This is a genomic window from Rhodococcus sp. BP-261 (genome assembly GCF_019835205.1).
GTDB lineage: Bacteria > Actinomycetota > Actinomycetes > Mycobacteriales > Mycobacteriaceae > Rhodococcoides > Rhodococcoides kyotonensis_B.
In genome coordinates this window covers 1-110,393 of the sequence record NZ_JABUCO010000017.1, presented here as the reverse complement: position 1 = coordinate 110,393, position 110,393 = coordinate 1, and the positions used below count along the sequence as shown (strand labels likewise).

Genomic DNA, 110,393 nt, shown 5'->3' with positions numbered 1-110,393 from the left:
AACGAGAACACCAACGGACTGCTTCGTCAGTACTTTCCCAAAGGCACCGATCTGTCCGTTCACTCCCCAGAACGGCTCGCCGAGGTCGAGGACCTACTCAACAACCGTCCCCGTAGGACCCTCGGATTGGATTCTCCTCTGAAGGCATACGACAAGACGCTCGTTGCGATGACCGCTTGAGACCGCCGTATAGGGGGCTATACATTCGCGCGCACGTGCAGCGAAGCTGCCTATTCGTCCGTCTGCGCCCTCAGGTACCGCCCGAAGTGGGGGACCGTGAAGGCGATCGTTCCGCGCTCTGCCGAGTAGATCAGGCCCTTCTTGATCAGCCCGTCGCGCGCGGGGGACAACGACGCAGGTTTGCGCTTCAGCTCCGTCGCGACCGCAGCCGTCGGCACCGACGCGTCCTCCTCCGACAGGTCCGCCATCGCGCGCATGTACTCGCGTTCGGCGGGCGTCGCCCGTTCGTACCGTGAGCCGAAGAATCCGACGGCGAGTTCCTCCTCGGCCGTCGGCGCTGCGACGCGCACGTCTTCCGCGGTGATCGGTGTTTCGGGCGCGAGATCCCACGTCGCTTTGCCGTACGCCTGAACGAAATACGGGTAGCCGTCGGCGGCCTCGTACAGCGCATCGAGTGCCTCGGTGGTGAACTCGACGTCCTCGCGGTCGGCGGGCGCGATCAGCGCGAGATCGGCTGCCTTGCGTTCGAGCCGTCCGATGCGGTGGTAACTGAACAGTCGTTCCGAATAACTCTTCGACGCGGACAACACGGCAGGCAGATGCGGCAACCCGGCTCCGACGATGATCAGCGGGGCCGCGTCCTGACTGAGCTCGTGGCACGCCGCGCACAACGCCGAGATGTCGGCCGCGCCGAGATCCTGCATCTCGTCGATGAAGATCGCGATGCCGACCCCGACGTCCCCCGCCAGTGTGGACGCGTCGAGCAGCAGTTCGACGAGGTCGATCTCGATGTCACCGGAATCGGCACGACCCGTTTTCGCCGGCACATCGATGCCGGGCTGCCACCGCTCGCGCATGCCCTTGCCCGCCGACGCGCGCAACGCGAAAGCCTTGAGCACACCGAGGAATTCGTCGACGCGTTCCGGATCCCGATGCGACGCCGCGATGCCGCGCACCGCCATGTGCAGCGCCGACGACAACGGTCGTCGAAGCTCCTGATCCGGTCTCGCCTCGATCTTTCCCGTGCCCCACCCACGCGCGACGGCGGCTGATCGCAGCTGGTTCAGCAACACCGTCTTCCCGACGCCACGCAACCCCGTCAGTACGACGCTGCGTTCCGGCCTGCCGCGGGTGATGCGTTCGAGTACGACGTCGAAGGCGTCGAGCTGCTTGGTCCGACCTGCAAGCTCGGGCGGCCGCTGGCCTGCGCCGGGAGCGTAAGGGTTACGCACGGGGTCCATGGGGTCAAAGTAACAACACGACTAGGCGTTTATGCGGACATCTAGGTCGTGTCCTAGAGACCGCTATCGACGGCAATGAAGTTTCTCGGTGACTATCGACCTATCTATCGCCGACCGTAGAGTGCGTTAGATCGGAAAATAGTGGTTGCATCGCCTTCCGAACCAGGTCTAGATTGGCGTTCGTGAAGAACATTCTCGTAGTACGCCGCCGTAGCGGGGTCTGATTCGGACCGACCCCTCGCTGCGGGTCAACGTGCTACCTCGGTCCTTCCTTCACATTTCGAGGACCACCTTCATGAACGCTCTCACCGCTCTTTCGTCGCCAGACCGCTTCGCCGCTCGTTACGGAACCCCTCTCCCGCGCGACCTTCGAACTCAGGCACAGGACATGAACTGGACTACTTTCAGCCAGACCTTCACGTCGACCGCCGGCCCGATCCGACTCGGCAGTTGGGAAGCCAGTGCCGCACGGGGTGGCCGAACGACGTTCGACGCCACCTTCGGTATCGGAGATGCCATCCACACCGCGTCGGCGACGACGTACGGGCCGATCGACGCGTTGACGTCCATGCTCTACGACCTCGGCTGTCACGTCGAGATACTCGAGTTCCACCAGCAGACACTCACCGAAGGATCGACGGCCACGTTCGTCGCGTTCGAGTGCGACGGTCACCGCGAGTGGTCGATGGCAATCGAGGCCGACGCATCGCTGTCGTCGGTTCGGGCCGTCGTCGGTGCCGCCAACATGCTCCACCTGTAGAGCGATATATCGCTATCTAGCTTACAAGCAAGATAGCGATAGAAGTGCCTATGGCATCTCCATGGTCTGCGCGCGCTGCACCTCTGCGACCGCGCGACGGATGTAGATCTTGCCCGACGCCTTCCGCCTGACCAGCAGATCGGCAATCAACAGCACTGCATGTTCGGGCCTCGGACGGGGGCGGCGTTCTTCGGTGTCGGCGACGCCCAAGGCGCCGGTGAGCACCTCGACGAAGCCGTCGACGTCGACGCTCGGGTTCCATTCCGCCGCGCTGCGGACCGTCCGCGTGAGAGCGTCTTGGACGTCCTCGCCGGTCAGACCGTCGGGATGTAACTCCTCCAGCAACGACCTGACCGTCTCCGCATGAATGAGACCGACCTGGGCGGGATCCTCGGACGTCAGCGTCTCGATCGCGTCGGCGAACGGCTCGACGGACCGTGCCGTCGCGGCAGCGATCGCGTCGTCGGTTGCCGCCGCGATGGTGCGTGCGGTCAGGGGCCAGTTGTGCGGCCAGTCGAAAGTCACGCGCAGATCATGGCAGGCCGCACCGACAAACTTTGTACATGTAACCGGCGTTCATATTAAGTTGGTTCGTATGACTACCAAACGCGTCGTCGTCAACGAAGGAATGCGGCTCGCGGTGTTCGAGACCGGCAACCCGGACGGCGAACCGATCGTCCTGGTACACGGCTGGCCGGATACCCACGACCTGTGGAGTCACATCGTTCCGCTACTGGCCGACGAGTTCCGCGTCATCAGTTACGACACCCGCGGCGCAGGGGAGAGCACGGTCCCCGAGGAGCAGTCCGCATATCGCCTGAGCAACCTGGCGATCGACTTCTACGCGGTGATCGACGCGGTCAGCCCCGATCGACCGGTCCACGTGCTCGCGCACGACTGGGGGGCCGTCGAAGTATGGGAGGCGGCAGGCGAGCCTCGCGCGGTAGACCGGATCGCGTCGTACACGTCGGTGTCGGGGCCCAACCTCGATCATCTCGCCCAGTGGTCGCGGTCCCGACTGCGAAAGCCGACGTGGACAGGCATCAAGCAGGTGCTCGCACAGACCCGCGCCTCGTGGTACACGGTCACGTTCCACATTCCGGGGCTGTCGACGTTCCGCATCAAGCGACAGTTCGCGAAGGGATGGCCCGCGTTCCTACAGGAGTTCTCGGACGTCGATCCCGCACTGGTGACCCAGAATTCGACGCTGTGGTCCGACGCGGTGAACGGCACGAACCGCTACCGCGCCAACATCGTCCCCCGGTTGACCCAGCCAAGGCAGCGTCACATCGACGTGCCCGTGCAGTTGATCGTGAACACCGAGGACGTCGCGGTTCGGCCGTTCCACTACGACGACACCGAGAAGTGGGTGAAGAACCTGACGCGCAGCGAAATTCGCGCCGGGCATTGGTCACCCATCTCCCATGCGTCGGAGATCGCGGAGTTGACGAAAAGCTTTGCGGCTTCGCCACCCGTGCGTCAGCGCAGGTTCTCCCGCAACGTGGACCCGGCATAGTCGCGACGAAAGACGCCGCGTGCCTGCAGGATCGGAACGACGTGGTCGACGAACTCGGTGAGGCCGTGGGGATAGAGCGGCGGCATCAGGTTGAAGCCGTCGGCGGCGCCTGCCTGCACCCAGGCCTCGATCTCGTCGGCGATAGACTCGGGCGTACCGATCATCGTCGCATGTCCACCGCCCGCCGCGAGGGTGCCGAGTAGTTCGCGGACCGTCGGCGCATCCTTCTCGACGATGCGCAGGATCGTGTCGTACCTACCGTGCGGACCGGTGAACTCCTCGAGCGGCGGCAGTGACGGTACGGGTGCGTCGAGTTCCCAGGTAGTGCAATCCTGTTCGACGAACATGCTCAACTGACGCAGCGACTGTTCGACGGGGAGTAGCGCGTCCAGTTCTGCTTTCTTCGCTCTCGCCTCGTCCATCGTCGATCCCACGTACGTGACGAGCCCCGGCATGATCCCGACCGCCGACGCGTCCCTGCCTGCCTCCGCGATCCGCTGTTTGACGTCGGCGTAGTACCGAGATCCGGACGAGATGTCGTACGCCACCGCATAAATGGCCTCGGCGTACCGGGCCGCGAGATCACGACCCTGCCCCGACGCGCCCGCCTGGAACAGCACCGGCCTACCTTGCGGCGATCGTGGAACCGTCAGCGGACCGTCGACGCGGAAGTGCTTGCCGTCATGGTCGATCCGATGCACCTTCGCTGGATCCGCATACATTCCACCGCGGTCGAGAACGAGCGCGTCGGCGTCCCACGTGTCCCACAATGCCAGTGCGACGTCGACGAACTCCTCGGCTCGTTCGTAACGCTCTTTCCTGCCGGGGATTTCGTCGAAACCGTGGTTCCGTGCTTCGGCGTCGAACATCGAGGTGACGACATTCCATCCGGCTCGGCCGCCACTGATGTGATCCAGCGACGCCAGCATCCTGGCGGCGTGAAACGGAGTGTAGAACGTCGTCGACACCGTCGTCACGAGTCCGATGTGCGTCGTCGCCCGCGCCATGGCCGACAGAGCCGTGATCGGTTCCAGGAACCAGGTTCCGGCGCCTGCGGGGTCGCGTACCGAATGGCCGTCGGCGAAGAAGACTGCGTCGAGCTTGCCGCGTTCGGCGATCTGCGCCAGTTCCTCGTAGTACGCGATGTCACCGAGGTCTTCGACCCGCGAATCCGGGTGGCGCCAGGCAGCGCTGTGGTGACCGCAACCGAACAGAAAGGCATTCAAATGCAGCATGATTCAGCCCTTGACGAGACCGCCGTCGACGACGAGGTTCTGCCCGGTCACCGAGCGTGACCACGGAGACGCGAAGAACAGGAGTGCGTCGGCGAATTCTTCGGGCGTGACGACGCGCTGCAGTGGGGTCGACGAGGCGATTAGGTCGAACACTTCGTCGGGTGTCGCGGCGCTGGCGTCCGTCGTGCGCAGCAGCCCGCCGGAGACCATGTTGACCGTGATGCCATCAGCGCCGAGATCGGTTGCGAGAGTGCGTGTCAGAGACAGCAGCGCAGCTTTCGATGCCGTGTAGTCGTGGTACGGGACCACCGGGTTCTGGAACAAGTTGGTGCCGACGTTCACGATCCGGCCGAAGCCTGCGGCGCGCATGCCCGGGATCGCGCGCTGCGTCGTCGTCAAAGCACCTTTAACGGCCCCACGGAATTGAGAATCGAACTGTTCCCACTCGATCGAATCGGCCTTGCTGCGCGCGTCACCGTCGAACGAGAAGTCCGCGAGCGCATTGTTAACGACCGTCGTGATCGGCGTGCCGAAGTGCTTCTCGGCCGCGGCGAACAGCGCATCCACCTGGTCCGCATCGGTGACGTCCGCCTGTACCGCAACGCCACCGATCTCGGTGGCCAGCTTCTCGGCTGCCTCCTGGCTGCGTCGATAGTTGACGACGACACGTGCACCGTGCGCCGCGAAGGCCCGCGCGATCGCGGACCCGAGACCGCGGCCGGCACCGGTGACCAGAACCGTTTGCTCGTCCAACTTCATTGAATGCGCCTCTCACTCGAAGGCACAGCTCAGACATAGTCATAGACATCCCTACGCTGGTGCTGGCCAGATCAGGTTCGACGGGTGTGTTCTCAGCCGCCGTGCAGCGGCACCCCGTGTCGATTGCCGAGTGTAGCCGTATCGCCTGTATATCTTTTTCTAGCTTGAGAACTAGAAAACGATATACAGCCCGATTCAGCCGAGAACCACCCATCCGTGCGGTGGCACGGTGACGTGTCCGCCCTGCACCGCGGCCTGGCCGGCCAACACGGGTCCGCTCAACCGGCACTCGACGCTGTCGTCGCCGAGATTGAGGACCACGTGGATCCGTTCCTCGCCCGCTGACGCGCGGTACGCCAGCGCGGTGTTGGTCAGCTCGACGACCTCCGTCCGTGCCGTGTGCAGCCACGAGTTCCGCCTCCGCAGGCCGATCAACTCCTGGTGCAGATGGAAGATCGGCCACCCGTACGGGGCGAGATCATCCTTGTTCGCGGGGAATTCGGGGCGAACCTCGTCGTCCCCGCCGACGCGCTCCTCCTTGGTGCCGCGAAAACCCTGCTCGTCGCCGTAGTAGATGGTCGGCGTCCCCGCGACGGTGAACAGGACGACGAGGGCGTGCGCGAGGTGCCGTTCGTCCGTGATGGTGCTGGCGATGCGATTGACGTCGTGGTTACCGACGAACGTGGCGGGAACGAACGCGTCGAGCCACTCGTTGTGTCGGCCCAGCGCATGAGACAGCTCGAAGAAGTTCTTCTCGGAGATCGCGCTCCAGATCGCCTTCCACAGCTCGTACTGTGTCACCGAGTCGAGTTCGCTGTCCGCTGCGATGCGGCCGTAGTCACCGTGAATGACCTCACCCAGGAAGTAGGCATCCGGAAAGGACTGGCGCACACGGGGTACGACCGATGCCCAGAACGACGTCGGAACCGCGTAGGCCGCGTCCAGACGCCAGCCGTCGGCGCCGCGACTCAGCCAGTGCGACATGACGTCGACCACGTACTGCCGGACGTCCTCGTTGTCGTGGTTCAGCGTCACCAGTTCGTCGTGGCCCTCGAAGTTGCGGTGCCGACCGGAGGAGTCGAGGTGAAACCAGGACGCGGCGTCCGCGTCACCGGCAAGCGCTTCCTGAAATCGTGGAAAATATTGCCCCACATGATTGAACACACCATCGAGCAATACCCGCATTCCGCGGTCGTGTGCGGCCTCGATCAGCGCGTCGACGTCCTCGGCGGTGCCGAGTCGTTCGTCGACGCGGAAATGATCGACCGTCTCGTATCCATGGCCCTCCGAGGCGAAGATGGGCCCCAGGGCGATTCCCGACGCTCCGAGTTCGACTGCGTAATCGAGCCATTCGACGATGCCACGCAGCTTGTGTTCGTCCGCCGACGACGATCCGTCCCAATTCCGAACGGGCGCACCGACGAAGCCGAGCGGATACACCTGCCACCAGATCGCGTGCTGGACCCACGCCGGAGCGGTCACGCTCGGATCACCGACTCACGGCCGAGCTCCGACGCACCGGTGTGGCCGGACAGACTGGTGACGAGATCGAATTCCGCAAGGATACAACGTAGTACATGTTCGACGCCTGCTTGGCCCGCGAGCGCCAGACCGTACAGGAACGGCCTGCCGAGAAGGACTGCATCGGCGCCGAGCGCCAGAGCCTTCGCCATGTCGGCGCCGGTGCGTACACCGGAGTCGAACAGCACCGTCAGTCGATCGCCCACTGCGTCGACGATCTCGGGTAGTGCGTCCAACGATGCACGTGCACCGTCGATCTGGCGTCCGCCATGGTTCGACACGACGATACCGTCGACGCCGTGTTCCAGCGCGGAGCGTGCATCGCCGACGGTGCAGATTCCCTTCAGCACGATCGGGCCGTCCCAGTGCTGACGCAGGAACGCCAGCTGCGACCAGTTCAGGCCAGGATTCGGGAACATTTGCGCCCAATGCATCGCGGCAGCAATGGGATTGGCGTCGACCGGCTGTTCGAGGCCCGCTCGGAACGCCGGATCCGACAGGTAATTCTCGATACCGAGATTCGCCAGGAAGGGGAGATAACCACGGTCGAGGTCGGCGGGTCGCCAGCCGAGAAGGGTTGTGTCGAGAGTCAGGACGAGCGTCGTGAAGCCGGTGCCCCGTGCCCGTCCGAGGAAGCTCAGCAACACCGATTCATCGGTGGGCCAATACAACTGGTACCAGCGGGGCGCGTCGCCGCCCGCTTCGGCGACCTGCTCGAACGAGTGTGACGCCTGCGTCGAGTGAATGTAGGGCACGCCGAGGGTTGCGGCCGCGCGCACCGTCGCGAGTTCACCGTCGGGATGCGCGAGGGTCTGGATCCCGACGGGCGCAATCATCAGCGGCGCGGGCAGTGCGGTGCCGAGGATCGTCGTCGCGTGGTCGCGTTCGGCGGCGCTCCGCAACATGCGCGGTGCGATGCGCCAGGCGTCGAACGCATCGCGGTTCGCGCGCGCCGTCGAACCGCTGCCCGCGCTGGCGACGATGTAGCCAAGGGCCTCGGGCGTCAGCGTGGCCGCGGCCTGCTCTTCGAGCGTCGCGAGATTGGTCGTGATCTCCGGCCTCGTATCGGTGAACATCCCCTGGGCGTAGATGCCGATCTGGTGGTCGCTGAAGTTCATGCTTCACACCGTAATAGGAGCGCGCAACCTCACCTGCCCTGTCGGGCGGTTTCACCCTCATCTGCCGGTGCGGACGCGGTCTCGGTCATAGCGTGAACACGCCTATGTACGACGTCGATCGAAGGGCCCGAGCATCATGACCGAGTTCCCAGGACTCGCCCACGTGGCGATCACCGTCTCCGACCTGGCCGCCAGTACCGCGTGGTACTCGCGACTGTTCGGCTCCGATCCGGTCCTCGACGAGGACGAAGAATCCGGCACCTTTCACCACACGGTGTTCGCCATCGGCGGCGGCATGCTGTTCGGCCTGCACACCCATCCCGGCCACGCCACCGGGGATCCGTTCGACGAGCACCACATCGGACTCGACCACGTCGGCTTCGGATGTACCCAGGATCAGCTGCAGGAATGGCCGGCGAGGCTCGACGAGCTGGGCATCACCCACTCCGGCATCAAGAACGCCCACTACGGCTCCGGCATCTCGTTCCGCGATCCCGACAACATCGCATTGGAATTCTTCGCACCTGCCTGATAAGGGTCATTCCTGCAGGCTCCACTCCCGCCTGATCGGAGGTGTCGGACGGGTGCTCTACGGTGTTTGCCGTGCCACCTCGCAGACGCAAGCCCGCCTCCACCACCGCCCGTACCGTCGGCGCGGGGAAGAGCGCTGCAGCGCGCAAGTTCAAGCAGGCGAGCGGCACGTCGACCGCGAAGAAGAAGGCCGCGCCGAGGAAGCGGTCCGTCCGCAAGACGGTCTCACCCGACCTTCGGCTCCCGGACCCGGGCGAGCGCGTCTGGGTCCTCGACGTCCCGTTCGAGGACCGGTCCCTCGCGTCGGCGTCGGGCGCCCGTTGGTACCCGGGGCCACGGGTGTTCGCCTACTACGGAACCGAGCTTCCCGACGCCTTGGCCTCGTTCGAGTCGATGCCCTACAGCTTGCAGCGGTGGGTGGAGGACGACGCGAACGAGACGTGGCGCGACGAGGTCGTGCACGAGCGTTCCATGAAGCCGCGCGAGACGCAGCTCGAATCGGTACGACGGCATCTCGACGCTCTCGACAACGGGTTCCCGTACTTCGCACAGATGGATTCGACGGGTCTCGGTAAGACGCTCGCCGTGTGCGAGGCCGTCCGGCAGATGGACGATCCTGCGATCTCCACGGTTCTCGTCGTCGCCCCGAAGGGTGCGCTTCCCGGGTGGCGACGCACCATCGCCGACACCGAGGCCGACCTCGACCCGGCTGACCGGAAGCGGTGGCTTCTCGTCACCTACCAGTCGACGAAGAAGCTGCTGACGGTGCCCGAGGACACCGACCTGGGCAAACGCAAGAAAACACAGAACAAGCGGACCATCGCGCTCGGCGAACTGCGCTTCGACATCGACGTCGTCATCGCCGACGAGTCCCACGCGTTGATGAACATCGAATCGCAGCAGTCGCAGATCATCTGGCGCTACCAGGAAGCTGCGCGCGCAGTGGTCTGGATGTCCGCGACGCCGGGCTACCAGCCGATGCACTTTGCGTACATGGCCCGGGCCATCGAACAGAGCCGCGGCAACGAGCCCATCGTCGACGACGACTCGCTGGGATACGCCGTCACCACCCAGTGGGCAACGTTCCTCGAGAACGCCGGATTCGCGCTCAAGGAGGGCAAGGCGGGCGGCCTCAAGTCGTGGCGGTGGGAGCCCGAAGACGCTGCCCGACGCGACCGCGACATCTCGACGATTCATCGGTGGCTCGCGGGCGGTGCGGTGCCGTGGTCCATTTCGCGGCCGTCCCCTCCGACGCCGCGTGAACCCCTCGGGCAGGAACTGACGGCTGCGCAGAAGCGTCTCTACAACTCCGCGTGGGTCGACTACCGCAAGGAACTGGGTCTGCCGCTGTGGAAGTCCGTCGGTGGCAAGCGGGTTCTGCAGAAGAATCCCAGCACGCGAGCAGCGACCTTGCGGTTCCGGCAGAAGTGTTCGTACCTGCGGATTCCGGCGTCGGCAGACCAGGTGCGGTCGTGGGTCCGCGAGGGCAATCAGGTGTTCGTGTCGATGTTCTATCGCGAATCGGTGGCGGCTCTCGCCGACACCCTGCGCGGCGAGGGGCTCGACGTCGCGGTCGTCGACGGCAGCATGAGCAGTGCGATTCAGGAGATCGAGATCCGACGCTTCCAGACCGGTGCGGCGCGCGTGATCATCTCGACCACGACCAGTGCCATCAACCTGCACGCGGGCGAGCTGTTGCTACCCGAGCGGACGGTGTCGACGGCAGCGCCCCGCGTCACGCTGATCCACGACCCGCGCTGGACTCCCATCGACATCCGTCAGATCGAGGGACGCGCCAACCGCATCGACAAGGACCACAAACACACGACGTCGACCTGCTACTACGGCTTCGCCGAGGGCACGGTCGAGGAGGAAATGGTGCTGACGGGCATCGAGCGCATCGCGGATCTGGGGTCGATCGTCGGTCAAGCGGACCTGATCGATCCGGAGGCGTTTCTTGCAGCGCGGGCTGAAAGGTAAATCGGCAAAGTGCCTGTCGTGCTTAGCTTCTCCAGCAGAGTAACGAAGCGCACAGCGCTAGCGACATACCCTGCGATGGATGAAACCAATAGGGGAGGCCACATGTTGCAACCGCTGGAATACTATTTGCAACTGTTCACGCTCGAGAACATCTGGAACGGGTTCATCTCGATACTTCAGTGGTATTACATAATTCCACGGTAGTCACGGCAGGTCGAAGAAATCCTCATCTACCTTGTAGAAGGTCGCTGCCCGGTCCACCTGCACGCCCGCTGTTCGAATCGTGTACCACGCTCGGAGTTCGTGGGCTCTTTACGGAAGACTTCGAATGCATCGTGCACTGACGCCCGGTAGACAATCTTGTAGATGCCTGCCAGGCCCGTCTCGCCAACCTCCGGATTTCAGGTCACCGGCAGGTCCGCTCAACGATTAGTCTGCGAGACACCATGAGTACCTCGCACCCGTTGTCGATTCACGTGCTCGGCCCGTTGCGTGCGCTACGGGACGGCAATGTCGTCGACCTCGCCGGCCCCGGCCGTCGCGCCGTCCTGACGCGACTGGCCCTGGCGAAGGGTGCCGTCGTGTCGACCGATCTGTTGATCGAGGACCTGTGGTCCGGCGAACCGCCACCGAAAGCACTGGCTGCGCTGCAGGTCCACGTCTCCAATCTCCGACGGGTACTCGAACCAGAACGCTTACCGCGCACGCCCGCGACGATTCTGATCAGCTCGTCTCCCGGGTACGCGCTGAACCTTCCAGCCCACGCCGTCGACGCCTGGCACTTCGAGTCGCTCCTGACGGACGCCCTGCGCATCACTGCCCACGACGAGCGGCTCGCAATTCTCGACACTGCACTCGGCGTGTGGGCGGGGCGGCCCTACCAGGAAGTGGCCGACACCTCCTGGGCTGCACCCGAAATCGCACGTCTCGACGAACTGCACCGCACTGCGGTCGAAGAACGCGCACGCACGTTGCTCGAACTGGGCGAGCCGCCGACCGCTGTCATCACCGCCTTGATTCACCACGTCTCGGAGAACCCCGGACGTGAACGTCCGGCGCACCTGCTCGCCCTCGCCCAGTATCGAGCAGGCCGCCAGGCAGACGCGCTCGACACCATCGGTCGTGCACGCACGTACCTCGCGAACGAACTCGGCATCGACCCAGGCTCCGAACTGCGCACCCTCGAAGCCGACATACTCGCGCAGAGCGCACATCTCGAGGCGCCGCGACGCGTCGACGCACCGGCGCTACGCCCGAAAACACTTGCTGCGCAGCAAAGAATCAACTGCCGACCCGACGAGACGGAGACGGTGCTGACCATCGCGACGACGGTCGCCGCAGGCCAGATCGAAGTCGTGTGGGTAGGTGGCGAGCCGGGACAGGGGAAAACGACGTTGGCGTCGAACGTCGTCGAAAGACTTCGATCCGACGGCTGGACGACGGCGTGGGGTCGCTGCCGGGAGGTCGACGGCACTCCGCCGGGATGGCCGTGGGCGGACATCGCCGCCGCACTGTCGCAGCAGTTCCCGATGCCGTCGACCATCGAGAAACAACTACTGCCCCTGATGTCGAACGTCGAATCCATTGCGGTCGAGCCGTTCTGGCTGTCCAAGGCGCTCGCCGACTACCTCGCACTCGTCGCCGACAACAGTCCTGTCGCAGTGATTCTCGACGACTGTCACCGTGCCGACGAGCTGACGATGCAGATTCTACGACACCTGCTCGCCGCGCTTGCCTCGGTGAAAGTGCTTGTCGTGGCGACGTTTCGTTCGTCCGAGGTCTCGGCCGAACTGGACACGACCTGGGCTGCGACGGCCGGTGCGGGATCGACGAAGATCCACCTGACCGGACTCTCCGCGGCCGGCGTCGCCGAGGTGGCGCGTCACTCCGGGTACACCGAGGCGAACCCCGCAGTACTCCAGCTTCTTTCGGAACGTACGGATGGAAATCCGTTGTTCGTACGGGAATTCGCGCGTCTCATCCTGTCCGAGGGCTCCGACGTCGCACTGTCCGCCGTGCCCGACACCATCGGTGACGTACTGAGGCGTCGAATCACCCGGTTGCCGGGCGAGAGCGTCACGACGCTGCGACGCGCATCCGTATTGGGTCGCGACGTCGACCTCGGAGTCCTCGCATCGATGGGCGAACGATCCGAGGACGCGCTACTCGACGCGCTCGAACCTGCCGTTCTCGCAGGTCTACTGATCGAACCATCGCCCGATCGCCTCCGCTTCACGCACGCGCTCGTCCGCGACACCCTCTACGGCGAGCTACCGCTGATGCGTCGCACACGCTTGCACGGCGCGGCTCTGCGTGTGCTCGCCGATCGCACACCGAACGATCATGCCGCGCTGGCACACCACGCAATTCTGTCGGCCACCCCGTCGACGGCCATGGACGTTCTGCCGTACGCCGTCGACGCAGCCCGCAGGTACGAATCGCTCGGCTCACACCGAGAGGCACTGGCGCTGTGGCGCTCCGCGGCCGCATTGCACGCTCAGGCCGTCGACGCATCCCCGTCGTCGCTTCTCGAAGTTCTCGCTCCACTCGTCGGATCGCTCGCACGGGCAGGGGACACCACGACCGCACGCGCCGAACGGCAACGCGCCATCGACATCGCGTCGGGCATCGGGCGTCCGGAACTGATTGCGGCGCTGACGTCGTGGAACGCACCGGTGGTCTGGTCGATCCGGTCGGAGGTCGACATCGATCGAGCGGTCGTCGACCACATCGAAAGTGCTTTGGATACAGACGATCTTGCCCCGCGAGATCGTGCGTTGCTCCTGGTCGCGTTGGTGTTCGAGATCGAAGGCGACGACACGGACGAGACCATCGCCGCGGCCACGGAAGCCGTCGACCTTGCCCGTGAAACCGGTGATTCCGCGGTGCTGTGCCGCGCCCTGAATGCGTTGGGCTACATCGCACTCGGACCGGATCTCGCGGATCGGCTACCTTCTATCGCGGACGAACTGCTCACCGCCGCTGACGGTGACGCGGCTTTCACTTCCCTCGCCTACTACTACGCCTTCTTGGCTCACTGCGCGGCAACCGAACTCGACGCTGCCGAGTCGAGTGCAGCCGCGGCGATCCAGCACGCCTCGGGTCATCAGCTCGGCGAGATGCTGGGCGTGCTGCAGATCTACGAAGCCGCGTCGAAGATCATGGCCGGCAACACCGACGCCGCGCTGGCCGAGTATTCCGCCATCGCCGAACACATGGTGGCAGGCGGAAACGCCGTCGCCTACTTCATTGCAATGATCGGAAGACTCGGCGTCGCAACATATCTCGACGATCTGTCGCCGATGGTGGACGAGCTGAGCGCTGTCGAGTCGATGCGGCCGCACAGCCTACGACTGCCGCTGATCGTCGCACTGTTGGACCGCGGCGACGTCGAACAGGCCCGTCAGCTCTGGTCCGACGCACGACCGTACCCACGGGACTACTACTGGCTAGGCATGACGACGTATTCCGCGCACGCGGCCGCGCGGCTCGGCGATATCGACGCGTCACGTCGAATTCACGACGAACTGTTGCCGTTCGCGGGTCGAATCGGGGGTCTGAACTCGGGCGCGTTCTACGCAGGCCCCGTCGACTTCGCCTTGGCGGCAACGGCAAAACTCCTCGGCGACATTACTGCCGCCGAGGAGTTCGAACGTTCCGGAGATCGACTCATCGAGTCACTGCGTCGACGCGGCTCTCGGTGACCGCGTCGGCGTCGATGTTCTTTCTCTTCAGCATCAGCACGCCGATCGCGGCGATGGCGAGTCCGCGCGGAATTTCGATGACCAAGCCGGTCAGCACCGGCGCTTGCGGCAGGGGCACGAACAGGACCAGAGCACCGAGGATCATGACCACGCTGATCCACACCGGCACAGCCCGTGAACGCAGCAACGAGATGCCCATGAGCAGCATGCTCGCCATGAACGCGATGCCTGCGATCATCTGCAGGCTCTGGAATGCCGGGGCGGCGAACAGCGAATCGTCGTCGGGAATGAGGAAGTGGGCCACTTCGGGTCCCTTCGCGATGGGCACGGAGACGAACGCTTCGACCGTCAGGTGCGGCAAGATCACCAGCATGCTGGAGAAGAAGTAGAGGACGAAGCCGATCAGTCCGAGCAGGCCCGCCTGCTTCGACACCCAGACGTACACCGCGGGGAGGCCGAGGAACTGTAGAAGCGTTCCGATCAGAAGGAAGTACTGCGCGTAGGGGTTGAACGGTGCGCTCAGTGCTTCCACCGAATGCGCCCAGCCACCCACCACGGGGTGAAGGGTTCCGCCGATCAGATTGAGGACGAACGCGACGATCACGGACACGCCGCTCAGCCGGTACAGGAGTGAAGGTGTGATGTTCATGTGCGGAAGGTTGGCCCGGGCCACTTGGTCGCGACTTGGTGGGCTACACGTGCGCGCGAATGTATAGAGGGCTATACATTCGCGCGCACGGGTGGCGAAGCCACCTCCCCCGAAATGTCCGCCGCCGCCAACATCGAGACGAGCAGTGGCACAACCTTCCTGGCGGAGATCCGGAACTCGCCCCGCGCATGCTGCTCGACGACGCCCGCCGAGCCCAGCGCCTTCAGGTGGTGATAGACCTGCCCGGTGGATCCGAGCTCCACCGCTTCCTGCAGATTGGACGCGTTCGCCGGGCCACGCAGAAGCGTCCGCACGATCCGTAGACGGACGGGATGCCCCAGCGCGGCGAGCACCTCGGCGGTGCGCGCTACCGACAGCTCGAGAATCGCATCGGGTGAATATCCGATGGACCATTCGACGTCGCCATGAAGGTGCACGTCGCCCTGGTACGTAACCGACCCGCCCGACGGGGCAGCGTGTGGAGGTTTGCCGCGCCCCTCCAGTTCCGCCACCCGCGCTTCGAGGCGGTCCAGTCGCGCTTCGACGTCGTCACTCACACGACGCAGGCTATCCGGTCGAGAGCGTCGGACGAGCTCATGGCGTCGACGATCAAGCCCTGCTGCACGGTGAAGGTGTTCATCGCCTCTTCGTACCGATCGGCGGGCAGCCCGTCGACGAGCCATACCGCCGTCGCGATTGTGCCGTCGTCACGACGCAATTCCATTGCCTGCGTGAGGACTCCGGGGAGATTACCTCCCTTGAAGCCGAGGCCGAGCGTTCCCGCGGGTGCGGGCTGGTACTCGAGGTGACGCAGCACCGTGTCGGCGCCCGGCCCGAAGCTTCCGTCGCCGAACGACCTGTACAACGCCGTCAGTTGCTCCGCCGACCCGCGCGTGAAGAACTTCTCGACGCCCGCGGCCTGCTCGTCGTACGACGGGATCTGCACCGACGCACTGACACTCTCGCGGAACGGCTGGTCGAACGCCCAACGGTTCGCCGTCTCCCAGCGATCCCCCTCCGCGAGCGCAGGATCGAACAACGACAGGGAATCGCCGACGAGCGTCGGCACCGCGAACCCATCCCAACCACTCTCTGCCGCAGCATCTTTCAATGCATCGTCGCCGAGCCGAAATCGGAGGTAGTCCGGAACCGCATTGTCGCTCTCCTGGATCATCGCAGTGACCATGTCGTCGAGCCGAGCCGTCGCATTCGGATCGGTTGCGCTGACCCCGTCGTTCGCGATTCCGAATCGCGTCAACGCCGCCGGATGCGCGCCGCCGTCGGTCCCCGGCACGTACCAGCGCTCCCATTCCAACAGCGGTATCTGCTCGTCGGGATCGAGATCACCGTCGGCGACCGCCTTGGCGTACGCGCTGAGATGCACCACTTTCATCGCCGACGCCAACACCTGCTCTTCGTCCGGCCGGTGCTCGACGGTTCGGCCCCTGCCGTCGTCGATCATCATGCTGACGGTGTCCGGTGCCTGGTCGACAAGTCCGAGCCATCCCTCCTCGGTCGCGAAATCGGTCGACGTCACGGCCGCGCAGTCGTCGGACTGCGCGGAGACTTCTTCGGATTCCGCGGACGTCGACGAACACCCGCTGACGATGAGGGCCGTGGCGCAGGCTGCAGAAAGTGTCGCGATCCGTCGCATGTCTTCCCCATCTTTTCGGCAATTCCGTAATTACGAACAAGCGTATGGGGCAATTCGGACACTTGCAATGGGAACATACGTTCGAATGCGTGGTAGGCTGGCCGAGCCGTCCGGGACGCGTTCGCGGACGGTCCAGAACTACCGGCGTCACAGCAGTACCGATGTCACAGCACTACCGATGTCACAGCAAGGCGGTATCGAGCATGGTGGTACCCGACGAAACAGGCGGCGAATCCTTCGACGCCTCCGCGACGCTCCATCGATTGGGCGATCGATGGGCCGAGAGCGCTCCGTGCAGGTGCGCCCGCGGTCATGCCCTCGGCCCACGAACCGTGCTGGTCGGGTCGAGGGCATGCTCCTGCGGACGGGGTCACCACCGCACGCACGAGTGCAGAACGTGCGGGCACGTGACGTTCACGCCCCCGCTCGGACCGCGGTGCGCGGACGCGAGTTTCGACTCCCGAGGCTCCGACCAGCACCGATGACGTCGTAGTACAGAATCGATCAGATGAACAGCAGCACGGACTTCGATCGCCTCCGCAGCGAATTCACGCGTTTCATGATGGCGTACAAGTTCGGGATCGACGAACTCATGACCAAGATCAACATCTTGAAGGAAGAGTTCACTCACATTCACCGCTACAGTCCGATCGAACACGTCGGGTCACGGCTGAAGACGCCCGAGAGCATCATCACCAAGGCGCGTCGCAAGAAGTGCCCTCTGACGCTCGACGACATTCGCAACACCATCGTCGACATCGCCGGCATTCGCATCACGTGCAGTTTCATCTCGGACACGTACCGCATCGCGGACATGCTGTCGAACCAGACCGACGTGACCGTGCTGGGGGTCAAGGACTACATCGCGAACCCGAAACCGAACGGCTACAAGAGTCTTCACCTCATCGTCGAGATCCCGGTGTTCATGAGCGACCGAGTGCAACCCGTTCCCGTGGAGATCCAGATCCGCACGATCGCGATGGATTTCTGGGCGAGTCTCGAACACAAGATCTTCTACAAGTACGACGGCACCATCCCCACGCCGCTTCTCGACGAGCTGACCGACGCCGCCGAAAGCGCGAACCGCCTCGACGTCACGATGGAACGTCTGCACGACGAGGTCGCCGAGATCAAGAGCGCGTCGGATCGGCAGGACGACAGCATCCACCTGAACTCGATGCCGCCGTTGGCTCTGCCGGCGGAACTGTTGAGGTCGATAGTGGACACTAGCGCTATCTACGGCGACAGCTAGATTTTCGTAGAAAGATCTACACGCTCGATCAACCGCATCGCGTCGTACGGTGCATATCCCTTCATGTCGTTGTCGAAATACGCGAAGACGTCCATCCCCGCCGAGGTCCAGGCCCTGACACGCTCCGCCCATACGTCGAGCGCGGCGTCGTCGTACCCGCTCGCGTAGAGCTCCTTGTCGCCGTGCAGCCGGGCGTATATGAAGTTCGACGTCGGGGTCTCGACGAACGGATATCGACCAGCTGTATCCGCGACGACGAACGCGACGTCATGCGCGCGGACCAGCTCGATCGCCTCCGCGCACGCGAAACTCTCGTGACGCACTTCGAGGGCGTAGCGGATGGGCCGGTCGACGTCGTAACCGAGAGCGACCCGATCGTCGGTCAGCTTGTCGTCACGTTTGTCCGCCAGTGCGACGGCCTCGGACATCGTTCGGGGAAGCAGCTCGAAGAAGTTCGCCAGTGTGTCTGCGTCGAACTGCAGGTTGGGTGGGAGCTGCCACAGCACGGGTCCGAGCTTGCTGCCGAGCCCCAGCACACCCGTCGCGAAGAAGTTCGCGAGCGCGGGCTCCACTCCCACAAGCCTTTTCAGATGCGTGATGTAGCGGCCGCCCTTGACCGAGAACACGAAGTCCGACGGCGTCTCGTCGCGCCACTTCACGAAGCTCGTCGGCTTCTGCATGGCGTAGAACGTTCCGTTGATCTCGATCGACGTCAGCCGTTCCGACGCGTACTCCAGCTCCCGCCGATGCGCGAGGCCTTTCGGATAGAAATCCCCACGCCACGGCGCGTACGTCCACCCGGAGATGCCGATCCGGACTTCGGTCGTGGCCGAGCGTGGGGTCATGTGGAAAGCCTAGGCGCCTACGGCGCACTACACCGGAAGCGACTTCTTTCCGGTCTCACGGATCGTCAGCACCGTCGCGACACCGACGGCACACACACCCATCACCCAGTAGGCGGGCGACATGGCGTTGCCGGTCGATTCCACCAGCTGCGCTGCGACGTACGGCGCCGTGCCGCCCGCGGCGATGGTGCCGATGTTGAATCCGAGGGACACGCCCGTGTAGCGCACCGCACGCGGGAAAAGCTCGGTGAACAGCGGGAACGCCGGCACCTGCACGACCCCGTTGAGCACCATGTACACGAAGTACACGATGCCGACGACGACGATGCTGGTTGTCGCGCCGAGAATCATGAAGGCAGGCAACGCGATCACGACGTACGCGAGATAGCCGGCGAGCAGAACGGGCTTGCGGCCGAACCTGTCGGTGAGCATGCCGCTGAGCGGGAACGTCGCACAGGCCAGCGCGATGGCGATCGCCGACGTCCAGTACACGGAGTCCTTCGAGAATCCGAGATCCTTGATGAGATACACGCTGAAGTACGTCAGACCGATGTAACCGGATCCATTCATCGCGATCGCGATACCGATGACGCGCAACACCGACAACGGGCTTCGCTTCACGACATCCGACAGCGGGCTCTCCGCAACCTGGTTCTTCTCGGCCATCTCCTCGAACTCGGGACTGTCCTCGAGCTTCAGCCGCACACGGAGGCAGATCACCGCGAGGGGCAGCGCCAGCAGGAACGGGATGCGCCAACCCCACGACGCCATCTGCTCGTCCGTCGTACCGAGTGTCACGAGACCGACGACCGCAGCCGCGACGGCGAACCCGAGCGTCGACCCGATCGGCGTGAACGAGCCGAAGAATCCACGACGGTTCGGCGGTGCCGACTCTGCGATGTACGTTGCGGCGCCGCCGATTTCACCTCCGGCCGAGAAGCCCTGCGCGAGCCGGATGACCACCAGCAGGATGGGTGCGAGGATGCCGACCGACGAGTGCGTCGGCAACAGACCGAGAATGCCGCACGCGATACCCATGCACACGACGGTGATGACGAGCGCGGATCGACGCCCGCGACGGTCCCCGAGTCGACCGAAGAAGATGCCACCGAGTGGGCGTGCGACATAGGCGACGCCGAAGACGGCCAACGTCGCCAGAATCGAGACGCCAGGACTGGTCGACGGGAAGAACAACGGCGCGATGATGACGGCGAGGAAGCCGTAGACCGCGAAGTCGTAGTACTCGATGAGAGTTCCGACGCCGCCTGCGATCGCGGCGCGTCGGGCCGTCGTCGACGAGGCCTTGCTCTGAGGCACGCTATCGGCGGAACGTGCGGGGGGATGTTCCACGTTCGTCATCGGTTCTGTCCTTGCTGTGCGAGGGAATGTTCTCGGAGGAGTAGCTCGTACGAACCGCCGGCCTCGATCACCTGGACGGTTCGCGCGTTCGGGGGAGTGCCGACGAGCACTGCGTCGTCGGTACGCACTGTCGCGGCGCGCCAGTCCAGTGACACGGCGTCACCGGTCTTCACGGCCGTCGACACGCCGGGCACGGTGATGAGCGGCATGCCGTTGAATGTCTCGCCGCGCCAGAAGCCGGGCGAGAACGACTCGGCGACAATGGCTGAGATGCCTGCATTGCGCAGCGCGACCATCGGCGGATAGTGCGGATGACCGTACCCGAAGTTGCGTCCGCCGACGACGATGTCGCCTGGACGTACTCGGTCGACGAACCCGTCGTCGTAGGCCTTCATGCACACGGACCGTAGGTGGTCGGGGTCGTAGGACTTGATGTTGGACACTCCGACCACGAGATCGATGTCGAAGTCGTCGCCGAAGACCCAGGCGACGCGGCCCTCGATGACGTCGGGCGGGGGTGGGTAGGCGCTCACCGACTTGCCTCCTGCCATTCCTGCACCTCACCGACGACTGCACTCGCCGCCACCGTGTACGGCGATCCCATGTAGATGTTCGCATCCGAACTGCCCATGCGTCCCGAAATGTTCAGTACGCCAGTCGAAATGCAGTTCTCTCCGGCCTGCAACGGCTTCTGGTACCCGAAGCAGAAGTCGCAGCTCGACGCCGCGATGTTCGCGCCTGCCGCACGAAGCACATCGAGAATGCCTTCGTCCTCGGCCTGCTGGTGCACCTTCTGTGACGTCGGCACGATGTTCAGTTCGACGCCGGGTGCCACGGTTCGGCCGTCGAGCACGAGCGCCGCGGCCCGAAGATCCTCGATCCGACCACTGGCACAGGACCCGATGAAGGCCTTGGTGATCGGCGTGCCGGACACCTCCTTCGCGGTCTTCGTGTTCGCGGCGCGTGCCGAACCGGGCTGCACGACGCGGGGCACGATCGTCGCGAGGTCGATAGTGTGTCGCGCCGAGTACGACGCGTCGGCGTCGGGATAGACCGGCGAGAAACTGTCCCGCGCAACCTCGTTCGCGTACGCGAGCGAGATGTCGTCGGGCTCGAAGATCGCGGACACTGCACCGGTGAACATCGCCATGCCACAGAGACCCTGCCGGTGATCGATCTTCATCGACCGAGCGCCCGGGCCACCGAATTCCATGACCTGGTGGGCACATCCGTCGGCACCGACGAGATCGATGATGGTGTGCACGAGGTCGCGGCTGTCGACACCGGGTGCGAACTCGCCGACGAGGTCGAACCGCGTCGTCGTCGGAATGTCGACGTACAGCTTGCCGGTCACCCAGGCTTCGATGAGATCGCGTCGGATTCCCCATCCGAGCGCTCCGAACGCGCCGACGCCACTGATGTGCCCGTCGAAATGCACGAGGAAGTCACCCGGAATGGCCAGCCCCAGTTCGGCTGTCAGCTGATGTCCGATGCCTGCGCCCTCGTGCAACTCGATGCCGTAGAACTCGCACCAGTCACGCGTCACCTGGTGGACTTCGGCTTCCTTGTCGTTGTTCTTCGTCAGCATGTGATCGATGAACACGACGTAGCGGCTGGGATCGGACAGTTCGGTGATGCCGAAGTCGTCGCGCATCTGACGGAACATGACGTCGGTGTAACCGGGGAAATCGTACGCGATCATCCGCGCGGGACGAACGGCGTGATTCTCACCGCCCCTGACGGTTTCGGCGTCGCATGCCCTGCCGAGAATCTTCTCGGTCATCGTGTATCCGCTCACGAGATCTTCTCCGGGAGGTACTTGCGCTGCTGCGCCTCGACCTCGGAGAAGCCGATGAGGTCGACGAACTCGTGGTGCTGCAAGGCGTCGGCGCTGACGGACGCCGGGGCCTCGCCGCCGGCCAAGCGTCGCAACGCCTCTCGTGCTGCGCCCGTGGCTGCCATCAGGATCTGCGTGGGCAGGAGCGCGAGGCGCACGCCGATCCGCTCGAGAACCTCGGGTGTGAACTCACGCTCGGTCCACGTCGAGGCGGTCAGCGTCGCCATCAGCGGAACACCGACCTCCTGGTGGCACCGCTCCCACTCCTCGATCGTCGTGAACGTCTTCGTCACGGGCATGATCATGTCCGCGCCGGCGTCGACGTACGCCTGGGCGCGGCGGATCGCGTCGTCACCTCGTGCATCGGTACGGGCGATGAGCAGGACGTCGTCGGGAATGTTGTCGCGTACTGCGCGGATCTTGCCGGTGCCTTCCTCGACGGTGATGAGGTCGACGGGGTCGCCGACGCAGATCGGGCACGACTTCGGCGAGACCTGGTCTTCCATGAACATGCCCTGCACACCCGCGTCGACGAACTTCCTGGCGGTGCGCGCGGCGTTGACGGCGTTGCCGTAGCCCGTGTCGATGTCGGCGACCAGCGGTAGTGACGACGATTCGTGGATCGTTCGCACAGCCTGCAGGTTCTCGGTTGCCGTGTACAGCTCGGCGTCGGGCAGTCCGAGCGCCGCGGACACCGCGAATCCCGAAGCGCAGAGCGCGCTGAATCCTGCCTGCTCGGCGAGGCGAGCGGTCAAGCCGTCCCAGACGCCGGGCGCGTAGACGAGTCCCTGCGTCGTGAGGTCCTTCAGGGTGGGGGCTGTCCCTGCCATCATCACTCCATTCCGTATTGCGGAACGCATTCCGCAGATCGCGAGAATGAAGCTAGAGTGGTGGCCGTCACATGTCAAGGCGGCTTCTCCGGAAACGCTGTTCGTATGATGACGAGACCTTCTTCGAGCCGACGAAAGAGTGAGCATCTGTGGTTGCGCCCATCGAATCCGACGACCGGTCGGGCCGCGACATCGTCGGAGCCGTACTGAAGGCCTGCAGCCTGCTCGAGCACTTCGACGCGTCCAGGCCCGTCTGGACATTGAACGACCTGACCTCGGCGAGCGGCATGAACAAGACCACCGTGCATCGACTCATGGCGACACTCATCCACGCAGGATGGATCGACCGCACGTCCGAAGGGTCGTATCGCGTGGCGATGCCGTTGTTCGAAATCGGTTCGGCCGCACTCGTTCAGCTCGACCTTCGCACCGCCGCCCGTCCGTACATGGAGAGCTTGGCCACGACGTTCGGCGACACCGCATTCCTGATGGTCCCGGCCGACGAGGGCGCCGTCTGCATCGACCGGCTCGAAGGCCACAACCCTCTGGTCGTCGCCGGGATCAACATCGGATCGGTCATGCCGTACCACGCCGCCGCCGGCCCCATCGCGATGCTTGCGTTCTCGAATGCGTTGCGAGAGAGATGGTTCCGTCGCGAACTTCCGGCGTACACCGACCGCACACTGACGAACGCCACCGCGCTCTCCGAGCACTTGGATTCCGTTCGGGCCGCGGGATATTCGGTCAGCAATTCCGACTACCTGGACGGCGTCGCCGCCGTCGCGGCACCGATACTCGGGCGTGACGGGACGGCCGTGGCGTCGATCAGCATCGGCGGACGCGTCGAGGCCTTCGAAGGGGACGCGCTTCAGGACAAGATCGACCGAGTGTGCGACGCGGCCGCGCGTCTCACGCACATTGCAGCGTCGCTGCCCGTGCGCGCATAGTTGGACTATGGACCAACTATCCGCGCACGGGTGGCGGAGCCTCCCGACCGTCGGATCTCTTCTCCTTGCCTGTGCGCTCGTCGGGGCCGACGCCGTCGCCGATCCGTCGAGACTGCCGACCCAGGTGCCCGCGGCCGCTGTTCCCGCGCTCGGTCTGACGGCCGAGCCCGCGCCCATCACAGCCGACATGGTCGCGGGCGTCCTGGACGGGGAAGAGTTCTCGGACTCGTCGGCCCGCACCTCCGGATGGGACGACTACCCGTATCTCCGCTACACGGTGACCTTCGGACCCGATGTCACCGTCGCGCAGATGGACTGGACCGGAACGTCGGTCAACCTGAACGATCTCGCCATGCACGTCCGCGCTCCGGGAACCGAGTCGTGGGGTCCCGCAGTGGCCACCGCGTCCCCGTCGACGCCCGGTGGGCCCATCGAGCTCACGGCGACGGTCGCGAACATCGACGGCACACTCGAAGTGATGATCGTCGACTCGCCGCGCGAGGACCGCTCGTTCGCGAACCACAACGCCGGACCCGATGCAACATTCGCGACGCCTGGCACGTACGACTTTGCACTGCAACACATCACCGACACCCAGTACATCTCCCGCGACGACCCGGGTGTGTACGACGACATGACACGATGGACCGTCGACAACGCCGAGAAGTACGGCATCGAATACAGCATGCACACCGGAGACATCATCCAGAGCTGGATCAGCCCCGGGCGTCCGGACACGCAGTCGCGCATCGAGTTCGAAGCTGCGAGCGAGGCCATGAAAGTGCTGGAGGACGCCGAGATCCCCCACGGCGTACTGCCCGGAAATCACGACAATCTGTGGAACGTCGCAGGCAAGCTCGTACCGGGGATGCACGAGCAGAACCACGAGCTCTACAACGAATACTTCGGTCCGCAGCGATACGAGAACCAGCCGTGGTGGGGGGATTCCTTCACACCTACGGACAATTCGGCACACTACGACCTGATCGACATCGCAGGTGCCAAGTTCCTGATGCTGTACATCGGGTACAACCCGCCCGAGAAGGTCATGCAATGGGCCGAGCGAGTGTTGGACGAGCACCCGGATCGCAACGTCGTCATCGGGACGCACTACTACCTCGACGAAGGTGGCGAGAAGAAGCTGATGGCCTTCGGTGACATCGGCGCGAGTTCGGGCCAGCAGATCTGGAATCGGCTTGTCGTACCGCATGATTCGGTGTTCCTCGTACTGTCCGGGCACGTCGACGGGCAGGCGACCGTCGTCGTCCGGCAGATCGGGGACACCGATCGCACCGTCGTTCAGCTGCTCGCCGATTACCAGTACTTCGAGGTCGACGGCGAACGCACCACGGGCTTCCAGCGACTACTGCAGTTCGACCTGGACGGCGGCACGATGGCCGTCACGACCCATTCGCCGTCGCTCGACCGATTCGACGTCGAGAATTTCGATCCGCGACGGCGTTTCGTGCCCGAAGACGGCGAGTTCGTCACCGACTTCACGTTGCGGGCGGATGTGCCGAGGGCAGTGACGGCGCGGTAGGCGACACGACAAACGCGCACCACATGGCCACACGCACGCCGAATAGCCAGCAATTCGACGTGCGTCCGACCACAGCGTGCGCGTCTACCCGATCTCGCCGATTTCGAGACCTGACCTGGCGCGTCGATATAGCGTCGAAGCGTGTTCGCCTCGGATCAACTGCTGGCCTTCGTCGAGGACTCGCCTGCCGCGGTGGCCGCGCACGACCGCACCGCGTGGGTCGACCTCTACGCCCGGGACGGGGTCGTCAACGATCCGGTGGGGTCGCGGCCCCATCAGGGTCACGACGCGATCGCGCGCTTCTACGACACGTTCATCGCGCCGAACACGATCGAATTCCACGTCGAGCACGACATGGTGTCCGGGATGTCCGTCGTTCGAGACCTGTCGCTGACGATCACCATGTCGGCGGGCGGGGTCGTGACGGTCCCGATGCATCTGCGCTACGACCTCGTCGACGACGGTGGTTCGCTCGAGATCGCACGACTCGCCGCGCATTGGGAGTTGGCGTCCATGATCGGCCAACTGCTGCGCGGCGGATTCGCGGGAGTGCGGTCGTCGATCGCCCTGACTCCTCAGATGATCGGAAATCAGGGTGTGTCAGGCCTTGTCGGTTTCATGTCCGGCCTTCGATCCGTCGGCGCGAAGGGCAAGTCCGTCGCGGCAGACCGACTGCGCTCCGACCATGACGGCGCGACGTTCGAGAAGTTCATCGCCGCCGGACGCACCGTCAGCGCGACAGTTCGATGGGGTACCGAACGAGGTGTCGTGTTCGTGAACTTCGCACCCGGATCCCTGACCGTCGAATCCGTGACGCTGTTTCGCTGAGCCCCGTACGCGCACGTTTCAGCGAATGCGCAGGTTGCAACCTGCGCATTCGCTGAAAGGTGCGCGCTTAGTGAGAACTGAGCAATAATCGACCCTCATGCAGGCGGCTGGCAGAGCGGCACTCCTCGTCGTGCTGACCGCTGCTGCGTCGGCGTTCGCGGCGCCGCTCACCCCTGGCGTGGTCGACGCACCGCCGTCACCTCCGCCGGTCGCCGCACCGTCGCCACTCCCGCTCACCCCCGAGCAGATCACGAGCCAGGTCGACCCGTCCGTCGTCACGATCACCGCCGAGTGGGGAACGTCGGGAGTTGCAGGGACGGGATTCGTCGTCGACCCGGCCGGTCTCGTCCTGACGAATTACCACGTCATCGAGACCGCAGCTTCGGTCACCGCGGTGGGCAACGGACTGATGTACGACGCATCGGTTCTGGGGTACGACAAGACGCGTGACCTCGCGGTCCTGAAGTTGGATTCGGCAGCAGGCCTCCCGGTGGCCGTGATCGGACGTTCCGCGGACGTAGCCGTCGGGGACGCAGTGACGGCAATCGGAAACGCTTCGGGCGCAGGCGTTCTCGTTCCGGCCCCGGGACAGGTCGTCGCGCTCGACAAGACCGTCACCGCGCAGAGTTCCGTCGACGGCTCACGCAACGAGCTGACCGGAATGATCCAGATCGACGCCGACGTCCGAGCAGGTGACTCGGGAGGGCCGCTCGTCGACGCGTGGGGGAGTGTCATCGGCGTCGACGCGGCAGGCCTGTCCGACGAAGCCAGGCTCACTCAGGCGCCGGAAGCGTACGCGATCCCGATCGACATCGCCATGACCGTCGTCGACCAGATTCGCGAAGGCCGTTCTGCAGGAACGGTTCACGTGGGCCCGACGCCGTTCCTCGGCGTGCAGGTCCGAGATGTGTCGGCCTGGAACGCGAACCCGTCACAGGGGGCCTCGGTCGTCGGAGTCGAGTACAACTCGCCTGCAGAACGGACGGGCCTCGTACGCGGTGACGTCATCGTCTCGTTCGACGGCCGCCCGGTCCGCTCGTCCGACGATCTCGCCGCGGAGATGGTGGGACGACGACCCGGCGAGATCGTGCGGCTGGAGTGGGTGACCACGACCGGCGTCCGGCGAACGCAGATGGCGACACTCGAAACAGGCAGTCCGACAGCCTGAGTCACGCCTCCAACACGGACAGAACGTTGCCTGCCGGGTCGGTGAACCACGCGATCAACGGCCCACCACCGCGAAAGATGCCACGCTCGTCGGTGCCCATGTCCGGATACTGCTGGAACACCACACCTTTGGCCGTCAACGCGTCGACCGCGGCCTCGATGTCGGCGACGGGGAAGTTGAGAATCGTGTACGGGGCGGGCGTGTGCCCAGGCCTGGGATAGACCAACACCTCGGAGTTCTCGCTCAGGCGAAGATGGATCAGCCCCATCTCGCCGTCGACCACGGTCATTCCGAGTGTGTCGGCGTAGAAGGATCGGGCCGCCTCGATGTCGTCGACGGCGAATCCGGAGAACGGGGATCGGGTCAGTTCGAGTGTCATCGGTCCATGGTGCGCCTCGTCCGCGCGTATCGGGGCGCAAACGACGCATCACCGCCGGACCGCGAGTAGCGTTGACCAGGTGACCATTCGTCTCGGATACCAGATGCCCAACTTCAGCTACTCGGGTTCCGTGAAGGAACTGTTCCCCACGGTCATCGCGCAGGCGCGCGAGGCTGAGGCAGCAGGATTCGACACTGCCTTCGTCATGGACCACTTCTACCAACTGCCCGGAATCGGTGCGCCCGACGAGCCCATGCTCGAGGCGTACACCGCACTGTCCGGCCTCGCGACGGCCACCGACACCATCCAGTTGTCGGCACTCGTCACCGGAAACACCTATCGGAACCCGGCAATCCTCGCCAAGACCGTCACGACGCTCGACGTCGTCAGCGGCGGCCGCGCTATCCTCGGTATCGGCGCAGGCTGGTTCGAGTTGGAGCACAACAGCTTCGGGCTCGAGTTCGGTACGTTCACCGACAGGTTCGAACGCCTGGACGAGGCGCTGCAGATCATCGAGCCGATGCTGCGCGGACAGCGTCCGACATTCGACGGACTCTGGTACCAGGTCGACGAGGCCATCAACGAACCCCGTATTCGCGACGACCTTCCGATCATGCTCGGCGGTGGCGGTGAGAAGAAGACCTTCGGCTTGGCCGCCCAGTTCGCCGATCACCTCAACATCATCTGCGACGCAAGCGAATTGCCACGCAAGGTCAAGGCCGTCGAGGCCCGGTGCGAGGAGATCGATCGCGACCCGAAGGACCTCGAGACCAGCTTCCTCGCGTTCGTGATCATCGACGAGGACGGCGACAAGGCCCGGCAGCTCCAACACGACTACTTGCTGTCGACGGGCGTCGACCTGTCGAACCTCTCGGACGACGACAAGGCAGCAGCCACCGATCGCCAGTTCTGCGGCACCCCCGACGACGTCGCCGAGCAAGTCCAGCGACGCGTCCTCGACCAGGGCATCGACGGCGTGATCATCAACCTGGTGACCAACGGACACCAGCCCGGCATCGTCGAACTCGCAGGTAAGACGCTGAAACCGCTCGTCTGACGTGCGTGGGAATGTATAGCGGGCTGTACATTCCCACGCACGGGGCGCAACAGCTGGCACGGGGGAACGGGCCGTGGCATAGTTCCCCCGTGGCACAGCTGACGACGAACGGGCACCGCGTGCTCGTCGCGAATCTGACAGGCGATTCGCTGCGCGCGATGTCGGGATCGATGGTCGCCTACGAAGGCGACGTTTCCTTCAAGAACGCGGGCATGGGTGGCGGCGGCGGACTGAGAGCCGCGTTGAAACAGAAGGTCGCCGGTGAATCCCTCTCTCTCATGGAGGTTTCCGGCCAGGGCACCGTCTACTTCGCCGTCGACGCACAGGACATCACGGTCGTCGAACTGGCCGGCGACTCGATGCACGTCGAGGCGTCACAACTTCTCGCACTGACGGGTCAGCTGAAAACCGAGGTGAAGTTCAGCGGCCTGCGTGGCGCGTCGTCGGGTCAAGGTCTGTTCACCACCGTCGTCAGCGGATCCGGCGCCGTCGCGCTGCTGTCGGCGGGTGGTCCGCTCATCGCACTCGCCGTCGACCCGCAGTACCCCCTCGTCGTGGACCCGGACGCCTTCGTCGCGCACCGCGGCCCACTGAACCAGAGCTTCGTCACCGACGTCACGTGGCGTTCCGCCATCGGCGGCGGCAGCGGTGAGGCGTTCTCGCTTCGTTTCGACGGCCAAGGCGTCGTCTACATCCAACCCGAGGAGCGCTGACGTGCCGCTCGAAGTCGTCAACAGCAAGGTCGTCAAAACGACACTCGCGCAGGGCCAGAACGTGTTGGCCCGCAAGGGCGCGATGCTCTACTACACCGGCGATGTCCGCTTCGTTCCTCATTCGATGGGCGGCTCGGCGGCAGGCATGCCGAGTCTGGGTGGGGTCGCGGGAATGGCCGGACGGATGATGTCCGGTGAACACGTCTCGATGATGGCCGCCGAAGGCCAGGGCGAGGTCTTCTACGGCCACGCAGGCCTGTACGTCGAAGTCATTCATCTCGACGGCTCGTCGCTGCTGACCGTCGAAGCCGATCGCCTCCTCGCGCACGACGGGTACCTGCAGACCTCGGTCGTGGCATTGACGTCGCAAGGCGGTGTCCGTGGAGCCGTGCGCGGCGCGATGACCGGCCAAGGTCTGTTCACCACCCAACTCAGCGGGCAGGGCACCGTCGCGGTTCTCTCACACGGCGGTGCGATTCCGCTGGAGGTCGGGCCGCAACGCCCGCACGTGGTGGTCGATCCGCAGGCGTACGTCTGCCACATCGGAAACATCCAGGTCGACATCTCGGCCAACGTGGGCTGGCGCGACGCCGTCGGCCGCGGAAGCGGTGAGGCGATGCAACTGAAGATGACCGGCATGGGCACCGTGTGGGTCCAGGCGTCCGAGCAGAAATTCTGAGGCCCTCATGACTACTTTTCCGGGTCATTCCGCGGGCTCCACTCCCGCCGAAGTGCACACTCCCTACACCCTCCCGGTCAACGACAACGTGCCCGGCAACGACTACGCATTCTGCGTCGAACTGGCAGGTCAGCCGTGGTTCACGTCGAAGGGCGCGATGATCGCGTACTACGGCAACGTGCGGTTCGAGCCGCTCGGACAGACGTCGATGCCCGCCATCGTCGCCGCGCGTTTCTCGTCGCCGCTGTACTCGAACGACTGGGTTCTCGCGCAGGGGCAGGGGAAGCTGATCCTCGGTGACCGGGGCTTCAACATCAACTCCTACGACCTCGACGAAGGCAACCTGACGATCCGCGCCGCGAACCTCCTCGCGTTCGAGCCGACGCTCGATCTGAAGCAGTCGATCGTGCCCGGGTTCCTGACGCTCCTCGGCACCGGGAAATTCCTGGCGTCGTCGAACGGGCAGGTCATGTTCGCCGAACCGCCGCTGCGCATCGACCCCGAAGCGCTCGTCGGATGGGCCGATTGCCCGTCGCCGTCGCATCACTTCGACGCCGGGTGGATGCAGAACTTCCTCGGTGCGGCCCGCGGATTCCTCGGCGCGAACAGCGGTGAAGAGCGGCAGTTCGACTTCACGGGCGCCGGAACCGTTCTCATCCAGTCCAGTGAGAAGGTTCTCGACGACGGTCACCTGCTCCGCCACATCGAGTCGCAGACCGTCTCGTTGGGGCAGAACAGTCTGCGGGCGCTGCACCAGACCATCGGGTCACGGCTTCAGCAGTAGTGCGGCTGCACCGGCCGTGACCGTAGCCGCGCACCTTGCAGCGAACGCGCAGGTTACAACGCGCGCACGTGCTGCAACCTGCGCAGATCAGGGGTGAGGTCGAGGCCGCAACCGTAGCCGCGCACCTTCCAGCAAACGCGCAGGTTACAACGCGCGCGCCTGCTGCAACCTGCGCAGATCAGGGGTGAGGTCTAGGCCGCAACCGTAGCCGCGCACCTTCCAGCGAACGCGCAGGTTGCAACGCGCGCGCCTGCTGCAACCTGCGCAGATCAGGGGTGAGGTCGAGGCCGTGACCGTAGCCGCGCACCTTCCGGCAAACGCGCAGGTTGCAACGTGCGCGCCTGCTGCAACCTGCGCGACGGAGAGCGATCCGAGGTGCGCGTCGACGTACAGCGAGCGCACACTGGAGACATGACCAACAACGGACCTTTCGGAATCGACCCCGAGGACTTCGATCGCTTCGCGAAAGAGGCGAGCGACGGACTGCGCGACGTCGTCGACCAGGTGGGCAAGTTCATCGGACAATCCGGCGGGGGAACGCCCTGGGGCGCGTTCTTCGGCGAGACGCCGTCGCGGCCTGCCCCGGAGCCCGAGACGACGGGCGCGAAGGGCGACGGCGTGTGGGCGATCTACACCGCAGCCGACGACGGTTCCGCACGCATCGACCAGGTCTTCGCGACGGAACTCGACGCGCTGCGTGCGCACAAGGACAACACTGATCCGACGCGCAAGGTGCGGTTCCTGCCGTACGGAGTGAGCGTCAGCGTGCTCGAAGACTAGCTTCGACGGCGTCTGCTGCACTCTCGATGCCGCCGTGCGCTCTGATGTCGGCGCTGATGCCTGCCAGTCGTGCGGCGATGTCCGCCGAGCCGGCGACGGTGTCCACGGCCTCACGCAGCGCGTTCGCGGTGACGTCGCCGTCGGCGAGTTGCACTCCGACGCCCAACTCCTCGAGCATCGCCGCGTTGCCGAACTGGTCGACAGCCTGAGGAACGGCCACGGTGGGCACGGCGAACCACAGCGCCTCGGTGCACCCGCCCATACCGGCGTGTGTGACGAACGCCGACGCGGCCGCCAACACCGTCAGTTGCGGAACTTGTTGATGCAGTTCGATGTTCGACGGCACTTCACCGAGAGATGCCGCGTCGACGCGGTAGCCGATCGCGATGACGACGTGCCAATCCGAGTCACGGAACGCGTCGATACACAGGCGATAGAAGTCGGGGCGTTCGTTGAATCCGGTGCCGAACGAGACGAGCAGAGTTTTCCTGCCGGCGGGTGCGCTCCAGCACTGGTCTGCCATCCGAGCCGGGTCGAGACACGGCCCGACGAACTGCACCGAACCCGGCACCCGATCGGCATTCGGCTGCATCGCGCGTGGAATCAGCGACAGCACGCTCTCCGGATACGTGATCCACTCCCATGGGTCGGCTTCGATCCCGTTGTCTTGCAACCACTTCGCGTAGGTGTCGCGGTAGTCCCTGCCGGCATCGGACTGCCGGATCGACTCCAGCGCCTCACCCATCTCGTCCTCGTAGCCTCGCCACGCGACGTAGGTCGGCGAAAGCTGCACTGCCGGAACACCGTAGCGGCGCCCGAGGATCGGAGCCGCAAGACCGCCGATGTCGTACAGCAACAGATCCGGACGGTCGGCGTCGTAGAACTCGGTGAGAATCGGGAACGATTCGATCGCCTCGTCGAGAAACACCCGCATCGCCGACGCCGGATCCTCGGGCCAGGCCGCTTCACCCTGCGGCAGTATCGAATCGAACGAAACGAGCTGAGCACCAGCAGGTTCGACGACGCCGGCCATCGATGCGCCGACCGCGTACGTGAGGCGGTGTCCGCGTCGCACCAGCTCGGCGATCAGGCCGAGCGACGGATAAATATGACTCGGCGCGGTACAGCCGATCATGGCGATGTGCACTCGGTGACGGTAACCCGATGCGATGTCCGATTCCACCGATTTTCACGGGAGACGTTCGCGGGTCCACGGCACGGCACGGTAGGTTGACCCCACATCAACCAGCGAGGCAACCGACGAGGAACAGACACAGCATGCGGGTCGACGGGCGGGATATTCCGGTCAGCGGGAGCCTGCTGCAGCCTTTGAATCGGCGCACGAGCGACATCCTGCGTCTCGTGTTGTCGCTCGTTCTGCTGGCCGCCGTCATCGCCGGGTCGCTGATCACTCGCGGGCAGTGGGACGCGCTCGAGAAGTCGGTGTCGAACATCGTCGGTGTCCTCAGCCCCGACCAGTCCAACCTCGTCTACCTGTTGTACGGCGTCGCGATCCTGGCTCTGCCGTTCGGCATTCTGATCGGGTTGATCGCGCGTCGGCAATGGAAGCTGCTGGCCGGGTATGCGGCAGCAGGACTCATCGCGGGGCTGGCGTTGTCCATCACCGGCACCGGAATCTCGACGCCCGCATGGCACCTCGACGTACCCGACCGCCTCGACACGTTCCTGTCTCAATTCCTCGACGACTCCCGGTGGATCGCCATGCTCGCCGCGGTCCTGACGGTGTCCGGCCCCTGGTTGCCCGCGCGATGGCGTCGGCTGTGGTGGTTCCTGCTGTTGGCGTTCGTCCCGATCCACCTGTTCGTCAGCACCGTCGTGCCTGCGCGGTCGCTGCTCGGCCTGTCGGTCGGCTGGTGCGTCGGCGCGATCATCGTGCTGTTCGTCGGCACCCCGGCACTCGAGGTTCCGCTCGACGCGGCCGCTCGCCTGCTCGCCGAGCGGGGCCATCCCGTCGACTCGTTCCGCGTTCTGAAGCCCGCCGGGCCGGGACCGCTCGTGCTCGCCGCGGCTGTGCGCGGTGCGGAACCGAACATCGTCGTCGAGATGTACGGGCAGAACCAACGCAGCGGGGGCGCTCTCCGGCAGGCGTGGCGCTGGCTGTCGTTCCGCAACAGCGAGAGTGCGCCACTGCACGCGTCGATGCGACGAGCCGTCGAACATCGCGCTCTGATGGGTATCGCCATCGGTGACCTGGGCGTGGCCAGCAGCAGACCGCTGGCGGTTTCGGCGCTCGCGCGCGGCTGGGCGATGTACGCACACACCGCGCCGCGCGGTGTTCCCGTCGACGAATCGTCGGAGGACGCACTGGCCACCAGTATCTGGAAGGGACTGCAGATACTGCATTCACATCAGATCTCGCACGGTGACCTGCGCAGCGCCGAGCTCAGAGACGACGAGGGGACCGCCCTGTTCGGCGGATTCTCCAACGCCGAGCTCGGCGCGTCGGACGCTCAGATGCAGTCGGACGTCGCGCAGCTGTTGATTTCGACGTCGGCACTCTTCGGTGAGGAACGCGCGGTCCGCATCGCCATCGACACGCTGGGCACGCAGACCGTGCTGACCGCGTCGGGACGACTCACCCGTTCCGCGATTCCCGCGCGGGTGCGAAAGTCCGTACCCGACGGCACCGGCGTGATGAACGCGGTACGCGACGAGGTGGTGAAGCAGACCGGCACCGACGAGATTCGCGCCGAGCAGGTCACACGTTTCACGCGAAACCAGATCATCCAACTCGTCCTGCTGATCGGACTCGTCTACGTCGCCTACCCGTTCATCAGCGCAGTCCCGACGTTCGTCAGCGAACTGCGAACGGCCAACTGGTGGTGGGCACTGCTCGGACTCGCCGTGTCGGCACTGACGTACATCGGTGCCGCCGCGGCGTTGTGGGCGTGCGCCTTCGGCATGGTCAGCTTCAAGAATCTGACGATCATGCAGGTGGCCAACACGTTCGCGGCCACGACGACGCCCGCAGGTGTCGGCGGCCTGGCGCTCAGCGTGCGATTCCTGCAGAAGGGCGGGCTCGGCGCTGTCCGCGCGACGGCCGCTGTCGCACTGCAACAGTCGGTCCAGGTGATCACGCACGTATCGCTGTTGGTGTTCTTCAGCGTGGTCGCGGGCACGTCGGCCGATCTCGCGCACTTCGTTCCGGATCCGACGGTTCTGTACCTGATCGCCGGTGTCGCACTGGGCATCGTCGGCACGTTCATGTTCGTCCCGACGCTACGGCGGTGGTTGCGCAACGCCGTTCGCCCCCAGCTCACCGAGGTGTTCGGTGAACTCGGACAGCTTGCCAAGGACCCCAAGCGATTCCTGCTGATCGTTCTCGGCTGTGCTGCAACCACACTCGGCGCCGCGCTCGCACTGTGGGCCAGCGTCGAGGCATTCGGCGGCGGAACCACCTTCGTGACCGTCACCGTCGTGACGATGATCGGCGGAACGCTCGCATCGGCCGCGCCCACGCCCGGCGGCGTCGGCGCCGTCGAGGCAGCTCTGATCGGCGGCCTGGCCACCTTCGGCCTGCCCGCGAGCGTCGCGGTGCCGTCGGTGCTGCTGTACCGCGTCCTGACATGCTGGCTCCCGGTCTTCTGCGGTTGGCCGACACTGCGCTGGTTGACGCGCAAGGACATGGTCTGACGTGACCGACGGCCGTCGGCGGAAAGTCTCGAACGCTCGACAGCGGACTGTTTCGACACGACAAGCCAAGTGCGGGATTCGAATGAACACTCGAACCCGGCACTGGTACGGTTTCTTTCATCGGGTCGGGGCCGATACGACATGATCGAGTGATTCACGGATGATCCCGTGGTGCACATGGTCCTAGAACGAGAGGCCACATATCGGTGGGCGACATTCTCCCGTCGCGGTCGGCCACGTTCGACCTGCTGACCGGTGACCGATCGTGGTCCCCTGCACCAGACGATCAGCGATGGGCACGTCTGCTCGTCGGCGCGATGACTCTCTCGTTCGGGCTGGCCGGAATGCTGGTCATTCCGTCGGGCCAGTTCAGTACCGGTGAATCGATCTTCGTAGGACTTGCCACTCTGTCGACCGTTCCTGTCGCCGTGGCGTGGTGCCTCGGCAGTTGGCCCAGCCCGCGTCTCGCCGCCCTCAACGTGCTGTGGGCCGACGTCGGAATCCTCGGTGTCCTGCTGGCTTTCGAGTCACCGTTCGCCGCGATGCCCGGGTGTGCGATGTTCGCCGTCATCGCCGTGTTCGCGATCGTGGCGACCTCGCAGCAGATGCTGGTCCTGCATCTGGTGTTCTCGATCGGGGCGCTCGCCGTCTTCGCCGTCCTGTCGGTTCTGGACGGAATCGATCCGTGGTTGGCCGGTTCGCGGTGCGTCACGTTGGGCGCCCTGTTCGTCGTGCCGTTCGCGGTTCGGCCGTATCTGCACGACCTCCGCAGAAAGGCCGAGGTCGCGCTACGAGACTCGTTGACGGGCTTGTTCAATCGTCGCGGACTGTTCGAGGCCGTCGAGGAGTTCAACGAGTCCGTACCGGACTCGCCGCGCGAGGACATCGTGATCGGCGTACTGGTCATCGACATCGACGGGTTCAAGGCGATCAACGACCGCTACGGCCATCCCTCCGGTGACGCGGTCCTGGTCGACGTCGCGAACCGGCTCCGCGGTGCCGCGTCGTCGGACACGGTCGTCGCCCGGCTCGGAGGCGACGAATTCGTCTGCGTCCATGTCGGATCCAGAACCGACGTCGACGGTATCGAGCGGCGGATTCGGGCCGCGCTGGAGGAAACCGTCGACGGCCCACCCTTCACGGCCAGTGTCGGCTCGGCCGGGGAAGCCGCGACGCGGGGGGACACGACCGGGGCGCAGCTTCGCAAGTTGATCGCGATCGCCGACATCGACCTGTACCGCAGCAAGGTTCACCCGCAGGCGCTGGTGCCCGTGCACCGAATCGATCCACTACAGGTACGCGACCGAATCGACTCGATGATCGCGGCAGGCGGCCCGAGCGTGGTGTTCCAACCGATCTGCGACACCGCGACGACCGAAATCGTCGGTTACGAAGCGCTGTCACGCTTTCCGTTCGGTCACGGGTCGCCGTTGATCTGGTTCCGCGACGCGTCGCAGGCGGGAATCGGGCCCCGTCTCGAACTGGCCGCCATCGACGAAGCACTTCGCGCCATGGCCACCCTGCCGCCCGATGCTTTCGTGTCGATCAACGCTTCCGCCGAAACCATCAGAACCACCGACCTTCTCGCCAGGCTCTCACCGCACGTCTGCTCACGCACGCTGTATCTCGAGATCACCGAACACGAACGCGTCGACGACTACCGTTCGGTTGCGCGGTCGGTCGAGGGCCTGCGCGCCGCCGGGGTTCGGATCTCGGTGGACGACGTCGGCGCAGGGTTCTCCGGTCTGCGCCAAGTCGTCGAGCTGAAACCCGATGCGCTGAAAGTCGACATCTCTCTCGTCCGCGGTATCGACACCGACCCGACCCGCAGAGCCGTAGCCGCCGCGCTCGCGAAGTTCGCGCACGACGTCGGCTCCACCCTCATCATGGAAGGCGTCGAGACCGCGGGTGAATTACGCGTCGCCCTCGAACTGGGCGTCGACATGGTGCAGGGTTTCCTCACCGGTCGCCCCGAGGCGCCGAGCGCGTCCTGAGATGTTTCGTTCGTCCTAGACGTCGGCGACCGTGAACTTGGTGAGGCTCGGCGCGCCGGCGAGCAGCGGAGCGAGGTCGGTGATCTTGCCTGGGCCGGCTCGGAATTCGCGGTACTTCGCGTCGGCGTCCGACGACTCCCACCGCTCGTAGGCGATCCAATGGGTCTCGTCCGCCTCGTCGATCAGGACGTCGACACCGAGGCAGCCGTCGAACGCGCGGGTCTCACCCAGCACGCGGCCGAGCACGACCTTGGCGTCGTCGAGAACCTCGGGCTTCAGCTTCAGATCGAGCAGTGCGATCAGTGCCATTTTCTCTCCTCGTGTGCGAACGGTGTCCGCCGCTCACACTACTGTTTCTGCACAGGGTCTCGAAGAACTTTCGCGTCGCGAGCGAACGTGCGCACCTGCTCGTCCTGCCACACGTGGGCCGGTACGCCGCCACCGAGAAGCTCACGAGCCAAAGCCGGTTCCTGCGCCAGCGGGACGTCGCTGCCTGCGATGACGACGTTGCCGTAGCGTCGGCCCTTCAGCATCGCGGGATCGGCGACGATCGCCGTGTGTGGAAAGACCGAACCGATGGTCGACGCCTCCCGCCGCGTCCGCTGGAGGTCCCGGGTGTCGCCACAGTTGACGACGTACACACCGCCGGGCGCGAGGACGCGTCGAACATGATCGGTGAATTCCCTCGTCTGCAACGCCTCCGGCGTGGTGCTGCCGGCGAACACGTCACGGACGATCACGTCTCGACTGTTCTCGGTGAGCGTCTCGGTCACCTCACGTGCATCGCCGACGCGGATGCGCAGCAGCGGTGCGCGCGGAAGGTCGAACCAGTCGCGGACGAGTTCGGCGAGCCTACCGTCGAGTTCGACGACCACCTGCCGCGCGTCCGGGTACGCCGCGGCGAAATACCGTGCGAGAGTGCAGGCTCCACCGCCCAGATGCAATGTTCGCAATCGTGATCCCGGAAAGTCGTGGTGCCGAACGAGTCCGGCCATCCACCGCATGTACTCGAAGTCGAGCTGGGTGGGGTCGTCCATGTCGATGTGCGAACTGGGCACACCGTTGATCTGCACGGTCCAGCCGTCGGAAACGAGTGTGTCCCTGATCAACTCGCACGTACCGGTGTCGATGTCGTAGACGCCTGCCGTCGGACCGGCCGAATCCTTCTTCCTAGGCATGCGGTTCCAGCGCCGGCGGCGTCATCGTGTCGGGGCGCTCGGCCCGATTCGGTAGAACAGTCACCCTGCCAGTATGCGACTACGCCCGTCGAGGAGGCGAGACCCGCTCGTCGTCGCCCGGGAACGCGACCGTGCGGCTACCCCCATCAGGGGGTAGTCCACTGTGTCGTCGGTCACATACCTTCCTCGTACTGGTCATCGAGCCAGCACTGTCCACGAGGAGTGCAATGAGCAATATTTCCAAACCCGACGTAGCCGCCCCCGAGCGACCGACTACGTCCGGACCGACCACCAGCGTTCGCCGAGTCGCGTTCGCGAGCGGAATCGGGACGACGATCGAGTTCTACGACTTCTTCATCTACGGAACCGCAGCCGCTCTCGTCTTTCCGACGGTGTTCTTTCCCGCGCTCGGCTCGACAGCAGGCACCGTGGCGTCCTTCGCGACGTTCGCCGTCGCATTCGTCGCGCGTCCTGCGGGCGCAGTGTTGTTCGGGCACTTCGGCGATCGGATAGGTCGCAAGAAGACCCTCATCTCCACACTGCTGCTGATGGGTATCTCGACATTCGTCATCGGACTGCTCCCCGGTGCCGAGACCATCGGGGTGGCCGCGCCGATCATCCTCGTGCTCCTACGGTTCGGACAGGGTTTCGCCGTCGGTGGCGAATGGGCTGGGGCCACACTGCTGACAGCCGAGTACGCACCCGCGAACAAACGCGGCTTCTACGCGATGTTCCCCCAGCTGGGACCGTCCGCGGCATTCGTACTCTCCAGTGCCACCTTCCTGGTCACCGGAGCCTTGCTCGGCGACACCAACCAGACGTTCCTGGACTACGGATGGCGCATTCCGTTCCTGTTCAGCGCCGTACTGGTTCTGATCGGGCTGTACATGCGACTTGCTATCGAGGAGACACCGATCTTCCGCGCCGATCGACAGCTCCGCGACACCCGAACCGATCGACCGTCGCGTCTGCCGTTCTTCGATGCCTGGCGTGTGCAGAAGAAAGAGATCCTGCTTGCCGCCGGCGCGTTGGCGTCGTTGTTCTCGCTCTTCTACATGGGCACCGCCTACCTCACGAGCTACGGCACCAAGACACTCGGCTTCGATCGCCCGTTCGTCCTGATCACGGGCATCGTCGCGGCCGTCGTCTTCGGCCTGGCAACTGCGATTTCCGCGGCCTACTCCGATCGCATCGGACGTCGCCGGGTGATCATGACGTCGTGCATCGTCGCCGTCCCGTGGTCGCTCGCTCTGTTCCCACTGTTGGATTCGGGATCGGAGACGGCATTCGTCCTCGGAATGTGCATCACTCTCCTGATCTTCGGCATCGCATACGGTCCCACCGGCGCACTGCTGCCCGAGCTGTTCCAGACCCGTTTTCGTTACACGGGAGCGGGACTCGGCTACAACCTCGCCGGGGTGCTCGGCGGTGCCGTTCCTCCGATCTTGGCCGCGCCTCTGACTGCGTCGTTCGGCAGCATGTCGGTCGGCATCATGCTCGCTGTGCTCGCGCTTCTGAGCATCGTGTGCACCAAGGCGCTCGTCGAGACGAAAGAAGTCAACATGGCCTGACGCTCTACCACCGGCTCCCGTTCTCGCCGCGTCGGCGGTCAGGACGGGAGCCGTGCCGTCCAGACGGTCTCGACGCCGGCCGAGCAGTCCAACAGCCGCACTGCCTCCGTGCGGAGGGTGTCGGTGGGACCGACCCAGCCCAGCACCCGCACCGCCGCGTCGGCGATGGTCCTCGCGTATTCGACGGCGGGGACTCCTCGGCCGTTCTCGGCGTCGGCCCTCCCGTTCACGACGGTCTCCACCAGACGAAACGGTAGTTCCTCGGTGCCGGGGAGTGCATCGACGCCCAGCTCGGATGCCGTGGCCGAGGCCAGCGACGCGTAGATGTTCATGAGCGCGTACCGGTGCTGCCGGAAGGCGTCGAACCGATCCGCCCTCAATTCCGGCAGGAGATAGAGCGCTCCGAGGTTCCAGGTGGAGCGAGCCAGCTGATCCGCGTCGAACAGCACGAGGGCGTACATCTTCACCGCCGCCGACGCGTCGCTCTCCGCCACCCCGCGACCGACAGCCAACGGCTCGTCGACGGTTCCGCCGAGGAGTGCGTCGAGGATGTCGTCCTTGCCCGCGAAGTGGTGGTACAGAGATGCCTGACGAAGCCCGACCGCGTCGGCGATCATGCGCGTCGATGTGCTCGTGTAACCCCGCGTCGTGAACAGCTCGGCAGACGCGTCCAGAATCTCCTCGCGTGCCGTGTCACCCGGGCGCTTCTTCGTGCTGAGTCTCGGTCGGCCTGCGCCGGTGGTGGTGGCCATGTGCTCATCCTGGCATCGAATCGCCTGGTGTGAAGTTTCTGTCACCGGGCAGAAACGTACGAAACACAGATGTTTCACGACGGCACACGTTCGCTACATGCTCGTCACCCAACGAGCGATCCCGGACGGAAAACTATCGAGTGACAGAAACCCCCGCACCGGCAGCGCAGACGGGCGGTCACTCTCACTTCCGTTCAGGAGACACGTATGAGCTCGACTACTCTGCCCGCACCCGAGGGGCCGGCGACATCGACCACGAGCGATCACTCCGACCTCGTCGGGCTGGGATACGAACCGCAGCTTCATCGTTCGCTCGGGAAGTTCGCGTCGTTCGCTGCAGGGTTCTCGTTCGTCTCGATCCTGACGACGATCTTCCAGCTCTTCGGACTCGGCTTCAGCTTCGGTGGTCCCGCCTTCTTCTTCACGTGGCCGCTGGTGTTCCTGGGTCAGTTCATGGTGGCACTGAACTTCGCCGAACTCGCTGCGCGATACCCGATTTCGGGTGCGATCTATCAGTGGTCGAGGCGCATGGGCGGTGAGATCGTCGGATGGTTCGCCGGCTGGTTCATGATCATCGCGCAGATCGTCACGGCAGCGGCAGCGGCCATCGCGCTGCAGGTAGTACTGCCGAGCGTCTGGAGCGGATTTCAGATCGTCGGCGACGACACCGCCCTCACGTCCCCGAGCGGCGCTGCCAATGCCGTCATCCTCGGCTCGGCCCTTCTGGTGCTGACGACGACGATCAACTGCATCGGCGTCAACTGGATGTCACGTATCAACAGCATCGGTGTCACCTGCGAAATCGTCGGTGTCGCAGCGGTAGTGCTCGTCTTCTTCACTCACGCCGAACGTGGACCGCAGGTGGTACTGGACACCGGCTCCGCAGGCGCCGAGCCCGGATACATCTGGGCGTGGATCGTCTCGGGACTGATGGCTGCCTACGTCATGGTCGGATTCGGCTCCGCAGGTGAACTGGCCGAGGAAACGCACAATCCCCGACGCGTCGCACCGCGCACGATTCGCTTGGCGCTGTCGGCCTCCGCGCTGGGCGGTGGACTGATGATCGTCGGTGCGCTGATGGCCGCTCCGAGCCTCACCGATGGTCGACTCGCAGCGGAAGGCCTACCGTACGTTCTCGATTCGATCCTCAGCTCGCCGTGGGGAACCGTTCTACTGATCGACGTCGCGATCGCCGTCTTCATCTGCACACTCGCGATCCAGACCGCTGCATCCCGCCTGATGTTCTCGATGGCACGCGACGGCCGACTGCCCGCGTCGAAGTTGCTGTCGACGGTGAACACACGGACCGGAACGCCCATGGCGCCGTCGGTTCTCATCGGAATCGCCTGTGTCGCAGTCCTTGCGGTGAACGTGGGCAACGCAGCGATCTTCACGACGCTGACCAGCGTCTGCATCGTGCTGATCTACCTCGCCTACATGATGGTCACCGTGCCGCTGCTCGTTCAACGTCTGAAGGGCTGGCCGCGCGGCGGTATGCAGGTCGACTCGGAAGGCAAGAAACTGTTCGGCCTCGGAGTCCTGGGCATCCCCGTCAACATCCTCGCGGTGCTGTACGGCGGCCTCATGGTCGTGAACCTCTCCTGGCCGCGCGCCGAAATCTTCAACCCCACCGGGGAATTCCCGATACTGCAGTGGGCGGCACCCCTCACCGTCCTCGCCGTCGTCGTCGTGGGCATCGTCTGCCTGCCGCGCGGCAAAGCACACCCGAAGCCCGTCACGATCGGAGCCTGACACCCATGAACACCGCAACGACTCACGCCGCCCGAGACCATGCCCGAGCGCAGGCCGCGGCGATCACCGGGCCAGCCGCGCCCGAGGGCATCAGCGAACTGACCTGGTCCGAAACCGTCCCCGGTGGTCGCTACACGACGAAGGTCCTGGCACGGGGTACCCGGCTCCGCCTGCGCGACGTCGACGGCAACGCCTGCGCACACCTTCTTCTGTACCGCGCGGACGCACCGTGGGAACGCCTCAATGCTGCTGACACGGTGAAGGTTCCGTGGCAGGCGTATCTCGGCATCGGTCACCCGCTGCTGTCCGACCAAGGCCGGGTACTCGCGACCGTCGTCGCCGACTCGTCGGGACGCCACGACGCGTTCTGCGGCACCACATCCGTTGCCGCCAACGACGCGAAATACGGTAGCGGAGACCTGCATTCGTCCTCGCCGGCCGGACGGGAGCTGTTCACCGTCGCAGCGGCGAAGCACGGTCTGGAACCTCGCGATCTGCCACCGTCGATCTCGTTCTTCCACGGTGTGCGCGTCGAGGCCGACGGCGCGTTGACGGCGACGGGCAATGCGAACGCAGGAGCGGAGATCGACCTGCTCATCCATCTTCCGGTCGTCGTGCTGCTCGCGAACACGGCCCATCCGCTCGATTCGTCCCCGACTTTCGACACCACCGCACTCGATGTGCTGGCGTGGGATGCATCGTCCGAACTGAACGACTTGTCCAACACCGACCCCGAATACCGACGCGCGGTGTGGAACACCGAAAGCGCATGGACCGCAGCGAAAGGCACACGATGACAACGACACTCGGAACCGTGATCCTGGACGAGATCGCCGACGCCAGGGCACCGTGGTCCGCCGTCGTCGCGGCCGGTGACATCCTCACCATCGTCGACCTGCACGGCAACCAAGCCGTCGACACGTTGATGTACTCGGCGCACGATCATGCCGTTCGCTACTCGGCGGCAGCGACCGTCGTCGCCCAGAAGAACCTGTTCCTCACCACCGGGACCGTTCTGCGCAGCGACGATTCCACCGCGCTGATGACCATCGTCGACGACGAGGTCGGCAACCACGACACCGTCGGCGGCGCCTGCTCGCAGGAGTCGAACACCCTGCGGTACGGACACCACACCGCGCACCAGCACGCCTGCGTCGAGAACTTCCTGATCGAGGGCGCCAATTGGGGCCTCGGCAAACGAGACTTGGTGTCCAACATCAACTTCTTCATGAACGTTCCCGTCGACGCCGACGGCACCCTCGGGATCGTCGACGGCCTTTCCGCCCCCGGTAAGTCGCTGTCGCTGCGCGCCGAGATCGACACACTCGTCCTCGTCTCGAACTGCCCACAGATCAACAACCCGTGCAACGGTTTCGACCCCACGTCGGTCCGCATGATCGTGAGCAGGCCATGACCGGTACCAAGATGACCGTCGTACGCCCCGGCATGCTGACGACGGTGCAGGACTGGCCGGGACGCGTCGGCTACTGGCAGGTCGGTGTGCCGCCGTCGGGACCGATGGACGACCTGTCCTTCCGCCTCGGCAACGTCGCCCTCGGAAACCCCGAGGGCGCACCGGGTCTCGAATCCGCGATGGCCGGTCCGGCGTTGACGTTCGACGCGGACACGTACGTCTGTGTGACGGGTGCGGACACCCAGGTACGCGTGGACGGCGTACGGGTCGCACAGTGGCGTCCGGTGCTCGTTCCTGCCGGAGCCGTCCTCGACGTCGGCATGACCGACGGCGCGGGCCTGCGCGTCTACGTCCTGATCCAGGGAACGATCGACGTCGAGCCGTACCTCGAGAGCGCATCGACGTTCACGCTCGGCAAGTTCGGAGGCCACCGCGGCGGAACCCTCGGTGAGGGAGACGTTCTGGAGATCACCGGTGCCACCGACGACGCCGACCGCGTCCGATCGATCCCGATGGAACACCGCCCTGTCCTGACGACGACATGGGACATCGCCGTCACCGAAGGGCCGCACGGTGCACCCGAGTTCTTCACCCGCGCCGACATGGACACGCTGTACTCGACGTCGTACGAAGTGCACTTCAACTCCGATCGCACGGGTGTCCGCCTCATCGGACCGAAGCCGGAGTGGGCGCGACAGGACGGCGGAGAAGCCGGCCTGCACCCGTCGAACATTCACGACAACGCCTACAGCGTCGGCGCACTCGACTTCACCGGTGACACACCGATTCTCCTCGGACCGGACGGTCCGAGTCTCGGCGGATTCGTCTGCCCCGTGACGACCGTGGCCGCGGAACGCTGGAAGCTCGGGCAGTTGAAGGCGGGAGACACCGTCCGCTTCGTACCGATCAGAGCGGCGCACGCCGCCGCGTTGGGCACGCTCGGAGTCCAGCGACGCGCGAGTATGCCCGTCGTGTTCTCGAGTGGGGGCGACGGCGACGACGGCGTCCTCGCGCGTCGCGACGCGGAGACCTCGGTGACGTATCGGCGCTCCGGTGACGACAACGTGCTCGTGGAGTACGGAGACATGAAGCTGGACCTGACATTACGTGCTCGTGCGCATGCACTGCACCAGCGAGTCGAGGCCCTCGCGCCGAAGGGCCTGATCGATCTCACGCCGGGGATCCGTTCGCTGCAGGTCAAGGTCGATCCCGACGTACTCCCGATCTCGACGCTGATGGGTTTGCTCTCGGAGATCGAAGACGACCTGCCCGCCGCGTCCGAACTCGTGGTGCCGTCGCGTCACGTGCGGATGCCGCTGTCGTGGGACGATCCGTCCACCCGTGAAGCGATCGCGCGCTACATGCACGGCGTTCGTTCCGACGCGCCGTGGTGCCCGTGGAACATCGAGTTCATCCGGCGTATGAACGGATTGGACACTGTCGCAGATGTTTTCGACACCGTCTTCGCAGCCGAGTACATGGTGCTGGGTCTCGGGGACGTCTACCTGGGTGCGCCCGTCGCGACTCCGTTGGATCCGAGGCACCGACTCGTCACGACCAAGTACAACCCGGCACGCACCTGGACACCGGAGAACGCCGTCGGGATCGGCGGAGCCTACCTGTGCATCTACGGCATGGAGGGGCCGGGCGGCTACCAGTTCGTCGGCCGTACGACGCAGGTGTGGAATCACCGATACCGCAGCACGAGCGCCCCGTTCGAGAACGAGAGTCCCTGGCTGCTGAGGTTTTTCGACCGAATCTCCTGGTACCCCGTCGAACCCGAAGAGCTGATGGATCTGCGCGCGGACACCGCGGCCGGGCGAGGGAACGGCGGTGTCGAGATCGCCGACGGCGAGTTCTCGCTCGCCGACCACGAGCAGTTCCTCGCGGCCCATGCGGATTCGATCGACAGTTTCCGTGCGACGCAGTCCATCGCATTCGACGCCGAGCGCGCGGCGTGGTCCGCGGCGGGCGAATTCACCAAGAAAGGCGGCACCGATGCTGCAGCATGAGATCGCCGAGAAGGTGCGTCGGGCGTACAAGCGCATTGCCGAGGTCGACCGTCCCGAAGTCTGGATCACACTCCGGCCCGAGGACGACGTGCTGGCCGACGCAGCCGCCGTCGACCCGACCCTGCCGCTGGCCGGGATGCTCGTGGCGGTCAAGGACAACGTCGACGTCGCAGGCTTGCCGACGACCGCGGCATGCCCCGAGTTCGCGTACACGCCCGAGGTGACGGCAACGGCCGTCGCACGACTCGTCCAGCAGGGCGCGCTGATTCTCGGGAAGACGAATCTCGATCAGTTCGCCACCGGTCTCGTCGGCACCCGCAGCCCGTACGGTCCGGTGCGGTGCGCGTGGGATCCCGAGCGGGTGTCGGGCGGATCCTCGTCGGGCTCGGCGGCCGCCGTGGCGCTCGGCATCGTGGACATCGGAATCGGCACCGACACAGCAGGTTCCGGACGCGTACCGGCAGCGTTCCACGGAATCGTCGGCATCAAGACGACGCTCGGCATCGTCCCGACGACCGGCGTGGTGCCTGCATGCGCGGACTACGACTGCGTCACCGTACTCGCATCGGATCTCGAAACCGCCACGCGCGCAACACGTGTCATGACCGGTTACGACGCGTCGGACCCACGCAGTCGGACCTGGCCTGCCGACGTCCGACTGGCCGCGTCGCCGACACCCCGTCTGGCGGTTCCCCGCGCGGAGGATCTCGCGGCACTCAGCCCCGAGTACCGCGAGGCGTTCGACCGGACGCTCGCGTCGCTGAAGGGCATCAGCTACGTCGAGGTCGACATCTCCGTACTGCTGGGCGCTGCCGTCCTGCTGTACGACGGTGCGATCGTCGCACAGCGCTACTCGGCGGTCGGGGAATTCCTCTCGGGTGAGCCGGAGAGCGCGGATCCGACTGTGGCACAGATCGTTCGGAACGCCGCGCAGCCCGCTGCGCATCGTTACGTCGACGAACTCGGTGTGCTCGCCTCCGCGAAGCGGACGGCATCGGAACTGCTCGACGGGTTCGACGGATTGCTCCTACCGACGACGACCGAACATCCGACCATCGCTGCGGTGCAGGCGGATCCGGTTGGCATCAACCGCCGGCTCGGCACGTTCACCAACTTCTGCAACCTGTTGGACATGGCCGCCGTCGCCGTTCCGGGCGCACCGACGACGGAGGGTCATCCGTTCGGCGTCATGGTCGTCGTGCCCGGCTTCGCCGACCAGGTGGCCGTCGACGTCGCCGCGCGGGTGTCCGATTGTGCTGCAACCGTTCTCGTCGACGAGGGTGTCGATCTACTGGTCGTCGGTGCGCATCTCGAGGGCTTCCCCCTTCATCACCAGCTGACCGACCGCGGTGCGCGCTTCGTCGGCGAGGTACGCACGTCCGACGCGTATCGACTCGTCGATCTCGGCACCACCCCGCCCAAACCCGGTCTCGTACGGCACGGTTCCGGTCTCGGTGCACCCATCGCGGGCGAGCTGTATCGGATGTCCGCGGCGGGCCTCGGAACGTTCCTCGCCGGGCTGCCTGCACCGATGGGGCTGACGTCGGTCGAACTGTCCGACGGCCGCTGGGTCACCGGATTCGGTTGCTCGTACGAGGCAGGGGAGGCGGGCGTCGACATCACCGAGTTCGGTGGGTGGCGCTTCGCACCCGTGCGCGGAAAGTCGTAGCCCAGGCCAACTATGCACGCACGGGTGCGTCAGCGCACAGACGAACGGCAAGGAGGCCGAGCACCGTTCCCATCACGTACCGCTGAATCCGCGCCCACGTCGGTCGGACCGCCAGGAACTGCGCGATCGTGCCCGCGCCCAGCACGATCAGTGCATTGATCGTCACCGCGACGAGAATCTGCACTCCGCCGAGCACGACGCCCTGCACGAACACATGTCCGGCAGCAGGATTCACGAACTGCGGAATGATCGAGATGTACATGACGGCCATCTTGGGGTTCAGCAGATTCGTCACCAACCCCATCGTGAACAATCGGTGGTTCGAATCCTGCTGCAGCCCCGACACTTCGAAGACCGTCGTCGATCCTCGAATCGCCGACACGGCCAGCCACAACAGATAACACGCTCCGGCGATCTTGATGGCCGTGTACAGCGCGGGAACAGCAACGAACACCGCCGCCAAACCGAGGTTGGTGGCCACCACGTACACCACCAACCCGAGCGCGACGCCGCCGAGCGACACGAGGCCCGCGTTCCGGCCCTGAGAGATGCTGCGGGACACCAGATACACCATGTTCGGCCCAGGAGTGAGCACCATCGCCAGCGCGACAGCGAACACACCCATCACCGCAGTCGTCGTCACCATGCCATCGACGATGACAGTGTTCGGACCCGTTGTATCGGGCCAGTTTCACGATCGTGGACGGGTGCGTCAGCGCATGGCCGCAATCACCTGGGCGAACGCCTCCATCCCTGCCGCGGTGGGGTGCAGGGGCGCAGCCGGATTCGCCGGCACGACGCCTTCGAGATAGCGCTGATCGGGAGCCGCACACGCGTCGTGACCCACGCTGACGGGCCGGACGTCGACGAATTCCGCGTCGTGAGACCGGGCCTTGGCGGCGAGGGCGTCGTTCAATCGATCGACGCTCGCCTGCAGGTAGTCCGCATCCCGCGCCCACACGGGCTGGGTGCCGTAACAACCACCGGGCTGGACGTACGTGCCGTAGCCGACGACGACGATCTCCGCATTCGGAGCTCGGTCGGCGATCGCGTCCAGCACGTCACCCCACTTCGGTGCGGCAGCGGCGATGGCGTCGGCGATGCGGTCGTTGCCGTCTGCCGTGAGCGCGTCGGCGCACGACTCCCCGTTCGGCTCGGGAGAGAAGTTCACGCATCCGCGCGCGGCCGCGACCAGGTCGACGTCGTTACCGCCGATGGTGATCGTGACGAGGTCCGTGTCCTGGGACAGGGCGTGGAGCTGAATCGGGATCGAACCGCTGTTGGTCTGCTGCGGGGTGACCGTGATGTTCTCCGACCGCGCACCCGAGCAGGACACGTCGACGAACGTCGCCGCATCGATCAGCCGAGCCAGAACATGGGGATAGTTCGCATCGGATTGCAAGCAGCCGGGCGTCCCGGTCGAATTCGGAATGAGAGGTCCCGACGCAGCGGAATCTCCGAGTGCGACGTAGTCGATCGCCGGAGGGGTCGGGGCCGACGCGCCCGATTCCTGCTCGGCACTGCACCCGACCAGTACGAGTCCTGCCAGAAGTCCTACCGCTGCGCGACGCATGATTCTCCCAGGCTACCGATGCGAATTGGCACCACCGCGCAGGTTGCAGCGAACGCGCACGGTGCAACCTGCGCTGCCGCTGGAACGCGCGCGGAGAACGCGTGGCACGGATTCGCAGCCAAGTCACAGGCAACACGGGCTGCCCATTCGACGACGGCGCCGGTACCCTCGACCAGGTTCACCGCACACGTAACGTAAGGACTACCTCCGCATGATCACGAACTTCATCAACCTCATCCTCGGCAGCGTCGGATCCATCTCGGCCGGCAGCAGCGGCTTCGAGCTGGCTCCGGGAGTTCTCCCCTTCGGTCTCTGATATCGGAGCGATCATGGGGAACGATCTCCCCATCTGCGTCACGTGCGGCGTCCAGTATCCGCTGGACGCCGACCGTGCGCAGTGCCCGATCTGCGAGGACGAGCGGCAATACGTCGGCTACGACGGCCAGCAGTGGACGTCCCTCGCAGAGCTGCGGCGCGACGGGTACACCGTCGACATCCACGAGGAAGTTCCCGGGTTGTGGGGGCTGGCGACGGCACCCGACTTCGCCATCGGCCAGCGCGCGCTGTTGATTCCCGGCCCCGGCGGAAACGTGCTGTGGGACTCGATCTCGTACATCGACGACGCGGCCGTGCAGCGGGTCACCGAACTCGGCGGCATCTCCGCCATCGCGTTGTCGCACCCGCACTACTACAGCTCCATGGTCGAGTGGAGTCGCGCGTTCGGCGACGCCCCCATCTACGTGCACGAGCGCGACGCGCCATGGGTGCCCCGCCGCGACAACGTGGTCCTGTGGTCGGGAGACGCGAGAGAAATCCTCCCCGGACTCACTCTGATCAACGCGGGTGTCCACTTCGCCGGCGGCACCGTCATGCACTGGGCCGACGGCATCGACGGCCGAGGTGCGCTGTGCGCCGGCGACATCTTCACCGTCGTCGCCGACCGTCGGTGGGTCGGCTTCATGTACAGCTACCCCAATCTGATCCCCGAGCATCCGGACACGATTCGGCGTGCCGTCGAGCTCGTGCGTCCCTTCGACTTCGGCTCGCTCTACGGAGCCTGGTGGAACCGGATCATCACTCGCGACGCGCACGACGCGGTGTTCCGCTCGGCGCGACGGTATTTCGACCACATCGGAGTTTCGACCGACGTCTGAACATTACTATGTGACGATGCGTACCCTGCGGCGGTACTTCGCACGGCTCGAACCTGCCGCGCTGTTCCTCGCAGTCGTGTTCTTCACGTTCTCCATGACGCCGTCTCTGCTACCCCGTGTCTGGTACCTCCAGGGCGTCGCCACCGGAATCAGTGTGGCGACAGGCTACGGGCTCGGCTGCCTGCTGATCTGGATCGGACGTGCATGCGGGTTGAAACCCCGGTGGTCGGACGGGACGAAACGTACCGGATGGTGGCTACTCGGCGCGACCGCGGCCGTCGTCGTTCCGCTGTTCCTCGTTCTCGGATCGTGGTGGCAGGAAATAGTCCGGAAGCTCGTCGAGATCGACGATCCGGCGCGGGCCCTGTATCTCGGCGTTCTGCTGGTGGCAGTCGCCGTCTCGACGCTCTTGCTGGCATTCGCGCGCGGATTACGCTGGTGCGCCCGGAAACTTGTTGCGCTGTGCACCCGTTTCGTACCCATCCCGATCGCCAAGGTGATCGGTGTGGCGGCCGTGGCGCTGCTGACACTGCTCGTCCTGAACGGAGTCGTCGACAATGTCCTCATCGCCTCCATCACGAGCGCGTCCAAGATTTCCGACGAGGCCAACCACCCCGGCGTCGAACAACCCACGGCGCCGGAGAAGTCTGGTTCACCCCAATCGAACGAGGACTGGGATTCGCTCGGCAAGGAGGGACGGCGGTTCGTGTCGTCGGGACCGTCGGCGGAGGACATCGAGAAGTTCACCGGCACTGCGGCCCTGACTCCGATTCGCGCCTACGTCGGTGCTGCAGAGGCCGATTCGATAGCCGACGCCGCAGACAGAGTCGTCGCAGAACTGAAACGAACGGGGGCATTCGACCGCGCAGTGTTAGCCGTCGCGACGACGACGGGCCGCGGCTGGGTCAACGAATCCGTCGCCGGGTCGCTCGAGTACATGTACGGCGGCGATACTGCAATCGCGTCGATGCAGTACTCGTTCCTGCCGAGTCCCATTGCCTTTCTCGTCGATCGCGATTCACCGCGCGAGGCGGGGCGCGCGTTGTTCGACCGCGTCTACGATGCCGTCGCCGAACTCTCGGAAGACGCACGTCCCAGGTTGGTCGCATTCGGCGAGAGCCTCGGTTCGTACGGCGGTCAGGATGCGTTCGGCGGTGCCCGGGACATGGTCGCACGGACCGACGGCACACTTTGGGTCGGCAGCCCGAACTTCACGGAGCAGTGGTCGCAGATCACCGCAGATCGCGACCCCGGATCGCGGGAGATTCTTCCCGTCGTCGCCGACGGCCAGCACGTTCGATTCGCCGGCCGGCCTGCCGATCTGGACATCGGTACACCGTGGGCGAACCCGCGCGTCGTCTATTGGCAGCATGCGTCGGACCCCATCACCTGGTGGTCACCGAACCTCGTTCTGCATCAACCTGATTGGTTGCGAGAACCGCGCGGCTACGACGTCGACCCAGGAGTTCGATGGTTCCCGTTCGTCACGTTCTGGCAGACGACGTTCGACATGGTGTTCTCCACGGACGTCCCCCAGGGGCACGGACACAACTACGGCGAGGACGCCGTCGACCTCTGGGCCGCAATTCTGCAGCCCGAGGGATGGACGGCCGCAGACACCGAGCGGTTGCGCGGCGTCGTCGCCGGTTGACAATCGAATTTCTTGGGTATGTGCCGGACATGACCGACACCGATCACACGCATCCCGACGAGCAGGCGGACTCGGCCGATCCCAGCACGGTGGACACCGAGCAAGGCGCGGACACCGCCGAATCAGACGTTCAATCCGATCCCGCGGAAGGAACCGATTCCGGAGATTGGTCCGGCGAAGGCGGCGCGACGCCCGACGGCCCTGCTACCAAAACCGAGTAGAACTCACGCTTCCGAGAGGCGACGTTCGTACGGGCGAACCTGACGAACGTCGCACACGGGAACCACCTTCTCCACCATGGTCCGGCCCGCGAGCCAGTCGTCGATGGTGAACACCACGCGTAGGTCTCCGAGCCAGTCGATGTCGACGACGACACCTACCGAACCCGCCGGTACGCCACTGCACCACGATCGTTTGCCCAGATCGCGGACGGCGACAACGGTGTCCCCGTCGCGCCACGTGTTCTCGTGCCACGAATGCTCGACTGCTCTGTTCATCGTCCCCCGACCACTGTTCGTACGACCTCTTCCGTACCCGACCAGTGAACAACACCACAGCACGTGTTTCAAGGCGATCCAGGTCGGTTGACCTGGACATTCGATGCCGAACCGTCCTGTTTCAGCCCCCGAAACGGGGCGTGGATCCGAAGAATCCGTCCAGCGAGTTCCGGAGACCGTCAACATCGAGTCCATGTGCCCGTTCATGGTTTTTCGGCGAGCCGTATCGGCGCAGTTCCTTCCGCCCCACACCCAGGCCGAGTACTCGGTGGGGGACGTGGGACAACGCGTCGGACACGTACGGCACCGACGTCCCCGCCAGATACGGCTCCACGATCGCCACGTCGGGATGCGTCAGCGTGGACACGAGGGTTGCCGCGTCGAACGGCCGAACGGTGTCGGCGTACAGAACCGTGACGTCTCGGAGTTCGACGGCATCGAGCGTGTTGTCCGCCATCGGTCCCACCGCGACGACCGTCCCCGAGCTGCCTCGCCGGAGCACGGTGAAGCCGGGGCCGTCGGAGTAGCGTCGGCGATTGGATGTGCTGTCGAGCCGCAGATAGACGCGGTCATCCGATCGAACCGCTCGACGCAGCGCATCCTCCGCCTCGTCGGCCGTGCCGGGGACGTCGATCGTCCACCCATCCAGGGTGTCGAGCACCGCGACGTCGCGATGGCCGAAATGCGTCTGCCCACCGGACGCCATGCCGTACGAACCGCCCGCACTGACGAGTACGGCGCCGACGCCTTGATGGCCGAGATCGAGCTTCACCTGCTCGAAAGGTCGCTCGACAAGGAACGGCGGAAACGTGTGCACGATGGGCCGCATCCCGGCCAGCGCCATACCGCCCGCCAGGGAAATCGAAAGTTGTTCGCGGATACCGACATTCACCACTCGCGCCCGAACGTCGTCCGTCAGGAACGGGTCGACGTATCCGACGCCGATCTCGGCGAGCACCAGCGCGAGCCGATCGTCTTCGGCCAGCAGCTCCGGAACAAGCCGGTAGAAGCGCTCACGCTGATCGGTCGATGCGGCAATCGATGTCGTCATGGTCTACCCCTTCTTCTCCACGTGGGCGACGACGGCATGAGGCATGTCCCCGTCTCGGGCGGTGAGCGCACGGTGCAGTCGTCGATGATCTCGGCCGTCCACGTCGTCGACCACCCATCCCTCGACCGCGAACCGGCGTGCGATACCGCCGGGCCACCCGAGCCCCGCGGAGTCGTTGTCGATCACCACGGCGGTCAGATTCGTCAGACCGCGACGGCCGGCGAACTGGATGGCTTCGATGTTGCTGCCCTCGTCCAGTTCCGCATCGCCGAGCAGGACGAACACGCGCGCGTCACTCCCGCGCAGCGCCAGAGCGAGAGCGGTTCCCGCGGCCAGGCCGAGCCCGTGACCGAGCGAGCCCGACGAGATCTCGACGCCGGGCACGAGGGTGCGATCCGGGTGATATCCGAGAATCGAGTCGAAGTCGCCGAACGTGTCCAGCTGCGTCGGCGTCAGGAACCCGTGTGCGGCGAGCACCGCGTAGTACGCCATCGGCCCGTGACCCTTGGACAGAAAGAATCGGTCACGGTCCGGGTCGTCCAGATCGCTCGGGTCGACGCGGAGCACGTCCGAATAGAGAACCCAGATGACGTCGAGCGTGGATGTGGCGCTGGCATCATGCTTTTCGTCGCCGGTCATTCTGGTCATGAGCGCCGGTAACTCGTCGTAGGTCGCTGTCATGACCCCAGCCTGCGACCTCAACCTTTGTCGAGGTCAAGGCCCGACCCTCTCGAGTTGTCCATTTTGCCAATCCGGCAAAGTTACTTGCCATAAACGGAACAGTGGGTCACAGTGGGAACATGACATCGAAACCCGAGTACGACGTGATCATCATCGGCGGCGGCGCCGCAGGCCTTGCAGGAGCGGTGACGCTCGGGCGGGCGCGCAAGCGGGTGCTCGTCGTGGACGCAGGTCAGCCGCGCAACGCACCGGCCGACCACGCCCACAACTACCTCGGCCTCGAAGGCATACGGCCCCTCGACCTGCTGGCCAGAGGCCGCGACGAGGCACAGTCCTACGGCGTCGTGATCAAGGCCGGTTCGGTGCTGTCCGCATCGAAGTCCGACGAGCACACCGATCCGCACTTCACGGTCGACCTGTCCGACGGCACCGCGGTCACTGCGCGACGCCTCCTCGTCACCACCGGTCTCACCGACGTGCTGCCCGACATCGAGGGACTCGCAGAGCAATGGGGACGTAGCGTTCTGCATTGCCCGTTCTGTCACGGCTGGGAAGTTCGCGAGCAGACCGTCGGCATCATCGGCAGCGCGTTCGCGGCGCATCAGGCAATGATGTGGAGGCAGTGGGTCGACGACGTCGTGCTGTTCACGAACCAATTCGAGCCCACCGCAGAGGAATCGGCCAAACTGGCGGCCCTCGGCGTGACCGTAGTGAAGGGTGAGATCGCGCGCCTCGCACTCGACGACGACACGCTCGCCGGAGTCACATTGGCCGACGGCACCACCGTTCCGGTGCAGGCAGTCGTCACCAAGCCCGAGTTCGAGGCCAACGCGGACATTCTGGTGAGTCTCGGCCTCGAGGTCACCGAGATGACGATGGGCGACAAGCCGATGGGCGCGTCGTACGTCGCCACCGATCAGGCCGGGAACACCTCGGTCCCCGGCGTGTTCGCAGCGGGCAACGTCGCGGCGCCGATGGAGAACGTGATCGGCTCTGCCGCAGCAGGAGTCCGCGCAGCGGGCGGTATCGTCGCCAGCTTCATCGAAGAAGACGTCCGTTCGGCACTCGCTGCCACATCCCGCTAGCGGCCGGGCTCGCGCAGCTCGTTCATCAGCAGTTCCAGTGCAGGCGCTGCCGAAACGAGCTGCGCAGCAGCATCTTCGGGTAGGTGCGCGAGCGCCTCGGTAATGCGCGACGACCATGCCGCCTCGATCTTCGTGCGGTTACGCACCATCTGCTCGGTGACGTTCAGCTGCGCGACCCGCCGATCTTCGGGCGACGGCGTGCGCGCGAGGAGGCCCCTCTGCACCAGACTCTTCACTGCCGCACTGACATTCGACTGCTGCATCGCCAGCAGCTCGGCCAGCGCCGTGATCCCTATACCAGGGCTTCGGTCGACCTCCTTGAGGATTGTCAACTCCGGCGCGGGTATACGTTCGATCCCCAGGTCCTCGACGGGATCGAGCCGTTGAACAGTCCAGCTCAAATCGTGCAGCACCGAGGCGAGAGCGTCGGGCCCTGGCGTTCGCGGAGAAGTCACACGACCATAATACATATAAATTTATATGCTATTGTTCGACTATCCCAGTTACGTCGAACGGACCCTGCCTGCCCATGAGTACGACTCAGACCGCACCGAAAACCCTCACGCCTCCGAGCGGACTTCTCGTCTGCGTTCTCGCGCTGCTGACGGCCATTCCGCCGTTGGCCACCGACATGTACCTGCCCGGATTTCCCGCGATGGCCGAGGAACTGTCGACGTCGGCGAGCAGCATTCAGCTGACGCTGACGACGTTCCTGATCGGTCTCGCGCTCGGTCAACTCGTCATCGGCCCCCTGTCGGACAAACTGGGTCGACGGGTGCCGCTCATCGTCGGATCGGCAGTCTGCCTGGTCGCGGGCACGGCTTGCGCCCTCGCGCCGTCGATCGATTTTCTGATCGGCGCGCGGTTCGTGCAAGGTTTCGCCGGCGCTGCAGGCGTCGTGTTGTCACGGGCCATCATCGCCGATCGCACCGAAGGCAGTCGCTCCGCGAAGCTGTTCGGGCTCATGATGATCATCGGCGGCGTCGCGCCCGTCATCGCACCGCTCATCGGCGGCGCCGTCGTCGATTCGATCGGATGGCGCGGCGTCTTCTGGATCATCACCGGCCTGACGGCGTTGATGCTGGTCTCCGCGATTGCGTTCGTCCCCGAGTCGCTCCACCCGCATGCCCGACGCGGTGGCGGTCTCACCGACATGATCACCGGCATCGGATCCGTACTCCGCAATCCCCGTTACGTCGGGTACACGCTGACGTTCACGTTCGCGTTCAGCGTCATGTTCGCCTACATCTCGGCATCGCCGTTCGTACTGCAGAACATGCTGGGGCTCAGCGCAGGACAGTATTCGGCGGCGTTCGCCGTCAACGCTCTCGGCCTCATGATCGGCAGTGCGATCACAGCAAAACTGGCGGATCGGATGTCGTTGCATCGCATGATGACCGGAGGCATCTGCGCCATCGTCGTGACGACGGCTGCGCTGATGATCCTCGTTCTGATCGGAATCAGCCTGTGGCCGACGCTCGTACTGCTCTTCTCGACGCTCGTGAGCCTGGGCTTCGTGTTCGCGAACGCGACAAGCCTTGCGGTCGCACAGGTTCCACACCTGGCAGGCACCGGATCAGCAGTTCTCGGTGCGCTACAGTTCGGTTTGGCCGCCGTGGTGTCGCCGTTGGTGGGTCTCGGCGGTGAGCACACTGCCATTCCGATGGTGATCGCCATGCTCGCCGGTGCGATCATCGCCGCAGGTGCGTGCCTGTTCGCATCACGAATCCGCGACTCCGATCAGGCCGTCGTGTACCCTTCGACCACGTAGGACCATCCGAAGGGGTAGGTGTGAAGGACCGGCCGACGTCCCTCCGGCCAGGCCGCGGACGACGGCCCGCCGGAGAGGTACGTGCCGCCGTTCTGAAGGCCGCCGCCGATCGCTTGTTCGAAAGCGGTTTCGCAGCAATTACTTTCGACAAGGTGGCCGCGCAGGCCGGCACCAGCAAGATGACGCTCTACAAATGGTGGCCGTCGCCTGGCGCGCTGGCGTACGAGGCCTATTCGAGCGTCGTCGACGACGTCGTGTCGTTCGAGGACACCGGTGACATCTCCGCCGACCTGAAAACCCAACTGCGGTCGTTCGTTTCACTACTGACCGCGGAACGGTCAGGACATATCGTCGCGGAGTTGATCGGCGCGGCACAGAGCGACCCCGCTCTCGCCGACGAGTTCATCCGCTCGTACGCCGGTCCGCGTCGAACGCGAATGGTGGGACGCCTCCAAGCCGCCCGACGCGTGGGACAGATCGCGAACGGCATCGACCTCGACGTCGTCATCGACGAACTGTGGGGCGCTTGCTATTTGAGGTTGTTGCTTCCGACCCTGCCGTTGGACTTCGACTTCGTCGATGCACTCGTCGACAACGTGACGGCGGGCATCTCGCCGCCGCGTCGATGATCAGTCGAACTGCGACAGAAACTCGGCAACCTGCTGCTCGACGGATGGCTTGTCGAGACCGAGGTCGGTCAGCAACCCTGAGCCGTCTTCGTGCTCGAGCAGAGCCAGAAGAATGTGCTCGGTGCCGACGTAGTTGTGCCCCATACGAAGCGCTTCACGGAACGTCAACTCGAGAACCTTTTTCGCGTCGGCGTCGAACGGGATCAGAGCGGGGGATTCCGCGACCGCCTCCGGCAGCACCGCCGCGGCCGCGTCACGCACGGCCTGCTCGGTCCGGCTGTCCGTCAACAGGATTCGCGCTGCAATACCCTCCTTCTCGCTCAGAAGGCCGAGGACGATGTGCGCCGGGGAAATCTCGGCGTTCTTGGCGGAATGCGCTTCGTTCTGCGACCCCACCACGACGCCGCGAGCGCGCGGAGTGAAACGGTTGAACCCCTGGTTCGCGTCGAGGTCGGAGTCGGAACCTTTGGGCACGAAACGTTTCTGAGCGGCCTGCTTCGAGACGCCCATGCTGCGGCCGATGTCGGTCCACGACGCACCGGAGCGGCGTGCCTGATCGACGAAGTGCCCGATCAGGTGATCGGCGAGGTCGCCGAGTGCGTCCGCCGCGAGAACAGCGTCGGACAGTTGGTCGAGCGCATCGGTGTGCACCTTCTTGATGCCCTCGATGAGGTCGTCGAGACGGACGGGGACGTTGAGTTTCGTGGATTCGGTCATGCGTCAACCATAAGTTGACGATTCCGGATCGTCAACCCCCGGTTGACGATGTCATCGAAACGCTCGCGCCGCTTCGACTCCGGCCGCGACGTCCAGCTGTCGCGCGCCGAACAGGCTGCGCAGCTGGTCCGCGGACACGTCGGCGCCGGCAGCGATCGCCGCTGCTACGGCCTGGGGATCGACGTCGGCGGACATGCCCTGGTCACGCGCGATGTGCTGGAGAAACTCGGTCAGATGACGCGCCGTCGCGTCGTGCGTGACCGTCGGAAGATCAAGGGATTCGAAGCCGTCGGAGACGGTGTAGTCGGCGCGCGTCCATACCCCGCCGTCGAAGCCGTACACGAAGCCGATCCACATGCCGTTCCGCTCGATGTCGGCGAGGTAGTCCTCGATCGCGTCCCGCCACCACGCGGGAGTGTCCGCGAGAAGATCGGTTTCGGGCTCACCGAAGTACGGTGCTGCTCCGGCGTAGTAGGTGTCGCTGTACTCGTGGTCGTGGCCGACGAGGACCGCCCGTCCCTCGTCGAGTATCCGGACGTCGGCCCAGTTGCCGCCGCCGTCGTCGTAGTGCCAGGTGCGATCACGCGCACAGCAGTGGTCCGGCCGACCCTGTGCTGCCGTCAACGCGGAACAGAGCGCCCATCGTCGGCGCATCTCGTCGGGACCGGACTCGAGCGGCGCACGCTTCACGCCACGGGAAACTACCGTCAGATGGCCGGAACCGCGACCGTACCGGCCATCATGATCTTCTCCACGACGTCCATGAACTCGTCGGGTGCCTGGATATCGGTGCTGGCTGCGATGGTCGTCGTCGCCGTCATGACCGGCTGGTCACGTTGGTCGAAGATGTCGTTCTCGACGACGATCAGATCGGTACCGGCAACCTTGCGCGCCGAGACGATGGACACCTCGCAGCTCAGGCGATCACCTGCGCGCAGCGGCCGGTGGAAGGCGAACTTCTGATCGACCTGCAGGATCTGCGGCATGGCGTAGCAGCTGAGGGTCTCTTCGAACAGCCGACGCTGTGCGACGAATCCGACGAGCGCCATGAAGGTAGGCGGAGCGACGAGATCGTGGTGACCGAGTTCCGCGGCTGCGTCCACGTCGAAGTGGGCCGGATGAAAGTTCTGTACGGCGCGTGCGAACTCGGCGACCTTCGCTTTGCCGACCTCGTAGACGTCGTCGATCCGGTAGCTCTGTCCCACCATGGCACGTACCTGCCCCGGCACGTCCTCTGACACATCGCTCATGGGTGACGATTTTACCGTCCTGCTGGTCGACCGAATGCAACGCGTTCCATACGGGGCCGAAAGCTCCTCCAGCAACCACCCAGCAACCGTGGAATCGCCGTACTCGACGCCGACCCGGAGTGGAACGACTACGAGGAGGGCGCACCGGTGTTAGCGTCGGTCGATGCGTTCGAGACGAATCACCGTGGCGCTCTGCGCACTCGTCCTGTTACCGGTCACTGCCTGCAGTAACGAGGAGACCGAATCCGCGTCGTGCGCGGCTGGTGACATCACCGCAGCCCAGAGCACGTCGGCGGGCGGCAGTTCCGGCGGTGACATCTCGACGAACCCGGAGATCGCGACCGGGTACCGATCGGGGATGACACCGGTCGACACCCGCGACTACGCGGTGTCGACGGCCAATCCGATCTCGACCGAGGCCGCGTGCGAGGTCCTGCGCGACGGCGGTACCGCTGCCGACGCGCTCATCGTCGCGCAGACCGTGCTCGGGCTCGTCGAGCCGCAGTCGTCGGGCATCGGGGGCGGCGCGTTCCTGATGTACTACGACGCGAAATCTCGCGAGGTACAGGCGTACGACGGTCGGGAGGTGGCGCCCGCGAGCGCCACCGGCGACTACCTGCGCTACATCGACGACGTCGACCGCACCCCGCCGCAACCCGATGCACGATCGAGTGGCCGATCGATCGGCGTGCCCGGGGTGCTCCGGATGCTCGAGCAGGCACACACCGATCACGGGACGCAGGACTGGTCCGATTTGTTCCAGCCGGCTGTGCAGTTGGCAGACAACGGGTTCGCGATCAGCCCACGTATGGCGCAGTCGATTGCCGACTCCGCCGCGAAGCTGGCGCTCGACCCGGAATCGAAGGACTACTTCCTGCTGCCGGACGGCGCACCGAAGTCCGAGGGCACCCTGCTGAACAACCCGGCGATGTCGAAGACGTTGTCCTCCATCGCGGACGGTGGCGCCGACGCGTTCTACACCGGCGACATCGCGGACGCGATCGTCGACGCCACCGCCGACACCTCGGCAGGCCGCACACCAGGGCAGATCACGCTGGAGGACCTCGCGGGATACGAGGCCAAGACCCGTACCGCCGTCTGCACGCAGTACCGGGACCACGACATCTGCGGAATGCCCGGGCCGTCGTCCGGTGGGATCGCGGTCGCGTCGGCGATGGGGATTCTGTCCAACTTCGATCTGGCCGAGTACGCACCGACCGACATGGATGCGAACGGCGGGAAGCCCACGGCGGAGGGTGTGCACCTGATCTCCGAAGCCGAGCGACTTGCGTACGCGGACAGGGATTTCTACGTCGCCGATCCAGACTTCGTGCCACTTCCCGGGGGATCACCGGATGCGCTGCTGGACCCGGAGTACCTGAGCGAGCGGGCAGGGATCATCGATCCGCAGCGCAGCATGGGAACGGCACAGCACGGCGACTTCGGGCCCGTGGAATTCGCGTCGTCGACCGATCCCGAACACGGAACCAGCCACATCTCCGTCGTCGACCGCTACGGTAACGCCGCGTCGATGACGACGACGGTCGAGTCGGCGTTCGGTTCGTTCCACATGGTCGACGGCTTCCTGCTGAACAACCAGCTCACGGATTTCTCGGCCGAGCCGGCATCACCGGATGGGACACCGCTGGCCAACCGCGTCGAACCGGGAAAGCGTCCCCGCAGTTCGATGGCGCCGACGCTGGTGTTCGACCGGAACACCGACGGCTCACGGGGCGATCTGGCGATCGTGACGGGCTCTCCCGGCGGATCGGTCATCATTCAGTTCGTCGTCAAAACGCTTGTGGGCATGCTCGATTGGGGGATGAACCCTCAACAGGCCGTGTCGATGGTCGACTTCGGTGCCGCCAACTCGCCCGCCACGAACTACGGCGGTGAGCATCCGAACGTGCGGGGGCCGGAGGATCCCGTCGTGAAGCAACTCGACGCGATGGGCCACGACGTGTCCGTCGCCGACCAGTCCAGCGGCCTGAGCGCGCTGCAGCGCACCGATACCGGGTGGACCGGTGGTGCGGATCCGCGTCGTGAGGGTGTCGTGCTGGGTAACTAGTAGCCGCACTACTGCAACCGATATCCCATGCCCGTCTCGGTGAGCAGATGCTTCGGGTGCGACGGGTCGTCCTCCAGCTTCTGTCTGAGCTGTCCGAGATAAATTCGCAGATAATGGGTTTCGCGTTCGTGCCGCGGACCCCACACCGCTTGGAGAATTTCTCTCTGCGACACCAGTTTTCCGCGGTTGCGGGCCAGGAGTTCGAGCACACCCCATTCGGTGCGGGTCAGGTGGACGTTCTCCCCGTGCCGGGTGACCGTTTTCGCCGACAGGTCGACGGTGAACGCGTCGGTCACGACGACGGCGTTCTCGGTCGCATGCGGACCACGCCTCCCCGCCGCTCTGAGACGCGCGAGCAGCACGTCCATCCCGAACGGTTTGGTGACGAAATCGTCGGCACCGGCGTCGAGAGCGTCGACGATGTCGGCCGAGTCGGTCCGCGCCGACAACACGACGATCGGCACGTCCGTCCATCCCCGCAGGCCGCCGATGACGTCGATACCGTCGATGTCGGGTAGCCCGAGATCCAGAACGACGATCTCGGGATGGAAATCGGCCGCCGCACGCAACGCCTCGGCTCCCGACGTCGCGACGGCAAGCTCGTAGCCTCTGACCTGCAGGTTGATGCGGAGAGCGCGCACGATCTGCGGCTCGTCGTCGACGACGAGCACGCGAGTCCTCGCTGCCGTCATCGGATCACCGCCCCCAACTCGACGGTCATCGTGAGCCCGCCGCCCGCGGTGCCCGAGGCGACGACCGACCCGCCCATGGCCTCGGCGAAACCCTTGACGACGGACAGTCCGAGCCCGACTCCGACCGCGTTGTTGCGGTCGCCGAGTCGCTGGAACGCGTCGAACATGGTGCTCTCCGATCCTTCCGCGATTCCGGGGCCGCCGTCGGAGACCGTGATCGACGCACGCTCGCCCGCGCGCGTGGCGCTGATCCGGATGTCGCTGTCGGGCGCATGACGCGCGCTGTTGTCGACGAGATTGGCCAGCACCCGTTCGAGCAGCCCCACGTCTGCGAGTACTTCGACGTCGCCCACGTCGATATGTACCCGCCCGACCGGAGCCGACGATCCGACGAGCGACCGATGGACGGCATCCTCGACGTACACCGGCTGCAGGGTCGGTCGAACGACGCCGGCCTGCAAGCGCGACGAGTCCAGGAGGTTGCCGACGAGCGCGGTCAGTTGATCGGCCGATTCGTCGATGGTGGCGAGCAGTTCGGCGGTGTCCTCGGGAGAGAACTCGATGTCGGTGCTGCGCAGCGACGACGACGCGGCTTTGACCGCGGCCAGAGGCGTCCGCAGATCGTGGCTGACGGCCGACAGCAGCGCTCGCCGCAGCACGTCCGCCTCGGCCAACGCACTGGCACGGCTGGCCTCCTCGGTCAGTCTCGCCTGTCGTACCAACCCGGCCGCCTGATTGGCGACGGCCGTCAGCACGCGTCGGTCACGCGCACGGGTGCGGGCCCCCGCGAGCACCATCGTGAAATCACCGGCGGGCGCATCGATTCGCGTATCGGCGTGTTCGACGGTCGGCGCAGGCACATCCCCGACGCTACCGACCGTGTCACCGGTGGACACTTCGATCAACGACACCGACCGCTGCCCGTACGTCTCCCGGACGCGCTCGAGCAAGGCGTCGAGATCTGCACCGCGCAGCACGGAGCCGGCGAACAACGTCAACAGCTCGGCCTCGCGCGACGCGCGTCGTGCCTCCCTGGCACGTCTCGATGCGGTGTCCACCAGAACCGCGACGGCGACGGCGACTATCAGCAGCACGACCGTCACGACGAAGTTCTCGGGCTCGGCGACCGCGAAGCTGTGTCGCGGAGCGGTGAAGAAGAAGTTGAGCAGAAATCCTGCGATCAGAGCCGACAGTGCCGCGGGCGCAACCCCTCCGAGGAGAGCCACGCACAACACGACCATGAAGAACAGCGCGCTCTCACCGCTCGAGTCGAACTGCGGGTCGACGATCGCGAGTACGGCAGCGGCGACACAGGGAACGGCCACCGCAGCGACCCACGACAGCATCCGTCGCGCACGGGAATCCGCATGGACGCGCAGACGTCGTCGTCGAAACCCGGTCTCGCCGTGCGTCACCATGTGCACGTCGATGGTTCCGGAGTTCTGCACGACGGACGATCCGATGCCTTCGTCGACGATTCGAGCGAACCGAGACCGTCGCGAAGTGCCGATGACCAACTGCGTCGCGTTGACGCCCCGCGCGAATTCCAGCAGCGTCGTCGGGACGTCGTCGCCGACGACACTGTGCATGCTCGCGCCGACGGCCGTCGCCAAGGTGCGGACAGCCCCCATCTGCGGCGCGGACACCCCCGCGAGGCCGTCGCCGCGCACGACGTGCACCACCATGAGCTCGGCGCTGGACCGAGACGCGACACGACTTGCGCGACGCACCAGCGTCTCCGACTCCGGCCCACCCGTCACCGCGACGACGACTCGCTCGCGCGCTTCCCACGTGTCGGTGATGTGTTCGTCGGTCCGGTATTTCACGAGCGCCGCGTCGACCTGATCGGCGATCCACAGCAACGCCAGCTCGCGCAGCGCCGTCAGATTGCCGCGCCGGAAGTAGTTGTCCAACGCGGCGTCGATCTTCTCGGCGCTGTAGATGTTCCCGTGGGACATCCTGCTGCGCAACGCTTCCGGCGTGATGTCGACGAGCTCCACCTGCGCTGCCGCACGAACGACGTTGTCCGGGACCGTTTCTCGCTGCACGACACCGGTGATCTGCTGGACGACGTCGTTGAGCGACTCGAGGTGCTGCACGTTCAGGGTCGACACGACGTCCAGACCCGCGTCGAGCAACACTTCGACGTCCTGCCAACGCTTCGTGTTCCGTGAGCCCGGCGTGTTGGTGTGCGCGAGCTCGTCGACCAGAACGAGATCCGGCCGACGCGCCAGCACGGCATCCAGATCGAGTTCGCGTCCGACGGTGCCGCGGTAGGGAATCTCGGTCGGCGGGACGACTTCGATGCCGTCGAGCGCCGCCTCCGTCACCGCGCGCCCGTGTGTCTCGACGAGAGCCGCCACGACGTCGCATCCCCTGTCCAGGCGGCGACGAGCCTCACCCAGCATCGCGTACGTCTTGCCGACGCCAGGCGCAGCACCCAGATAAAGCCGCAGCTCCCCGCGGGATTCCTGGTCCATGCACGTCTCCTAGTCCGGGCTGCAGTGCGGCGCAGTCAGTCCGAGAGCGACGTTGAGCTGCGGAACGTTCACCACAGCCGCCCCGAGTACACCGTACTGCGGACCGTGCGTGTAGTCGTTGACGAGTGCTCGAACGTCGGTGACGCTCAGGCCGTTCACCTCGGCCACCCGTGGAATCTGCAACGCCGCGTAGGCGGGACTGATGTCGGGATCGATGCCCGATCCCGATCCCGTCACGGCGTCGACGGGCACCAGGCTCGGGTCGACGTTCTCACGCGCTGCGACAGCGGCACGGCGTTGCTGGACGAACGACGCCAGCGTTTCGCTGCTCGGACCCTGGTTGGTCGGGAGCGCGGCACTCGGGTCACCGGGCGCGAACGCGTCGTCGTCGGCGACCGATCCGGTGACGCGGGGGTGGAAGTACGGGTCGGGCTGTCCGTCCGGAACCTGTGGATCGACACCGACCAGAGAGCTTCCGACGACGCATCCTGCAGCGTCTCGAAGCGGCGACCCCTCCGCCGACTCCGTGTCCAGACGGCTGACGGCCCACACAGCGACGGGATAACCGACGCCGAGAACAGCGGTGAACACGGCGAGTACCGCGAAGCCGGCGAGCATCTGACGAAGAAAACCGTGTGCGAAGCGCATGTCAACCAATCCCGGGAACGAGTCGGACGAGAAGATCTATCAGCCAGATGCCGACGAACGGCGTGACGACGCCACCGACGCCGTAGATCAACAGGTTTCGCCGCAGCAGCGAGGCAGCCGACGACGGGCGATAGCGAACACCTTTCAGTGCCAACGGAATCAGCACGACGATCACCAGCGCATTGAAGATGACCGCCGACAGGATCGCCGACTCGGGCGTCGCGAGTCGCATGATGTTCAACCCACTCAGCTGCGGATACAGCCCACTGAACATGGCGGGCAAGATCGCGAAGTACTTGGCCAGATCGTTGGCCAGGGAGAACGTCGTCAACGCGCCGCGCGTGATCAGCAACTGCTTACCGATCTCGACGATCTCGATCAGTTTGGTCGGATCCGAATCCAGATCGACCATGTTGCCGGCTTCCTTGGCGGCGGACGTTCCCGTGTTCATCGCAACGCCGACGTCGGCCTGTGCGAGCGCAGGGGCGTCGTTGGTGCCGTCGCCCGTCATCGCGACGAGCCTGCCACCTTCCTGTTCCTTCCTGATCAACGCCAGTTTGTCCTCCGGCGTCGCCTCGGCGAGGACGTCGTCGACACCGGCCTCTGCGGCAATCGCTTTCGCGGTCAGCGGGTTGTCGCCCGTGACCATGACCGTCCGAATGCCCATCGCCCGCAGTTGCGCGAAGCGGTGTGCGATTCCCGGCTTCACGACGTCGGACAGTTCGACGACGCCCAGCACAGTCGAGGAGCCGTCGGCCGTCTCCGCTACGACGAGAGGCGTACCTCCTGCTTGCGCGATGTCGTGCACGGTGTTGCGCACGGCGTCCACCGGCGTACCGCCGTTCTCGAGTATCCATGCGGCGACGGTGTCCGCAGCGCCTTTGCGAATCCTGCTGTCACCGATATCGATACCGCTCATCCGTGTCTGCGCGGTGAAGGGAACGAACTCACCGGCGATCTCCGACGCGTCGGCTGTCGGCGCCAGATCGAATTCACTGCAACACAATTCGACGATGCTGCGCCCTTCGGGCGTGCCGTCCGCCAACGACGAGAGCCGCGCCGCGCGAGCCAGGTCGACGGCGTCGACCCCGGGCGCCGGGTGCAGAGCGGTCGCGCGTCGGTTTCCGTAGGTGATCGTGCCGGTCTTGTCCATGAGCAGTGTGTCGATGTCACCGGCAGCCTCGACCGCCCGGCCGGACATCGCCAGGACGTTCCGCTGCACGAGTCGATCCATGCCGGCAATCCCGATGGCGGACAACAGCGCTCCGATGGTGGTCGGGATCAGGCAGACGAGAAGCGCGATCAACCGCACCGGATCCTGTTCGTCACCGGCGTAGGCGCTCATCGGTCCGATGGCGACGACGGCGAGCAGGAACACGATCGTGAGAGAGGCCAGCAGGATGTTCAGCGCGATCTCGTTGGGTGTCTTCCGACGAGACGCCCCTTCGACGAGTCCGATCATCCGGTCCACGAACGTCTCACCCTGCGCAGCGGTGATGGACACGACGATCTCGTCGGACAGGACCGTCGTGCCGCCGGTGACCGCCGACCGGTCGCCGCCGGCTTCGCGGACCACGGGGGCCGATTCACCGGTGATCGCCGATTCGTCGACGCTGGCGATTCCCTCGACGACGTCGCCGTCACCCGGGATGGTCTCACCGGCGGCCACGATCACCTCGTCACCGATCGCGAGGTCGGAGCCGCGTACGGTCTCGACGCCTCCGCCCGCGGTGCGTCGTCGCGCGGTGGTGTCCTGCTTGACCTTGCGCAGGCTCGCGGCCTGCGCTTGGCCACGCCCTTCCGCTACGGATTCGGCGAGATTCGCGAACAGCACCGTGAACCACAGCCACCCCGCTATCGACCACGCGAAGACGGAGGGGTCGCCGACGGCAAGGACCGTCGTCACCACCGACCCCAGGAACACCACGAACATGACGGGGTTCCTCGCGAGGTGCCGAGGATCGAGTTTGCGGAACGCACCCGGCAGCGCGGTCCACAGTTGGTCCGTGTCGAATTTGCCGGCAGGAACGGTGGTTTCGATATCCGCGGGCTGTTCGGGACTGGTCACGACAGTCATTGCATCGCCTCCGCGATCGGGCCCAGAGCGAGGGCGGGGAAGAAGGTGAGGGCGGCGACGAGGACCGCCGAGCCGAGGAGCAACGTGCCGAACAGAGGACCGGTGGTCGGCAGCGTTCCGACGTCGGTGGCCGTACGCCTGCTCTTGACGAGGGAGCCGGCGAGCGCCAGCACGAAGACGATCGGCAGGAACCTGCCGAACAGCATCGCAAGGCCCAGGGACGTCTGGAACCAGTCGCTCGTGACCGTCAGGCCACCGAACGCGCTTCCGTTGTTGTTGGCGGCCGACGCGTAGGCGTACAGAACCTCGGTGAACCCGTGGATCGACCCTGGAGTGCCCGGGTCACCCGAGTTGCCCTGAAACCCTGTGGTGGAGTCCAGAACGACGGTGACGGCGGTGCCTACGAGCACGAGCGCGGGCATGACCAGCACCGACAGGGCCGCCATCGTGATCTCGCGTCGACCGAGTTTCTTGCCGAGGAATTCCGGGGTGCGTCCGACGAGAAGTCCACCGACGAACACCGCGACTACGGCGAGGATCAGCATCCCGTAGAGGCCGGTACCGACGCCGCCGGGCGCGATCTCTCCGAACAGCATGTTCAGCAGGACCGCCCCTCCACCGAGCGGAGACATGCTGTCGTGCGCGGCATTGACTGCGCCCGTGGAGGTTCCGGTCGTCGAGACGGCGTAGAGCACGGAGCCGGGGATACCGAACCGTACCTCTTTGCCCTCCATCATCGCGCCCGCCGCGTTCGCAGCGATCCCGCGGGTGCCGGATTCGGCGGCGAGCGTGACCGCGAGCAAGCATCCCCACAGCGTCGCCATGACGGCCAGTACCGTCAGACCCTGCTTGCGACTTCCGACCATGGTGCCGAACGTTCGCGTCAGGCAGACGGGAATCAGCAGCAGCGCGATGATCTGAACGATGTTGCTCAATGGCGTCGGATTCTCGAACGGGTGTGCCGAGTTGGCGGCGAAGATTCCGCCACCGTTGGTCCCCAGCACCTTGATGGCCTCCTGCGATGCAGCAGGTGCAAGTGCGGTGTTCGTCATCGATCCGTCCAGCCCGTGCGCGGTGAAACCCGACGAAAACGATTGCACGACACCTTGTGTCAGCAGCACCAGGGCGATGACGAAGGAGATCGGAAGCAGAATCCGCAGCGTTCCCCGGGTGAGGTCGACCCAGAAGTTGCCGATCTCGCCGCCACTTCGTACGCGCACGAATCCACGTACCAGGGCGACCGCCACCGCCATACCGACCGCCGCGGACACGAAGTTCTGCACGGCGAGGCCGAGCGGCTGCGTCAGATTCGACATCGTCGTCTCGGGTACATAGGACTGCCAGTTGGTGTTGCTGACGAACGAAACGGCGGTGTTGAACGCGACGGCCGGACTCACTCCAGGCAACCCGTCGTTCAGCGGGAGAACGCCTTGAATCCGCTGCAGCACATATAGAAACAGCACCGAGGCCGCCGAGAAGGCGAGCAGGCTGCCTGCGTAGCCGACCCAGGTCTGTTCGGTCCGTCGATCGATGCGGCAGAGGCGATAGGTCACCGCTTCGAGCCGTAGATCGCGGGTGCCGTCGAACACGCGGGCCATGTAGTCACCCAACGGCACGTAGACGAGTGCGAGCACGGCGATCACAGCAGCGATCTGCAGGCCCGCGAGAAGCGCAGGATTCATGTCGGCGTCAGAACCTCTCGGGGTCGAGCAGAGCGATCAGCAGGTAGACGACCGTGACTGCTGCGAGTGCGATCGCCACGACGCTCACGACTCCTGAATACGTGATCACTGTGTTGCTCCAAGTGCCCGTACGACGAGCGCGCACGACGCGAACGCGGCGAGTACGACGGCTAGGTAAGCGATATCGGCCATGACCCCAGCTTCGGCTCGTCGACGCGTCCGGACGACGATTCTTACGAGCTCCTTACGGACCGACCGTGCGTTCTTGACGACATTCTTACGGCACCGACCGTCCGGTTCCCGACGCGAACCTGAGAGTGGCACTGGTCATTTCGGGCAGGCTCTCAGGTTCGGGCCGTAGGGTGTGCCGGAACCACGCTCGACGCGACAGGGAGTTTCTCATCAGTCACGAACGCCGAACCCACAACCTTCGTCATCTGGCAGCGGGGACGGCCTGGATACTCTCGTTCGCCTATCTGTTGGCAGAGGTATTCACCGCCGCGGCCTGGAACACGCCGTACAGCTTCGCCCGAGATTCGATCAGCTCTCTCGGGGTCACCACGTGCGACGTCGACTCGTGTTCACCGATGCACGACGTGATGAACTCGTCGTTCATCGTGCTCGGCGCCCTTACGCTGGTCGGCGCGGTGTTTCTTCACCGACACATCAGAAGCGGCCGCGAGAAGAAGTGGATCCTCTCGCTTGCGGTCGTCATTGCCGTCAGTACCGCCGCGACTGGCCTGTTCCCCGCGAACGACGGCACGATCGTCCACTGGACCGCGGTACTTCCCGGATTCATCGCCCGGCATGTCGTACTCGTGTTGATCGCATGGCATCTGTGGCACGAACGACGACTGGTCGCAGTGTGGTCCGCTCTGTGTGCGGCGGTCGGAGTGGTGGGCGCAATCCTGATGGTCGCGCAGACGCTGCACTTCGGCCTCGGGGAGCGCCTCGCGCTGTATCCCATGCCGACATGGATGGCCGTCACGGGCACGGCGGTCCTGTTCGCCCTGGCCCGGCGGACGGTGCTCGCCCGGTTCGACTTCACGTTCGCCCGTGATCCCCGGCGGTGGATTCGGCGGGCGGCCGTCGAGAGTATGCCGACCCTGGTAAGGGAGAAGCCGGGGAAAGCCGAAGCTGGGCGTGATGTCCCAGTCGCTTCCGTATGAACCGGGATCTCTGATGTGACCACCGCGAGTGGGACATGTCGCCCACGAGAGACCGGCCGCGCAACGAGTTTCGCACAGTGGGCCCTCGACCACGTCGACGAGTTCCGCTGACGTCAGCGCTCCACGTCGCCGATGGAGGAGATGGACACGGGCCGCCCGTAGAACCAGCCCTGACCCAGAGTGGCACCGAGGTCGACGGCGCGGGCCCGGTCACGTTCAGTCTCGATGCCTTCGGCCACCATCACCGCGGATGCGTCGTCGACATGCTGTCGAACCGCACGAAGCACACGACGGGACCGAATCGTCCCCGGGTGGCGCAGAATTCGCGCGTCGAGTTTGACGATGTCGGGTTCGACGATGCGTAGTGCCTCCAGCGTGCTCCAGTTCGAGCCGACGTCGTCGAGTGCGATGGTGATTCCACGACGGCGTGCCGCTCGGACCATGGCGCGCAGACCGTCGGGGTCGACGTCGAGGCCACGTTCGGTGATCTCGAGTACGACATCGAGGTCGTCTGCGAGCGTGTCGAGGTGCGCCTCCATCCGAACCGGATCGGCTGCGCCGCACGGTTCGACGTTGAGGAACAACGTGAGGCCACGCACCGACAACGACGATCGAGCTTCTCTGACTGCCGCAGTGCGGCAAGCGATGTCGACGTCGGCCACGACGCCGCGTCGCCGGGCGAGCGCGAACACTTCGGCAGGATCGACGCCTTCGACGGTTGGCCAGCGCGCTAGCGCCTCGACGCCGACGACTCCGCCGGTGTCGAGCGTGACCACGGGCTGGAAGGACGGGATCATCGCATCGATCGCCACGAGTGCGGCGCGTGCGGACATCGACGTGACGGTCATCGCCTGGACGCCTCCGACGGAGTGTGCGCATCCAACGAGTCCGCGATCAATGCGGCATGCAGCGACCGTAGGCCGGACGACTTCATGGGGTCGATTCCGGTGATCTGCTCGATGCGCTTGAGTCGATAGTCGACGGTATTGGGGTGCACGACAAGTTGCTTGGCCGCCTTCTTGCGGTTGGCTTCGGCTCCGACGAACGCACGTAGGGTCGGCAGCAGATCCGGAACCACCCGCAGCGGGTCGAGCAGTTTCTGCAGGTGCCGTCTTCCGACGCCGGGGCGCGCGATCTGAAATTCGAGCGCGAGGTCGGAGATGCGGTGCACGCCCGGTCGATACTCGAGTCGCTGGACGAGACGGAGAAGCTCGTACGCGTTCTCGGCCGCGTCCGGAACATGATCCATCGTCGCCGTCACCGACGCCGCGTAGATCGAGATGCCACCTGCCGCGCTCATGCGCTCGACGATCGTCTCCGCACTGTTCGACGCCGTGTCGGGCACCAGGACGGTGCCACCGGTCGGACTCAGCACGGCCAGCGCGAGAGACGGGGACACACAGTCGGCAACGGCGGCGTGGATACGGCGCTGCTTCATTCCCGCGGCTATGTCCCGCTCGGCCGGGGACCCCTTCTCGTCGGGGTGCGGCGGAAAGTGCAACGCGATGACGTCGTACGACGCGGCCAATTCGATGCCGGACCGCTCGGCAAGGCGCTGCGCACGGGTGCCGCCGGTCAGCAACGCGGTGGTCATCGAATGCCCGGCGTCGTCGTGCAGCGTCGCGGCGGCCCTGTACTCGTCCAGGTAGGCCGACGTAACCGCTTCGGACACGACGTCGAGAAGCCCGAACATCAACACCGCGCCGTCGACCAGCGCGGCATGTTCGTCGGCGTCCGCAGTGTCGGCGACCAGCCGCAATCCGGCCGAGAAGCCCACGTGGAACGCGTGCAGGATCGGCGCGATCTGCATGCCGGCCCGAGCCCACCTGGCTGCGTGTTCTCGCAGCCTCGTCAGGTCGACGGTGGACGGTTGCGTTCCGCTGTCGAGGACGTCTGCAGCGAGCTCGACGCACAGCGCGGCGATTTGAGCTACCTCGTCGCGGCCGTGGTCGTCGGTCAGTTCGGTGCAGTCGGTGCCATCGATGATGGCGTCGACCATTCTCGAAGTCGCGGCGCGGGTACTGCGCAGGCTGTGCGACGCCGGGCGGCCGCCCAGGAACACGGCAAGCGCGGCACCGGTAGGTGTTGCCATCCGAGCTCCCTTCCCGACCGCCTCGAAAACATACGATCAGATCACAATACGACAACAAACAGACTTTGCGACTGATTTCAGCGGGTTCTTCGATCTCGCCGGCGGTAACGGGCACGCGTCGACAGTGAATGGGCCGCTGTTCGCGGCAGCTATGACCGAAAATTGGTCGAGCGTTGTCGATTGCGGCACGCGTCGATCGTCATCACGGTGAAAGACCGCACGACGCGGTGGAGATTGCAGACGACGAGGAGCACACCATGCGCTACGCACTTCTTCTGAACAATGCCGAACCTGCCGACGGGGAGATCCCCGAGGAGGCGATCGACCAGATGCAGCAAGCCTTCGGCGCGTACGGCGCAGCGCTGCAGGCCGCGGGAGTCCTCGTTGCAGCCGAGGTCCTGACCAACACAACTGCGACGACGACCGTCACGCTACGGAACGGAACCGTGCAGATTCAGGACGGCCCGTTCGCCGATACCAAGGAAGCACTCGGCGGCGTCTTCGTCATCGATGTTCCCGACCTGGACGCGGCGTTGATGTGGGCCGAGCGGTGCCCCGGCGCCCAGTACGGCGTCATCGAGGTACGGGCGGCGGCGACGTCCTTCGTCGACGGATCATGGACCTGACCAGCACCGTCGCACACGCCGAGGCGGCCGCCCGCACGTCGTACGGGCGGCTTCTCGCGATTCTGGTCGGGGCGAGCGGCGACATCACCAGCTCCGAGGACGCGTTGGCCGACGCGTTCGAGCGTGCGTTGACGACCTGGCCACGCAACGGCGTCCCGACCAACCCGGACGCGTGGCTGCTGACCGCGGCGCGGCATCGCCAGCGCGACGGTTGGAAATCGGCCGCCAGTCGGACCAGCGTTTCGCTCGACCCCGCAGTTCATGCCCGCAGCAGCGTAGACGACATCGACCCGGATGCCGTTCCGGACAAGCGACTGCAGCTGATGCTGATGTGCGCTCACCCGGCGATAGATCCGGCCGTACACACTCCGCTGATGTTGGACGTCGTCCTCGGCTGCACGGCGAAGCAGATCGCCCAGGCGTTCGCGCTCCCCACGTCGACCCTCGCGGCTCGTCTGGGACGGGCGAAGAAACGTATTCGCGATGCACACATCCCGTTCGAGCTGCCCGATCGATCGGTGCTTCCGGCTCGGCTGACGGCCGTCATGGCGGCGGTGCACGGTGCGTTCGCGATCGACTGGCACACCACCGGCACCGAGGTACGGGAGGGCCTCGCGGGGGAAGCGTTGCACCTCGTCGAGACTCTCTGTGTCCTGCTGCCGGACGACGCCGAGGCTCACGGTCTCGCTGCACTGATGTGTCTGTCACTCGCCAGGCTTCCGGCACGGTACGACGACGGCGTCCTCGTGCCGCTACCCGAGCAGGACGAGACGCGTTGGAACCAGGACCTTCTGTCACGCGGCGAGAACCACCTGCGCGTCGCACACGCGTCGACGAGCAGGGGGTCGCCGTTGGGCCGTTTTCAGCTCGAAGCCGCGATCGAGGCCGTACACTGTGCGCGCCGACGCACCGGCGTGACCGACTGGTATCACTTGGCCCAAGTCCATTCTGCGCTGCAGACGCTTGCACCGACGGTCGGCGGAGCAGTCGCGCTCGCCGTCGTCACAGCCGAAATCGACGGTCCTGCAGTCGGATTGCGGATGCTCGACGACGCGTCGGTCGCGACGTCGTTCCAGCCCGCGTGGGCGGCCCGCGCGAATCTCCTGGGGCGCCTCGGGCGCGTCGACGACGCAGCTGCCGCCTACGCCAAAGCGATGTCACTGTCTCCCGACGCGCCCACGCGCGAGTTCCTCCGGCGTCGACTCGAATCTCTCGGCCCGGACGAGGTTCCCGATAGCCTGACGTGATGGACTCTTCGTTCGACGCCGCTCTCGACGCCGCCGCCCCCGGGAGAATCCTGCGCGACGCCGACGCGATGGCTCGCTACTCGACGGACTGGACGCGCAGGTGGACGGGTTCGCCGCGAGCGGTCGCGAGGCCACGGTCGGTCGAGGACGTTGCCGCTGTGCTGGCTGTGTGCAACGACCATCGAGTATCCGTGGTTCCACAGGGCGGCAACACCGGCCTTGTCGGCGGCGCAGTTCCAGCGGACGGATCCGTCGTGGTGACCACCGAGGCACTGACATCGACTTCCGACGTGCGCGAGGACGGCTCGGTGACGGTCGGAGCCGGCGTCACGCTGCACGAACTGGAACGACTTGCTCAGGAGAACGGTCGGACGACCGGTTTGGCGCTCGCGTCCGGGGCGTCGGCGACGGTCGGTGGCGTTGCCTCGACGAACGCCGGTGGCGCGCGGGTGCTGCGGTACGGCACGGCGCGTGACCGGATCGGCGGCCTGCGGGCGGTGCTCGCGAACGGCGAGGTCGTCGACCGCCGGGTCGGTCTACGAAAGGACAACACCGGCTACGACCTGACGAACCTCCTCGTCGGATCCGAGGGCACGCTCGCGGTGATCACCGACGTGACGTGGAAGCTCGTCGCACCGCATCGCGATCGACTGGTTCTTGCATTCGCCTTCCCCGATTCGGGGAGTGCCGCCGATGCGCTGACCACCCTGCTGTCGTTTCCCGGGCTCGACGCAGTGGAGTGGGCAGCGGGAAGTGCCGTGAAACGTGCTGCGGCTCTTCTGGATACGACACCACCGCTGCCGACCGACGGCTTTTGGGTCTTCGTCGAGCTCGGGGACTCCGACGTCGGCGACCGCAGCCTCGTCGACGCCTCTGCACCGGTGATCGACTCGCTCACGGCGTCGGGATTGGACGCCGACCGGATCGCGGTCGCCGTCTCGGTCACCGAACGACGAGCACTGTGGTCGTTCCGCGAGCGCATCACCGAATCCGTCAGTGCTGCAGGCGTTCCCGTCAAGCTCGACGTCGGTGTGCCCGTGCACGAGTTCTGCGCGTTCGTAGACGCACTTCCGTCGACGGTGCACGGAGTGGACGCCGCCGCGATCCCAGTGCTGTTCGGACACTTCGCCGAGAGCAACATCCACGTCAACATCCTGCCCGGATCCGGAACCTTCTCCGAGGCCGTGGCCGAGGCGTTGGAAGACGCTGTCCTCGACCACGTGCTCTCGGTCGGAGGAACCGTCAGCGCCGAACACGGAGTCGGGCGAGCGAAACGTCGGTGGCTGACGCGTCAGCGCGGGGCCGTCCAGGTTCAGGCGATGGCTGCGATCAAGAACGCGTGGGACCCCCACTCGATCTTGAACCCGGGCGTGCTGTTCGACCGAGGTCAGGCTGCAATCTGATCCTCTTCCCGCTCGTCGACCTTCTCCCAGCGATCGGTGTACTGGAAGTGCGGGCGACGGTCACCGATGTACGAGCTGAGCCACGAGACGACCGCGACGTAGCGATTCCTGAAGCCGACCATGTACAGCAGGTGCACCGCGAGCCACATGACCCAGGCGATCGGTCCGGACATGTCGACCTTGCCGAACAACCGTGCGACGGCACTGAATCTGCCGACGATCGACATGCTTCCCTTGTCGACGTACTCGAACGCGGTCCCGTTCTCGACCTTGCCGGTGATCATCTTCGCGACGTGGCGTCCCTGTTGCATCGCGACGGGCGACTGGCCGGGCAGGCCGTTCAGCGACGTCACGTCGCCGATGGCGTAGACGTCCTTCGACGTACCGACCGTGAGGTCGTCGTGCACCAGAAGACGTCCGGCCCGATCGGTGTCGCAACCGGTTCGCTCGGCGACGGTTCCAGCCAGATCGCTTGCCTGGACGCCGGCCGACCAGATGACGGTCTTGGCCGCGATGGTGCGGGAGGTCTTGGTGTCGACATCCTGGATCGTGACCACGTCTTCGTCGATGTCGGTGACGAGCGCGCCGGTGACGACGTCGACTCCCGATTTCTCGAGCTTCGTGCGCGCGTAACTCGACAGCTTGCCGCCGAATGCGGGCAGAACGTCCTTGACGCCGTCGACCAGCGTGACGGTGACGTCGTCGGGAGAGATGTCGGGGAACGAGCCAGCGAAGTACCGCTGGGCGAGGTCCCTGATCTGGCCGGCGAGTTCGACGCCCGTTGCACCGGCGCCGACGACCACGAAGCTCAGCAGGTCCTTCTTCACGGCCGGGTCGGAGGCCAGATGTGCATTCTCGTAGCAGCTCAGGATCTGCTCGCGCAGTGCGATGGCGTCGTCGACGGTCTTGAGCGCGAACGTGCGGTCCTTGAACTCGTCTCGTCCGAAGTAGGCCTGGGTGGCGCCTGTCGCGACGATGAGCTTGCCGAAGCCGATCGTGTGCGTCGCACCCGCGGCGGTGTACGTGACCTGGTGCTTGTCGGGATCGACATCGACGACGCGTCCCAGACGGACGTCGGCCGAGTCGTACTCGGCAAGGATGCGCCGGATCGGCGGGGCGATCTCGCCGGTCGACAGCATGCCCGTCGCGGCCTGGTAGAGCAACGGCTGGAAGAGATGTTCGGTCGTGCTGGAGATGAGGGAGAACCGTACGCCCGCCTTGCCCAGAGTCTTGGCGGCGGCCAGTGCTCCGAATCCTGATCCGACGATGACGACCTCGTACGTGTCCACTGTCTTGCATCCCTTTCCCACGAATCGATCTTCCACACTCCATAGAACGCGGGCACGAAGTCGTTATCAACGCGAAAGTTGGAATAGCATCGATGAGCGAAACTCATGGATGGAGGCGACGTGGAGCTGAGGCAGCTGAAGTATTTCCTGGCCGTGGGCGAGGAATTGAGTTTCTCTCGGGCGGCCGAGCGCTGCTATGTGTCCCAATCTGCAATCAGTCTCCAGATAGCCAAGCTCGAACGCGAGATGGGCGAACCGCTGTTCGAGCGGTCGTCGAGATCGGTCCGATTGACCGTTGTCGGAGCACAATTGGTGTCGATCGCGCGGCATATGCTCGAACTCGAGCAGGCAGCGCTGGCGCTGACGACCCGGAAGCAGAACCAGCTACGCCTCACCGGCAACATGACGTTCGCCGCGAACGCGCTCGCCGCGATCGTTCGCGTCCGCGAGCGGCATCCCGAAGCGGAGATCGACTTCGTGCTGAAACGATTCGCCGAACAAATCGACGCAGTCATGTCCGGGGACTGCCAAGTGGCGTTGATTCGCGGAAGCGTCGAGCGGTCGAGCCTGCAGGTCACCGAGTTGTGGACCGAAGATCTGGTGGTCGTGCTCGCCGAAGGTCATCCGCTGGCCCGTGGTGAGAACCCCAGCCTCGAACAGTTGGCCGCGTACCCGCTGCTGCTACCGAAACGTTCCGATCAAATCCTGCTGCACCGTGTGATCGAGGGCGCGATGAAACGCAGTGGTCTGCGGCTGACGTTCGGTCCGCCCGTTGCCCCTGATCACACCGCCAGCGCCGAATTGCTCAACCATCCCGAATGCTGGTCGATCATCTACGCGAGCACTGCGGAGAGCACGCCGAAGACCGGTCTTGCATTCCGCACCGAAGCGCACCGCAGGCTGCAGTTGGCGGTCTCGGCCGTCGTCGACTCGTCGATTCCGGCGACGGACATTCAACGGGACCTCATCGAGGCACTCGCCGACACGGCACCGGATCAGACGATCGACTAGAAAACTCCGGCCTCACGCATCCGCTGAACGACGAACGCTCCGCCGTAGACGTCGTCGAGCGGCCGCGGTTCGGACAGCGGCGAGAACGCCACTCCGAATCTGGCCGAGTCCGAGTTCATCTGCGCGACAACCACATCCACTGCATAACTGCGATTCTCGATAGTCACGTCGCCCGCGCGGTAGTAGTAGTCGTCGACGCCGACGCGCACCGCGCGCTGCTCCATCGTGCTATTGCCCATCGCCATCGCGTTCCACTTCTGGGCGGTCAACCCGACACAGGAATAGACGTTGTCGAATGTGGTGTCGTAGTCGGAGCCAGGCGTCACGGAACCGCCGCCGATCGAGCCGTCGGAACGCGATACCCAGTGGTCGGCCCATTCCGGAGGCTCATCGCCGGTGACACGGACGCTCGACACACCGGCGTCGGAACATCGTCCGGTCGCCGCGTGCACCGACTCGCCGCACGCCGACGTCGCGGCGCCGAGCACCGCGCAGACTGCTCCGAGGGCCACCGAACTCCCCCTGACCCGTGACCACGTCATGGAGGAACCATACCCCTCGGCATGTTTCGACGTGCCTGGGCGTCGGAAACCTCTGTGGCGGAGCGGTTTCGGGGCACTGCCACCGCTTGAAAGGTTCATTCATACGATCAGATGGCTTCGATGGTTCATTCATGCCCGCGAGTGGCGCGGTCGCGAGCCATATACCGCCGCTGTCGTAACCGAATATTTCTTTGTTACTCCCTATGCTTCCCTATTTTGCTCCTTTAGTGCACACTAAGCGCATGAAAACGACACAGATCTACACCTCTACCGCCGGAGCCGACGACGTCGCGCGCCGCTACCGCGCCATGCTCGACAGCTGGCCCGTGCCGTCGGAGAAGCGACGCGTCTCGACGCGAGCAGGCGAAACGCACGTCGTCACGTCCGGCCCAGCGAATGCTCCGGCGCTCGTTCTGCTGCACGGGTCGGGATCGCATGCCGGAACCTGGATCGGCGACATTGCCACCTGGGCGCGCGAATTCCGAGTCCACGCCGTCGACATGCTGGGCGAACCCGGCGGAAGCGACCCTGTGCGACTTCCCTTGGACACGGACGCACTCGCGTCCTGGCTGGACGAGGTACTCGACGCCCTCGACGTCGCGCACGCGTCTTTCGTCGGGATGTCGCTCGGCGGTTGGACAGCACTCGACTACGCGATTCGTCGACCGACCCGCGTCGACAAGCTGGTGTTGCTGTGCCCGGGCGGAATCGGTCGCCAGACGATGGGATGGCTACCGAAGGCCCTGCTCTTGCGCGCTTTCGGCAAGCGTGGGCGGCGACGCACCGCGCAGATGGTGACGGGTCTGCACACCGCCTCCGCTGCACCGGTTCTCGACGACGTGGTAAGCATTTTCGCGCACTTCAAGCCGCGCACGGAGCGACTGCCGATATTCTCCGACGACGACCTCCGCGGCATCTCGATTCCCGTGCAGGTGATCGTCGGCGACCGTGATGTCATGATGGATTCCGCCGAAACGGCCAGTCGTGTAAGGAAATCGATCGCCGACGCGTCGGTCACGGTACTGCCCGACACCGGACACGCCGTCGTCGGACAGACGGATACGGTGATGAGGTTCCTCAGGAGTTGATCCGGGACCGTCCCGGTCAGGTCCGGCCACGGCGGACGCCGTAGGACTGCGAGGGCGGAGATCGTCGCCGCTACCAGACCGACCGCGATACCGAACATCGCGATGCGCGTCTGATCCACCGCAGGCGTCCACGTGCACTGTCCATCCACTACAACGAACAACCCTGCCGCCGTGCGTGATCCGTCGGACCGAACGGAGGAGACAGCGATGATGGTCGCGCCGTCGGCAGCTGTGTGTGGGTCACCGAACACGAGCGTCGACGGCTCCGCACGGATCAACCTGTCTCGCATACTCATGTTTCCACCCCTGCCTACTCGCGACCCGAAACCAACCATACGGATCGGCTGCCGGTGAGACTCGAAAATGACTGGACAGGGCCGGATGGCGATGAGGAGGATTTCCTGGACAATCCCGTCGCCGAGAGGAATCCATGCTGCCCGACCTCAGTGATCCGCCCCTGATCCTGCCCGCCGAACCCGTCGCCCCCGAGTCGTACGACAATCTGGACGTCTATCTGCCCGCCGACGGCCTGCCTGCCCCGTGTGTGTTGCTCGTTCACGGACTCCTTCCCGAGAAACCCGCAGTGACACCGCGACATTCACGCTTCTACCGGGACTACGCGAGCCACCTGGCCCGGCGGGGAATCGCGGCCGGCGTCGTCGACCATGATCTCGTGAACGGATTCCTCTACCCCGAGGCGCTCGCGACGGTCACGACGGCGTTCGATCGACTTCGTTCCTTGCCCACGACCGACGGCGACTCGGTGGGTGCGTGGTTCTTCTCCGGCGGTGGCCCGCTGGCTTACCCGCTTCTCGCCGAGCCGCCGTCGTGGCTGCGGTGCGTCGAACTGACGTACCCGGTTCTGCCCGGCCCCGGGACTCCGGGCTGGCCGACGCCGGAGCAAGCTATCGCGGGCATCGCGTCGGTGCCCACGTACCTCACACTCGTCGAGCACGAGATACCGGATTTCGTCGACGGACAGAACGGGTTCGTCGAACAAGCATCGAAGGTCGACGCACCGCTGGAGATTCAGAGGGTCGACGGCGTCGGGCATGGCTTCGACGCAACGGCGGACGAACGGCACGCACGGGACGCGGTCTCCGCCGGCCTCGATTGGATGGTCGAGCACATGGCCAGCAGGCATCCCCAGCCCGGTCGGGGGTTCCTCTGAAATTCACCGCCAGCGATTTACTTAGTTCTGGCGACACAATATAACTTTCGGTATGGAAAACCCCTTCACTCCCGACGCCGGAGCGCAGCCGGGCATGCTCGTCGGGCGCGAGGGATACCGAACTGCATTCACGACGCTGCTCGACGGGCTAGAACGCGGACATCCTCGGCAATCTCAGTGGGTGACCGGGTTGCGAGGAATGGGTAAGACCGTCCTCCTGCGTGAGTTCGCGCAGATCGCACGTCGACGTCGGTGGACGGTCGTCGACACCGGCGCTGTCCGACGCGACGACCTGGGGTTTCGCCGTCAGTTCACCTTCGAGTTCCGTAGTGCACTGTTCTCCCTCGCGCCGCGCTCGCGCTGGTCGGGCGAGACCGAAGCCGCGGCGCGGGCGCTGGGGTCGTTCGCGTCACCCCTCGGCGAGAACAGTCCGCTCACCGCACACTGGGATCTGACGGCGCCGGGCAGCGCCGACACCGGCGATCTCGCGGCTGACGTCACCGCCGTTCTCCTGGCGCTCGGCGAGGCAGCCCACGAGCACCGCACCGGCGTCGTCTTCGTCGTCGACGAGATGCATCACCTGACCGTCCGACAACTCGGCGCGCTGGTCGATGGGCTACACCGGACATACCTGCGGGAGCTGCCCATCACCCTCGTCGGCGCCGGAATCCCCAGATCCGACGCGCTCATGCCCGAGACGCAGGTCCGCGCGAAGCGCCTCTTCGATTTCGTGGAACTGGAGGCGTTGTCCAGTACCGAGACTGCCGATCTGCTTCGCACGCATCAGGAATGGGACGACGACGCGATCGCATGGGCCGTCGAACGTACCGGTGGCGTTCCGGCCTTCGTCCAGTCGCTCGGGTACGTCCTGTGGCAGAGGGCTGGAGGCTCGGCCGTGGTGGGCGCAGCGGCAGAGACGGCCTACGTCGAGCACGTCGATCGTCACTACTTCGGCGCAATGCTCGCTCGGGCAACGGAACTGGAGCTGGCGTACTTGCGTGCGGTGGTCGATGCCGCGGAGGAAACCGAGACCGCCCGGCTGCTCGAGCGTACTGCACATCGATGCCACTCGACGCGAAGCGATCTCGTCGACAAGGGAATGATCTACCTGCGCGACGACGGGACGGCTGCCTTCACTACGCCTGCGTTCGCGGACTTTATGACGCGGGCCATGCCGACGCTCGTCGTTCCGGCACAGAAAACGAGGCGCCGGCGATACGACACGTGAGTGTTACCGCGCTGCGCCGGAGACGAATTCGTTCGCTGCCGCGACGACATCCGTCGCGAACGTGCCCAGCGTTACGCTCGTTGCACCGCCGTCGACGGGAATGACGGTCCCATTGACGTATTCGGACAGCTCACTGGCCAGGAAGGTCGCGACGCCCGCGATGTCGGCGGGAAAGCCCACGCGACGCGACGGCTGGCCGGGGCCCAGTCGCTCGGCCAGGAACGTCGTGAACTCCTCGGATCGCCCGTCCTCGACGCCGAACGTGCGAGACATGATCGGGGTCATGATGATTCCGGGCGCGATCGCGTTGGCCCGGATTCCGTACTGGCCGAGTTCTGCGGCAGCCTGCCTGACGAGGCCCACGACCGCATGCTTGGCGGCGGTATAACCCACCGCACTCCACCCGCCCTGCAGGGCAGCAGCACTGGCGGTCGAGATGACCGAACCCGGCGAACCCTGCTGGATGAACTGGGCCGCGGCGTATTTGGTGCCGAGCAGAACGGACCGCGTCAGCAGCGCGATGGTCTTGTCGAAACCGTCGGCGTGCACGTCGAGGATCGTCGACGGGTCACCCTGTGCCCCTGCGTTGTTCACCATCACGTCGAGACGACCGAAGGTGTCGACGGCGAAGGCGACCGTCGACTCGATCGACTCCTCTTTCGTCACATCGGAATGTACGAACGCGGCGTTCTCGCCGAGTTGACCGGCGAGTGCCGACCCGTCGTCGTCGCGGATGTCGGCGATGACGACCTTCGCACCCTCGGCGACGTACTTCTCGACGATCCCTCGCCCTATCCCGCTCGACCCGCCCGTGACGATGGCAACTTTGTCTTCGAGCAAACCGGGCATGGGTCCTCCTGGGGATGCGAATCTCGCCGAGACGGTTAGGCCGTCGAGCACAGAAGGACGCTACCGGCGGGTCGGCGTCCGAGACAGTCCTCGAAAGTGGACGTTTCGTCAGCGGGTGCGCTCGCGCCTTCTAGACGCGGCCGACCATCGCCTCGATCAACGACGACAGTTCAGCCCGGGCCTGGTTCGGTTCCAGTGCGTCCGCCGCGGCCGCGCGGGACAGCGCCTCGGCGGCACCGAAGATTGCGGTCATCGACGGTTGCGTGACTCCCGCGGGACCGGCGAACGGCTCCAGAAGTTCGCGGCAACGGTTCGAGTACTTCTCCTCGGCCGTCCGCTTGACCTGTTCGAGCTCGGGCGAGCCCTCCAGCGCGGCGAGAACCCCCGTCAGCTCCCGCCCCTGCGCGAGGGTGCATCCGACGTACGAGTTCGCGATCGCAGCAGCGCGCCCGGACAGCGTTGCGTCACTGTCGGCCAGATACTGCTCGAGCATGGCAGCCTGCCGGTCGTCGAACTCGGTGTACAGGTCGGCCAGAAGGGCGGCGCGCGACGCGAAATGGCTGTACACAACAGGTTTCGCAACGCCTGCGCGCTCTGCCAACCGGCCGAGCGTCAGGGCGTCGGCGCCTTCCTCCCGCACCAACGCCCACGACACGTCGATCAGCTGGTCGTACCTCTCGGCACGCGACAATCGCGTTCTCACCATCGGACACCTCCTTGCGCTATGTACCGATAGTAACCTACCGTTGGTACATAGCGTATTCGCCTCCGAAAGGACTTCTCATGAACAGCCTTGTCGTGGTGTCCCATGCCGACCCGAACTCGTTGACCCACCACGTCGCACACGCGACAGCCGACGCCCTGCGCGCCGCGGGAGGAGGCGTCGAACTCGCGGATCTTGCTGCCGAAGGATTCGATCCGAGGTTCGATTCCAGTGACCTCGACTTCTACCGGGGCAAAAGTTCGACGCCGAAAGCCGTTGCTGCAGAACAGGAACGCATTGATCGTGCCGACCATCTCGTGCTGGTGTTCCCGATGTACTGGTGGTCGTTCCCCGCCCTTCTCAAGGGGTGGATCGACCGGGTGTTCGTGAACGGGTGGGCATTCGACTACACACCGGGTAGCAGCTTCGAGAAGAGGCTGGGACGCTTGACAATCCACCTTGTCCCGGTTGCGGGCGACGACGCCGACAGCTTCCGTCGGCACGACATCCACGACGCCATCCGAATCCAGATGGAACGGGGAATCATCGAATACTGCGGTGCGACAGTCGGTTCGACGACCGTGTTGCACGAGTCGGACACCAAGCCGGCCGACGTGTTGGCTGCGGAGGTTCGGGAAGTCGCGATGCAGGTCGCGTCGTCTGTGCATAGTCGCACAATCGTAGGCGCCGCGTCCGGTTCCTGACGGCGACGACAAGGCCCGCGAACACACTCGCCTGTATATCCATCGACGGACAGCCGATCGGAGGATATTCCGGACGCATCGTCGCTGCCATCATGATTTCCGACCCTGCCCTCACCCCTGAGTCGGAGTAGATCATGTTGATTGGACGACGAATCTCGTAGCAATGACTGCCGCAGCAACGGCGTCACTGGCGTTACTCGCACCGGGAGTCGCTGCGGCTCAGCCCATTCCGGGCAGCGCGGACATCACTACCGGCAGCGCTGAAGGCGCAGTGAACAGTGGCAGCGCCTTCCTCGACGCCGGCAGCAGCATCCTGGACGGCGATATTCGCGGAGGTGCACGTCGAATATTCGACGAAGGCATCTCGATCTTCAACAGCCTTCCCGGGTCGGGATCGGCTGCGCCACGCCAATTCTGCAACAACGCCACCATCGCCGGCGGGCCCGGCATCACCCAGACGAACCACGACCTGGGACGCAGCGGACCACTGTCGTTCGGGATCTCATGGGAGACGTACGACATCCCGGACGTCATCGACGTCTTCTATCAGGGAGCTCTCGTCTTCAGCACCGGACCGATCGGCGACGACATCAACGAGGGCACCGGCGGGACTGTCATCAACCTTCCGCCGGGAGCAGAAAGCTCGGTGCTCGTGAAGGTCACCGGCCCCGGTGGCACCGACTGGGATTACAACGTCGGTTGCCCCCTCGCCTAATACGTACCGAAGCGGGCCCGGTAATTTCCGGGCCCGCTTCGGCGATTCGATCCGTATTCGGGTTCGGTGCCTCGACGGAATCAGCGGCGGGGTAGAACCTAACCCCGCGCCATATCGACGAACCGCGACAGGTGCAACTGGTGCGCCACGGTGATGGTCGCGGTCGGACCGTTTCGGTGCTTGCCGAGGATCAAGTCGGCCTCGCCGCCACGCGGGTCGTCACGCTCGATCGCGTCGGGACGGTGCAACAGGATGACCATGTCGGCGTCCTGCTCGAGCGATCCGGACTCACGGAGGTCGGACACCATGGGCTTCTTGTCGGTGCGCTGCTCGGGACCACGGTTGAGCTGACAGACCGCGACCACCGGCACTTCCAACTCCTTGGCGAGAAGCTTCAGCTGACGAGAGAAGTCCGAGACCTCCTGCTGACGTGATTCGACCTTCTTGCCCGACGACATCAGCTGAAGGTAGTCCACCACAACGAGTTTCAGCCCGTGACGCTGCTTCAGGCGACGCGCCTTCGCACGAATCTCCATCATCGTCAGGTTGGGGGAGTCGTCGACGAACAGCGGCGCCTCGCTGATCTCGCTCATACGACGCGCCAACCGTGTCCAGTCGTCGTCGGTCATCTTGCCCGAACGCATGTCGCCGAGCTTGATCTTCGCCTCTGCAGACAGCAGACGCATCACGATCTCGGTGCGGCTCATCTCCAGGGAGAAAATGACGCTCGGCAGTCCATGCTTGATCGAGCACGAACGCATGAAATCCATACTTAGGGTAGACTTACCTACACCAGGACGAGCCGCCACGATGATCATCTGACCTGCGTGAAGACCGTTGGTGATTTCGTCGAGCTCCGCGAATCCGGTTGGCACACCGAGCGAGATGCCGCCGCGGCTGGCGATGGAGTCGATCTCGTCCATCGTCGGCTGCAGCAGCTCTTCCAGAGGCAGGAAGTCCTCGGCGGTACGACGCTCGGTGACCTCGTACACCTCGGCCTGCGCACGGTCGACGACCTCGGCGACATCCTGACCGTCCGAGCCCGCATAACCGAACTGCACGATGCGAGTGCCTGCTTGCACCAGACGGCGCAGGATCGACTTCTCGCCGACGATCTCGGCGTAGAAGCCGGCGTTGGCTGCCGTCGGCACCGTCTGCGTCAAGGTGATCAAGTACGGCGGACCACCGATGCGCTTGAGCTCACCGCGACGATCGAGCTCGGCCGACACCGTCACCGGGTCGGCGGGCTCACCGCGGCTGTAGAGGTCGAGGATGGCGTCGTAGATGCTCTGGTGAGCCGGGCGGTAGAAGTCACCCGGTCGAAGCACCTCGAGAACGTCCGCAATGGCGTCCTTGCTCAGCAGCATGCCGCCGAGGACGGACTGCTCCGCCGCCATGTCCTGTGGAGGCTGTCGACCGAAATCCTCACCGGGCGCTTCGCTGGGGGGTGGTTCGGAGGAGTAGTCGGGCTGCCCTCGATCGTCCACAACTGCCACGCGAACTCGACCGTCCTTCCCATCGCACACCGCCGGCCGCTACCACTTCGCGACCCGTCGGAACAAGTTGTACATCGGCACACCGACACCCCCGTAGATGCCGAGACGTCCCCGCCGCCGTTCACGCCCAACCGGGCCGCGGAGACACGCTGGAGGCACGTTATGTGGTCTCGTCTCGCGTCACAACACGGGCTGTGGATGAATCTGTGGATCGAATGTGGATAGCGTTGAACAACTGTGTTGACCATCTGGGGACAACCTGGGTATAACTTCGCTCCCAGGTGGTATATCCGCTGCGTAGGCACTGTGCAGAAACTTTCTGTCCTGTGTATGAATTATCACCCGGCGTGTCGCCCGAGTTTGACAACTCGGGCGTGTTGAGTAAATGGCAAGTGAACTGGAGAGTGAATCCGGTCACAGTGCCTGGGAACACTCACAAATCCCGGCAAACGACCCGGTTTCCCTACTCGGCGGTAGATACAGACCATTCGGTCCTCGACATTGCGGACGTTCGGCCTCTGATTTTGCGGCCGCGCGTCCCTCGTATTTGTGCACCATTCAGCAGCCGCGCACGATGCAACCCGCGCACACACTGCAACCCGCGCACACGACCACCCAGCCCCGCGCACCCCACCCAACTGCGCACCTTTCAGCAGCCGCGCACGTTGCAACCCGCGCACACACTGCAACCCGCGCAGACAGCGGCCCAGCCCGCGCACCCCACCCAACCGCGCACCTTCCAGCAGCCGCGCACGTTACAACCCGCGCACACACTGCAACCCGCGCAGACAGCGACCCAGCCCCGCGCACCCCACCCAACCGCGCACCTTCCAGCAGCCGCGCACGTTACAACCCGCGCACACACTGCAACCCGCGCAGACAGCGGCCCAGCAACGGCGAAACCCGCGCCGCGGACGGATCCGAGACGCGGGTTTCGATCAACCCCTCGATCAGCCCCTAGTCCGTGGGCCCGTCGAGGACGGTGATGTCCTTCGTGCCGATCTGAAGAACGCGGGCCGACGGGATGTCGAAGAACAGTCCGGTCACCCGCAACCTGCCCTCGGCCGACGCTTTGCCGACGACGCGGTGCCGCGTCAATGTCTGCAGCTGCACGGCCACGTTGACCATCGCCAGCTGATCGCCCTCGGAGAAGCCGAGTTCCTCGGCCGCACGACCGACGGGGTGGCCGCTCCGATACGCCTCGAGACTCGCCAGGCCGTGTTCCAACCATTCGCCGACGCGCTCGTCGCCGGCCTTCTCAGGACCAGCCATGACGGCCTTCATCGCTCCACAGCCCGAATGTCCACACACGACGACCGAGCTGGTGCCCAGGACGTCGACGCCGTACGCCAGCGCAGCCTCCACGGACGTGTCCTGCCCCTGCGCCGGGATCATGTTGCCCATGTTGCGGACGGTGAAGAGATCACCGGGGCCACTGCTCGTGATGGTGTTCGGCATGACCCGTGAATCGACGCAGCACAGGAAGAACGTGTCGGGATCCTGGAACTCCTCCAGCCCTTCGAGGTGCGGCTTGATCGCCTCGGCATGCGTGCGGTGATATTCGGCCACGCCGGACAGCACCGGCCGTAGAGCAGGCGGATGATCGTCGGCGACGGTGTCGCTCTTGAGCTGCCATGCCGACCACGGCGCCAGCGAACCGCGGACCGCTCCGAGGCCACGCTTCGGCGGCCCCTCCGTTGCCGCAGCCAACGAGGCCGACCCGTTCTCTTCGATGCAGACGGTTCCGCCACCGAGCTCGTGCTGCCGAATCCATTCCTGCAACTGATCGTGCACAGCGTGATCCAGGAAGTCGACGGCGAGTTCCATGTGCACCTTGGTGCCGGCGGGAACCGACGACAGCACGTGCGTCAGACGCGGCAACGACAGGAAGCTCAGCGAGCCCTGCATGTGCACTCGCCACGTACCGTCGACGGTCTCGTCGGCATGCACGTTGGCCCAGACGACGCGACGCAGTACGAGGAAGATCGCGAGCGCGAGTCCGATCAGCACGCCTTCGAGCAGATTCAGTACGACGACGCCGACGACAGTGACCGCGTACACGGCGATGTCACCCGTCTTACGCGCAATCTTGATGTCCGCCAACTTGATCAGCTGGACACCGATCATCACCAACAGACCGGCGAGCGCGGCGAACGGCACCAGCTCCACCACCGAGATGAACAGCACCGAGAAGATCAGAATCCACACGCCGTGAAGAACCGCAGAGGCGCGAGACTTGGCTCCTGCCTTGACATTACTGGCGCTGCGGACGATCACGCCGGTGACCGGTAGACCACCCGCGACACCGGAGACCATGTTGGCCGTACCCTGGCCGAGTAGTTCTCGGTCGAAGTTGGTGCGCGGGCCGGTGTGCATCTTGTCGATCGCAACCGCGGACAGCAGGCTCTCGACGCTGGCGATCAACGCGATCGTGAGGACACCCGTCGCGATGCCCGCCCACTCGCCGTCCGGGATGGCCGGCAGTGCCAGTGCCTCGATCAGGTTGCCGGGCAGGTCGATTCGTTCGACGTCGAGATCCATGAACACCGAGATCGCGGTTGCCGTGACGACAGCGACGAGCGCGGCGGGCACCTTCGACGCCCCACCGGGGAGTCGGGGCCAGATCAGCATCAGCGCGACGACGACGCCGCCGACCAAGATGGACGGCCACTGACCGTCGGCGACGGACGTCGGAATGGCGAGCAGGTTCTCCACTGCGGAACTCTCGGATTCCCCGCCGAGGAGGACGTGAATCTGTTGCAGCGCAATGGTGACACCGATCCCGGCGAGCATCGCGTGCACCACCACCGGAGAGATTGCGAGTGCATGTCGTGCGATCCTGCTGAGTCCCAACAGGATCTGGACTGCACCGGCCCCGACGGTGATGAGACATGTTACTGCCCAACCGAATTGGTTGACCAGTTCGGCTACCACCACGGTGAGTCCGGCCGCAGGACCGCTGACCTGCAATGCCGAACCACCCAGTGCGCCTGCGAGAATGCCACCGATGACCGCGGCGATGAGGCCGGCCATGATGGGTGCTCCCGACGCGACTGCGATGCCGATCGAAAGCGGTACTGCCACAAGGAAAACGACCAACGACGCTGGAACGTCGTACCTGAGAATTCCCCTGACCCGAGACGTCTGCTCGGAATCCTTCTTCGATGATTCAGCCCCTGCTGAATCCTTGTCCACTGTCGTTGTCACGGCAGGTCCTCCGGGCGTCTAGACGTCGATCGGTCATGTGCGTGTCTTGTCGTAGTTGTCTGTTCGTGTGTCGCCCAGTAACCGACAGTACGCAAAACGGACACCGACCGCCCCCCATGAGACCTGCTTCACAGATGAAATCGTTTGCAGCACTTCATTCTTGTGACAAGGCACGAAAAAAGCCCCACGAAACAGTGTTTCGTGGGGCTTTCTTCAGCCGTAGTGGGCCGGAAGCCGGAATCAGGCTCCGACGACCTCGAGCTTGAACTTGGCAGCCACATCGGGGTGCAGGTTCACGACGACGTCGTGCTTGCCCGTTGCCTTGATATGAGCCTTCGGCAGATCGATGCTGCGCTTGTCGACGACGGGGCCGCCCGCTGCCTTGATGGCAGAAGCGACGTCCGACGCGGTGACCGAGCCGAACAGCTTGCCGGAATCGCCTGCGGTCTTGACCGACAGCGACACGGACTCGAGCCCTTCGATGGCCTGCTTCAGCTCGTTGGCGTGCTCGAGGCCGCGAACGGCGCGAGCTTCCTGAGCGCGGCGGATGCCTTCGACCTGCTTCTGAGCGCCACGGGTGGCCGGGATGGCCAGGCCGCGGGGCAGCAGGAAGTTACGGCCGTAGCCGTCCTTGACCTCCACGGTGTCGCCGGGCGCACCGAGGTTGTCCACATCAGCGGTGAGGATCAGCTTCATGAGTGATCGCCCCTTTCTTATCGAGCCGTCGCGGCGTAAGGGAGCAGAGCTACCTCACGCGAGTTCTTCACGGCAACGGCCACGTCACGCTGATGCTGGACGCAGTTGCCGGTGACTCGACGCGCGCGGATCTTGCCGCGGTCGCTGACGTACTTACGCAGCAGCGTCGTGTCCTTGTAATCGATCTGCGTGTTCTTTTCCTTGCAGAAGGAACACGCCTTCTTCTTGAGCACCTTGTCGCGCAATGGCGGTTTCGGCATGGGTCTTTCTCCGTTACGTCTGGTTGTTCTCGATCGCGAAGGATCTAGAACGGAGGCTCGTCGTCCCCACCACGCGACCCACCGAAGGAGCCCGACACCTGCGGGGCGCTGCCCCACGGGTCGTCTCCACCGGAGTTCGATCCCGAGTTGGAGTTGGAACGGCCGCCGCCCGATCCACCCGAGGAACCACCGAAGCCACCCCCGCCGCCGCCTCCGCGATTGGCCTTGTTGACCTTCGCGGTGGCGTAGCGCAGGGAGGGACCGATCTCGTCGACTTCGAGTTCGACGACAGTCCGCTTCTCGCCTTCACGCGTTTCGTACGAACGCTGCCTGAGCCGGCCGCTCACGATGACTCGCGAGCCACGGGTCAAGCTCTCGGCCACGTTCTCCGCAGCTTCACGCCAGATGTTGCAGCGCATGAAGAGTGCGTCGCCGTCTTTCCATTCGTTGGTCTGACGGTCGAACGTGCGCGGGGTGGACGCAACGGTGAAGTTGGCCACGGCCGCACCGGCCGGGGTGAAACGAAGTTCGGGATCTGCCGTCAAATTGCCGATGACGGTGATGACGGTCTCGCCTGCCATGGTTCCTCTTTCAGTAGAAAGTCGTTTGTTGATGCCAGCCTAGAGGCGGGCAACGACAATCACTTGCCCTGTCGCAGGACCTTCGTACGCAGAACGGACTCGTTGAGTCCGAGCTGACGGTCGAGTTCGCTGACAGTGGCGGGCTCGGCGTTGAGGTTCACAACGGCGTAGATGCCCTCGGCATGCTTGGCGATCTCGTAGGCCAGACGACGCTTGCCCCAGACGTCGACCTTGTCGACGCTGCCGCCGTCCTTGCGAACGACATTGAGGAACGTATCCAGTGACGGAGCGACCGTGCGCTCGTCCAGACTGGGGTCCAGAATGACCATCAATTCGTAATGACGCATAAGACCTCATCACCTCCTGTGGACTAGTGAAAACGGCCACGGACTATCCGTGGCAGGAGGGTCGTTGCGTCAGCAACCCTTGGAGGGTACACGAGCAGCTCCTGACCTGCGAAATCAGATGACGGTACCGATGCCGGGCCGTCGGCGACATAGTCTTGCTCCATGCGATCAGGGGTGCGCACCTCACCGGCGACGATGATCGCCGTGGTGACGCTGTGTGCGTTCACGTTGATCCTCGGCTATCTGAACAAGGCCCGCTGCGCGTTGGCACCGTTCGACGACGACGGCCGCAGTACCGCGTTCGATGCGATCAAGGACAGTTCGGTCTGCTACTCGGACATCCAGTTCCTGTGGCTGGGCCGGGACATAAACAACCACATCTTTCCCTACCTCGACGGCGCGATCACGTCGAGCGGTGTGCTGACGGGAGGGACCGTCGAATACCCGGTACTCAGTGGCGTCCTGATGTGGCTCGGTGCGATCCCGTCGCACACCGACGCCGAGTTCCTGCTGTGGTCCGCGCTGCTGCTCGCGCCGTTCGGTCTTCTCACGGCGTGGATGCTCGGACGCCTCGCCGGCCGGGCCGCGTTCCTGTGGTCGGCGGGTCCACCGCTCGTCATGTACGCCTTCCACAACTGGGAGCTCCCGGTCGTCGCCGCAGCCGTCGGAGCGGTCTTCGTGATGGCGTCGCGGCTGCCGCTGCGAACCCGTGCGGTGCTCGCGTCGGTGCTGCTCGCGATCGGTTTCTGCCTCAAGCTCTATCCAGGCGCGTTCGTACTCCCGCTCGCCGCGTACGTCGTCTACGAGGGTGGCCGCGGGCGATGGGACTTCCGCGGCGGGCTCGCCGTGCTCGGCGCAGCAGCAGCGACGGTCGTCGCGATCAATCTGCCCTTTGCTCTCGGCGGTTACGAAGGGTGGCGTGCGTCGTTCGTCTTCCAGTCCCTCAGGCGGGCCGACATCACGACGAACTCGATCTGGTACTGGGGTGTGCGGCACTTCTACATCACCGATTCGATGACCGCGGACGACTACGAACACGCGGAAGCGAGCTTTCAGAACACCGTCGACATCCTGTCGCCGCTGCTGGTGTTCGCGGCGTTCGGACTCGCGCTGATACTCGGGCTGCGCCGAGCTCGGCTCGACGGCATGTACCCCTGGATCGCGGTGAGCGGATCCATGCTCTGCGGCTTCCTGCTGTTTCACAAGGTGCACTCACCGCAGTACACGCTGTGGCTCGTGCCGTTCTTCGTCCTGCTGCGGGTTCCGTGGGGCGTCGTCGTCGCCTATCTCGTCGCGGACCTGTCGATGGGAATCGGCGTCTTCAAGTACTTCGCGGCCCTGGCAGCAGGCTCCGATGCCACCACCGAACAGTTCTTCGTCGAGGTCGGCGTCTGGGGACGGGCCGGTCTGCTCGTCGTCCTCTTCTTCCTCTTCGCCCGCGCCCGGCTCAGATTCGACGGCGCCCCGACCACGTCACCGCCGCCCGCTCCGGAGATCGAGTCGACCCCGGCGTCTGCCACCTCCTGAAGATCTCACTTTCGATCCGTAACGAACTACTGCGTTCCGTCGACTAGTCGGGCGGGCGGATCGATTGCTGCCCATCGGGTGAAACAGGGGCAGGACATGACTTTCGGCACGGGGGAATCGACGACGTCGGCGGACGGCGTCGCGTTACGCAGGATCGGTCTCGTCGAAGACCACGAATCCGTTGCGATGGGACTGCGAGCGATCCTTGCCGACGAGTCCGATCTCGACCTGGTGGCCGTCGCCCCCACCGTCGACGAACTCCTCGTCCAGACTCGGGTTCTCGATCTGGTCGTTCTCGATCTTCGTCTCGGCGACGGGTCGTCGCCCCGCGCGAACGTCGAGAAGCTGCACGCCTGCGGGATGCAGGTACTCGTCTACACCAGCGCCGAGAACCCGTTCCTCGTCCGTTCCGCCGCACGCGCGGGTGTGCTCGGGGTCGTCCGCAAGTCCGAACCGGCCGCGGCGATCGTCTCCGCGATTCGACGCGCAGCCGATGGCGGTCAGGTCGTCACCACCGACTGGGCCGCGGCCATCGACGGTGATCCGCAGCTTCCCGACGTCGGACTCAGTCCTCGTCAGCGCGAAGTCCTGGCCCTGTACGCGTCGGGCGAGAAGGCGGGCCGCGTCGCCCGGCTCGCGGGGTTGTCGGAGCAGACCGTCAACGACTACCTCGTTCGAATTCGCAACAAGTACGCCGAGGCGGGCCGACCGGCTCCGACCAAGACCGATCTGTACAAGCGCGCCGTCGAGGACGGCTGGCTGCCGATGCCGGAAGTGCATCCACACAGCTGACGGCCTGCGCCGGCGGGCGAAAAGGTTGTCGGTTCAATGCCCCTAGTTTTCAGGGCAGGACAGTCCGGTCGCCAGCTGTGAAGATTTAGTTTCAGCTTTGGTTGTGCATTGCCACAACATTTGGAACCCGGGGAGAATCTCATGTCAGCTAGCTTCGAAGCCGCAGTGGTACGTCCGTCGAGCGCGGTCGGACCCGTCGTCGAACTGTCGACGCGGCGCACCATGAGCCTCGTCCCACCGCCCGTTCAGCTGCCCCCGACCACACCTGCGACCGGACCTTTTCTGCCCAGGCCGATCCTGACGGACCGCGAAGTTCAGGTTCTGACGGGCTGGATCCGCTGCGACTCGAAGACCGCGGTGGCGAAGTCGTTGTTCCTGTCCCTCGGAACCATCAACACGCACCTGACGCGTATCCGCGCCAAGTACGCAGCCGTCGGCCGTCCCGCGTCCACGAAGGCCGCCCTCGTCGCCCGCGCTCTGCAGGACGGCCTCATCGACATCGCGGATCTGTAAGGCTCTCAACACAATTCGCGGTACGGCGAGCCGGGCAGGTACTGCTCCCACTCGTCGGGCGTCACCGACAAGCCGCCGCCATCGCAGATGCGGGAGGCGACTTCGTCGGGATCGGTTCTCCACACACGTAGATCCTGCTTCGGTCCGCCGGCGACGACAGCGTTGCCGTCGGCCGTGAAGACGGCGTCGTTCACTCGGTCCCCGTAGGCGGTCAGCGTCGCGTAGCTCTCCGGATTCCACGGATCCTCCACGTCCCAGATCCACATCGACCGACCGCCCACGCCGGCGGCGAGGCGCGTACCGCTCGGGTCGAAGGAGAGGGAGTAGACGGCGTCTCGTGGACCGTGGATCCGCGCGACGTGTCGGGGAGCCGACGAATCCTCGACGTTCCACAGCCGGACCGTCCGATCGGCGCTGCCCGCCGCCAGAATCCGCCCGTTCGGGTCGAAGGCGACCGTCGTCGCATCGTCGTCGAATCCCTCCAAGGTCGTCGTGCGCCTCGGTGTGTCGGGCACGGTGACATCCCACAGTTCGACGACGTCGGCCAGGGTAGGGACGGCGAGCACGCGACCGTCGGGACTGAATGCCATGACCTGCGGGTTGTTGCCTGCGTCGAACGTGGCCAGCTGCACCGGGCGGTCCGGTGTTCTCACATCCCAGAGCGAGATGTCCGACGAGTTCTGCGGTGACACTGCCAGCAGGTCCCCCTTTCTCGAGAATGCAACGGCTCCGACGAGCGTCGCGACCGCGGGATGCGGCCCGCCCAGCGGGATCGGGTTGCGCGGGTTCTCGATGTTCCACAGCTGAAAGGCTCCCGACGCGGTGCCACCCGCGACCACCGTTCCGTCCCACGAGATGGCCGCGGCACCCGTCAGTGGGTCAAAGGGCACGGTCGACGTCAGATTCTGTCCCGCAGACACCGGTCGGTCAGGATCTGTGACATCCCACAACCGCAATCCGTCTCCACGTGCGCCGACGCCTGCGACGATGCGGGTGCCGCTGCCGTCGATCGGGTTGACGAAGACGGTGTCGGTCTGGCCACTCATCACCGGCCCCGGCACGGGCCACAGACGGGTTATCCCGTCCTGCCCGGCGGTGATCAGATGCTGTCCGTCCGGGCTGTAGGCGACCGACAGGATCAGGCTCGGACCAGGCAGAATCTCGCGCGGATCGTCGGTGACGGCATCCCATGACCGTGTCGAGTTGTCCGAGCTGACCGCGGCGATCTCCAAACCGTCAGGGCTGAATGCGACGTCGTTGACGTAGCTGGTGAACCCGGTCAGCGCGGGCCTGCTCGTGAGGCCACCACGCTCGTCGACGGCCCATCGCGCCACCTCCCGTCCGGTCGTCCCGGCGGCGAGTGTGCGGCCGTCCGGCGCGAACGCGAGCGACAGATAGTCGTTCGTCGAACCGTCGGCGGGCACGTCGACGACGGGCGCTCGCAGGTCCGCTGTGTTCCAGACCCGCAACGACCGCCCGACGCCCGCGGTCACGAGCAGCGCACCGCTGGGGGCGAACGCGGCGGCGTTGACGGCGCCCGACGTCCCGGGATTCGCGACGAGAGCAGGTGCGCGACGGTCCGACACATCCCACAACGACACGTCGCCCTGCGCGGACACCATGACCAGCGCACGACCGTCCGCGTCGAACGCCAGCACCTTCGACCGGGCATCGTCCACGGCAGCCAGCTCGACGGGCGCATCCGGATCCGAGACGTCCCACCGACTCGTGCCCGACGCGCCTCCGACGGCCACGATCGGCTCCGGGGGCGCGAAGGCAAGCGCCGTCGCCGACCCCGGTCCTGACAGCGTGATGGTCCCGCGGGGTTGCGCGGTCGACCCGTCGACCGACCACAGACGCACGACGCCGTCCGCGCCCGCCGTTGCCAGCACGGTTCCGGTCGAATCGATCCGCGCTCGCGATTGCCCGGGAACGCCGGGGAGCCGCACCGGCGCGTGAATCGCCGACGCGTCGAGCAGCGCCGAGCGCGCAGCCTGGGTCGGGTTCGTCTCGTACGCCGCGAGCGCAAGGTGTACCGACAGGCCCGGATCGAGCTCGCGGAGTCGCTCTGCGGTCCCGGCGACCTGTCCGGCCAGCGCAGACTCCGCGTCGGCACGTCGTTGGTCCGCGTCTGCTCGTGCGGAGAAGGCGACGCCGGCGGAACCGACTGCGACGACGGTGACGACGGCGAGGGCAGCAGCCAGTCCCTCCAACACCCGCCGCCGACGACGACGCTGCGACCGGAAATGATCGACCCGGTCGCGGCTCGCGGCGAGGAAGTCACGTTCGACGGCATTCAGGTCGTCGCGGTGGTCACCGTCTGCCAGCGAGTCCTCGACGGCGTCGAGTCGGCTGCGGGACAGAACCGACCCGGTGTCGCGTCCGGTCTCGTCCCACAACACCGCGGCGTCGGTGAGCCTCCTGTGCGTCAGCAACCATTGCCGATCGTCCGCGATCCACAGCCGCATCCGGTCCCAGGCCGTAAGCAGCACTTCGTGGGTGACCGACACGGCTTCTTCCTCGACCGTCAGCAGACGACTCGCAGTGAACGCCTCCAACACCGTCTCGACATCGGCGTCGACGCCGTCGCCGTGGAACAGCTCGGCACGAGCCACGCGTCGACGCGTCAGTACCTCGCCGTCGATGTTGACCAACCGCACGAAGATGCGTCGTGCCTGTGCTTGCTGGGCGGGTGTCAACGACGCGAAGACCGTCTCGGCGCTCTGCTGCACGGCACCGGCGAGTCCTCCGGTGGCGTGATAGTCGTCGACCGTCAGCCTGTTCCCCTTGGCCAACTGCCACGTCGAAAGAAGGGCGTGCGACAGCATCGGCAGCGCACCCTGGTCGTGTGCGAACGTCGAGCCACGAGGCTCGAACTCCTTGGTCAGCGCACGCAGAAGTGCGTCGTCGACGGTCATGCCGGCCTTGCGCGCCGGCTCGACGATGACGTCGGCCACCTCCTTCTGACCGAGTCGCCCGACGACGACAGGACTGTCACCGAGTCCTCGGACGAAGACGTCTTCACCGATGGCGTTCTGATAGAAGTCCGCGCGCAGACCGAACACGACCACGGCATTCGAGCCGTCGAGCACCCGTCGGACAGCGCCACGGAACGCGGCTCTCTCCTCGTCCGTCGCGAGAGTCCACAGCTCCTCGATCTGGTCGAATACGAGGACCGCAGTGTGCGTCTCGGTGTCGACGAAGTCCCGCGCTCCTGCGAAACCGGAACGAACCGTGACACCTTCTCGGGCGCCCGCCAGGCCCGCACGCAGCAACGAGGATTTGCCGGAGCCCGACGCCCCCAGCACGACGACGACGCCTCCGCCTGCCTCGGCGAGCGCGTCGACCCGCGCCACGAGGGTGTCGGAGACGTCGTCGCGGCCGAAGAACCATTCACGATCCTGCTCGCCGAACGCTTCGAGACCCTTGTACGGCGCCTGCCCCTTGCGCGAGTGCTTCCGCCCCGGGGACGAGCGGACCCGCCCGACGGCATCCCACCACCGTTGTCGCTCGGCTCTGCTGTCCACTCCGCATGCGGCAAGTACCCGGTCGAACATCTCCGAGCTGGCCTTCACCGGCACATGATGCCCGGAGAACCATCCGCTGACGGTGCCGTGCAGGCCGCCCGAGCGCTCGACCAGTTCGCGATACGTGACACCGGACTGCTCGCGCAGAGCGCGAAGTCCGGCTGCCAGCTCGGCCCTGGTGACTATCGCCGAGGGATCGGGGCGGTCGGTATTCATGCGCGAACTATAGGGCAATACCGGCTCTTCGCCAGGTCAACGCCCAACCGGATGTATTGACCCTGTACGGACTCGAGCGACGAAGTGGCACACCGAGCGGCTGTCCGTGCAAAATCAGACCAGGCGGTCGGACGCCGGCGCCCGGGAACACCCGGCGTCGAACCCACTCGAAGGAGGTCGAACACGTAATGACCCCACCACGTCCGCCGAACCCACCCTCCGATGACGATTCGCCCCTGGACCGGGACGGTCACCTGTATCGCAAGCCCCCGCTGAGCGCACGCGAGGTCGAAGTCATGATCGCGTGGTTCGCGTCGGACTCGAAGCCCGAAGCGGCCAAATCGGTGCACATCTCCGTAGGCACCATCAACACGCACCTGACGCGCATTCGCCAGAAGTATCTGTCGGTCGGGCGTCCCGCACCGACGAAGGCCGCCCTGTTCGCGCGTGCGCTACAGGACGGCCTGACCAAGCTCGACGATTGGTGACGTCTAGACGTGCGTGTGCGTGTCCACGCCCTCCGATTCCAGCTTGCGGTTGCGCATGATGCTGCTGACGAAGGCCGCACCGATGAAGAAGACGCCGACGAGACCGGTGATGATCTCGTTGATGTGCACGCCGATCGAGACCAGCAAGATGACGGCCAGCGCACCGATGGCCCAGTGTGCGCCGTGCTCGAGGTAGACGTAGTCGGACAACGTGCCCTTGCGGACGAGGTAGACCGTGATGGAACGGACGAACATCGCACCGATGAAGCCGAGGCCGAGCGCGATGATGATCGGGTCCGCGGTGATGGCGAACGCGCCGATGACGCCGTCGAACGAGAACGACGCGTCCAGCACCTCGAGGTAGAGGAACAGGAAGAAGCCCGCCTTGCCGGTGGCCTTGGCGAGGTTCGACGGCCCGCCCGAGGACTCTTCGCCCTCTTCGTCCACGTGGAACAGTTCACCGAGACCGTTGACGGCGATGTAGGTGATCATGCCGAGCACACCCGACACCATGACGGTGGAGATCTTGTCGTCCTCGGCGAGGAACTCGGCGCTGAGCACCAGCAACAGACCTGCGACGACGACGGACAGCTGGTCCAGACGGCCGATGCGCGCGAGCGGCTTCTCGAGCCAGCTCAGCCACGTGATGTCGCGGTCCTCGAAGATGAAGTTCAGGAACAGCATCAGCAGGAACATGCCGCCGAACGCCGCGATCTGCGGGTGCGCGTCGGTCAGCAGCGTCTCGTAACTCGGTGAGCCGTCCGGGAAGTACGCGGCGTCGTCGGCCGGCGGGTTGAGCGCCAGGTCGAGAGCCTCGACCGGCCCTTTGCCCGACGCCGCCCAGACGATGACGAGCGGGAACAACAGGCGCATGCCGAACACGGCGATCACGATGCCGATGGTCAGGAAGATCTTCTGCCAGAACTCGCTCATGCGTCGCAGCACGGTCGCGTTGATGACGGCGTTGTCGAACGACAGAGACACTTCGAGGACGCCCAGAATCGCGACGAGGAAGAGCGCCTGCCAGCCACCGTAGAGGAAGGCCACGACCATCGAGACGAGGGTGACTCCGATGGACCAACCGAATATTCGCAGAACCACTGTCGGTGGCCTTTCTCTTGCCATCGTGAAGAACGTCAGGAAACGGGAAAACCCCCGCCCATCATGGAGGATGGAACGGGGGTATCCCCAATCTTGAGAACGCCTTTACTAGACGTTTACTCCGAAGTCGCGGGCGATTCCGGCGAGTCCGGAGGCGTAGCCCTGACCGACCGCGCGGAACTTCCATTCGGCACCGTTGCGGTACAGCTCGCCGAAGACCATGGCCGTCTCGGTCGAGGCGTCCTCGCTGAGGTCGTAGCGAGCGAGCTCGGAGTTGTCGGCCTGGTTGATGACGCGGATGAACGCGTTGCGCACCTGACCGAACGACTGCGAGCGGGCATCGGCGTCGTAGATGGAGACGGGGAACGTGATGGAATCGACGTTCGGCGGAACAGCAGCCAGATCGACCTTGATCTGCTCGTCGTCGCCCTCGCCCTCGCCGGTGGTGTTGTCACCGGTGTGCTCGATGGACCCGTCGGGAGACTTGAGGTTGTTGAAGAACACGAAGTGCTGGTCGCTCAACGCCTTCTTCTCGGTGCTCAGCGCGATGGCGCTGGCGTCCAGGTCGAAGTCCGTTCCGGTCGTCGTACGAATGTCCCAGCCGAGACCGACCGTGACCGCGGTCAGGTTGGGAGCTGCCTTGGTGAGTGAGACATTGCCGCCCTTGCTGAGGCTGACGCCCATGGAGAAGTCCTTTCGATGTGGATTCCGCTACGGCATTCACCGTAGTGGTCGTGTGTCCGATTCGTGCGAGTTCATCCGGTTGTACTCAGCCAACGCGCGCACCGCACGCCGAAGTTCCCGTCAGTAGTATCGGGCTCGTGACAAGTCGCTGGCCTGGGGCCTTTCGCCGCGGAGGGGGAGCCGAATCCGCCGCGCGCGCGTCGCAGGACACCGCCGTCGCCGCGTTCCTCGACATGGACAAGCGACAGTCGATCGCGTCGACCGGCGTCGACGCCATCAAAGCACTGACGCCCGATCGTGACGTCTCGTCCGCGTGGGCGGGCGCGCAGAAGAAGTGTTTCGACGCCGGCGCGGCGTATCTCGCCGCGATGGACCAGTTCGACGGCGTCGCCACACCAGCGGCGCAGGCTGCGTTCGACAACGCGACGCGCGCACTCGGTGAGGCGAGCCGAGCAGTCGATGCGTTTTACGAGGCGCACCGCACCGACCTCGAGCAGGCTCGGGCGATGCTCGCCGCCACGCCGCGCCTGGCGCAGGACGCGAAAGCCCTCGCACAGAAGGCCCAGATGGCCGTCGCCGATGCCGACGAGAAATTCATCGGCTATCCGTCGATCCGCGCGGCGTGGTCGTCGGTCGACGCCGCCGTCGCAGCTCTCGATGCAGCGATGGCGTCGCAGAACGCCCTCGGTGCACGCGCCGCTGCAAGCGACCTCCGTGATGCCTCGAGTGCGCTGGAGGCGGCGATCGACGCGGCCCCGGCACGTGAGCGCGAGGCACGCTCGGCCCTCGCTTCGGTGCGCACGCGCCTCGAAGCCGTCCGGACACGCTCCGAACGCCTGGCACCTGCCTTCTCGACGCTGCTGCGTGAGTTCAACGTCGCCAGCTCGGCGGATCTGTCCGGCAACGAGAAGGCCAGCGATCGCCACATCGAGCAAGCTGCCGAGGACATGTCGGCGGCCCGTGCAGCGGCGGATTCCGGAAATCCCGAGCAAGCATTGGACTACATCACGCAGGCGCGAGCACACCTGAGCGACGCGGAGGAGCTCGTCGACGCGGTGACCGACCGCGTCGACCTGCTTCGTGCAGTGAAAGCCAACCCGCGAGAGAAAGAACAAGCGGTGCGTTTCAAGTTACGAGACGCCCAACAATTGGCGCTCAACCGCGGACTGGTTGCCGAGTGGGGATCGGTATTGGATGCTCAGCTGGCTCGGATCGAGCGAGCAAGCACCGCGTTGACCGGAACCCACCCGGACTACTGGTCGTATCTGCAGGATCTGGACAGTATTTCCGGATTCATCGCCGGGGTGATCGACCGCATGCGAGCCTCCGCCCGATGACACCCGGCTCGGCAACACCTGCCGCGGCAGGACCCGATCGACAACTTCTAAGGAATCCGGTGCAACACTTTCGACACCTCGACGCGGCCACCCAGGCCGCGCTGTTCTTCCGGTCGCCGTCGCCTGTCGACCCGAACGGCGACTTGGCCAGTGTCGCAACGGCTCTCGGAGCCACGTTGTACATGCCTGCGACACGGCAGGACCTGACGGCCACGCTCGTCAAACGCAGCACGGAAGGCGTCTGCTCGTTGGTGATCGACCTCGAGGACGCCGTCGCCGACGACAATCTCGAAGAGGCCATCGGCAACACCGTCGCGACGCTCGACGAGCTCCACCTCTCCGACGATCTGGGCTCGCTGGTATTCGTCAGGGCTCGTACACCGGAACAGATCCGACGCATCAGCAAAGAGGTCGCACACGGCGCCCGCGCGCTGTCCGGCTTCGTGGTCCCGAAGTTCACGGCCGCACGCGGCGCGTCGTTCCTCGACGAGATCGCCGCAGCCTCCGACGTACACGGCAAGCGGTTGTTCGCCATGCCCGTTCTTGAGTCCAGGGAGGTGCTCTTCCGCGAGACACGGGACGCGGAACTGATGGCGATTCGCGAACTCCTCGTCGCGCACCGGGACCGCATCCTCGCCGTACGTATCGGTGCCACCGACATGTGCGGCACCTTCGGCATCCGACGCGACCGCGACCTGACGATCTACGACGTCCGTGTGGTCGCCGACGCGATCAGCGCCATCGTCAATCACCTCGGCCGTTCGGGGGATTCGGGATTCGTCATCACCGGCCCGGTCTGGGAGTACTTCGCCGACCACGAACGCATGTTCCGCCCGATGCTGCGGCAGACGCCGTTCGTCGAACACGAAGCGGTACGGTTCCGTCAGCAACTCGTCAGCAGCGACCTCGACGGGCTGCTGCGTGAGGTCGCACTCGATCGAGCCAACGGAATCCAGGGCAAGACCGTCATACATCCGTCGCATGTTCCTGCCGTGCACGCACTGTCGGCCGTCACGCACGAGGAGTATCACGACGCGCTCGACATTCTCGAGTCGAACTCGGGCGGGGTACGCCCGTCCGGATACCGCAACAAGATGAACGAGCTCGGCCCACACCGCAATTGGGCCCGACAGACCATGCTGCGCGCGAATGCGTTCGGCGTCACCAACGAAGGGATCACGTTCGTGGATCTGCTCACGGCATTGGCGGGCCGATGACGACGCCCAACCCGGCATCGGGTGTCGTCGTCACCGGCACCGGGTCGTCGTCCGACTGGACGGTGGAGCAACTCGTCCAGCCCGGGTTGCGTCGAAACCCCAGGCGCGCACATCTTCTCGTGTCGGAGGTGCTCGGCAAGCACATCCCGGTGGATCCCGAGGTCGTCACCGCGGCCGCCGATCGCCTCGGCACTCTCGTACTCGACGCCGTCGGCGGATCCGACGTCGTCGTACTCGGATTCGCCGAGACGGCAACCGGTCTCGGCCACGGCGTCGCAGCTCGGCTGAACGCCCACTGCTACCTGCACTCGACGCGTCGAGACGTGCCCGGCATCGAGGTGTACGGGGAGTTCCAGGAGGGGCACTCGCACGCGACGGACCACCGCCTGCTGCCGACGTCCGCGGACGTTCTGGACGTGCCGCTGCCGCTGGTTCTCGTCGACGACGAGATCTCGACCGGCAAGACCGCGCTGGAAGCGATCCGCTCGGTGCACGCGACGACGCCGCGGCAGCACTACGTGATCGCGTCGCTCGTCGACATGCGTGCGCCCGAGCACCGTGCCCAGTCCGATTCCGTCGCAGCCGAACTCGGTGTCGTCATCGACAGCGTCAGCCTGGCTCAGGGCAGCGTCGACCTCGGTGACACACTCGTCGACGACGTCGCCGCGCTGCCCGAGCCGCAGTTCAATCCCGTCGCGGACAAGGCCGGAACCGTCACGCGCGTCGACGCGGAGTGGCCCGACGCGGTTCCCGACGGCGGCCGCCACGGCTTCCTGTCCTTCGACACGCCTGCGTTCGAGGCGGCGATCGCCCGCGTCGCCGCACAGGTCGACGCGGCACTACCACCGGGCGCGCCGATCGTCGTGCTCGGACACGAGGAATTGATGTACCTGCCGCTTCGGTTGGCGTCGATTCTGCGGGCGGGCGGACATCCCGCGCTGTTCCAGACCACCACGCGCTCACCGGCATACGTGCTCGATCGACCCGACTACCCGCTGCGACGCGGCTTCCAGTTCATCGCCCCCGAGCACGGGGAATCCGAGGCGCGCTACGTCTACAACGCGTCGGGACCCGAGGACGCGATTCTGGTCCTGGTCGTGGACGATCCCGCGGACACGGAACGCCTGTTCGGCGAAGGTGGAGCTGCACGGACTCTCGCGGCGTCGGGATCCGACGTTCTGGTCGTGGTGGTCTCGGGGGCCGATCCGTTGGCGCTCACCGCATCACGCCGCGCGGTTCCGTTGACCGGGCCGGCGTTCGGATCGTACGCACCACATGAGGTCACCTGGCTGCTGAAGGATCTCTCGCACGTCGAACTCGAAGCAGGAATCACCGAGCGCGAGAGGAACATTCAAGCGGGTACCGCGCACTACGCCGAGTCGCTCCCCATCGAGTACCAACCCGATGTCGCCTACCGCGAGCTGTTCGAGAAAGTGCTGCAGGAGAGCGCTTCTCGCTTGGCGATCGCCGTCGGAACGGTGACCGAGATCGTGCTGGCCGAGCGCGGCCACGATGTCGTGCTCGCGTCCCTGGCACGGGCGGGAACACCTGTCGGCATTCTGATGCGGCGCTGGGCACACCAGGTGCACGGACTCGAGTTGCCGCACTACGCGGTGTCGATCGTCCGCGACCGCGGAATCGACTCCGTTGCGCTGCGTTACCTCGCCGACAACCACGACCCGGGCAAGGTCGTCTTCGTGGACGGATGGACCGGTAAGGGGGCGATCGCTCGTGAGCTGACCGCGGCGCTCGACGCGTTCGACGGTCCGCGGTTCGATCCCGACCTCGCGGTCCTCGCCGATCCGGGCCAGTGCGCGCGCACCTACGGCACGCGTGACGACTTCCTGATCGCGTCGGCATGCCTCAATTCGACGGTGTCCGGACTGGTTTCACGCACCGTCCTCAACCGCGATCTGATTCGCGACGGCGAGTTCCACGGGGCGAAGTACTACGCGGACCTCGCCCCCGACGACGTGTCCAACCACCTGCTCGATACCGTCGCCGCGCAGTTCGACGCCGTACGCGACGATGTCACCGCCTCCGTCGCCGCGGTGACCGCGTCCGATCGCACGCCGACGTGGTCGGGCTGGGCATCGGTGGAGAAGGTGCGCGACGAGTTCGGAATCTCGCACGTCAACTTCGTCAAGCCGGGAGTCGGGGAGACGACGCGGGTACTTCTCCGACGCGTTCCCTGGCGAATTCTGGTGCGTGACATCGACGCTCCGGAGCACGAGCACATCAGGATGCTCGCCGCTGCCCGCGGAGTACCCGTCGTCGAGGTGCCGGATCTCGCGTACTCGTGCATGGGATTGATCAAGGACGTCACGTGAGCGTTCTGATCTCGGTCGACCTGGACCGCACGATGATCTATTCTGCTGCGGCACTGGGGTTCCCCGTCGACGATTCCGTACGCTGTGTCGAGATGTACGACGGCGCTCCGCTGTCCTACATGACACACGTGGCCGCCGAGTCCCTGGAGACGCTGACGCGCAGGGCCGTCGTGGTGCCGACGACGACGCGCACCATCGAGCAATTCCAGCGGATCGCGCTACCGGGTGCGCCGTGGCGATACGCCATCACCAGCAACGGCGGCAACATTCTCGTCGACGGCGTAGCGGATCAGGCGTGGCGCCAGAGCTTTTCGACGGTCGACCTGGACGGTGTGCGCGGCGAACTGGAACGCCGCGCCGTCGGCGACTGGGTATTGAAGCGTCGCACTGCCGACGACCTGTTCTGCTACCTCGTCGTCGACACGGCATCGATGCCCGCGGACTTCCTCGCCGACTGGTCGACGTGGTGTGCCGAACGCGGATGGAACGTCTCGCAGCAGGGCCGCAAGGTGTACACGATGCCCGACGTCGTCTGCAAGAGCCGAGCCGTCGCAGAGGTGCTCTCCCGCTGCATCGACGACGGAACCCTCGACGCCGACGCCGTCACACTCGCGGCAGGCGACGGCGCCCTCGACGCCGAGATGCTCATCGCCGCCGATCGGGCGATCCGGCCGAAGCACGGCGAACTCGAACTCCTCGGCTTCCGACACGAGCGGCTCGAGGTCACGGACGCGGCGGGCGGCAAGGCGAGCGAGCAGATACTCGCGTGGATGCACGCACTGGTCGAACAGGACGGAACCGTGGGCGTCGGAGGTGCGTCCAAGTAGTCGAGGTCGGTTCGTAGCTGGGGGGATACGGATGAACACGCAGGTAGACGGTTCGGGCATGCCGTGGGGGTCCCTGTGAGCCCGGAACCGGAGTTCGTTCTCTCCGATCTACCCGGCGTGATGGAGAAGCTGGACGTCGCTCTTCCGTCCGTTCTGCAGGGCGGATCCCCGCTGCCGTTGGGGCTCGCGCTGGGACTCGACGGCGTGGTCTCCGACATCTCGAGGCGCGCCGGGTACGCCGTTCGGTACGACGGACCCGGCGGTGCGGCCGACGACGTGTTCGACGCGATGAGCCACGCCGAGATCTACGGCAAGGTATCCGAGTTCACCCCGGACACGTTGCAGAACATGGCGAACAACTGGCGCACGATCGGGGGGAACGCGTCCAAGGACGCCGGGCAGTTCGCGTCCGATATCGGCAACGTCATCGGCCAGGACTGGCAGGGTGCCGCTGCCGAGGCGGCCGGAGCGGGCGTGCAGCGCTACGCGGTGTCGGCCGTCGAGCTGATGATCGCGTCGCACACGTTCTCGGGTACGATCGCCGCCGCACACGACGCCCTCTCCGACACCAAGAGCAGCGTGCCTGCGCCGCAACCGATCTCGAAGACCGACCGCGTCCTCGACGTGTTCGCGTCGGTCGGCAACCTCGTCGTCCCCGGTTCGATGAAGAATTCCCAGTTCGAGCGCGACGAAGCCGAGGAACAGGCTCGTACGATCATGAAAACGCTGTACCAACCAGCCATTCGCGACGCGAGCGACCGTATTCCGGTGCTCCCTCGGGCGCTCGATCCGTTGAACGGCGGCGAGGCGGGTGGCTCGGGCTCGGGTTCGGGGCACTACGTTCCGTACGGCGGGTCCTCGGGATCGACCTGGTCCGGTGGAGGGACGCCGTCGTCGGGCGGCTCACTTACCGGCCCGCAGAGCGACCCCGATGGTCGGTCTGGGTCGACCGCGACGACGACGCCGTCGACACCCCAGGAAACCACGACGCAGGCAGCAGGCTGGACTCCGACGTCCGGTGACTCCGCCTTCGGTGCGCCGACGGCTTCTGCAGCCGGCAACGGGGCTGGCGGCGGTTCCATGCCCGGTGGCGGTTCCACGTCCGGTGGCGGATCGATGCTCGGTGCACCGGTCGGCGGTCAGGGCGGTGCAGCTGGACCCGGTGCGGCTGGACCTGGTTTTCCGCGATCCAATGGACGCCTCGGTGGCGGTTCGGGCGCCGGCGGAATGGGTGGACCCGGCGGCTTCGGCGCAGGCCCGCGTGGTGGCTCGTCTCTCGGTGGATCGGCAATCGGTGGGTCGACGCTCGGCGGCGCACCGTCGGGCGGCCCGAGCGGAACGGGCGGCAGCGCAGGCGGCGTCGCAGGTGCGACGACGGCACAGGGGCGTCCCGGCGCACCGGGCATGGGCGCGATGGCACCCGGCGCGGGCAGAAGCGGCACCGACGGCGACGACGTCCACAAGACTCCGGGCTACCTTGTCGACGCGATCAACGGTGACGAGCTGATCGGCACCCTTCCCCTGGTCGCGCCGCCGGTGCTCGGCGAATGATACAGCGGCAGTGGGTTTTTCGCGGCCTCGAGTTCCGGAGCCTGATGCGCAGCGTCGGTCGGGACAGGCTCCCGTTTCCGCTTCAGTTCCGTCCGCTCGTCGCGTCGGCGGAGGAGTACGCCCGGCAACAACACGACGCCGAAGTCCTGGCGGCGTCCGCGCTCGACGGCGATCTTCGAATCTCGTTGCGTGTCCTCGTAAATCCGACGTACCGCATCGAGGTCGTCGGTCACCACCGGCGGCGTGGATCCGAGCCGGAGAAGGTTCGCGCGCACGCTACAGTGCAGCACGACGTGGGCGTCGTCCTGGCCCAGGATCCCGGCGTCGACGACGCGACCGGACACGACGTGACGGTCACCCTCGTCGACAGTCGTCACGCGGCACGTCTCGTCCTCGGGGCTCTCCCCGTCTGCGGTTCGGGTGACACATCACGGCTCGACGTGCCTCGGAGACAAGCGGATTCGAACGAGGCCATGATGCGTGCTGCGACGCGCACAACCGACCGCGAGCGCGCCGACCAACTTCTCGGCCGTCCCCAGTCGAGTGCGGGCGAAATTCTGATCTGCAGAGGTGCGTCGATCGACGGACGCCCCGACGACACCGCAGCCGGCTTTCACTGGATCGACATCGACGGCGACGGACGCTACATCGTCCGGCACGGATCGATCGTCAGCATTCTTCCCGCCTCCCCGGCGGATCTCGAACGGGAGGTGAGGCGCGCAGTCGACGACGTCACCCGTTGACACCCCATCGATTTTCGTTACCCTATCGATAGTCGTTGTTATCGATCGTCGATATGGAGGCATCGTGAAGAACCAGCTGGGCTCGGTGCGCCAGAACAAGCTGCTTGCATGGGGGTTCGCCGCGGCAATCGCGATCTGGACGGTACTGAACCTCGTACAGTTCCACCGCTCGTCCACGGTCGACGCCACCATCGAAGCATCGGAGAAGCAGCCCGCCCTCCCGATGTTCGGCGCCGAGTTCACGCCGGGAAACATCGTGGAGATCACCGTCGCGAAGTCGGATCTGGGCCACCTGCAGGGGTTCGTCACCTTCTGCGGATACGCCCAGCCCATCGCCGTGATGGTCGTACTGTTGTTCGGCCTGCTGTTTCTCTACCGATTCACCGTCGACGTGCTGACCGGGCAGCCCTTCACGAAGCGCGCCAACTCGAACCTGCTCATGGTGGGCGTCGCGGTCGTCGCCTACCCGATCGTGCCGGGCATCTTCGGACGTCTCGGCACGAATTCCGTCATCGGTGCACTCGATCTGGATACGTTCGACTCGGCGAGCTCGGCCGTGGGTGTCTGGACAGCGATCGGAATTGCGTTCTTCCTCCAGATCGTGTTCGCCGCCATGCAGCAGGGCGCCCGATTGGCCGAGGATACCCAGGGCCTCGTCTGATGGGTGACGCCCCCGACCACTTGATCACCTGTCATCTCGGCGAGGTTCTCGACGACCGCGGAATGACGCTCGCCGAGCTGTCACGTCTGGCCGGAGTGAGCGTCGTGAATCTCTCGGTCCTGAAGAACGACCGGGCCAAGGCAATTCGATTCTCGACGCTGACCGCCATCTGTCGGGTGTTGAACTGCAGCCCGGGCGAGCTGTTCACCGTCCGCGACTGAGCACGAGCAATCGGACAAATCGACCCAGTACATTGGAAGAGGCCATCCGCTATCCCACTCGAATCGAAGGACACACATTGTCTGCTCCCGCCGGTCAGCCCTTGGTGAAGGGACAGAACGGACCGATCTCCGCCAGTGACGTGATCGTGTCGGTGCAGCTCACCGCGCCCGCTGATCTGTCGGCCCTGCTGGTCACCTCCACCGGCAAAGTCCGCTCCGACGCCGACTTCGTGTTCTTCAACCAGCCGCAGGGACCCGGTGTTCGCCTCGTACCCGGCGCAGCCGGACAGCCCGCGCAGCTGGCCATCTCGCTGGCGCAGATCCCCGCGGACATCGAGCAGATCCGTGCCGTCATCACGCTGGAGGACGCGTCGAGCAACTTCGGTCGTTCCGCGCCGCCTACGGCGTTCGTCTCCGACGGGCAGGGCACGCCGCTGTTCCACTACACCGTCGACGGCCTGAGCAGTGAATCCATCGTCATCGCGCTCGAGGTGTATCGGCGCGCAGGCGCGTGGAAGGTCCGCGCCGTCGGCCAGGGATATGCCGGTGGATTCGCCGCCCTCGTCACCGATCACGGAGTCAGCGTCGACGACGAGCCCGCCGCACAACCCGCGCCGGCGCAGCCGGTCTCGACCCCCGCGCCGACGCCGCCGTCCTTGCGCAGCGTGACCTTCTGGCCTTTGGTG

Annotated in this window: 104 protein-coding genes and 1 riboswitch; of the genes, 54 read left to right on the top strand and 50 right to left on the bottom strand. The window is 65.3% G+C overall.

Going from position 1 to position 110,393, the window contains the following annotated elements; all coding sequences use genetic code 11:
* On the top strand, positions 1-180 hold a 180-nt coding region (locus HQ354_RS18180; RefSeq protein WP_374107365.1), incomplete at its 5' end, for a transposase.
* A gap of 50 nt (positions 181-230) precedes the next feature.
* Here the strand turns inward: HQ354_RS18180 and HQ354_RS18175 are convergent.
* A complete protein-coding gene (locus HQ354_RS18175) occupies positions 231-1,421 on the bottom strand; it encodes an ATP-binding protein (RefSeq protein WP_222634526.1) in 1,191 nt (396 codons plus the stop codon).
* A 388-nt stretch (positions 1,422-1,809) separates the two neighbouring features.
* On the opposite strand from HQ354_RS18175, the gene HQ354_RS18170 reads away from it, so the two are divergent.
* Complete coding sequence (locus HQ354_RS18170; RefSeq protein WP_243636706.1) at positions 1,810-2,181, top strand: alpha-isopropylmalate synthase regulatory domain-containing protein; 372 nt, start codon at positions 1,810-1,812, stop codon at positions 2,179-2,181.
* A gap of 48 nt (positions 2,182-2,229) precedes the next feature.
* On the opposite strand, the gene HQ354_RS18165 is transcribed toward HQ354_RS18170, so the two are convergent.
* On the bottom strand, positions 2,230-2,706 hold the full coding sequence (locus tag HQ354_RS18165; RefSeq protein ID WP_222634524.1) for a hypothetical protein: 477 nt from the start codon (positions 2,704-2,706) through the stop codon (positions 2,230-2,232).
* A gap of 70 nt (positions 2,707-2,776) precedes the next feature.
* On the opposite strand from HQ354_RS18165, the gene HQ354_RS18160 reads away from it, so the two are divergent.
* A complete protein-coding gene (locus HQ354_RS18160) occupies positions 2,777-3,697 on the top strand; it encodes an alpha/beta fold hydrolase (RefSeq protein ID WP_222634523.1) in 921 nt (306 codons plus the stop codon).
* Here HQ354_RS18160 and HQ354_RS18155 read toward each other — a convergent pair.
* The 4 genes from HQ354_RS18155 to HQ354_RS18140 all read right to left on the bottom strand — a co-directional run bounded on the left by HQ354_RS18155 (position 3,661) and on the right by HQ354_RS18140 (position 8,330).
* Positions 3,661-4,932: an LLM class flavin-dependent oxidoreductase gene (locus HQ354_RS18155; RefSeq protein ID WP_167676662.1), complete on the bottom strand. Its 1,272-nt coding sequence runs from the start codon at positions 4,930-4,932 to the stop codon at positions 3,661-3,663. The two genes, HQ354_RS18160 and HQ354_RS18155, sit on opposite strands and share 37 nt — an antisense overlap.
* 3 nt (positions 4,933-4,935) lie before the next feature.
* Positions 4,936-5,691, bottom strand: coding sequence for a 3-oxoacyl-ACP reductase (locus HQ354_RS18150; protein WP_068431080.1), 756 nt, complete (start codon positions 5,689-5,691; stop codon positions 4,936-4,938).
* A 31-nt stretch (positions 5,692-5,722) separates the two neighbouring features.
* Positions 5,723-5,818, bottom strand: a riboswitch (TPP riboswitch).
* 68 nt (positions 5,819-5,886) lie between these two features.
* A complete protein-coding gene (locus HQ354_RS18145) occupies positions 5,887-7,173 on the bottom strand; it encodes an alpha-amylase family glycosyl hydrolase (protein ID WP_167676660.1) in 1,287 nt (428 codons plus the stop codon).
* The gene (locus HQ354_RS18140) at positions 7,170-8,330 is read right to left on the bottom strand and encodes an alpha-hydroxy-acid oxidizing protein (protein WP_167676658.1); all 1,161 of its coding nucleotides are present in this window, start codon (positions 8,328-8,330) and stop codon (positions 7,170-7,172) included. Before HQ354_RS18140 ends, HQ354_RS18145 begins: the two co-directional genes overlap by 4 nt.
* 136 nt (positions 8,331-8,466) lie before the next feature.
* Here HQ354_RS18140 and HQ354_RS18135 point away from each other — a divergent pair, with 136 nt between their 5' ends.
* From HQ354_RS18135 to HQ354_RS18125, 3 genes are all read left to right on the top strand, one after another.
* The gene (locus HQ354_RS18135; protein ID WP_068430881.1) at positions 8,467-8,862 is read left to right on the top strand and encodes a VOC family protein; all 396 of its coding nucleotides are present in this window, start codon (positions 8,467-8,469) and stop codon (positions 8,860-8,862) included.
* Between the two features lie 71 nt (positions 8,863-8,933).
* Positions 8,934-10,841: a DEAD/DEAH box helicase gene (locus HQ354_RS18130; protein WP_308115226.1), complete on the top strand. Its 1,908-nt coding sequence runs from the start codon at positions 8,934-8,936 to the stop codon at positions 10,839-10,841.
* Between the two features lie 446 nt (positions 10,842-11,287).
* Complete coding sequence (locus HQ354_RS18125) at positions 11,288-14,545, top strand: BTAD domain-containing putative transcriptional regulator (RefSeq protein ID WP_222634521.1); 3,258 nt, start codon at positions 11,288-11,290, stop codon at positions 14,543-14,545.
* Here the strand turns inward: HQ354_RS18125 and HQ354_RS18120 are convergent.
* From HQ354_RS18120 to HQ354_RS18105, 4 genes are all read right to left on the bottom strand, one after another.
* Entirely contained in the window at positions 14,511-15,194 is a 684-nt protein-coding gene (locus HQ354_RS18120; RefSeq protein ID WP_222634520.1) for a hypothetical protein, read from the bottom strand. The two genes, HQ354_RS18125 and HQ354_RS18120, sit on opposite strands and share 35 nt — an antisense overlap.
* Before the next feature lie 71 nt (positions 15,195-15,265).
* Entirely contained in the window at positions 15,266-15,751 is a 486-nt protein-coding gene (locus HQ354_RS18115) for a helix-turn-helix transcriptional regulator (protein WP_222634519.1), read from the bottom strand.
* Positions 15,748-16,848, bottom strand: a complete 1,101-nt coding sequence (locus HQ354_RS18110; RefSeq protein WP_222634518.1) for a serine hydrolase — start codon at positions 16,846-16,848, stop codon at positions 15,748-15,750. The genes HQ354_RS18115 and HQ354_RS18110 overlap by 4 nt, the downstream gene beginning before the upstream one ends.
* Positions 16,849-17,012: 164 nt before the next feature.
* Positions 17,013-17,255, bottom strand: coding sequence for a hypothetical protein (locus HQ354_RS18105; RefSeq protein ID WP_157105413.1), 243 nt, complete (start codon positions 17,253-17,255; stop codon positions 17,013-17,015).
* A gap of 101 nt (positions 17,256-17,356) precedes the next feature.
* Here HQ354_RS18105 and HQ354_RS18100 point away from each other — a divergent pair, with 101 nt between their 5' ends.
* Positions 17,357-18,100, top strand: coding sequence for a GTP pyrophosphokinase family protein (locus tag HQ354_RS18100; RefSeq protein WP_068430861.1), 744 nt, complete (start codon positions 17,357-17,359; stop codon positions 18,098-18,100).
* Here the strand turns inward: HQ354_RS18100 and HQ354_RS18095 are convergent.
* The 5 genes from HQ354_RS18095 to HQ354_RS18075 are packed head-to-tail and all read right to left on the bottom strand — an operon-like array spanning position 18,097 to position 22,971.
* Entirely contained in the window at positions 18,097-18,945 is an 849-nt protein-coding gene (locus HQ354_RS18095; RefSeq protein WP_222634517.1) for a DUF72 domain-containing protein, read from the bottom strand. The two genes, HQ354_RS18100 and HQ354_RS18095, sit on opposite strands and share 4 nt — an antisense overlap.
* A 27-nt stretch (positions 18,946-18,972) precedes the next feature.
* Positions 18,973-20,304, bottom strand: a complete 1,332-nt coding sequence (locus HQ354_RS18090) for an MFS transporter (RefSeq protein WP_167676642.1) — start codon at positions 20,302-20,304, stop codon at positions 18,973-18,975.
* Positions 20,301-20,837: a 3-isopropylmalate dehydratase gene (locus HQ354_RS18085; RefSeq protein ID WP_068431071.1), complete on the bottom strand. Its 537-nt coding sequence runs from the start codon at positions 20,835-20,837 to the stop codon at positions 20,301-20,303. The genes HQ354_RS18090 and HQ354_RS18085 overlap by 4 nt, the downstream gene beginning before the upstream one ends.
* The gene (locus HQ354_RS18080; protein WP_167676640.1) at positions 20,834-22,087 is read right to left on the bottom strand and encodes an aconitase family protein; all 1,254 of its coding nucleotides are present in this window, start codon (positions 22,085-22,087) and stop codon (positions 20,834-20,836) included. The genes HQ354_RS18085 and HQ354_RS18080 overlap by 4 nt, the downstream gene beginning before the upstream one ends.
* 11 nt (positions 22,088-22,098) lie before the next feature.
* Entirely contained in the window at positions 22,099-22,971 is an 873-nt protein-coding gene (locus tag HQ354_RS18075; RefSeq protein ID WP_114329960.1) for an oxaloacetate decarboxylase, read from the bottom strand.
* A 149-nt stretch (positions 22,972-23,120) separates the two neighbouring features.
* On the opposite strand from HQ354_RS18075, the gene HQ354_RS18070 reads away from it, so the two are divergent.
* The 4 genes from HQ354_RS18070 to HQ354_RS18055 all read left to right on the top strand — a co-directional run bounded on the left by HQ354_RS18070 (position 23,121) and on the right by HQ354_RS18055 (position 27,454).
* Positions 23,121-23,918 (top strand): IclR family transcriptional regulator, encoded by a 798-nt coding sequence (locus tag HQ354_RS18070; RefSeq protein WP_222634516.1) that lies wholly within the window; start codon positions 23,121-23,123, stop codon positions 23,916-23,918.
* A 7-nt stretch (positions 23,919-23,925) separates the two neighbouring features.
* Positions 23,926-25,458 carry a metallophosphoesterase gene (locus tag HQ354_RS18065; RefSeq protein WP_222634515.1) on the top strand — a complete coding sequence of 511 codons (1,533 nt, stop codon included), beginning with the start codon at positions 23,926-23,928 and terminating at the stop codon, positions 25,456-25,458.
* A 141-nt stretch (positions 25,459-25,599) separates the two neighbouring features.
* Positions 25,600-26,286 carry a nuclear transport factor 2 family protein gene (locus HQ354_RS18060; RefSeq protein ID WP_222634514.1) on the top strand — a complete coding sequence of 229 codons (687 nt, stop codon included), beginning with the start codon at positions 25,600-25,602 and terminating at the stop codon, positions 26,284-26,286.
* A 97-nt stretch (positions 26,287-26,383) separates the two neighbouring features.
* Positions 26,384-27,454, top strand: coding sequence for a S1C family serine protease (locus HQ354_RS18055; RefSeq protein ID WP_068430848.1), 1,071 nt, complete (start codon positions 26,384-26,386; stop codon positions 27,452-27,454).
* Position 27,455: 1 nt separating this feature from the next.
* Here the strand turns inward: HQ354_RS18055 and HQ354_RS18050 are convergent, their stop codons facing one another.
* Positions 27,456-27,833 (bottom strand): VOC family protein, encoded by a 378-nt coding sequence (locus HQ354_RS18050; RefSeq protein WP_068430847.1) that lies wholly within the window; start codon positions 27,831-27,833, stop codon positions 27,456-27,458.
* A 79-nt stretch (positions 27,834-27,912) separates the two neighbouring features.
* Here HQ354_RS18050 and HQ354_RS18045 point away from each other — a divergent pair, with 79 nt between their 5' ends.
* The 5 genes from HQ354_RS18045 (at position 27,913) to HQ354_RS18025 (ending at position 31,846) form a co-directional block, all read left to right on the top strand.
* Positions 27,913-28,890: an LLM class F420-dependent oxidoreductase gene (locus HQ354_RS18045; RefSeq protein WP_174551494.1), complete on the top strand. Its 978-nt coding sequence runs from the start codon at positions 27,913-27,915 to the stop codon at positions 28,888-28,890.
* Positions 28,891-29,009: 119 nt separating this feature from the next.
* Positions 29,010-29,603, top strand: coding sequence for an AIM24 family protein (locus HQ354_RS18040; RefSeq protein ID WP_068431065.1), 594 nt, complete (start codon positions 29,010-29,012; stop codon positions 29,601-29,603).
* 1 nt (position 29,604) lies between these two features.
* Positions 29,605-30,282: an AIM24 family protein gene (locus HQ354_RS18035; RefSeq protein WP_068430845.1), complete on the top strand. Its 678-nt coding sequence runs from the start codon at positions 29,605-29,607 to the stop codon at positions 30,280-30,282.
* 7 nt (positions 30,283-30,289) lie between these two features.
* Entirely contained in the window at positions 30,290-31,066 is a 777-nt protein-coding gene (locus tag HQ354_RS18030; protein ID WP_068430842.1) for an AIM24 family protein, read from the top strand.
* Positions 31,067-31,477: 411 nt separating this feature from the next.
* Positions 31,478-31,846 (top strand): hypothetical protein, encoded by a 369-nt coding sequence (locus HQ354_RS18025; protein ID WP_068430840.1) that lies wholly within the window; start codon positions 31,478-31,480, stop codon positions 31,844-31,846.
* On the opposite strand, the gene HQ354_RS18020 is transcribed toward HQ354_RS18025, so the two are convergent.
* Positions 31,827-32,993, bottom strand: a complete 1,167-nt coding sequence (locus tag HQ354_RS18020) for a macrolide family glycosyltransferase (protein WP_217266282.1) — start codon at positions 32,991-32,993, stop codon at positions 31,827-31,829. The two genes, HQ354_RS18025 and HQ354_RS18020, sit on opposite strands and share 20 nt — an antisense overlap.
* 131 nt (positions 32,994-33,124) lie before the next feature.
* Between HQ354_RS18020 and HQ354_RS18015 the strand changes: the two genes are divergently transcribed.
* Together HQ354_RS18015 and HQ354_RS18010 are read left to right on the top strand one after the other, a co-directional pair.
* A complete protein-coding gene (locus tag HQ354_RS18015; RefSeq protein WP_068430835.1) occupies positions 33,125-35,500 on the top strand; it encodes a lysylphosphatidylglycerol synthase transmembrane domain-containing protein in 2,376 nt (791 codons plus the stop codon).
* 206 nt (positions 35,501-35,706) lie between these two features.
* Positions 35,707-37,494 (top strand): bifunctional diguanylate cyclase/phosphodiesterase, encoded by a 1,788-nt coding sequence (locus HQ354_RS18010; protein WP_308115225.1) that lies wholly within the window; start codon positions 35,707-35,709, stop codon positions 37,492-37,494.
* A 15-nt stretch (positions 37,495-37,509) separates the two neighbouring features.
* Here HQ354_RS18010 and HQ354_RS18005 read toward each other — a convergent pair whose 3' ends face one another.
* Together HQ354_RS18005 and HQ354_RS18000 are read right to left on the bottom strand one after the other, a co-directional pair.
* Positions 37,510-37,803 carry a putative quinol monooxygenase gene (locus tag HQ354_RS18005; RefSeq protein WP_068430832.1) on the bottom strand — a complete coding sequence of 98 codons (294 nt, stop codon included), beginning with the start codon at positions 37,801-37,803 and terminating at the stop codon, positions 37,510-37,512.
* A gap of 38 nt (positions 37,804-37,841) precedes the next feature.
* The gene (locus HQ354_RS18000; protein WP_068430829.1) at positions 37,842-38,672 is read right to left on the bottom strand and encodes a spermidine synthase; all 831 of its coding nucleotides are present in this window, start codon (positions 38,670-38,672) and stop codon (positions 37,842-37,844) included.
* A 227-nt stretch (positions 38,673-38,899) separates the two neighbouring features.
* On the opposite strand from HQ354_RS18000, the gene HQ354_RS17995 reads away from it, so the two are divergent.
* The gene (locus tag HQ354_RS17995; protein ID WP_167676624.1) at positions 38,900-40,243 is read left to right on the top strand and encodes an MFS transporter; all 1,344 of its coding nucleotides are present in this window, start codon (positions 38,900-38,902) and stop codon (positions 40,241-40,243) included.
* A gap of 38 nt (positions 40,244-40,281) precedes the next feature.
* Here HQ354_RS17995 and HQ354_RS17990 read toward each other — a convergent pair whose 3' ends face one another.
* Positions 40,282-40,995 carry a TetR/AcrR family transcriptional regulator gene (locus tag HQ354_RS17990; protein WP_068430823.1) on the bottom strand — a complete coding sequence of 238 codons (714 nt, stop codon included), beginning with the start codon at positions 40,993-40,995 and terminating at the stop codon, positions 40,282-40,284.
* A gap of 207 nt (positions 40,996-41,202) precedes the next feature.
* On the opposite strand from HQ354_RS17990, the gene HQ354_RS17985 reads away from it, so the two are divergent.
* Genes HQ354_RS17985 through atzF form a run of 5 tightly spaced genes read left to right on the top strand, consistent with a single transcriptional unit; the run spans position 41,203 to position 47,842 of the window.
* Positions 41,203-42,747, top strand: coding sequence for an amino acid permease (locus HQ354_RS17985; protein ID WP_068430820.1), 1,545 nt, complete (start codon positions 41,203-41,205; stop codon positions 42,745-42,747).
* 5 nt (positions 42,748-42,752) lie between these two features.
* Positions 42,753-43,544: an urea amidolyase associated protein UAAP1 gene (locus HQ354_RS17980; RefSeq protein ID WP_068430819.1), complete on the top strand. Its 792-nt coding sequence runs from the start codon at positions 42,753-42,755 to the stop codon at positions 43,542-43,544.
* The gene (locus HQ354_RS17975; RefSeq protein ID WP_068430817.1) at positions 43,541-44,161 is read left to right on the top strand and encodes an urea amidolyase associated protein UAAP2; all 621 of its coding nucleotides are present in this window, start codon (positions 43,541-43,543) and stop codon (positions 44,159-44,161) included. Before HQ354_RS17980 ends, HQ354_RS17975 begins: the two co-directional genes overlap by 4 nt.
* Entirely contained in the window at positions 44,158-46,173 is a 2,016-nt protein-coding gene (locus tag HQ354_RS17970) for a 5-oxoprolinase/urea amidolyase family protein (protein ID WP_222634513.1), read from the top strand. The genes HQ354_RS17975 and HQ354_RS17970 overlap by 4 nt, the downstream gene beginning before the upstream one ends.
* Positions 46,160-47,842 (top strand): allophanate hydrolase, encoded by a 1,683-nt coding sequence (gene atzF, locus HQ354_RS17965; protein ID WP_222634512.1) that lies wholly within the window; start codon positions 46,160-46,162, stop codon positions 47,840-47,842. The genes HQ354_RS17970 and atzF overlap by 14 nt, the downstream gene beginning before the upstream one ends.
* Positions 47,843-47,852: 10 nt before the next feature.
* Here the strand turns inward: atzF and HQ354_RS17960 are convergent, their stop codons facing one another.
* Positions 47,853-48,488 carry a LysE family translocator gene (locus HQ354_RS17960; protein WP_068430810.1) on the bottom strand — a complete coding sequence of 212 codons (636 nt, stop codon included), beginning with the start codon at positions 48,486-48,488 and terminating at the stop codon, positions 47,853-47,855.
* A 66-nt stretch (positions 48,489-48,554) separates the two neighbouring features.
* Positions 48,555-49,415 (bottom strand): SGNH/GDSL hydrolase family protein, encoded by an 861-nt coding sequence (locus HQ354_RS17955; protein WP_261768895.1) that lies wholly within the window; start codon positions 49,413-49,415, stop codon positions 48,555-48,557.
* Positions 49,416-49,744: 329 nt separating this feature from the next.
* On the opposite strand from HQ354_RS17955, the gene HQ354_RS17950 reads away from it, so the two are divergent.
* Genes HQ354_RS17950 through HQ354_RS17940 form a run of 3 tightly spaced genes read left to right on the top strand, consistent with a single transcriptional unit; the run spans position 49,745 to position 52,441 of the window.
* Positions 49,745-50,569: an MBL fold metallo-hydrolase gene (locus tag HQ354_RS17950; protein WP_068430807.1), complete on the top strand. Its 825-nt coding sequence runs from the start codon at positions 49,745-49,747 to the stop codon at positions 50,567-50,569.
* 16 nt (positions 50,570-50,585) lie between these two features.
* Positions 50,586-52,220 carry an alpha/beta-hydrolase family protein gene (locus HQ354_RS17945; protein ID WP_174551493.1) on the top strand — a complete coding sequence of 545 codons (1,635 nt, stop codon included), beginning with the start codon at positions 50,586-50,588 and terminating at the stop codon, positions 52,218-52,220.
* Between the two features lie 29 nt (positions 52,221-52,249).
* Positions 52,250-52,441: a hypothetical protein gene (locus HQ354_RS17940; RefSeq protein WP_068431050.1), complete on the top strand. Its 192-nt coding sequence runs from the start codon at positions 52,250-52,252 to the stop codon at positions 52,439-52,441.
* A 3-nt stretch (positions 52,442-52,444) separates the two neighbouring features.
* Here HQ354_RS17940 and HQ354_RS17935 read toward each other — a convergent pair whose 3' ends face one another.
* The 3 genes from HQ354_RS17935 to HQ354_RS17925 form a co-directional block, all read right to left on the bottom strand.
* Complete coding sequence (locus HQ354_RS17935) at positions 52,445-52,717, bottom strand: hypothetical protein (RefSeq protein WP_068430804.1); 273 nt, start codon at positions 52,715-52,717, stop codon at positions 52,445-52,447.
* A 121-nt stretch (positions 52,718-52,838) separates the two neighbouring features.
* Positions 52,839-53,768, bottom strand: a complete 930-nt coding sequence (locus HQ354_RS17930; RefSeq protein WP_167676618.1) for a transketolase family protein — start codon at positions 53,766-53,768, stop codon at positions 52,839-52,841.
* Positions 53,769-53,771: 3 nt separating this feature from the next.
* Entirely contained in the window at positions 53,772-54,449 is a 678-nt protein-coding gene (locus tag HQ354_RS17925; protein ID WP_068430799.1) for a thiamine pyrophosphate-dependent enzyme, read from the bottom strand.
* 119 nt (positions 54,450-54,568) lie between these two features.
* On the opposite strand from HQ354_RS17925, the gene HQ354_RS17920 reads away from it, so the two are divergent.
* Positions 54,569-55,534, top strand: a complete 966-nt coding sequence (locus tag HQ354_RS17920; RefSeq protein WP_167676616.1) for an NAD(P)/FAD-dependent oxidoreductase — start codon at positions 54,569-54,571, stop codon at positions 55,532-55,534.
* On the opposite strand, the gene HQ354_RS17915 is transcribed toward HQ354_RS17920, so the two are convergent.
* Positions 55,531-55,989: a MarR family winged helix-turn-helix transcriptional regulator gene (locus HQ354_RS17915; RefSeq protein ID WP_254303632.1), complete on the bottom strand. Its 459-nt coding sequence runs from the start codon at positions 55,987-55,989 to the stop codon at positions 55,531-55,533. The two genes, HQ354_RS17920 and HQ354_RS17915, sit on opposite strands and share 4 nt — an antisense overlap.
* 74 nt (positions 55,990-56,063) lie before the next feature.
* On the opposite strand from HQ354_RS17915, the gene HQ354_RS17910 reads away from it, so the two are divergent.
* Complete coding sequence (locus HQ354_RS17910; protein ID WP_068430790.1) at positions 56,064-57,305, top strand: multidrug effflux MFS transporter; 1,242 nt, start codon at positions 56,064-56,066, stop codon at positions 57,303-57,305.
* Between the two features lie 20 nt (positions 57,306-57,325).
* Positions 57,326-57,934 (top strand): TetR/AcrR family transcriptional regulator, encoded by a 609-nt coding sequence (locus tag HQ354_RS17905; protein ID WP_068430787.1) that lies wholly within the window; start codon positions 57,326-57,328, stop codon positions 57,932-57,934.
* Here the strand turns inward: HQ354_RS17905 and HQ354_RS17900 are convergent, their stop codons facing one another.
* The 3 genes from HQ354_RS17900 to hadA are packed head-to-tail and all read right to left on the bottom strand — an operon-like array spanning position 57,935 to position 59,901.
* Positions 57,935-58,651 (bottom strand): Clp protease N-terminal domain-containing protein, encoded by a 717-nt coding sequence (locus HQ354_RS17900; protein WP_222634511.1) that lies wholly within the window; start codon positions 58,649-58,651, stop codon positions 57,935-57,937.
* A 51-nt stretch (positions 58,652-58,702) separates the two neighbouring features.
* Positions 58,703-59,341: a hypothetical protein gene (locus HQ354_RS17895; protein WP_308115224.1), complete on the bottom strand. Its 639-nt coding sequence runs from the start codon at positions 59,339-59,341 to the stop codon at positions 58,703-58,705.
* 17 nt (positions 59,342-59,358) lie between these two features.
* On the bottom strand, positions 59,359-59,901 hold the full coding sequence (hadA, locus tag HQ354_RS17890; protein WP_114329992.1) for a (3R)-hydroxyacyl-ACP dehydratase subunit HadA: 543 nt from the start codon (positions 59,899-59,901) through the stop codon (positions 59,359-59,361).
* Between the two features lie 163 nt (positions 59,902-60,064).
* Between hadA and ggt the strand changes: the two genes are divergently transcribed.
* Complete coding sequence (gene ggt / locus HQ354_RS17885; RefSeq protein WP_068430778.1) at positions 60,065-61,969, top strand: gamma-glutamyltransferase; 1,905 nt, start codon at positions 60,065-60,067, stop codon at positions 61,967-61,969.
* Between the two features lie 8 nt (positions 61,970-61,977).
* Here the strand turns inward: ggt and HQ354_RS17880 are convergent, their stop codons facing one another.
* From HQ354_RS17880 to HQ354_RS17855, 6 genes are read right to left on the bottom strand one after another with little or no spacing between them, the layout of a single operon-like run.
* Positions 61,978-62,661, bottom strand: coding sequence for a response regulator (locus tag HQ354_RS17880; protein ID WP_068430775.1), 684 nt, complete (start codon positions 62,659-62,661; stop codon positions 61,978-61,980).
* On the bottom strand, positions 62,658-65,141 hold the full coding sequence (locus tag HQ354_RS17875; protein ID WP_222634510.1) for a sensor histidine kinase KdpD: 2,484 nt from the start codon (positions 65,139-65,141) through the stop codon (positions 62,658-62,660). The genes HQ354_RS17880 and HQ354_RS17875 overlap by 4 nt, the downstream gene beginning before the upstream one ends.
* Before the next feature lie 9 nt (positions 65,142-65,150).
* Entirely contained in the window at positions 65,151-65,789 is a 639-nt protein-coding gene (locus HQ354_RS17870) for a potassium-transporting ATPase subunit C (RefSeq protein ID WP_068430768.1), read from the bottom strand.
* Position 65,790: 1 nt separating this feature from the next.
* Positions 65,791-67,866, bottom strand: a complete 2,076-nt coding sequence (gene kdpB / locus HQ354_RS17865; RefSeq protein WP_068430766.1) for a potassium-transporting ATPase subunit KdpB — start codon at positions 67,864-67,866, stop codon at positions 65,791-65,793.
* Positions 67,863-69,548, bottom strand: a complete 1,686-nt coding sequence (kdpA, locus tag HQ354_RS17860; protein ID WP_068430763.1) for a potassium-transporting ATPase subunit KdpA — start codon at positions 69,546-69,548, stop codon at positions 67,863-67,865. Before kdpA ends, kdpB begins: the two co-directional genes overlap by 4 nt.
* Before the next feature lie 7 nt (positions 69,549-69,555).
* Entirely contained in the window at positions 69,556-69,654 is a 99-nt protein-coding gene (locus tag HQ354_RS17855) for a potassium-transporting ATPase subunit F (protein ID WP_114330101.1), read from the bottom strand.
* A gap of 370 nt (positions 69,655-70,024) precedes the next feature.
* Here HQ354_RS17855 and HQ354_RS17850 point away from each other — a divergent pair, with 370 nt between their 5' ends.
* Entirely contained in the window at positions 70,025-70,717 is a 693-nt protein-coding gene (locus HQ354_RS17850; protein ID WP_084424003.1) for a DUF998 domain-containing protein, read from the top strand.
* A 113-nt stretch (positions 70,718-70,830) separates the two neighbouring features.
* Here HQ354_RS17850 and HQ354_RS17845 read toward each other — a convergent pair whose 3' ends face one another.
* On the bottom strand, positions 70,831-71,565 hold the full coding sequence (locus tag HQ354_RS17845; RefSeq protein ID WP_068430757.1) for an EAL domain-containing protein: 735 nt from the start codon (positions 71,563-71,565) through the stop codon (positions 70,831-70,833).
* Positions 71,562-72,809, bottom strand: coding sequence for a CdaR family transcriptional regulator (locus tag HQ354_RS17840; RefSeq protein WP_068430754.1), 1,248 nt, complete (start codon positions 72,807-72,809; stop codon positions 71,562-71,564). Before HQ354_RS17840 ends, HQ354_RS17845 begins: the two co-directional genes overlap by 4 nt.
* Positions 72,810-73,066: 257 nt before the next feature.
* Between HQ354_RS17840 and HQ354_RS17835 the strand changes: the two genes are divergently transcribed.
* From HQ354_RS17835 to HQ354_RS17825, 3 genes are read left to right on the top strand one after another with little or no spacing between them, the layout of a single operon-like run.
* Positions 73,067-73,435: a YciI family protein gene (locus tag HQ354_RS17835; protein ID WP_068431038.1), complete on the top strand. Its 369-nt coding sequence runs from the start codon at positions 73,067-73,069 to the stop codon at positions 73,433-73,435.
* The gene (locus HQ354_RS17830) at positions 73,426-74,682 is read left to right on the top strand and encodes an RNA polymerase sigma factor (RefSeq protein WP_157105412.1); all 1,257 of its coding nucleotides are present in this window, start codon (positions 73,426-73,428) and stop codon (positions 74,680-74,682) included. The genes HQ354_RS17835 and HQ354_RS17830 overlap by 10 nt, the downstream gene beginning before the upstream one ends.
* Entirely contained in the window at positions 74,682-76,085 is a 1,404-nt protein-coding gene (locus tag HQ354_RS17825; protein ID WP_068430751.1) for an FAD-binding oxidoreductase, read from the top strand. The genes HQ354_RS17830 and HQ354_RS17825 overlap by 1 nt, the downstream gene beginning before the upstream one ends.
* Here HQ354_RS17825 and HQ354_RS17820 read toward each other — a convergent pair.
* Complete coding sequence (locus HQ354_RS17820) at positions 76,070-77,374, bottom strand: NAD(P)/FAD-dependent oxidoreductase (RefSeq protein WP_068430748.1); 1,305 nt, start codon at positions 77,372-77,374, stop codon at positions 76,070-76,072. The two genes, HQ354_RS17825 and HQ354_RS17820, sit on opposite strands and share 16 nt — an antisense overlap.
* A gap of 120 nt (positions 77,375-77,494) precedes the next feature.
* On the opposite strand from HQ354_RS17820, the gene HQ354_RS17815 reads away from it, so the two are divergent.
* A complete protein-coding gene (locus HQ354_RS17815) occupies positions 77,495-78,385 on the top strand; it encodes a LysR family transcriptional regulator (RefSeq protein WP_068431035.1) in 891 nt (296 codons plus the stop codon).
* On the opposite strand, the gene HQ354_RS17810 is transcribed toward HQ354_RS17815, so the two are convergent.
* Positions 78,382-78,927, bottom strand: a complete 546-nt coding sequence (locus HQ354_RS17810; protein ID WP_167676606.1) for a hypothetical protein — start codon at positions 78,925-78,927, stop codon at positions 78,382-78,384. The genes HQ354_RS17815 and HQ354_RS17810 overlap by 4 nt on opposite strands.
* A 242-nt stretch (positions 78,928-79,169) precedes the next feature.
* Here HQ354_RS17810 and HQ354_RS17805 point away from each other — a divergent pair, with 242 nt between their 5' ends.
* From HQ354_RS17805 to HQ354_RS17795, 3 genes are all read left to right on the top strand, one after another.
* On the top strand, positions 79,170-80,015 hold the full coding sequence (locus tag HQ354_RS17805; protein WP_222634509.1) for an alpha/beta fold hydrolase: 846 nt from the start codon (positions 79,170-79,172) through the stop codon (positions 80,013-80,015).
* A 430-nt stretch (positions 80,016-80,445) separates the two neighbouring features.
* Positions 80,446-81,186 (top strand): dienelactone hydrolase family protein, encoded by a 741-nt coding sequence (locus tag HQ354_RS17800; RefSeq protein WP_222634508.1) that lies wholly within the window; start codon positions 80,446-80,448, stop codon positions 81,184-81,186.
* Between the two features lie 52 nt (positions 81,187-81,238).
* Complete coding sequence (locus tag HQ354_RS17795) at positions 81,239-82,414, top strand: ATP-binding protein (RefSeq protein ID WP_222634507.1); 1,176 nt, start codon at positions 81,239-81,241, stop codon at positions 82,412-82,414.
* Between the two features lie 3 nt (positions 82,415-82,417).
* Here HQ354_RS17795 and HQ354_RS17790 read toward each other — a convergent pair whose 3' ends face one another.
* Together HQ354_RS17790 and HQ354_RS17785 are read right to left on the bottom strand one after the other, a co-directional pair.
* On the bottom strand, positions 82,418-83,263 hold the full coding sequence (locus tag HQ354_RS17790) for an SDR family NAD(P)-dependent oxidoreductase (protein ID WP_222634506.1): 846 nt from the start codon (positions 83,261-83,263) through the stop codon (positions 82,418-82,420).
* A 130-nt stretch (positions 83,264-83,393) separates the two neighbouring features.
* On the bottom strand, positions 83,394-83,969 hold the full coding sequence (locus HQ354_RS17785) for a TetR/AcrR family transcriptional regulator (RefSeq protein WP_068430732.1): 576 nt from the start codon (positions 83,967-83,969) through the stop codon (positions 83,394-83,396).
* A 77-nt stretch (positions 83,970-84,046) separates the two neighbouring features.
* On the opposite strand from HQ354_RS17785, the gene HQ354_RS17780 reads away from it, so the two are divergent.
* Both HQ354_RS17780 and HQ354_RS17775 read left to right on the top strand, forming a co-directional pair.
* A complete protein-coding gene (locus HQ354_RS17780) occupies positions 84,047-84,670 on the top strand; it encodes an NAD(P)H-dependent oxidoreductase (RefSeq protein WP_222634505.1) in 624 nt (207 codons plus the stop codon).
* Between the two features lie 163 nt (positions 84,671-84,833).
* A complete protein-coding gene (locus HQ354_RS17775; RefSeq protein WP_222634504.1) occupies positions 84,834-85,385 on the top strand; it encodes a hypothetical protein in 552 nt (183 codons plus the stop codon).
* A 98-nt stretch (positions 85,386-85,483) separates the two neighbouring features.
* Here the strand turns inward: HQ354_RS17775 and dnaB are convergent, their stop codons facing one another.
* From dnaB to rpsF, 6 genes are all read right to left on the bottom strand, one after another.
* Positions 85,484-86,881: a replicative DNA helicase gene (gene dnaB, locus HQ354_RS17770; protein ID WP_084423983.1), complete on the bottom strand. Its 1,398-nt coding sequence runs from the start codon at positions 86,879-86,881 to the stop codon at positions 85,484-85,486.
* 957 nt (positions 86,882-87,838) lie between these two features.
* The gene (locus tag HQ354_RS17765; protein WP_222634503.1) at positions 87,839-90,088 is read right to left on the bottom strand and encodes a bifunctional SulP family inorganic anion transporter/carbonic anhydrase; all 2,250 of its coding nucleotides are present in this window, start codon (positions 90,086-90,088) and stop codon (positions 87,839-87,841) included.
* A 240-nt stretch (positions 90,089-90,328) separates the two neighbouring features.
* Positions 90,329-90,784 (bottom strand): 50S ribosomal protein L9, encoded by a 456-nt coding sequence (gene rplI, locus HQ354_RS17760; RefSeq protein WP_068430717.1) that lies wholly within the window; start codon positions 90,782-90,784, stop codon positions 90,329-90,331.
* Positions 90,785-90,801: 17 nt separating this feature from the next.
* On the bottom strand, positions 90,802-91,044 hold the full coding sequence (rpsR, locus tag HQ354_RS17755; protein WP_019665161.1) for a 30S ribosomal protein S18: 243 nt from the start codon (positions 91,042-91,044) through the stop codon (positions 90,802-90,804).
* Positions 91,045-91,088: 44 nt separating this feature from the next.
* Positions 91,089-91,625, bottom strand: a complete 537-nt coding sequence (locus HQ354_RS17750) for a single-stranded DNA-binding protein (protein WP_068430714.1) — start codon at positions 91,623-91,625, stop codon at positions 91,089-91,091.
* 59 nt (positions 91,626-91,684) lie between these two features.
* On the bottom strand, positions 91,685-91,972 hold the full coding sequence (gene rpsF, locus HQ354_RS17745; protein ID WP_068430711.1) for a 30S ribosomal protein S6: 288 nt from the start codon (positions 91,970-91,972) through the stop codon (positions 91,685-91,687).
* A gap of 162 nt (positions 91,973-92,134) precedes the next feature.
* On the opposite strand from rpsF, the gene HQ354_RS17740 reads away from it, so the two are divergent.
* The 3 genes from HQ354_RS17740 to HQ354_RS17730 all read left to right on the top strand — a co-directional run bounded on the left by HQ354_RS17740 (position 92,135) and on the right by HQ354_RS17730 (position 94,804).
* On the top strand, positions 92,135-93,499 hold the full coding sequence (locus HQ354_RS17740; RefSeq protein WP_261768894.1) for a hypothetical protein: 1,365 nt from the start codon (positions 92,135-92,137) through the stop codon (positions 93,497-93,499).
* 96 nt (positions 93,500-93,595) lie between these two features.
* Complete coding sequence (locus HQ354_RS17735) at positions 93,596-94,291, top strand: response regulator (protein ID WP_222634502.1); 696 nt, start codon at positions 93,596-93,598, stop codon at positions 94,289-94,291.
* A 141-nt stretch (positions 94,292-94,432) separates the two neighbouring features.
* Entirely contained in the window at positions 94,433-94,804 is a 372-nt protein-coding gene (locus tag HQ354_RS17730; protein WP_114330016.1) for a response regulator transcription factor, read from the top strand.
* A 5-nt stretch (positions 94,805-94,809) separates the two neighbouring features.
* Here the strand turns inward: HQ354_RS17730 and HQ354_RS17725 are convergent, their stop codons facing one another.
* A complete protein-coding gene (locus HQ354_RS17725) occupies positions 94,810-98,547 on the bottom strand; it encodes a helix-turn-helix domain-containing protein (protein ID WP_222634501.1) in 3,738 nt (1,245 codons plus the stop codon).
* A 188-nt stretch (positions 98,548-98,735) separates the two neighbouring features.
* On the opposite strand from HQ354_RS17725, the gene HQ354_RS17720 reads away from it, so the two are divergent.
* The gene (locus HQ354_RS17720; protein WP_347812639.1) at positions 98,736-99,035 is read left to right on the top strand and encodes a LuxR C-terminal-related transcriptional regulator; all 300 of its coding nucleotides are present in this window, start codon (positions 98,736-98,738) and stop codon (positions 99,033-99,035) included.
* Between the two features lie 3 nt (positions 99,036-99,038).
* On the opposite strand, the gene HQ354_RS17715 is transcribed toward HQ354_RS17720, so the two are convergent.
* Both HQ354_RS17715 and HQ354_RS17710 read right to left on the bottom strand, forming a co-directional pair.
* Positions 99,039-100,136: a DUF475 domain-containing protein gene (locus tag HQ354_RS17715; RefSeq protein WP_068430703.1), complete on the bottom strand. Its 1,098-nt coding sequence runs from the start codon at positions 100,134-100,136 to the stop codon at positions 99,039-99,041.
* 108 nt (positions 100,137-100,244) lie between these two features.
* On the bottom strand, positions 100,245-100,820 hold the full coding sequence (locus tag HQ354_RS17710) for a TerD family protein (RefSeq protein ID WP_068430700.1): 576 nt from the start codon (positions 100,818-100,820) through the stop codon (positions 100,245-100,247).
* 233 nt (positions 100,821-101,053) lie between these two features.
* Here HQ354_RS17710 and HQ354_RS17705 point away from each other — a divergent pair, with 233 nt between their 5' ends.
* The 9 genes from HQ354_RS17705 to HQ354_RS17665 all read left to right on the top strand — a co-directional run.
* Complete coding sequence (locus HQ354_RS17705; protein WP_068431020.1) at positions 101,054-102,157, top strand: hypothetical protein; 1,104 nt, start codon at positions 101,054-101,056, stop codon at positions 102,155-102,157.
* 59 nt (positions 102,158-102,216) lie between these two features.
* On the top strand, positions 102,217-103,374 hold the full coding sequence (locus HQ354_RS17700; protein WP_068430697.1) for an HpcH/HpaI aldolase/citrate lyase family protein: 1,158 nt from the start codon (positions 102,217-102,219) through the stop codon (positions 103,372-103,374).
* Positions 103,371-105,704 (top strand): phosphoribosyltransferase, encoded by a 2,334-nt coding sequence (locus HQ354_RS17695; protein WP_222634500.1) that lies wholly within the window; start codon positions 103,371-103,373, stop codon positions 105,702-105,704. The genes HQ354_RS17700 and HQ354_RS17695 overlap by 4 nt, the downstream gene beginning before the upstream one ends.
* Positions 105,701-106,531, top strand: coding sequence for an HAD family hydrolase (locus HQ354_RS17690; protein ID WP_174551490.1), 831 nt, complete (start codon positions 105,701-105,703; stop codon positions 106,529-106,531). The genes HQ354_RS17695 and HQ354_RS17690 overlap by 4 nt, the downstream gene beginning before the upstream one ends.
* Before the next feature lie 75 nt (positions 106,532-106,606).
* Positions 106,607-108,082, top strand: a complete 1,476-nt coding sequence (locus HQ354_RS17685; RefSeq protein WP_068430694.1) for a hypothetical protein — start codon at positions 106,607-106,609, stop codon at positions 108,080-108,082.
* Positions 108,079-108,825 carry an ESX secretion-associated protein EspG gene (locus tag HQ354_RS17680; protein ID WP_068430692.1) on the top strand — a complete coding sequence of 249 codons (747 nt, stop codon included), beginning with the start codon at positions 108,079-108,081 and terminating at the stop codon, positions 108,823-108,825. The genes HQ354_RS17685 and HQ354_RS17680 overlap by 4 nt, the downstream gene beginning before the upstream one ends.
* Positions 108,826-108,889: 64 nt before the next feature.
* Positions 108,890-109,486 (top strand): hypothetical protein, encoded by a 597-nt coding sequence (locus HQ354_RS17675; protein ID WP_084423979.1) that lies wholly within the window; start codon positions 108,890-108,892, stop codon positions 109,484-109,486.
* On the top strand, positions 109,486-109,707 hold the full coding sequence (locus HQ354_RS17670) for a helix-turn-helix transcriptional regulator (RefSeq protein ID WP_068430689.1): 222 nt from the start codon (positions 109,486-109,488) through the stop codon (positions 109,705-109,707). The genes HQ354_RS17675 and HQ354_RS17670 overlap by 1 nt, the downstream gene beginning before the upstream one ends.
* Before the next feature lie 101 nt (positions 109,708-109,808).
* On the top strand, positions 109,809-110,393 hold a 585-nt coding region (locus HQ354_RS17665), incomplete at its 3' end, for a TerD family protein (RefSeq protein ID WP_222654603.1).

Excerpts from the sequence above, each read along its gene's own strand:
- HQ354_RS18175 (WP_222634526.1), bottom strand. The coding sequence starts at position 1,421 with ATGGACCCCGTGCGTAACCCTTACGCTCCCGGCGCAGGCCAGCGGCCG.
- HQ354_RS18170 (WP_243636706.1), top strand. The coding sequence starts at position 1,810 with ATGAACTGGACTACTTTCAGCCAGACCTTCACGTCGACCGCCGGCCCG.
- HQ354_RS18160 (WP_222634523.1), top strand. The coding sequence starts at position 2,777 with ATGACTACCAAACGCGTCGTCGTCAACGAAGGAATGCGGCTCGCGGTG.
- HQ354_RS18155 (WP_167676662.1), bottom strand. The coding sequence starts at position 4,932 with ATGCTGCATTTGAATGCCTTTCTGTTCGGTTGCGGTCACCACAGCGCT.
- HQ354_RS18150 (WP_068431080.1), bottom strand. The coding sequence starts at position 5,691 with ATGAAGTTGGACGAGCAAACGGTTCTGGTCACCGGTGCCGGCCGCGGT.
- HQ354_RS18140 (WP_167676658.1), bottom strand. The coding sequence starts at position 8,330 with ATGAACTTCAGCGACCACCAGATCGGCATCTACGCCCAGGGGATGTTC.
- HQ354_RS18135 (WP_068430881.1), top strand. The coding sequence starts at position 8,467 with ATGACCGAGTTCCCAGGACTCGCCCACGTGGCGATCACCGTCTCCGAC.
- HQ354_RS18125 (WP_222634521.1), top strand. The coding sequence starts at position 11,288 with ATGAGTACCTCGCACCCGTTGTCGATTCACGTGCTCGGCCCGTTGCGT.
- HQ354_RS18120 (WP_222634520.1), bottom strand. The coding sequence starts at position 15,194 with ATGAACATCACACCTTCACTCCTGTACCGGCTGAGCGGCGTGTCCGTG.
- HQ354_RS18110 (WP_222634518.1), bottom strand. The coding sequence starts at position 16,848 with ATGCGACGGATCGCGACACTTTCTGCAGCCTGCGCCACGGCCCTCATC.
- HQ354_RS18100 (WP_068430861.1), top strand. The coding sequence starts at position 17,357 with ATGAACAGCAGCACGGACTTCGATCGCCTCCGCAGCGAATTCACGCGT.
- HQ354_RS18095 (WP_222634517.1), bottom strand. The coding sequence starts at position 18,945 with ATGACCCCACGCTCGGCCACGACCGAAGTCCGGATCGGCATCTCCGGG.
- HQ354_RS18090 (WP_167676642.1), bottom strand. The coding sequence starts at position 20,304 with ATGACGAACGTGGAACATCCCCCCGCACGTTCCGCCGATAGCGTGCCT.
- HQ354_RS18080 (WP_167676640.1), bottom strand. The coding sequence starts at position 22,087 with ATGACCGAGAAGATTCTCGGCAGGGCATGCGACGCCGAAACCGTCAGG.
- HQ354_RS18075 (WP_114329960.1), bottom strand. The coding sequence starts at position 22,971 with ATGGCAGGGACAGCCCCCACCCTGAAGGACCTCACGACGCAGGGACTC.
- HQ354_RS18065 (WP_222634515.1), top strand. The coding sequence starts at position 23,926 with ATGGACCAACTATCCGCGCACGGGTGGCGGAGCCTCCCGACCGTCGGA.
- HQ354_RS18055 (WP_068430848.1), top strand. The coding sequence starts at position 26,384 with ATGCAGGCGGCTGGCAGAGCGGCACTCCTCGTCGTGCTGACCGCTGCT.
- HQ354_RS18050 (WP_068430847.1), bottom strand. The coding sequence starts at position 27,833 with ATGACACTCGAACTGACCCGATCCCCGTTCTCCGGATTCGCCGTCGAC.
- HQ354_RS18030 (WP_068430842.1), top strand. The coding sequence starts at position 30,290 with ATGACTACTTTTCCGGGTCATTCCGCGGGCTCCACTCCCGCCGAAGTG.
- HQ354_RS18025 (WP_068430840.1), top strand. The coding sequence starts at position 31,478 with ATGACCAACAACGGACCTTTCGGAATCGACCCCGAGGACTTCGATCGC.
- HQ354_RS18015 (WP_068430835.1), top strand. The coding sequence starts at position 33,125 with ATGCGGGTCGACGGGCGGGATATTCCGGTCAGCGGGAGCCTGCTGCAG.
- HQ354_RS18005 (WP_068430832.1), bottom strand. The coding sequence starts at position 37,803 with ATGGCACTGATCGCACTGCTCGATCTGAAGCTGAAGCCCGAGGTTCTC.
- HQ354_RS18000 (WP_068430829.1), bottom strand. The coding sequence starts at position 38,672 with ATGCCTAGGAAGAAGGATTCGGCCGGTCCGACGGCAGGCGTCTACGAC.
- HQ354_RS17995 (WP_167676624.1), top strand. The coding sequence starts at position 38,900 with ATGAGCAATATTTCCAAACCCGACGTAGCCGCCCCCGAGCGACCGACT.
- HQ354_RS17990 (WP_068430823.1), bottom strand. The coding sequence starts at position 40,995 with ATGGCCACCACCACCGGCGCAGGCCGACCGAGACTCAGCACGAAGAAG.
- HQ354_RS17985 (WP_068430820.1), top strand. The coding sequence starts at position 41,203 with ATGAGCTCGACTACTCTGCCCGCACCCGAGGGGCCGGCGACATCGACC.
- HQ354_RS17980 (WP_068430819.1), top strand. The coding sequence starts at position 42,753 with ATGAACACCGCAACGACTCACGCCGCCCGAGACCATGCCCGAGCGCAG.
- HQ354_RS17975 (WP_068430817.1), top strand. The coding sequence starts at position 43,541 with ATGACAACGACACTCGGAACCGTGATCCTGGACGAGATCGCCGACGCC.
- HQ354_RS17970 (WP_222634513.1), top strand. The coding sequence starts at position 44,158 with ATGACCGGTACCAAGATGACCGTCGTACGCCCCGGCATGCTGACGACG.
- atzF (WP_222634512.1), top strand. The coding sequence starts at position 46,160 with ATGCTGCAGCATGAGATCGCCGAGAAGGTGCGTCGGGCGTACAAGCGC.
- HQ354_RS17960 (WP_068430810.1), bottom strand. The coding sequence starts at position 48,488 with ATGGTGACGACGACTGCGGTGATGGGTGTGTTCGCTGTCGCGCTGGCG.
- HQ354_RS17955 (WP_261768895.1), bottom strand. The coding sequence starts at position 49,415 with ATGCGTCGCGCAGCGGTAGGACTTCTGGCAGGACTCGTACTGGTCGGG.
- HQ354_RS17950 (WP_068430807.1), top strand. The coding sequence starts at position 49,745 with ATGGGGAACGATCTCCCCATCTGCGTCACGTGCGGCGTCCAGTATCCG.
- HQ354_RS17945 (WP_174551493.1), top strand. The coding sequence starts at position 50,586 with ATGCGTACCCTGCGGCGGTACTTCGCACGGCTCGAACCTGCCGCGCTG.
- HQ354_RS17940 (WP_068431050.1), top strand. The coding sequence starts at position 52,250 with ATGACCGACACCGATCACACGCATCCCGACGAGCAGGCGGACTCGGCC.
- HQ354_RS17935 (WP_068430804.1), bottom strand. The coding sequence starts at position 52,717 with ATGAACAGAGCAGTCGAGCATTCGTGGCACGAGAACACGTGGCGCGAC.
- HQ354_RS17930 (WP_167676618.1), bottom strand. The coding sequence starts at position 53,768 with ATGACGACATCGATTGCCGCATCGACCGATCAGCGTGAGCGCTTCTAC.
- HQ354_RS17925 (WP_068430799.1), bottom strand. The coding sequence starts at position 54,449 with ATGACAGCGACCTACGACGAGTTACCGGCGCTCATGACCAGAATGACC.
- HQ354_RS17920 (WP_167676616.1), top strand. The coding sequence starts at position 54,569 with ATGACATCGAAACCCGAGTACGACGTGATCATCATCGGCGGCGGCGCC.
- HQ354_RS17910 (WP_068430790.1), top strand. The coding sequence starts at position 56,064 with ATGAGTACGACTCAGACCGCACCGAAAACCCTCACGCCTCCGAGCGGA.
- HQ354_RS17900 (WP_222634511.1), bottom strand. The coding sequence starts at position 58,651 with ATGACCGAATCCACGAAACTCAACGTCCCCGTCCGTCTCGACGACCTC.
- hadA (WP_114329992.1), bottom strand. The coding sequence starts at position 59,901 with ATGAGCGATGTGTCAGAGGACGTGCCGGGGCAGGTACGTGCCATGGTG.
- ggt (WP_068430778.1), top strand. The coding sequence starts at position 60,065 with ATGCGTTCGAGACGAATCACCGTGGCGCTCTGCGCACTCGTCCTGTTA.
- HQ354_RS17880 (WP_068430775.1), bottom strand. The coding sequence starts at position 62,661 with ATGACGGCAGCGAGGACTCGCGTGCTCGTCGTCGACGACGAGCCGCAG.
- HQ354_RS17875 (WP_222634510.1), bottom strand. The coding sequence starts at position 65,141 with ATGGACCAGGAATCCCGCGGGGAGCTGCGGCTTTATCTGGGTGCTGCG.
- HQ354_RS17870 (WP_068430768.1), bottom strand. The coding sequence starts at position 65,789 with ATGCGCTTCGCACACGGTTTTCTTCGTCAGATGCTCGCCGGCTTCGCG.
- kdpB (WP_068430766.1), bottom strand. The coding sequence starts at position 67,866 with ATGACTGTCGTGACCAGTCCCGAACAGCCCGCGGATATCGAAACCACC.
- kdpA (WP_068430763.1), bottom strand. The coding sequence starts at position 69,548 with ATGAATCCTGCGCTTCTCGCGGGCCTGCAGATCGCTGCTGTGATCGCC.
- HQ354_RS17845 (WP_068430757.1), bottom strand. The coding sequence starts at position 71,565 with ATGACCGTCACGTCGATGTCCGCACGCGCCGCACTCGTGGCGATCGAT.
- HQ354_RS17840 (WP_068430754.1), bottom strand. The coding sequence starts at position 72,809 with ATGGCAACACCTACCGGTGCCGCGCTTGCCGTGTTCCTGGGCGGCCGC.
- HQ354_RS17835 (WP_068431038.1), top strand. The coding sequence starts at position 73,067 with ATGCGCTACGCACTTCTTCTGAACAATGCCGAACCTGCCGACGGGGAG.
- HQ354_RS17830 (WP_157105412.1), top strand. The coding sequence starts at position 73,426 with ATGGACCTGACCAGCACCGTCGCACACGCCGAGGCGGCCGCCCGCACG.
- HQ354_RS17825 (WP_068430751.1), top strand. The coding sequence starts at position 74,682 with ATGGACTCTTCGTTCGACGCCGCTCTCGACGCCGCCGCCCCCGGGAGA.
- HQ354_RS17810 (WP_167676606.1), bottom strand. The coding sequence starts at position 78,927 with ATGACGTGGTCACGGGTCAGGGGGAGTTCGGTGGCCCTCGGAGCAGTC.
- HQ354_RS17805 (WP_222634509.1), top strand. The coding sequence starts at position 79,170 with ATGAAAACGACACAGATCTACACCTCTACCGCCGGAGCCGACGACGTC.
- HQ354_RS17800 (WP_222634508.1), top strand. The coding sequence starts at position 80,446 with ATGCTGCCCGACCTCAGTGATCCGCCCCTGATCCTGCCCGCCGAACCC.
- HQ354_RS17795 (WP_222634507.1), top strand. The coding sequence starts at position 81,239 with ATGGAAAACCCCTTCACTCCCGACGCCGGAGCGCAGCCGGGCATGCTC.
- HQ354_RS17790 (WP_222634506.1), bottom strand. The coding sequence starts at position 83,263 with ATGCCCGGTTTGCTCGAAGACAAAGTTGCCATCGTCACGGGCGGGTCG.
- HQ354_RS17785 (WP_068430732.1), bottom strand. The coding sequence starts at position 83,969 with ATGGTGAGAACGCGATTGTCGCGTGCCGAGAGGTACGACCAGCTGATC.
- HQ354_RS17780 (WP_222634505.1), top strand. The coding sequence starts at position 84,047 with ATGAACAGCCTTGTCGTGGTGTCCCATGCCGACCCGAACTCGTTGACC.
- HQ354_RS17775 (WP_222634504.1), top strand. The coding sequence starts at position 84,834 with ATGACTGCCGCAGCAACGGCGTCACTGGCGTTACTCGCACCGGGAGTC.
- rplI (WP_068430717.1), bottom strand. The coding sequence starts at position 90,784 with ATGAAGCTGATCCTCACCGCTGATGTGGACAACCTCGGTGCGCCCGGC.
- rpsR (WP_019665161.1), bottom strand. The coding sequence starts at position 91,044 with ATGCCGAAACCGCCATTGCGCGACAAGGTGCTCAAGAAGAAGGCGTGT.
- HQ354_RS17750 (WP_068430714.1), bottom strand. The coding sequence starts at position 91,625 with ATGGCAGGCGAGACCGTCATCACCGTCATCGGCAATTTGACGGCAGAT.
- rpsF (WP_068430711.1), bottom strand. The coding sequence starts at position 91,972 with ATGCGTCATTACGAATTGATGGTCATTCTGGACCCCAGTCTGGACGAG.
- HQ354_RS17740 (WP_261768894.1), top strand. The coding sequence starts at position 92,135 with ATGCGATCAGGGGTGCGCACCTCACCGGCGACGATGATCGCCGTGGTG.
- HQ354_RS17735 (WP_222634502.1), top strand. The coding sequence starts at position 93,596 with ATGACTTTCGGCACGGGGGAATCGACGACGTCGGCGGACGGCGTCGCG.
- HQ354_RS17730 (WP_114330016.1), top strand. The coding sequence starts at position 94,433 with ATGTCAGCTAGCTTCGAAGCCGCAGTGGTACGTCCGTCGAGCGCGGTC.
- HQ354_RS17725 (WP_222634501.1), bottom strand. The coding sequence starts at position 98,547 with ATGAATACCGACCGCCCCGATCCCTCGGCGATAGTCACCAGGGCCGAG.
- HQ354_RS17720 (WP_347812639.1), top strand. The coding sequence starts at position 98,736 with ATGACCCCACCACGTCCGCCGAACCCACCCTCCGATGACGATTCGCCC.
- HQ354_RS17710 (WP_068430700.1), bottom strand. The coding sequence starts at position 100,820 with ATGGGCGTCAGCCTCAGCAAGGGCGGCAATGTCTCACTCACCAAGGCA.
- HQ354_RS17705 (WP_068431020.1), top strand. The coding sequence starts at position 101,054 with ATGGACAAGCGACAGTCGATCGCGTCGACCGGCGTCGACGCCATCAAA.
- HQ354_RS17695 (WP_222634500.1), top strand. The coding sequence starts at position 103,371 with ATGACGACGCCCAACCCGGCATCGGGTGTCGTCGTCACCGGCACCGGG.
- HQ354_RS17680 (WP_068430692.1), top strand. The coding sequence starts at position 108,079 with ATGATACAGCGGCAGTGGGTTTTTCGCGGCCTCGAGTTCCGGAGCCTG.
- HQ354_RS17670 (WP_068430689.1), top strand. The coding sequence starts at position 109,486 with ATGGGTGACGCCCCCGACCACTTGATCACCTGTCATCTCGGCGAGGTT.